Origin of the sequence: Streptomyces sp. NPDC099050, assembly GCF_044759865.1 — a bacterium.
Lineage (GTDB): Bacteria > Actinomycetota > Actinomycetes > Streptomycetales > Streptomycetaceae > Streptomyces.
In genome coordinates this window covers 284,254-371,866 of sequence record NZ_JBIWAE010000006.1, presented here as the reverse complement: position 1 = coordinate 371,866, position 87,613 = coordinate 284,254, and the positions used below count along the sequence as shown (strand labels likewise).

At 72.5% G+C, this 87,613-nt stretch carries 81 protein-coding genes (1 of these 81 cut by a window edge); 37 read left to right on the top strand and 44 right to left on the bottom strand.

What is annotated here, in order from left to right:
• Positions 1-906 precede the first annotated feature (906 nt).
• Positions 907-1,746 (bottom strand): M23 family metallopeptidase, encoded by an 840-nt coding sequence (locus ACIQV3_RS13810; RefSeq protein ID WP_403712597.1) that lies wholly within the window; start codon positions 1,744-1,746, stop codon positions 907-909.
• A 216-nt stretch (positions 1,747-1,962) separates the two neighbouring features.
• Positions 1,963-4,194 (bottom strand): hypothetical protein, encoded by a 2,232-nt coding sequence (locus tag ACIQV3_RS13805; RefSeq protein ID WP_403712596.1) that lies wholly within the window; start codon positions 4,192-4,194, stop codon positions 1,963-1,965.
• A gap of 267 nt (positions 4,195-4,461) precedes the next feature.
• Between ACIQV3_RS13805 and ACIQV3_RS13800 the strand changes: the two genes are divergently transcribed.
• Positions 4,462-5,445, top strand: coding sequence for an XdhC family protein (locus ACIQV3_RS13800; protein WP_403712595.1), 984 nt, complete (start codon positions 4,462-4,464; stop codon positions 5,443-5,445).
• Between the two features lie 59 nt (positions 5,446-5,504).
• The gene (locus tag ACIQV3_RS13795) at positions 5,505-5,909 is read left to right on the top strand and encodes a DUF6479 family protein (protein WP_403712594.1); all 405 of its coding nucleotides are present in this window, start codon (positions 5,505-5,507) and stop codon (positions 5,907-5,909) included.
• Between the two features lie 117 nt (positions 5,910-6,026).
• Here ACIQV3_RS13795 and ACIQV3_RS13790 read toward each other — a convergent pair whose 3' ends face one another.
• Both ACIQV3_RS13790 and ligD read right to left on the bottom strand, forming a co-directional pair.
• The gene (locus ACIQV3_RS13790) at positions 6,027-6,935 is read right to left on the bottom strand and encodes an ATP-dependent DNA ligase (protein ID WP_403712620.1); all 909 of its coding nucleotides are present in this window, start codon (positions 6,933-6,935) and stop codon (positions 6,027-6,029) included.
• A complete protein-coding gene (gene ligD, locus ACIQV3_RS13785) occupies positions 6,935-7,819 on the bottom strand; it encodes a non-homologous end-joining DNA ligase (protein WP_403712593.1) in 885 nt (294 codons plus the stop codon). The genes ACIQV3_RS13790 and ligD overlap by 1 nt, the downstream gene beginning before the upstream one ends.
• A gap of 31 nt (positions 7,820-7,850) precedes the next feature.
• On the opposite strand from ligD, the gene ACIQV3_RS13780 reads away from it, so the two are divergent.
• Positions 7,851-8,957, top strand: coding sequence for a Ku protein (locus tag ACIQV3_RS13780; RefSeq protein ID WP_403712592.1), 1,107 nt, complete (start codon positions 7,851-7,853; stop codon positions 8,955-8,957).
• 355 nt (positions 8,958-9,312) lie between these two features.
• Here ACIQV3_RS13780 and ACIQV3_RS13775 read toward each other — a convergent pair whose 3' ends face one another.
• Positions 9,313-10,104 carry a nuclease-related domain-containing protein gene (locus ACIQV3_RS13775; protein ID WP_403712591.1) on the bottom strand — a complete coding sequence of 264 codons (792 nt, stop codon included), beginning with the start codon at positions 10,102-10,104 and terminating at the stop codon, positions 9,313-9,315.
• A gap of 207 nt (positions 10,105-10,311) precedes the next feature.
• Here ACIQV3_RS13775 and ACIQV3_RS13770 point away from each other — a divergent pair, with 207 nt between their 5' ends.
• From ACIQV3_RS13770 to ACIQV3_RS13760, 3 genes are all read left to right on the top strand, one after another.
• Positions 10,312-10,947, top strand: coding sequence for a hypothetical protein (locus ACIQV3_RS13770; protein WP_403712590.1), 636 nt, complete (start codon positions 10,312-10,314; stop codon positions 10,945-10,947).
• 156 nt (positions 10,948-11,103) lie between these two features.
• Positions 11,104-11,865 carry a hypothetical protein gene (locus tag ACIQV3_RS13765; protein ID WP_403712589.1) on the top strand — a complete coding sequence of 254 codons (762 nt, stop codon included), beginning with the start codon at positions 11,104-11,106 and terminating at the stop codon, positions 11,863-11,865.
• Positions 11,862-13,151 carry a histidine kinase dimerization/phospho-acceptor domain-containing protein gene (locus ACIQV3_RS13760; protein WP_403712619.1) on the top strand — a complete coding sequence of 430 codons (1,290 nt, stop codon included), beginning with the start codon at positions 11,862-11,864 and terminating at the stop codon, positions 13,149-13,151. Before ACIQV3_RS13765 ends, ACIQV3_RS13760 begins: the two co-directional genes overlap by 4 nt.
• Positions 13,152-13,169: 18 nt before the next feature.
• Here ACIQV3_RS13760 and ACIQV3_RS13755 read toward each other — a convergent pair whose 3' ends face one another.
• The 3 genes from ACIQV3_RS13755 to ACIQV3_RS13745 are packed head-to-tail and all read right to left on the bottom strand — an operon-like array spanning position 13,170 to position 15,181.
• Entirely contained in the window at positions 13,170-13,454 is a 285-nt protein-coding gene (locus ACIQV3_RS13755; RefSeq protein ID WP_403712588.1) for a hypothetical protein, read from the bottom strand.
• A 27-nt stretch (positions 13,455-13,481) separates the two neighbouring features.
• Positions 13,482-14,198, bottom strand: a complete 717-nt coding sequence (locus ACIQV3_RS13750) for a TetR/AcrR family transcriptional regulator (protein WP_403712587.1) — start codon at positions 14,196-14,198, stop codon at positions 13,482-13,484.
• A 53-nt stretch (positions 14,199-14,251) separates the two neighbouring features.
• Positions 14,252-15,181 carry a diiron oxygenase gene (locus ACIQV3_RS13745; RefSeq protein ID WP_403712586.1) on the bottom strand — a complete coding sequence of 310 codons (930 nt, stop codon included), beginning with the start codon at positions 15,179-15,181 and terminating at the stop codon, positions 14,252-14,254.
• Between the two features lie 191 nt (positions 15,182-15,372).
• Here ACIQV3_RS13745 and ACIQV3_RS13740 point away from each other — a divergent pair, with 191 nt between their 5' ends.
• A complete protein-coding gene (locus ACIQV3_RS13740; protein ID WP_403712585.1) occupies positions 15,373-16,479 on the top strand; it encodes a ferritin-like domain-containing protein in 1,107 nt (368 codons plus the stop codon).
• Positions 16,480-16,589: 110 nt separating this feature from the next.
• Here ACIQV3_RS13740 and ACIQV3_RS13735 read toward each other — a convergent pair whose 3' ends face one another.
• Both ACIQV3_RS13735 and ACIQV3_RS13730 read right to left on the bottom strand, forming a co-directional pair.
• Positions 16,590-18,050: a penicillin-binding transpeptidase domain-containing protein gene (locus ACIQV3_RS13735; RefSeq protein ID WP_403712584.1), complete on the bottom strand. Its 1,461-nt coding sequence runs from the start codon at positions 18,048-18,050 to the stop codon at positions 16,590-16,592.
• Positions 18,047-19,417, bottom strand: a complete 1,371-nt coding sequence (locus ACIQV3_RS13730; protein WP_403712583.1) for an FtsW/RodA/SpoVE family cell cycle protein — start codon at positions 19,415-19,417, stop codon at positions 18,047-18,049. Before ACIQV3_RS13730 ends, ACIQV3_RS13735 begins: the two co-directional genes overlap by 4 nt.
• Before the next feature lie 109 nt (positions 19,418-19,526).
• Here ACIQV3_RS13730 and ACIQV3_RS13725 point away from each other — a divergent pair, with 109 nt between their 5' ends.
• Both ACIQV3_RS13725 and ACIQV3_RS13720 read left to right on the top strand, forming a co-directional pair.
• A complete protein-coding gene (locus tag ACIQV3_RS13725; RefSeq protein WP_266881121.1) occupies positions 19,527-19,916 on the top strand; it encodes a DUF6325 family protein in 390 nt (129 codons plus the stop codon).
• Positions 19,916-20,389, top strand: a complete 474-nt coding sequence (locus ACIQV3_RS13720) for an SHOCT domain-containing protein (RefSeq protein ID WP_403712582.1) — start codon at positions 19,916-19,918, stop codon at positions 20,387-20,389. Before ACIQV3_RS13725 ends, ACIQV3_RS13720 begins: the two co-directional genes overlap by 1 nt.
• A 49-nt stretch (positions 20,390-20,438) precedes the next feature.
• Here ACIQV3_RS13720 and ACIQV3_RS13715 read toward each other — a convergent pair whose 3' ends face one another.
• The gene (locus ACIQV3_RS13715) at positions 20,439-20,675 is read right to left on the bottom strand and encodes a hypothetical protein (RefSeq protein WP_403712581.1); all 237 of its coding nucleotides are present in this window, start codon (positions 20,673-20,675) and stop codon (positions 20,439-20,441) included.
• The gene (locus ACIQV3_RS13710; protein ID WP_403712580.1) at positions 20,672-21,391 is read right to left on the bottom strand and encodes an RNA polymerase sigma factor; all 720 of its coding nucleotides are present in this window, start codon (positions 21,389-21,391) and stop codon (positions 20,672-20,674) included. Before ACIQV3_RS13710 ends, ACIQV3_RS13715 begins: the two co-directional genes overlap by 4 nt.
• A gap of 188 nt (positions 21,392-21,579) precedes the next feature.
• Here ACIQV3_RS13710 and ACIQV3_RS13705 point away from each other — a divergent pair, with 188 nt between their 5' ends.
• Positions 21,580-22,863, top strand: a complete 1,284-nt coding sequence (locus ACIQV3_RS13705; RefSeq protein ID WP_403712579.1) for an NlpC/P60 family protein — start codon at positions 21,580-21,582, stop codon at positions 22,861-22,863.
• Here the strand turns inward: ACIQV3_RS13705 and ACIQV3_RS13700 are convergent.
• The 5 genes from ACIQV3_RS13700 to ACIQV3_RS13680 are packed head-to-tail and all read right to left on the bottom strand — an operon-like array spanning position 22,800 to position 28,662.
• A complete protein-coding gene (locus ACIQV3_RS13700; protein ID WP_403712578.1) occupies positions 22,800-24,074 on the bottom strand; it encodes a styrene monooxygenase/indole monooxygenase family protein in 1,275 nt (424 codons plus the stop codon). The genes ACIQV3_RS13705 and ACIQV3_RS13700 overlap by 64 nt on opposite strands.
• Positions 24,075-24,085: 11 nt before the next feature.
• On the bottom strand, positions 24,086-24,739 hold the full coding sequence (locus ACIQV3_RS13695; RefSeq protein WP_403712577.1) for a GTP-binding protein: 654 nt from the start codon (positions 24,737-24,739) through the stop codon (positions 24,086-24,088).
• Positions 24,720-25,109: a DUF742 domain-containing protein gene (locus ACIQV3_RS13690; RefSeq protein WP_403712576.1), complete on the bottom strand. Its 390-nt coding sequence runs from the start codon at positions 25,107-25,109 to the stop codon at positions 24,720-24,722. Before ACIQV3_RS13690 ends, ACIQV3_RS13695 begins: the two co-directional genes overlap by 20 nt.
• Positions 25,106-25,600 (bottom strand): roadblock/LC7 domain-containing protein, encoded by a 495-nt coding sequence (locus ACIQV3_RS13685; RefSeq protein WP_403712575.1) that lies wholly within the window; start codon positions 25,598-25,600, stop codon positions 25,106-25,108. The genes ACIQV3_RS13690 and ACIQV3_RS13685 overlap by 4 nt, the downstream gene beginning before the upstream one ends.
• Positions 25,597-28,662, bottom strand: a complete 3,066-nt coding sequence (locus ACIQV3_RS13680) for a nitrate- and nitrite sensing domain-containing protein (protein ID WP_403712574.1) — start codon at positions 28,660-28,662, stop codon at positions 25,597-25,599. The genes ACIQV3_RS13685 and ACIQV3_RS13680 overlap by 4 nt, the downstream gene beginning before the upstream one ends.
• Before the next feature lie 395 nt (positions 28,663-29,057).
• Here ACIQV3_RS13680 and ACIQV3_RS13675 point away from each other — a divergent pair, with 395 nt between their 5' ends.
• Complete coding sequence (locus ACIQV3_RS13675; RefSeq protein ID WP_403712573.1) at positions 29,058-29,831, top strand: hypothetical protein; 774 nt, start codon at positions 29,058-29,060, stop codon at positions 29,829-29,831.
• Positions 29,832-29,941: 110 nt separating this feature from the next.
• On the opposite strand, the gene ACIQV3_RS13670 is transcribed toward ACIQV3_RS13675, so the two are convergent.
• From ACIQV3_RS13670 to ACIQV3_RS13650, 5 genes are all read right to left on the bottom strand, one after another.
• Positions 29,942-30,412 (bottom strand): MarR family winged helix-turn-helix transcriptional regulator, encoded by a 471-nt coding sequence (locus ACIQV3_RS13670; protein ID WP_403712572.1) that lies wholly within the window; start codon positions 30,410-30,412, stop codon positions 29,942-29,944.
• 76 nt (positions 30,413-30,488) lie between these two features.
• On the bottom strand, positions 30,489-32,885 hold the full coding sequence (lon, locus tag ACIQV3_RS13665; protein WP_403712571.1) for an endopeptidase La: 2,397 nt from the start codon (positions 32,883-32,885) through the stop codon (positions 30,489-30,491).
• Between the two features lie 173 nt (positions 32,886-33,058).
• On the bottom strand, positions 33,059-33,862 hold the full coding sequence (locus ACIQV3_RS13660) for a DUF4097 family beta strand repeat-containing protein (RefSeq protein ID WP_403712570.1): 804 nt from the start codon (positions 33,860-33,862) through the stop codon (positions 33,059-33,061).
• 122 nt (positions 33,863-33,984) lie between these two features.
• Positions 33,985-34,764, bottom strand: a complete 780-nt coding sequence (locus ACIQV3_RS13655) for a sulfurtransferase (RefSeq protein ID WP_403712618.1) — start codon at positions 34,762-34,764, stop codon at positions 33,985-33,987.
• Positions 34,765-35,197: 433 nt separating this feature from the next.
• Positions 35,198-36,601, bottom strand: a complete 1,404-nt coding sequence (locus tag ACIQV3_RS13650; protein WP_403712569.1) for a hypothetical protein — start codon at positions 36,599-36,601, stop codon at positions 35,198-35,200.
• Positions 36,602-36,861: 260 nt separating this feature from the next.
• Between ACIQV3_RS13650 and ACIQV3_RS13645 the strand changes: the two genes are divergently transcribed.
• A complete protein-coding gene (locus ACIQV3_RS13645) occupies positions 36,862-37,521 on the top strand; it encodes a hypothetical protein (RefSeq protein ID WP_403712568.1) in 660 nt (219 codons plus the stop codon).
• 115 nt (positions 37,522-37,636) lie between these two features.
• On the opposite strand, the gene ACIQV3_RS13640 is transcribed toward ACIQV3_RS13645, so the two are convergent.
• On the bottom strand, positions 37,637-38,296 hold the full coding sequence (locus tag ACIQV3_RS13640) for a TetR/AcrR family transcriptional regulator (protein WP_403712567.1): 660 nt from the start codon (positions 38,294-38,296) through the stop codon (positions 37,637-37,639).
• Between the two features lie 148 nt (positions 38,297-38,444).
• On the opposite strand from ACIQV3_RS13640, the gene ACIQV3_RS13635 reads away from it, so the two are divergent.
• The 5 genes from ACIQV3_RS13635 (at position 38,445) to ACIQV3_RS13615 (ending at position 48,140) form a co-directional block, all read left to right on the top strand.
• Positions 38,445-39,878 carry an MFS transporter gene (locus ACIQV3_RS13635; protein ID WP_403712566.1) on the top strand — a complete coding sequence of 478 codons (1,434 nt, stop codon included), beginning with the start codon at positions 38,445-38,447 and terminating at the stop codon, positions 39,876-39,878.
• Between the two features lie 170 nt (positions 39,879-40,048).
• On the top strand, positions 40,049-41,836 hold the full coding sequence (locus ACIQV3_RS13630; protein WP_403712565.1) for a glycoside hydrolase family 3 protein: 1,788 nt from the start codon (positions 40,049-40,051) through the stop codon (positions 41,834-41,836).
• A 246-nt stretch (positions 41,837-42,082) separates the two neighbouring features.
• Positions 42,083-42,823, top strand: coding sequence for a response regulator transcription factor (locus ACIQV3_RS13625; RefSeq protein WP_254384114.1), 741 nt, complete (start codon positions 42,083-42,085; stop codon positions 42,821-42,823).
• The gene (locus ACIQV3_RS13620) at positions 42,820-43,914 is read left to right on the top strand and encodes an ATP-binding protein (protein ID WP_403712564.1); all 1,095 of its coding nucleotides are present in this window, start codon (positions 42,820-42,822) and stop codon (positions 43,912-43,914) included. Before ACIQV3_RS13625 ends, ACIQV3_RS13620 begins: the two co-directional genes overlap by 4 nt.
• A gap of 257 nt (positions 43,915-44,171) precedes the next feature.
• Complete coding sequence (locus ACIQV3_RS13615) at positions 44,172-48,140, top strand: multifunctional oxoglutarate decarboxylase/oxoglutarate dehydrogenase thiamine pyrophosphate-binding subunit/dihydrolipoyllysine-residue succinyltransferase subunit (protein WP_403712563.1); 3,969 nt, start codon at positions 44,172-44,174, stop codon at positions 48,138-48,140.
• Between the two features lie 164 nt (positions 48,141-48,304).
• Here ACIQV3_RS13615 and ACIQV3_RS13610 read toward each other — a convergent pair whose 3' ends face one another.
• Positions 48,305-49,531 (bottom strand): aKG-HExxH-type peptide beta-hydroxylase, encoded by a 1,227-nt coding sequence (locus tag ACIQV3_RS13610; RefSeq protein WP_403712562.1) that lies wholly within the window; start codon positions 49,529-49,531, stop codon positions 48,305-48,307.
• A 146-nt stretch (positions 49,532-49,677) separates the two neighbouring features.
• Here ACIQV3_RS13610 and ACIQV3_RS13605 point away from each other — a divergent pair, with 146 nt between their 5' ends.
• Positions 49,678-49,863 carry a DUF6104 family protein gene (locus ACIQV3_RS13605; protein ID WP_064729792.1) on the top strand — a complete coding sequence of 62 codons (186 nt, stop codon included), beginning with the start codon at positions 49,678-49,680 and terminating at the stop codon, positions 49,861-49,863.
• Positions 49,864-49,972: 109 nt separating this feature from the next.
• On the opposite strand, the gene sodN is transcribed toward ACIQV3_RS13605, so the two are convergent.
• Positions 49,973-50,368: a superoxide dismutase, Ni gene (sodN, locus tag ACIQV3_RS13600; RefSeq protein WP_030709803.1), complete on the bottom strand. Its 396-nt coding sequence runs from the start codon at positions 50,366-50,368 to the stop codon at positions 49,973-49,975.
• A 193-nt stretch (positions 50,369-50,561) separates the two neighbouring features.
• On the opposite strand from sodN, the gene sodX reads away from it, so the two are divergent.
• Positions 50,562-51,029, top strand: a complete 468-nt coding sequence (gene sodX / locus ACIQV3_RS13595; RefSeq protein ID WP_403712561.1) for a nickel-type superoxide dismutase maturation protease — start codon at positions 50,562-50,564, stop codon at positions 51,027-51,029.
• Here the strand turns inward: sodX and ACIQV3_RS13590 are convergent.
• From ACIQV3_RS13590 to ACIQV3_RS13575, 4 genes are all read right to left on the bottom strand, one after another.
• Positions 50,933-51,571 (bottom strand): CGNR zinc finger domain-containing protein, encoded by a 639-nt coding sequence (locus ACIQV3_RS13590; protein ID WP_403712560.1) that lies wholly within the window; start codon positions 51,569-51,571, stop codon positions 50,933-50,935. The genes sodX and ACIQV3_RS13590 overlap by 97 nt on opposite strands.
• Positions 51,572-51,732: 161 nt before the next feature.
• Complete coding sequence (locus tag ACIQV3_RS13585; protein WP_383952208.1) at positions 51,733-52,485, bottom strand: amino acid ABC transporter ATP-binding protein; 753 nt, start codon at positions 52,483-52,485, stop codon at positions 51,733-51,735.
• Positions 52,486-52,496: 11 nt separating this feature from the next.
• Entirely contained in the window at positions 52,497-53,447 is a 951-nt protein-coding gene (locus ACIQV3_RS13580; protein ID WP_403712559.1) for an amino acid ABC transporter permease, read from the bottom strand.
• Positions 53,448-53,517: 70 nt separating this feature from the next.
• Positions 53,518-54,465, bottom strand: coding sequence for an ABC transporter substrate-binding protein (locus ACIQV3_RS13575; RefSeq protein ID WP_403712558.1), 948 nt, complete (start codon positions 54,463-54,465; stop codon positions 53,518-53,520).
• A gap of 524 nt (positions 54,466-54,989) precedes the next feature.
• Here ACIQV3_RS13575 and ACIQV3_RS13570 point away from each other — a divergent pair.
• The 5 genes from ACIQV3_RS13570 to ACIQV3_RS13550 all read left to right on the top strand — a co-directional run bounded on the left by ACIQV3_RS13570 (position 54,990) and on the right by ACIQV3_RS13550 (position 59,587).
• Positions 54,990-56,192: an NADP-dependent malic enzyme gene (locus tag ACIQV3_RS13570; RefSeq protein ID WP_327304596.1), complete on the top strand. Its 1,203-nt coding sequence runs from the start codon at positions 54,990-54,992 to the stop codon at positions 56,190-56,192.
• 331 nt (positions 56,193-56,523) lie between these two features.
• Complete coding sequence (locus tag ACIQV3_RS13565; protein ID WP_403712557.1) at positions 56,524-57,486, top strand: zinc-binding dehydrogenase; 963 nt, start codon at positions 56,524-56,526, stop codon at positions 57,484-57,486.
• A gap of 68 nt (positions 57,487-57,554) precedes the next feature.
• Positions 57,555-57,764: a helix-turn-helix domain-containing protein gene (locus tag ACIQV3_RS13560; RefSeq protein ID WP_266881092.1), complete on the top strand. Its 210-nt coding sequence runs from the start codon at positions 57,555-57,557 to the stop codon at positions 57,762-57,764.
• Positions 57,764-58,276: a Clp protease N-terminal domain-containing protein gene (locus ACIQV3_RS13555; RefSeq protein WP_403712556.1), complete on the top strand. Its 513-nt coding sequence runs from the start codon at positions 57,764-57,766 to the stop codon at positions 58,274-58,276. The genes ACIQV3_RS13560 and ACIQV3_RS13555 overlap by 1 nt, the downstream gene beginning before the upstream one ends.
• A 102-nt stretch (positions 58,277-58,378) precedes the next feature.
• Positions 58,379-59,587: an ALF repeat-containing protein gene (locus ACIQV3_RS13550; RefSeq protein WP_403712555.1), complete on the top strand. Its 1,209-nt coding sequence runs from the start codon at positions 58,379-58,381 to the stop codon at positions 59,585-59,587.
• Between the two features lie 121 nt (positions 59,588-59,708).
• Here the strand turns inward: ACIQV3_RS13550 and ACIQV3_RS13545 are convergent, their stop codons facing one another.
• Positions 59,709-60,650, bottom strand: coding sequence for a helix-turn-helix transcriptional regulator (locus ACIQV3_RS13545; protein WP_403712554.1), 942 nt, complete (start codon positions 60,648-60,650; stop codon positions 59,709-59,711).
• Position 60,651: 1 nt separating this feature from the next.
• Positions 60,652-61,605, bottom strand: a complete 954-nt coding sequence (locus tag ACIQV3_RS13540; RefSeq protein WP_403712553.1) for a DUF4097 family beta strand repeat-containing protein — start codon at positions 61,603-61,605, stop codon at positions 60,652-60,654.
• 146 nt (positions 61,606-61,751) lie between these two features.
• On the opposite strand from ACIQV3_RS13540, the gene ACIQV3_RS13535 reads away from it, so the two are divergent.
• Positions 61,752-62,570 carry a hypothetical protein gene (locus tag ACIQV3_RS13535; protein WP_403712617.1) on the top strand — a complete coding sequence of 273 codons (819 nt, stop codon included), beginning with the start codon at positions 61,752-61,754 and terminating at the stop codon, positions 62,568-62,570.
• 94 nt (positions 62,571-62,664) lie between these two features.
• Here ACIQV3_RS13535 and ACIQV3_RS13530 read toward each other — a convergent pair whose 3' ends face one another.
• Positions 62,665-63,609, bottom strand: a complete 945-nt coding sequence (locus tag ACIQV3_RS13530; protein WP_403712552.1) for a LysR family transcriptional regulator — start codon at positions 63,607-63,609, stop codon at positions 62,665-62,667.
• 212 nt (positions 63,610-63,821) lie between these two features.
• Between ACIQV3_RS13530 and snpA the strand changes: the two genes are divergently transcribed.
• Complete coding sequence (gene snpA, locus ACIQV3_RS13525) at positions 63,822-64,481, top strand: snapalysin (protein ID WP_403712551.1); 660 nt, start codon at positions 63,822-63,824, stop codon at positions 64,479-64,481.
• Between the two features lie 319 nt (positions 64,482-64,800).
• On the opposite strand, the gene ACIQV3_RS13520 is transcribed toward snpA, so the two are convergent.
• The 4 genes from ACIQV3_RS13520 to ACIQV3_RS13505 all read right to left on the bottom strand — a co-directional run bounded on the left by ACIQV3_RS13520 (position 64,801) and on the right by ACIQV3_RS13505 (position 68,834).
• The gene (locus ACIQV3_RS13520; RefSeq protein WP_403712550.1) at positions 64,801-65,385 is read right to left on the bottom strand and encodes a dihydrofolate reductase family protein; all 585 of its coding nucleotides are present in this window, start codon (positions 65,383-65,385) and stop codon (positions 64,801-64,803) included.
• 166 nt (positions 65,386-65,551) lie between these two features.
• The gene (locus tag ACIQV3_RS13515) at positions 65,552-66,151 is read right to left on the bottom strand and encodes a GNAT family N-acetyltransferase (RefSeq protein WP_403712549.1); all 600 of its coding nucleotides are present in this window, start codon (positions 66,149-66,151) and stop codon (positions 65,552-65,554) included.
• 137 nt (positions 66,152-66,288) lie between these two features.
• Positions 66,289-67,335 carry a family 2 encapsulin nanocompartment cargo protein polyprenyl transferase gene (locus tag ACIQV3_RS13510; RefSeq protein ID WP_403712548.1) on the bottom strand — a complete coding sequence of 349 codons (1,047 nt, stop codon included), beginning with the start codon at positions 67,333-67,335 and terminating at the stop codon, positions 66,289-66,291.
• A gap of 92 nt (positions 67,336-67,427) precedes the next feature.
• Positions 67,428-68,834: a family 2B encapsulin nanocompartment shell protein gene (locus ACIQV3_RS13505; protein ID WP_403712547.1), complete on the bottom strand. Its 1,407-nt coding sequence runs from the start codon at positions 68,832-68,834 to the stop codon at positions 67,428-67,430.
• Positions 68,835-69,056: 222 nt separating this feature from the next.
• Here ACIQV3_RS13505 and ACIQV3_RS13500 point away from each other — a divergent pair, with 222 nt between their 5' ends.
• The 4 genes from ACIQV3_RS13500 to ACIQV3_RS13485 all read left to right on the top strand — a co-directional run bounded on the left by ACIQV3_RS13500 (position 69,057) and on the right by ACIQV3_RS13485 (position 72,545).
• The gene (locus tag ACIQV3_RS13500; RefSeq protein ID WP_403712546.1) at positions 69,057-69,509 is read left to right on the top strand and encodes an RrF2 family transcriptional regulator; all 453 of its coding nucleotides are present in this window, start codon (positions 69,057-69,059) and stop codon (positions 69,507-69,509) included.
• 191 nt (positions 69,510-69,700) lie between these two features.
• Positions 69,701-70,897: a globin domain-containing protein gene (locus tag ACIQV3_RS13495; protein ID WP_403712545.1), complete on the top strand. Its 1,197-nt coding sequence runs from the start codon at positions 69,701-69,703 to the stop codon at positions 70,895-70,897.
• A 93-nt stretch (positions 70,898-70,990) separates the two neighbouring features.
• Positions 70,991-71,581 carry an N-acetylmuramoyl-L-alanine amidase gene (locus tag ACIQV3_RS13490; RefSeq protein ID WP_403712544.1) on the top strand — a complete coding sequence of 197 codons (591 nt, stop codon included), beginning with the start codon at positions 70,991-70,993 and terminating at the stop codon, positions 71,579-71,581.
• A 73-nt stretch (positions 71,582-71,654) separates the two neighbouring features.
• Complete coding sequence (locus ACIQV3_RS13485; RefSeq protein WP_403712543.1) at positions 71,655-72,545, top strand: 1-aminocyclopropane-1-carboxylate deaminase/D-cysteine desulfhydrase; 891 nt, start codon at positions 71,655-71,657, stop codon at positions 72,543-72,545.
• Positions 72,546-72,585: 40 nt separating this feature from the next.
• Here ACIQV3_RS13485 and ACIQV3_RS13480 read toward each other — a convergent pair whose 3' ends face one another.
• Positions 72,586-74,163: a Na+/H+ antiporter gene (locus ACIQV3_RS13480; RefSeq protein WP_403712542.1), complete on the bottom strand. Its 1,578-nt coding sequence runs from the start codon at positions 74,161-74,163 to the stop codon at positions 72,586-72,588.
• Between the two features lie 63 nt (positions 74,164-74,226).
• Here ACIQV3_RS13480 and ACIQV3_RS13475 point away from each other — a divergent pair, with 63 nt between their 5' ends.
• The 3 genes from ACIQV3_RS13475 to ACIQV3_RS13465 all read left to right on the top strand — a co-directional run bounded on the left by ACIQV3_RS13475 (position 74,227) and on the right by ACIQV3_RS13465 (position 76,207).
• Positions 74,227-74,487: a UBP-type zinc finger domain-containing protein gene (locus ACIQV3_RS13475; RefSeq protein WP_383952157.1), complete on the top strand. Its 261-nt coding sequence runs from the start codon at positions 74,227-74,229 to the stop codon at positions 74,485-74,487.
• Between the two features lie 236 nt (positions 74,488-74,723).
• Positions 74,724-75,137, top strand: a complete 414-nt coding sequence (locus ACIQV3_RS13470) for an anti-sigma regulatory factor (RefSeq protein WP_112452126.1) — start codon at positions 74,724-74,726, stop codon at positions 75,135-75,137.
• Positions 75,134-76,207, top strand: coding sequence for an RNA polymerase sigma factor SigF (locus ACIQV3_RS13465; protein ID WP_403712541.1), 1,074 nt, complete (start codon positions 75,134-75,136; stop codon positions 76,205-76,207). Before ACIQV3_RS13470 ends, ACIQV3_RS13465 begins: the two co-directional genes overlap by 4 nt.
• A gap of 18 nt (positions 76,208-76,225) precedes the next feature.
• On the opposite strand, the gene ACIQV3_RS13460 is transcribed toward ACIQV3_RS13465, so the two are convergent.
• Positions 76,226-76,660 carry a hypothetical protein gene (locus ACIQV3_RS13460; RefSeq protein ID WP_403712540.1) on the bottom strand — a complete coding sequence of 145 codons (435 nt, stop codon included), beginning with the start codon at positions 76,658-76,660 and terminating at the stop codon, positions 76,226-76,228.
• 84 nt (positions 76,661-76,744) lie between these two features.
• On the opposite strand from ACIQV3_RS13460, the gene ACIQV3_RS13455 reads away from it, so the two are divergent.
• Positions 76,745-77,710, top strand: coding sequence for a diacylglycerol/lipid kinase family protein (locus ACIQV3_RS13455; RefSeq protein WP_403712539.1), 966 nt, complete (start codon positions 76,745-76,747; stop codon positions 77,708-77,710).
• Between the two features lie 332 nt (positions 77,711-78,042).
• Complete coding sequence (locus ACIQV3_RS13450) at positions 78,043-78,300, top strand: WhiB family transcriptional regulator (RefSeq protein ID WP_004937597.1); 258 nt, start codon at positions 78,043-78,045, stop codon at positions 78,298-78,300.
• A 160-nt stretch (positions 78,301-78,460) separates the two neighbouring features.
• On the opposite strand, the gene ACIQV3_RS13445 is transcribed toward ACIQV3_RS13450, so the two are convergent.
• Positions 78,461-79,930 (bottom strand): sensor histidine kinase, encoded by a 1,470-nt coding sequence (locus ACIQV3_RS13445; protein ID WP_403712616.1) that lies wholly within the window; start codon positions 79,928-79,930, stop codon positions 78,461-78,463.
• Between the two features lie 434 nt (positions 79,931-80,364).
• Entirely contained in the window at positions 80,365-80,958 is a 594-nt protein-coding gene (locus ACIQV3_RS13440) for a TetR/AcrR family transcriptional regulator (protein ID WP_403712538.1), read from the bottom strand.
• 77 nt (positions 80,959-81,035) lie between these two features.
• Between ACIQV3_RS13440 and ACIQV3_RS13435 the strand changes: the two genes are divergently transcribed.
• Positions 81,036-81,797 (top strand): SDR family oxidoreductase, encoded by a 762-nt coding sequence (locus ACIQV3_RS13435; RefSeq protein WP_403712537.1) that lies wholly within the window; start codon positions 81,036-81,038, stop codon positions 81,795-81,797.
• 144 nt (positions 81,798-81,941) lie between these two features.
• Positions 81,942-82,727, top strand: a complete 786-nt coding sequence (gene nagB, locus ACIQV3_RS13430) for a glucosamine-6-phosphate deaminase (RefSeq protein WP_403712536.1) — start codon at positions 81,942-81,944, stop codon at positions 82,725-82,727.
• Between the two features lie 165 nt (positions 82,728-82,892).
• On the opposite strand, the gene ACIQV3_RS13425 is transcribed toward nagB, so the two are convergent.
• The 4 genes from ACIQV3_RS13425 to ACIQV3_RS13410 all read right to left on the bottom strand — a co-directional run.
• Positions 82,893-84,401 (bottom strand): glycoside hydrolase family 3 protein, encoded by a 1,509-nt coding sequence (locus tag ACIQV3_RS13425; RefSeq protein WP_403712535.1) that lies wholly within the window; start codon positions 84,399-84,401, stop codon positions 82,893-82,895.
• A 6-nt stretch (positions 84,402-84,407) separates the two neighbouring features.
• Entirely contained in the window at positions 84,408-85,190 is a 783-nt protein-coding gene (locus ACIQV3_RS13420; protein WP_403712615.1) for a carbohydrate ABC transporter permease, read from the bottom strand.
• Positions 85,191-85,300: 110 nt separating this feature from the next.
• On the bottom strand, positions 85,301-86,323 hold the full coding sequence (locus ACIQV3_RS13415) for a carbohydrate ABC transporter permease (protein ID WP_403712534.1): 1,023 nt from the start codon (positions 86,321-86,323) through the stop codon (positions 85,301-85,303).
• A 171-nt stretch (positions 86,324-86,494) separates the two neighbouring features.
• Positions 86,495-87,613, bottom strand: the 3' portion of a protein-coding gene (locus ACIQV3_RS13410) for an extracellular solute-binding protein (protein ID WP_403712533.1). Its footprint extends 162 nt past the window's final position; only the last 1,119 of its 1,281 coding nucleotides appear in the window; the start codon falls outside the window, past its right edge; the stop codon is at positions 86,495-86,497.

Here is an 87,613-nt window from a genome sequence, read left to right as displayed (position 1 = left end):
GGCCGCCGCGATCTGGCACAACCACAAGACCCGCCAGCCGGTCACACGATCACTGATCGCCTACGACCACTGATCATTCGGAATGACTCGTCTAGCAGTGCGGCCGATAGACCGCCGTCCACCGAGACCGGCCCGGCGGTTCCGGCGCAAGCCGCTCACGCTCTCGGTCGGGCGGAAGACCCTGCGATGCAGATCGACGGTGTGCCGATGCTCGCGCACGGTGCGGACGCCGCAGCTGATGATTGACGGCATCGCGGATGGAAATACTCCCAGAGCGCGGACACGGACCGTGCGGGACGGTAGCATCAAGGCGAAGCAGCCATTTGGGTCATTTCTACGTCGTGGGACATGCGTGGGACCGCAGGCGTGACGGATGGTCAGATAGGGCTCTGACCTGCGGAAACGTCCGGGTAGCCACCGGCCTCCGGAGCCGTGTGCGCAGGTTCGAATCCTGCCGGGGGCACTTCGTAGGAAGTGCCCAAGACCCCGCCATCAGCGAGTTCGCTGAGACGGGGTCTTCGCGTATGCGCGGCCAACTGCGGCCCTGTGCAGGCGTACGTCAGTGGCTGCGGAAGCGGCACGCGACGGGCCTCTTCGGCGGAGCGGTTCTTCAGCCCGCGGTCAGCCGGCGCCTGCTCATCTACGTCATTGGCAACCTCGGGCTCCGCCACCGCACTGCGGACAGCGGAGGTTCCGGGAACTCGCCGAGATCGGCGCGGCGTGGTGCATGGCGTTGACGAGGGTCTGCCGCCTTCGGTGAGCCGTCTCCGCTGCGGCGGCCGTGGCGTCCAGTTTGATCTTCAGTGAATCGGGCACGGCCCTTCCCGCAGGCCCTGCCAGCCCCGTGCAACGCGTTGACCGGCTCGTCCGGGAGGTCGCGGTCGTCCGGTCCGGGCAGGACGAATGTCACCCCGTGAAGAGGGTGGTGTTGGAGGGGATGCCGGTTCGGGGTTCGTGGGTGCCGAGGTGGTAGTGCCAAGTGAAGGGGATGCCTTGGGCGGTGGTGGGGTCGGGGGTGGTCATGAGCTGGAAATGGAGGTGCGGTTCGGAGGAGTTTCCGGAGTTGCCGCAGTCCGCCAGGTGCTGGCCGGCTCGGACGCGGTCTCCGGGGCGTACGCGCAGGGAGCCGCGGCGGAGGTGGGCGAAGCCGGCGACGACGTTGTCACCGGTGTCCAGAAGGATGTAGTTGCCCCAGAGGTGGCAGGGCCAGCCGAGGCTGCGGACGAAGCCTTCGAGGTAGAGGTACGCGAAGGACGGGAGTGAGGAGCGGGTCCAGTGGTCGCGCATGCGGTGCGCGGTGGCGACGACCACCCCGTCGGCGGGGGCCAGGACCGGTTGGCCGAAGGTCGGGTAGTGCTCGGGGCGGCGGGCCAGCGGCCAGAGGTTGGTGAACGGGGGCGGCTCGGGGCCCTCGGCGGGGTGGTGGATCAGGTCGATGGCGTAGGTCTGGGCGTGGCTGTGGGTGTGGCTGGGGACCTTGTCGGCGGGGCTGTTGTGTGCGGTCCAGGGGCCTTCGACGGGGATGCGCATCGGGACCGGGGGGTGGTCGCCGGTCGGGCGCTGGCGGCGGGTCAGGGTCCAGCGCATGGTGCCGCCGACGGCGAGGAGGAACAGGCCGGTGAACCACAGGGGGCTCAGGCCGTCGGTGTTGGCGAGGACACAGAGCGTGCCGGCGGCGAAGAGGAGGCCGTGGCGCTTCCAGAGGGTCGTCCGCAGCGGCGTCCGGACGGTCGGCCGAAGGGTCATGGGGTGGACCTCGGGGGGGGGAGAGGGGCGGGGCGGTGCGCAGGCCGTGGTGGCGGCGGAGGGCTGTCCGGGCGGCGAGGTGGCCGCACATGCCGTGCACCGAGGGGCCGGGCGGGGTGGCCGCCGAGCAGAGGTAGACCCCGGGGAGCGGGGTGCGGTAGGGGTCGGTCGGGGTCGGTGCCTGGCAGGCGTTCGTCACTCAGGTGAGCTGACCGGTCAGCGGCGCTTGCGTTTGCCGGCTGCTCGCTTCGCGGGCTTCTTCCTGCCCGGGGAGCGGGTCGTGCCGCTGGTGCGGACGGCTCGGCGGGCCTGGTCGGCGGTGGTGCGGTCCGGGTGGTGTGCGAGCTGCTGCGCCAGGAAGGCGGCCGTGTACGGGTCCGCCCCGATGAGGGCGGCGAGGAGGGCCGGGGCGCCGCCGGGCCAGGTTGATGCCGCCTTGTCGAAGGCGGCGTGGAGCGCCGCGAAGAGGGCGGGCTCCTCCTGTTCCGGAGCCGCCGTCAGACGGTGGGCGAGGGACGCGGTGCGCCGTACGGCTTCCAGCTCGTCGACCAAGTGCACCGCGCGGGCCGACAGCGGCACGGCGGAGGTGTCGGGCACCTGGCCCCGTACGTGCAGGGTGTGTTCGGCCCAGCCGCCCAGGACGGGGTCGGGGAGTAGTTCGTGCAGGGCATCGTCGGGCACGGCCGTCGCGTCCAGGGTGGCGAGCAGCGCTCGCCGCCTGGCGGGCTCCTCCTCGGGGCGGTCGGCGGAGAGCGCCTGGAAGAAGGGGGTCCATCCGTGGGTGCCGTGCGCGGTCAGCCAGTCGGCGACGGACTGCCGGGCGGCCCCCTTCGACCACCACTGGGCTCCCGCGACGAGCCGTTCCGCGTCCCAGGCGAGCACCTGGTCCCGAGTGGGGAAGACATCGGCGGCTTCGCCTCCGATGCCCAGGAGGAGGGCGTCGCGCAGCAAGGAGGTGCCGAGTGGGGTGAGGGTGAGGGCATCGCCGGAGCGCTGGGTGACGCCCAGACCCTCCAGGCGGTCCATCAGGCGGGCGAGGCGGGCTGCGCCCGGGATCAGGTCCGTGCGGTCGGACTCGGTGAGTGCCGGAAGCCCGAGGACGGCGGACAGGGCCTGGGGGTCTGGCAGTTCGTAGGTTCCGGTGGCCTGGACGGTCGGGTCGGGGTCGCTCTCGTGATCCGGCGGGATGAACCACATGTCGTTCAGGGCGGCCAGTCGGGCCACGGACTGCGCCGCCCCCGCCCGCTCGGACAGGAAGTAGAGGGTCAGCAGGTTCTCGCCGTCGAACTGTTCGGCGGTCTCCTCCTCCTCGGCCAGCTGTGCGAGCAGGGCGCCGAACAGGTTCAGGGCCAGGCCGGTCAGCTCGGCGGGGCCGCCGTCGCGCCACGCTTCGGCCGATGGTCCCGTGCTCGGCGCGCCGCCCGGCTTCCGGCGCACCAGGAACCCGCTCGCCAGCGCCAGTTCGCGCGTCCTTTCGTCCACACCCTCCGGATCGGCTGCGGCTCGTGCCAACAGCTGGGGCAGGGGGGCGGCGCGCAGCAGCGCGGCCTGCTCCTGGGGGGAGCCCGGCAGTGGGGCCGGGGGCATCGGTGCGAGTACCTCGCCGTACATCTCCATGTGCTGGACGGCCATCGCCTCGACGAGGGCGAGGAGGGGGCGGCCGGGAGCGTCGCCGCCGCCCGGCGCCAGGTGCGCGAAGGGACCGCGCAGGAGGGTGTCGAGTCCGGCCGCCGTCCAGCGGTCCGCGAGCGCGCCCGCCTGTTCGTCGTACCAGTCCTCCCGCGCGTCGTCCGGCTCACCCGCCGGGGCCCCGGCGGTCGTCACGGCCTCCAGCCGTGCGGTGAGCAGCGGACGGGCCTGCCTTGAGCGTTCCGCGCACAGTGCCTGCGCGTAAGCCGCCTCGGAGAGCGGTCCGTTCGGGGACGAGGAGGCGACGAAGCCCAGCGCGGCGTTCCGCTCGGCGTAGGGGCGCGCGGCGAACGTCTCCAGCCAGTCGCGCACCGCCCGGGGGTCGTTGGGGTCAACTCCCGCGGCACGCACCAGGTTCCCGTAGAGCCGCGGCCAGGTGAGGCGGTCGTGGCTCGTCATCGCCTGCCCGAGGCCCTCTGCCAGCTCGTGCACCCGGGCCACGAGCTTCGCGTGCCGCTTGGCATTGAGGCGGCCGGCCTCGTGCGTGTGGTCGGCCAGCGAGACCAGCGCGGTCACGAAGCCCGGCAGCTCTTGCGCGGTGGCACTGACGTACAGCGGGAGCAGGAGGTGCAGCAGTTGCTTGGCGAGCTCCTCGGTGGGCTCGGGCAGGCCGGTCCGGCGGCGGGCCCCGCCCAGGACGAGCAGGCCGAGGACGGCCTCCGCCGCCCGCGCGTCCAGCGGGGCGCCCCGCTCTTCGGCTCGGGCAAGGAAGGAGTCCACATCGAGGGGGAAGGGCGTGGCGTGGCGCGCGGTGGTCATCCCTGCAGCCTAGAGGCGCGGCACGGCGGCAACCCGTGGTCCGCCTTCTTTTACGTCGCCCGGGTTCAGGCGTGTTCGGCAGCCGTCCGGGGTCGGGCTCGGGCCCGCTGGTTCCGGTGGTCCGTACGAAGGATGTGGGGGTGGGTCTGTGGGTTTTGGGGGGTGGGGGGTGGGGGTGGGCGTGCGTAGGTTGGTGGGGAGGCCACTTTGGGTTGCTGATCTGGGGCTTTGTGGCGTGCTCTGACGGTGAGGATGGGGCGGCGCGAAATGCGTGACTTGGTGGAGACGGCGCGGCGGTGGGTGGCCGAGGGGCGGGTCGGGTTTCTGGCGCGGCCCGTGACCGAGCAGGGCTTCGGGCCCCGGGATCCCGCCGGGGCGGTGCTCGTGGATGTGAAGGGCGAGTGTGTCGGGGCCCTGTACCGGGGGGTGTTCGATGCCGAGCTGGTGGCGGAGGCCGCCTCCATGGGGGCCGGGGAGACCGCGCGGGTGTGCGAGGTTTCCGTGGGGGCCGGGGAGGCCGTCGAGGCGAAGCTGACGTGTGGTGGTCAGGCCGAGGTGCTGTTGCAGCCGCTGGGGGCGATTCCCGGTGAGTGGTGGGAGCTGCTCGGGCAGGGGGTCGGGGTCGCGCTCGTGACCCAGTTGAACGAGCGGGCGGATCAGGCCGTGAGTGTGGTCGTGCGGGGGGCCGATGAGCCTTCCGGTCACGCCGAGCGGCGGGCCGGGGAGTTGCTGAGGACGCGGCGGCCGGGGCGGGACGCGCTGTACGCGGGGTCCGGGCTGGTGCTCGTGGAGGCGTACCCGTCGGCTCCGTACGTGGTGATCGGCGGGGGCGGCGAGCTGGCCGAGGTCATCGAGGCCCAGGCCCGGCTGCTCGGGTGGGAGGTCAGTGTCGTCACCGGCGTCAGTGAGGCCGGGAAGCTGCTCGGGGCGCGGCGGGACGCCGCTTGTCTGGCGATGCTGAGCCACGATCCGGAGTTCGACGTGCCGACGCTGCGGGCCGCGCTCGCGCTCGGGATTCCGTACGTCGGCGCGCTCGGCTCCCGCAAGACCACGGCGCGGCGCCGCGAGGGGCTGCTCGCGGCGGGGGTGGGCGAGGAGCTGCTGCGGACGGTGCACGGGCCGATCGGGCTGGATCTGGGCGGGCAGACGCCGGCGGAGACCGCGCTGGCCATCTGCGCGGAGATCCTGGCGGTGCTCGGTGGGCGCGAGGTGCGCGGGGTGCGGGACGCGGACGGCCCCCTCAGGGGGTGAGGACGCAGCTCGCGGGCGTGATCGGGTGAAATGGGCGCCCATGCGGGAAAATGGGTTGTATGGACACGACTCTGATCTTCCTCGCGGTGGACAGAACACTGACCAACATCGCGTGGTTCCTGGTCGTCGGGCTCATCGTGGTCGGCTTCCTGCTCGGCGGCTTCTTGCTGGGCAAGCGGGTCCGGGCACAAGAACCCGCACCCCCTTCTCCCGAGAGCCAGCCTCACCTGCCCGTCGGCGGCGCCGTGCACGAGGTTTCCGAGGAGCGGGAGTACGTCGAATTCCCCGAGAGCGGACTGCGCCCACACGAAATGCAGGGGTACGGGAACTTCGGCTCCCGGACCCACAGCCATCAGGACGAGGCGCGGGCCGAGCGGGAATCCGGGTACGAGCACCCCAATCCGCGGCCGGCACGAAAGCAGCCGCCGACCCTGCCGCCCCTGGACGGCGCCAAGCCCGCCTGAACGGTGGAGGGGAAGGCCTGAGACCGCCCGCCCCGAACCGAACCGCCCGCCCGCCCGCCCCGAACCGACCGCCCCGAACCGACCCGTGACCGTGACCCGCGGCCTTCCCGCCGCGGGTCACAGGTCTGTGCGCAGGCGCAGGACCTCCGGGGGCGGGTGGCGGGTCGAGGTGTGGCGGACCTCGGCCGTCAGTGGCGGGTCCAGGGGGTGGAAGGGGACCTCGCCGAGGCCGATGGCCGTGACCGTGGCAGTGACGGTGGCGTTCCCGGCCACTGTCGGGGCCCGGCTGGCCACCGCTGCCGCCACCTCGGTGCGGAGCGGCGCCGTCAGGGGACTCGACACCAGCGGGGTCTCGTCCCCGACCGGCAGGACCAGGACGAGGGCGAGGGGGCGGCGGGCGGTGCCCGTGTAGCCGACCACCGCCGCGTCCCAGACGTCGGTGTGGCGGAGCTTGCGCCAGGATCGGCGGCCGGCCGGGTAGGGCTGGTCCATCCGTTTGACGACCAGGCCCTCGATGCCGCTGGCGGGCAGGGTCTCGTACCAGGTCTCCGCCAGCTCGGGGTCCGTGGTCATGGGGACCGGCTGGAGCGGCGGGCCCAGGGGCAGGAGCAGGTCCACGAGGAGGGCGCGCCGGCGTTCGTACGGACGGGCGCGCAGGTCCAGCCCGGCGAGTTCCAGGACGTCGAACGCCGCGTACGAGGCCGGCAGCGTCTGGGCCAGTACGGCGGCCCGCGCGGCCGAGGCGGCGGCCGCCCGGCGCTGTACGAGCGCGAAGTCGGTGCGGCCCCCGTGCCAGATCACCACCTCTCCGTCGAGCACCGTCCCGGCGGGCAGGCGGTGGGCGGCGGCGGCCAGGTCGGGGAAGGCCGCGGTGACGATGCGGCCGGAGCGGGCCTGGAGGACCACCCCGTCAACGGCGCGGTCGGTGCGGACGATGACGAGGCGGTGGCCGTCGAACTTGGGCTCGTACGCCAGACCGGGCCCGCGCGGCAGGGTCCGTACGGCGGCGGCGAGCGCGACGGTGATCACGGGAGCCGTCCGGCTCGGGAGGGGTCGAGGAGGGGGGCGAACAGGTCTCCGTCGCGGGCGAGGCGGGGAGCGATGTCGTCGGCGAGGAAGACCAGGTCGGAGGGGGTGCGGCAGGCGTCGACCTCCGCCCAGGAGAGGGGGGCGGAGGCCGTGGGCAGGGTGCGGGCGCGCAGGGTGTACGGGGCGGCCGTGGTCTTGGCGGCGGCGTTCTGACTGTGGTCGACGAAGACCTTCCCGGGGCGCAGTGCCTTGGTCATCCGGTGCACGACGAGCTCGGGGAGGTCGCGCTCGGCCTCCTGGGCGAGGACCTTCGCGTACGCCGACACCTGCTCGGAAGGGGTCGGTTCGAGGGGTACCGCCAGGTGGAGGCCCTTGGAGCCGGAGGTTTTGGCGTACGCGTGCAGGCCGTCGGCCCTGAGGCGGTCCCGGAGCCAGAGGGCGGCCGCGGAGCATTCGACGACGGTGGCGGGGGGACCCGGGTCGAGGTCCAGGATCAGCCGGTCGGCGAGGGCGGGGGCCCCGGCCGGCCACTGGGGGGTGTGGAACTCCACGACAAGGTTGGCCGCCCACATGAGGGTGGGCAGGTCGGCGACGACCACCTGCTCGGCCCGGAGGTCCTCGGAGCGGGGCACCGGTGTGGTGTTCACCCAGGCGGGGGTACCGGGCGGCGGGTTCTTCGTGAAGAAGAGCTGTCCGTCCGGGCCGTCGGGATAGCGCAGGAAGGACACCGGGCGGTCGTGGATGTGGGCGAGCAGGGGGCCCGCAACCGTGGCGTAGTAGTGGAGGACCTCTCCCTTGGTGAAGCCGGTCTCCGGGTAGAGGACCTTGTCGAGGTTGCTGAGCGAAATGCGACGGCCCTCCACCAGGGTGATCGGCGTCATACGATGAGATTGCCACGAAACAGGAGGAACCGTGCGATCCATATGGAACGGGGCGATCTCCTTCGGCTTGGTCAGCATTCCGATCAAGCTCGTGAACGCCACCGAGAGCCACTCGATCTCCTTCCGCCAGATCCATGTCGGCGATGGCGGACGCGTCCGCTACCGCAAGGTCTGCGAGCTGGACGGGGAGGAGGTGCCGGCCTCCGAGATCGGCAAGGGGTACGAGGAAGCGGACGGGTCGATCATTCCGATCACCGATGAGGATCTGGCGCAGTTGCCGATCGCCACCGCGAAGACGATCGAGATCGTTTCGTTTGTTCCTGCTGATCAGATCGATCCGTTGCAGATGGACGCGGCGTATTACCTCGCGGCGAGCGGGGCCACGGCGGCCAAGCCGTACACGCTGCTGCGGGAGGCGCTGAAGCGGAGCCGGAAGGTCGCGATCGCGAAGTACGCGCTGCGGGGGCGGGAGCGGCTGGGCATGCTGCGGGTCGTCGACGATGTGATCGCGATGCACGGGCTGCTGTGGCCGGACGAGATCCGGGTACCGGAAGGTGTCGCGCCCGAGGGCGCGGTGTCGGTACGGGAGGCCGAACTGGACCTGGCGGACGCGCTGATGGCGACGCTGGGGGAGGTCGACATGGACTCGCTGCGCGACGACTACCGCGAGGCGGTGGAGGCGATGGTCGCGGCGAAGGCGGGCGGCGAGACGGTCGTGGCGCCGGGGCAGCCCGCGGAGGGGGAGGGTGCGGGTGGGCAGGTCATCGACCTGATGGCGGCGTTGGAGAGCAGTGTGCGGGCGGCGAAGGCTTCGCGGGCGGGGGCGGGGGCGGCTGCGCCGCCGGAGGGGGAGGGGGCCGGGGCCGGGGCGGAGGTTACGCCGATTCGGCGGAAGAAGGCCGCCGCCGCGGGGGCGGCTGCGCCGAAGGCTGTGGGCGGGAAGAAGTCGACTGCGTCGGCGGCGGGTGGCGGGGGCGGTGGCGGTGCCGCGAAGAAGACGACGGCTGCCGCCGCGGCGAAGAAGAAGGCCGCTGCGGCGGCCGCGAAGAAGTCCGCTTCGGCCAAGGCCGTGGAGGCGAAGCCCGCTCGGGCTGCGGCGAAGAAGGCGGTGACGCCGCGCAAGCGGAGTTCCGCTTGAGGGGGCGGCCGGGTGGCGGGGCCCTGCGGGGCTGTCCCCTACCCACCCTTCCACCGTTCCCCGGGCTACGCCCGGACCCCATCCGGCCCCCGGGCCGGACCCCGGGCCGGTGTTTCGCGGGCCGGCCCACCGCCGGCCGTCCCTCGGGCCCGACCACTCGGTCCCGGAACGCCGGACCGGCGGCAGGACTCGGTCCCGGCATGCCGGTCGGTCGGCAGGACTCAGTCCCGGGATGCCGGTCGGTCGGCAGGACTCGGGCGGAACGCCGGACCGGCGGCAGGACTCGGGCCCGGGTTGCCGGACCGGCGGCAGGGCCCGGCGCCGGACGTCGGATGGTTGGCCGGGGTGGCCCGGGTCAGTGCCAGGTTCGGCGGTCTCTGGCTGTGGTGTGGAGGGCTTCCACGTCCGGGGGTTTGAGGGTGGTGGCGGTGCTCGTCAGGAAGGTTGCCGTCGTCGGTGGGGTGAGGATGCGGACGTCTCGGAGGGTGGGGGCGACCTCCAGGCGGGTCGCGTCGACCACGGCGAGGACCGGGGTCACGGGAGTGGAGAGGGCGCGGGTCGCGTACGCCGCCGCGCGGCGGGCCTCGCGGGGGTCCGGGGTGGGGTCGGCGCGGCCCACCGTGAGGAAGAGGTCGCCGATCACCGCCCGCTGGCGGCGGCCCTGGACGGTGCGGATGCAGAAGACGCCGGGCGGGCCGATGAGGAGGTGGTCCGCGACGGCGTGGATCGAGTGCAGGACCTGCCAGTCCTCCGACTCCGCCAGGGCGTCCAGTACGTCGCCCATCCGCTGCCTCACCGTGAGCTCCTGCCGGAGCCGGTGCCGGGCGCGGGTGCCCGCGGCGCCGTACGTGAGGGCGCCGAGCTGGGCCTCCCCCGGGCGGTTCGGGGCCAGGTCCTCGTCGGGCGGGAGGGACAGGCGGAGCAGGTCCTCGGCCGTGGGGACGGGTGGCGGGCCGATGGCCACGGTTCCGGTGAGGTAGGGGCGTAACGCCGTCAGGATCTCCTCCCGGCGCTCGTCCGCCAGCACGCTGATCCGGTTGGCCCGCCGGTCGTACCAGGCCACCGCCCGGCCGTCGGGCAGGTTCACGTACAGCCGGCCGCGGCCCGGCCGGCCGCTCGGCAGTACCTTCAGTCCCCTCGAAGCCATCGTCCTCACCCCCGCCGTCCATGGGAGCAGCCCGGGCGCCCCGCGGCAATCCCCCGGTGGGGTCCGCGTGACCCGCATGGCGTGTAACGACTCCGCCGGGTCGCCGAGGCACGGCTGTTACAGAAGCAACGGGTTACCGCAACGGCCGGTGCATACGTTTGTCCCACCTGGACAGCCCAGGGCCTGACCAGCACCGAAGGACGTCCCGTGAACACCATCAGCCGCAGCCGACGCCCGCTCGTACGCGCCGCCGCCGTGGCCGTGGGTGCCGGCACCCTGCTGGCGTTCCCCGCGGCGGCCGCGCTCGCCGACGGGGTGCCGTCGGCTTCCTCCGTGCAGGGCGTGAGCGCCCCGCGGACCCTGGTCAAGACCCTGTCCCTGGCCGACGGCGTCTCCACCGCGCACGTGTACCGCGTGGCCAAGGGCGCCTACCAGGCCGATGTCCTGAACCCCGACGGCTCCACGGCGGCCACCTTGACCAGCCGTGACGGCAGCACCGGCTTCGGTGACGCCGGGGAGATGCACCTCGCGCTGCGGTCCGACGGCCTGCTCACCTCCTGGGCCGGGAGCGACCGTGGGAGTGGAAGTGGAAGTGGGAGTGGCAGTGGGGGCGCCATCGTGGGCTCCGGGTACAAGACCGCGAGCCGCGACGGGCGGGTCGTCCCCGCCTCCGTCCCCGCCCCGCGCTCGGGTGCGGGGACCGTCGAGGTGCTGGGCCTGAACACGCTGGCCGACGGCCCGGGTGACGGCATGCTGCTGCTCGCCGCGGGCGCCGGCATCGCGGCGGTCGGCGCCGCCGGGCTGGGCTTCGCGATGCTGCGCCGCGGGCGTACGAACGCGTAGGACACGAACGCGTAGGGCACGGACACGTGGGACACGGACACGTAGGCCCCCGTCCGTCCGCCCTGCCGGGTGCCCCCGCGCGAGCTCGCGGGCAGAAACGATGCGGCTCTGCCTACTGTGGACGGGCACACGCTCATGGGAGAGGAGGGCGGACGGATGATCGGATCCGTTCCCTCCGGCCGCCCCCGGCGCCGACGTCTCCGGGCCGCGCTGCTCGCCGCCCTGCTGCTGCCGCTGGCCGGCGCCTGCGGTGACACCGGCGGGCTGACCGGCGCCGGGGCGACCCCGACCGCGAGCGGGCCCGTACATCTGTGGCCGGGGCGCGCGGGGGCCGTCGTACCGCCCGCCGATCCCGGGGGCGCGCCGCCCGAGTACGTACCCGGGATCGCGCCCGTGCGGGACCAGAACGTGCACGGGATCGACCCGGCGGCCCTGGTGCAGGCGGAGCTGCGGGCCCATCCGAACGTGCAGACCGGTCCCGACGGGATGCCGCCCGAGACCATCGCCGCGATCGAAGCGTGCGGGGCGGACGGGTCCGATCCGAGGAAGTGTCCGGTGCTGACGCCGTATTACCGGGACCTCACCGGCAACGGCAAGGACGAGCTCATCGTCGGCATCGAGTACCCGGAGCAGCAGATGTCCGTCCGCGTGTACACCGCGGACGCCGAGGGCCGGCTCAACCGGATCATGGCGACGACCGACACCGTCATCAGCGTCGAGCTCGCCGGGCGGGACGTGATCCTGCGCGTCCCGAGCGGCAACGCCGGCTACGAGGTGAACACCACCTGGTCCTGGGACGAGACGCAGCGCTCGATGCTGCCGACGTGGGAGCAGATCGTACGGGTGCCCGGCAGCGCCGGGCCGGGCAGGGCCCCGGCGCCGTCCCCGAGCCCCGGCTCGTCGGGAGCGGCGCGGTGAGGCTCCGGCCGCCCTCGTGGACGGCGACGCTGACCTGGAAGTCGGCGTGCTTCATCGTGCTGATGTGCTGCTCGCTCGCGGCGGTACTGGGTGTGCTCGTGCACGTGGAGGTGACCCGGCAGACCGTCGCGACGGCCCGCGAGAAGGCGCTGGCCAAACTCACCGACGCCTCGCGCGCCTACGAGGCCGGCGAGGTGCTGCCGCCTGAGTCCGGGCTGGATCCGGCCGGGCTGCCGGACCGGCTGCGCGCGCTGGCCCTGTCCGGGCAGCGCGGGACGCTCGTGGCGAAGGACCCGAAGGACGGGGACCGGCAGCTGATGTGGGCGGCGGCCCCGGCGGACGGCAAGGCGCTGGCCGCGGCCGTCGACTACGGGCAGAGCGCGCGGACGATCACCGGGCTGGACAACGCGATCATCGGCTCGTCGGTGCTGGCCATCGGCGGGACGCTGCTGGTGGGCGCCTTCGCCGTGACACGGGTGACGCGGCGGCTGCACCAGACGGCGACGGTGGCCCGCCGGATCACCCAGGGCGACCTGGACGCACGGGTCGGGGATCCGCGGACGAAGGACCCCTCGCGGCACCAGGACGAGGTGGCGACGGTGGCGGCGGCCCTGGACACGATGGCGGGCAGCCTGCAGACGAAGCTCCAGCGCGAGCAGCGGTTCACGGCGGACGTGGCGCACGAGCTGCGCACCCCGCTGACCGGTCTGCAGGCGGCCTCCGAGCTGCTGCCGGAGGGGCGGGCGACGGAGCTGGTCCAGGAGCGGGTGCGCACGATGAGGCAGCTGACGGAGGACCTGCTGGAGATCTCCCGGCTCGACTCGGGCAGCGAGGTGGTGGAGACCGACCTGCACCAGCTCGGACGCCTCGCGCGGCGGGTGGTGCGGGCCTCGGGGACGGACACCGAGGTCGTCGTGGTGCGGGACGCGCACGTGGAGACGGACCGGCGGCGCCTCGAGCGGGTGCTGGGGAACCTGGTCGCCAATGCCCACAAGCACGGGCGGGCGCCGGTGGTGGTGACGGTGGACGGGCCGGTGGTGACGGTACGGGACCACGGCGACGGCTACCCCGAGTACCTCGTGACCCACGGGCCCCAGCGGTTCCGCACCAGGGGCGGTAGCAAGGGTCACGGGCTGGGGCTGACGATCGCGGTGGGACAGGCGGAGGTCATCGGGGCCCGGCTGGTGTTCCGGCAGGCGGAAGACACGGCGGGCGGGGCGGGCACGGCGGACGCGGCGGGCGGGGCGGAGGCCGTACTGACCCTGGTCGAGGCCCGGCTGCCGTGAGGTGACGCCCGGCCGCCGTCACTCCCCCGGCGCCGCCGGCGGGCTCGGCTTCGTCCAGGGCCAGCGGAGCTTCGGCTTCTGGCCGCCCGGGGCGTAGACGTACTTCCAGCCCCGCTGGAGGCCCAGGCGCTTGGAGTACCCCGCCGGGACCCGCTCGTAGAGCAGCACCGTGGGGGCGCCGCCGTCCGGGGCCGGGACGGGGATCTCGTACCACTTGGACGGGTGGCCGGTCGGGCCGAGCAGGATCGGCAGGGTCCGGCCGTCCATCGGGCCGCCCTCGAAGGGGGTGGGTTGGCTTCTCACCCCTCCAGTCTCACAGCTTCTCGAAAATCACAGCAGGTGGGCCGCCTCGGAGACCACGGGGATCACCCGGCGGGCCAGGATCCCCACCGGACCGTCCGCCGATTCGAGCGCGAGGGCGGCGCGGGCCGCCGCGGCCGTCTCCGGGTCGGTGGCGGCCGTGGCCGTGAGGAGGGCGATGAACTGGTCCACCAGCCAGTCCCGGAGCGAGTCGGTCCCCGGCTGCTTGCCCTCGTCGATCCAGATCAGCGAGGCGGCCTCGACCGCCGTGATCCAGGTGCGCACCATCATGCGCAGGCGCGGTCCGGGGGCCGGCACGCCGAGGTGGAAGAGGATCGCCTCGGCGGCGGCCCGGCGGATGCCGTCGACGGTGGCGGTGGTGCGGGAGGTTTCGACCACGCTGCCGCCCTGGAGGAGGGCAGAGAAGCCGGCGTCGTGTTCGTCGACGAAGGCGAGGTACCGGTCCAGGGCCCGGGAGAGCCGCTGGGTCAGGGGGCCGGCCTGGGGTTCGGCGAAGCAGAGCCGCAGGACGTCGGCGGCCGAGCCGAGGGCGGCCTCGTAGAGCTGCTGCTTCCCGCCGGGGAAGTAGCGGTAGACCAGGGGGCGCGAGACGCCGGCGGCTTCGGCCACGTCGTCGAGCGAGACCTCCTCCGGCGCCCGGTGTGCGAACAACGTCAGGGCCGCGTCGAGGAGCTGGGCCCGGCGCTCCTCGACGCTCATCCTGCGGTACGCCCGTACGGCTGTCATGTCCGCAGGGTAGCCCCACCCCGCGGCCCTGGGGTGGGGGTGTTCGGGCGGGTTCAGGCCAGGAGGCCCGAGCTCTTCCAGAGCCTGCGGCCGGCTCCGCGCAGCACACCGATGTCGTCCAGGAAATCGGTGAGCCGCTTGGCCCCGGTCTGCATGACCTCCCGGCGGTGGCCGCTGGCCTTGACCTGGGCGAGTGCCTCGCGCCGGTCGAGGCCGATGTTGTCGTAGACCTGGGGGTTCACGAAGGCCTGCGAGAAGACGCGGGCGGCCTGGCCGCAGCTCACACGGGTCAGTTCCTGCTCCCAGCGCGGAGCGGTGAGCATCTGGCGGCGCAACTCCTCGCGGGCGTAGCGCACGTGGCGCGCCTCCTCGATGACGTGGATGCGGGTGACTCCGCGCACGAGGGGCTGCACGCGCTCGTCCGGGAAGGTCAGGCGCTGCATCCAGTCGAGGACCTCCTCGCCGAGGAGGGTGCAGGCGAAGGAGCCGGGGGTGGTGGAGACGGTCTTCAGGACGCGGGCCAGGTTGTGGTTGGCGCGGGAGACCGGGTACTCGGGGGCGCCGCCCGTCTTGATCATGCGGGCGAACATCATCGAGTGGCGGCACTCGTCGGCTATCTCGGTGAGCGCGTACCGGACGTGGTTGCTGGTCAGGGGCTTGTCGTAGACGTGCCGGACCAGGAGCTGCATGAGGATGATCTCGAACCAGATGCCGAGCGAGCCGAGGGCCGCCGCCTCGTGGCGGGAGAGTTCGATGCGCTGCTCCTCGCCCATCTTCTTCCAGAGCGGGGTGTCGAAGAGGGAGAGCAGCTCGGGCGGCCAGTAGTACTTGCCGTCGATGGGCGGAGCGTCCCAGTCGAGTTCCTTGTCGGGGTCGAAGGAGTGCTTCGCCGAGGATTCGAGCAGCCGCTCGGCGATCTGCTCGCGGTCCTTGAGCAGGCCGAGGGCGTCGCGGAGCTCGGCTCGTTCGGTCACGGTGGTCATGGCTTCGGACACCTCGTCGTCGAGTTACCGGCGGTCACCTCTTATGAGACTGCTTGTCAGCAAGGCCGTCAATCCCCCGCACACGACTTGTTGACCGCGCGTCTACCAACGTGTGACGCTGCCAACTGTCCGGTCCCGTAAGGAAGTACGCGGCTACGCCATGCGCGGTTACGTGAGACGAGGGGGCGTCAGTGTCGACGCACGAGCTCTACACCAACGATCCGGGCGAGACCGTCTGGCCGGTCCCCGCATCCGGCAACGCCCGTTTCAGCTGGGAGTACGACGGCGGCCGCGAGCGGCTGCTGGCCCTGTACCAGAAGGGCAAGGACAAGCAGTGGGACGGCGCCAAGCGCATCGACTGGGACATCGAGGTGGACCCGTACGACCCCCTGGGCACCCCCGACGAGGCGCTTCCGCTGCACGGCACCCGGCACTGGGCCAAGCTCACCGAGCGGGACCGGGGCGAGCTGCGCCGGCACTACAGCGCATGGAACTTCAGCCAGTTCCTGCACGGCGAGCAGGGCGCGATGGTGTGCGCGGCGCGCATCGTCGAGTCGGTGCCGGACCTGGACGCGAAGTTCTACTCCGCCACGCAGACCATGGACGAGGCCCGGCACGCGGAGATCTTCGGGCGCTTCCTGCACGAGAAGATCGGGATGCTCTACCCGATCAACGACAGCCTGCAGGGGCTGCTCGGCGACACCCTGCGCGACTCCCGCTGGGACATGCCGTACCTGGGCATGCAGGTGCTCATCGAGGGGCTGGCGCTGGCCGCCTTCGGGATGATCCGCGACACCACGAACAAGCCGCTGCCCAAGCAGATCCTGGCCTACGTGATGCAGGACGAGGCACGGCACGTGGCGTTCGGGCGGATGGCCCTGCGCGACTACTACAAGCAACTCTCGGACGCCGAGCTGCGCGAGCGCGAGGAGTTCGTGATCGAGGGCTGCTACCTGATGCGGGACCGGCTGCGCGGGGTGGAGGTGCTGGAGAACTTCGGCATCTCGCGCGTGGAGGCGGAGGAGTTCAGCGAGCGCTCCGAGTTCCTGGCGCTCTTCCGCAAGCTGCTGTTCAGCCGGATCGTGCCGTGCGTGAAGGACATCGGGCTGTGGGGCGAGCGGCTGCAGAAGGTGTACCTGGACATGGGCGTCTTCGAGATGGGCAACTCCAACCTGGACCTGCTGATGAGCCAGGACGAGGAGATCGCCGAGGCCCTCGACCGGGAGCGGTTCGCCGCCGAGGAGGAGCAGCGGGTGGCGGAGGTCGCGGAGACCATCACGGAGGGCGCGGGCGGGTAGGGCTGAGGGCGGGTGAGGGCGTGTAGGGCCGGGGAGGGCCGCGGGCGGGGACGGGGAGGGCCAGGGAGGGCCGGGGACGGGGAGGGCCGCGGGCGGTGGACGCGTACGGGTCACCGGGCGGACAGTGCCGCCTCCATCACCGCACGGGCGATCGGTGCGGCGGCGCCGTTGCCGCTGATGTCCCCGCGGACGGCCGACGCGTCCTCGACGACCACCGCGACCGCGACGGCCGGCGGCCGGCCGCCCTCGGGCCCGGCCCAGGAGATGAACCAGGCGTACGGGGTCCCCGCGTTGCCGACTCCGTGCTGGGCGGTGCCGGTCTTGCCGCCGACCACGGCGCCGGGGATCGCCGCGTTGCGGCCCGTGCCGTTCTCCACCACCTTCACCATCAGCTCCTGCATCCGCAGCGCGGTCGCCGGGGTCATGGCCCGGCCGAGACTGCGCTGGTCGGCCCGGCGGACCGGGTCGCCGTCGTCCTGGGTCGTACGGTCCACCAGATAGGGGGCCTTGAGCTCCCCGCCGTTGGCGACCGCCGCCGCCACCATCGCCATCTGCAGCGGGGTGGCCTTGGTGTTGAACTGCCCGATCGAGGACAGGGCCAGCTGGTCGGGGCTCATGTCGGTGTCGAAGTTCGACCGGGACACCCACGCGGGCACCCGCAGCCCGGCGTCGTTGAACCCGAACCGCCGGGCCGCCTCGGTCATCCCGCGCAGCCCGATCCGTACGCCGATCTTCGCCATCACCGTGTTGCACGACCACTGGATCGCGTCCGCCATCGAGGCGTCGGCGCAGCCCGTGCCCGCGTTCGGCAGCAGGGTGCTGGTGCCGGGCAGCGGGTACGGGTCCGGGGTCTCGGTCGGCGCGTCCACGTCCTTGACCACGCCGGCGTCGAGGGCGGCGGCGGCCGTCACGATCTTGAAGGTGGAGCCGGGCGGGTACGTCTCGCGCAGCGCGCGGTTGAGCATCGGCTTGGCGGGGTCCGCGTTGAGCTTCTCCCAGGCCTCCTTGACCCGCGGCCCGGTGCCGGAGAGCACCGCCGGGTCGTAGGAGGGGCTGCTGACCAGCGCGAGGATCCTGCCCGTGGACGGCTCCACGGCGGCGACCGCGCCCCGCTTGCCCGCGAGCCCGGCGTGCGCGGCCAGCTGCATGTTCGCCCGGATGGTGGTGGCGGCGTTGCCGCCGCCGGGGCGGCCGCGCGAGAGCTCGTACCAGAGCGGGAAGGCCGACAGCCCGGGGTCGGTGCCGGAGAGGACCGGGTCCTCGGCGCGTTCCAGGAAGCTGGTCCCGTAGGTCTGGGAGGCGAAGCCGGTCACGGGCGCGTACAGCGGGCCGTTCTTGTACGTGCGCTCGTAGCGCAGGGTCTGGCGGCTGTCCCGGGAGCCGGTGACGGGACGGCCGTCGACGGTGATGTCCCCGCGCGGTTCGGCGTACCGCGCGATGGCGGGGCGCTTGTTGGCCGGGTTGGCGCCGTAGCCCGCGGCCTCCCAGACCTGCACGCGACCGACGTTGACCAGCAGGGCGACGAGCAGCAGGGCGCAGAAGTACGCGCACCAGCGGATGTAGCGGATCACGCGTCGGCCTCCTCGGCCGGTCCGGGTCTGCGGGCGCTGTCGCTGAGCCGGACGAGGAGGGCGACGATGATCCAGTTGGTGACCACGGAGGAACCGCCCTGGGCGAGGAAGGGCATGGCCATGCCGGTCAGGGGGATCAGACCGGTGACTCCGCCGGCGATGACGAACACCTGGAGCGCGATGATCGAGGCGAGTCCGGTGGCGAGGAGCCGCCCGAAGGGGTCGCGCAGCGCCAGCCCGGTGCGGAAGCCGCGGGCGACGAGGAGCCCGTAAAGGAGCAGGATCGCGGTGAGGCCGACGAGGCCGAGCTCCTCCCCGGCGGTGGCGAGGATGAAGTCCGATTTGGCGGCGAATCCGATGAGGAAGGACTGGCCGTGGCCGAGCCCGGCGCCGAGCAGCCCACCGGCGCCGAAGGCGAAGAGGGACTGGGCGAGCTGACCGGGGCCCTCGCCGCGCTCGATGGAGGCGAAAGGATTCAGCCAGTCGTCCACACGACTGTGCACGTGCGGCTCGAACGTCCCGACGGCGTACGCGCCCACGGCCGCGAGCAGCAGCCCGATGGCGATCCAGCCGATCCGGCCGGTGGCCGTGAACAGCATGATCACGAAGAGGCCGAAGAAGAGCAGCGAGGTCCCCAGGTCGCGCTCCAGGACGAGCACGCCGACCGAGAGCAGCCAGATGGCCAGGATCGGGCCGAGCACCCGGCCGGGCAGCAGCCTCAGCTTCCAGAAGAGGGTGCGCCCGGTGAGGGCCAGGGCGGTGCGGTTCGCCGCGAGGTAGGAGGCGAAGAAGACGGCGAGCAGGATCTTGGCGAACTCCCCCGGCTGGAAGGAGAGCCCGGCGAACCGGATCCAGATGTGCGCGCCGTTCACGGCCGGGAAGAAGACGGGCACCAGCATGAGCACCAGCGCGAGGGCGACGGACAGGTAGGCGTACCTCTGCAGCACCCGGTGGTCGCGCAGCAGCGCGACGGCCAGTACGAAGAGCACCACCCCGAGGGCGGACCAGCGCAGTTGCTCACCGGCGGTGGCATTGCCGGGGGTGGCGGCGTCGAGGCGCTGGATCAGGACGAGCCCGAGGCCGTTGAGCAGGACGGCGATCGGGAGCAGTAGCGGATCGGCGTACGGGGCGTACAGCCGGACGGCGAGGTGGGCGACGAGCGCGGCCACGGCGAGGCCGGCGGCGTAGTGGGCGGCGGGTGCGGGGATCCGGCCGGTGGTGGCCAGCCCCACGTAGAGGTGGCCGAGCACGGCGATCAGGACGGCGCCGAAGAGCAGCGACAGCTCGACTCCACGACGCTTGGGCGCACGGGCGTCGGGGGGCGGTGGCGGGGCGGGTTCCGTCACCTTCGCCGTCAGAGCGGTCATACGGGGAAACGTAGCAAGGAGGTGGCCCGTATGTCCGCTTATGTCATAGTGTGCCGAAGAGTCGTCAGAACTGGTCGGAAATGAAGTAGCGGATCAGGAGTCTCCTCCCATGGGACCTGCGGAGTTCATCGTCCTGGCCTTTCCGGAAGAACAGCTGCGGGTAGCGGCGGTCGAGGCGGTGATGGGGCTGCGCAAGGCCGGGGTCGTGCGGCTGATCGACGGGCTGGTGGCCACCAAGACCGCCGGCGGCGAGGTGCTGTCGGCGGAGTTCGACGAGTTCGTCGAACTCCGGGGCCTGCTCGCCCACCGGGAAGCGGCCCCGCTGATCGGCCCCGAGGACGTCAGGGAATCGGCTGAACTGATGGACCGCGGCAGCTGCGCCCTCCTCCTGGTCGTCGAACACGTCTGGGCCGAGGACGCCGCCATCGCCGTCCGCGCGGCGGGCGGCCGGATCGCCGGAGCGGTCCGCCTCCCGGCCGACCGGCTGGGGGTGGCCTGATGTTCATCCGCCCCATCGGTTCCGTGGTGAACCCCTCCCGGCGCCCCACGGGCCACCCCCTGCTGCGCGGAATCCTGGCGCGCGGAGCCTACGTGTGGGACGCCGCCCAGCAACCGGCGGCGGCCGCAGCCCCACAGCCCGGGGACGGCAGGGCCCCGACTGCGGCACCGGGCACGGCTCCGGACCCGGTACCGGGCACGGCCCCGGCCCCGGCCTCCGGCGCAACCCCGGCCCCGGCCCCGGCCCCGAGCACACACCCCGGCCCGGCTTCCTCGCCCCCGGCGGCCCCCTCCGACCGCCCGGAGCCCGCGGCCGCCCGCCCGGCTCCCCGCACCGGCCAGGGGGTTCCCGTACCGGCCCCTCCCGGGGCCGATCTGACGGACCGCCTGACCCAGCTGGCCGCGCTGGCCCGCGAAGGCCTGCTCACCCCGGAGGAGTTCTCGGCGGCCAAGGCCCGCCTCCTGGCCGGCTGACCGGTCCGGTCACCCCCTCGGCCCGGTCCGCGAGGGGGCATCCGGCCGCCTACTCCTGGGGAAGGCCCTTCAGCGCCTCCGGCTTCCGCGGCGCGATCAGACCCGCCCCCGCCCTCACCACCTTCATCACCCGCGCCGCCGTCCCGGCGGCCATCGGTATTCGCGGTCGCCGGGCAGGCCGGCCGGCGAGGAGGTCCACCCCGCCCCCGGACTCCGCCCGGTCGGCGACTATCGCCACGAGCTCCGTTTTCAGACGCTCCTCGAACGCGGTGGGCCTGGTGCTCATCGTGCTGCCTCCAAGTGCTGCGCCGCGGCGGAAGCGGCGGGATCGGCCGGGGTCCGCAGCGCGCGCCGGGCGCGGTGCAGCCGCACCCTGATGGTGGCCTGGGTGACACCGAGGGCCTGGGCGGCCTCGGCCGGGGTGAGGCCGTCGATCACGACCAGGTCGAGCGCGGCCCGCAGCGGCTCCGACAGGGCGGCATGCCGCCCGGCCAGGTCACGGAAGGCCCGCTGTGCGTCTATCCGTTCCTCCAGGGCCGCCACGTCCTGGTCGTCGAGCAGCCTTCGGCCGCTGAGCCGTTGCATCGCACCGCGCTCGCGGGCACCGTCACGGGCGTGGCTCGCCAGGACGTTGCGCGCGATGCCGTAGAGCCACGCGATCGGCACTCCCCTGTCGGGCCGGTAGCCCCCCACGTCCTTCAAAGCGGCGAGGAAGATGTCGGCCGTGAGGTCCGCCGCCAGGTGCGGGTCGGCGACCCGCCGGGTGACGAACCCGAGCACGGCGTCGATGTGCTCCTCGTAGAACGCGCCGAATCCCTCAGGTGTCCGGAGATCCGGCGGTCCGGGATCCGGTGGCCGGCGATCCGGCGGCCCAGCCCCCGCCCACCCGGCGCCCTTCCCCCTGCTCGCCGCCCGCCCGCCGCCCGCTCGCGGACCGCTCGCCCGCGCCTCGCCCGCCTGCGCGGCGCCCGCCCCCGCGCCGTTCTCGTATGCGCTGTTCACCCGGTCCTCCCCTGGTTCGCGGGGCCCCGTCGGCCCCTCACCCCGTACTTGGCGAAAGCCGCGTCAAGCGTTTCATCGGGTGCGGCCGGCGGACGTACGCCGACCGGGTGAGCGGCGCGGCACGGCCGCCCCGGGTGGGCGATTTGTCATACCGCGCATGGCAGCATCGGCCGCCAGGAGGTGACCCCATGTCACGACGACGCAGACGTCGGCTGCTTCGCGCCGCGTGCCTCGCCGCAGCCCTCGTCACGGCCGGCCCGCTCCCCGTCACCCACGCCGAGCCCACCGCCCCCGTGACACCGCAGACCCCGGCGGTACCGCAGACGCCCGCGGTACCGGACGCACCGGACGCACCGACGGCCCCGGACGCCCCGACCGCACCCGCGGAGCCCGTCGGGGTCCTCCTCACCCGTCTCCAAGGCCTCTACCAGCGCGCCGAGCAGGCCACCGAGGCCTACAACGCCGCCGAGACCGCCCTCACCTCCCGGCAGCGCGAGGAGAGCCGGCTCAGCGCCGAGCTCGGCAAGGCCCGTACCGCCGTCACCGACGCCCACGCCATCACGGGCCGGCTGGCGCGCGAGCAGTACAAGGGGGCCCGCGGATTCTCCCCGTACGCCCGGATGCTGTTCGCCCGGAACCCCCAAGGGGCCCTGGAGCAGCGCCGGGTCGCGGAGCGCGAGGGGGCCCGGCGGGCCGCCGCGCTGGAGCGGCTGACCCGGGGCGAGAAGCGGGCCGACCTCCTCGCCACCGCCGCCCGCAAGGCCCTGGACTCGAAGCAGAAGCTGGCCGCCGAGACCAAGAAGCGCAAGGAGGAGGCCGCCGCGCAGCTCAAGGAGGTCGAGCGGATGCTGGCCTCGCTCAGCCCCGCCCAGCTCGCCGAGCTGGGCACCCGCGAGGCCGAGGAGACCGCCACCGCCCAGCGGGAGCTGATCGGTTCGGGGAAGCTGGGCAGCGCCGGGCCCCAGCTCCGCACCCCCACCGCGGCCGGCGGCACGGCCCTCACGTACGCGGCCGCCCAGATCGGGAAGCCGTACGTCTGGGGCGCCGAGGGCCCGGCCTCCTTCGACTGTTCCGGGCTGACCTCGCAGGCCTGGGCGCACGCGGGCCGCGAGATCCCCCGGACCAGTCAGGAACAGTGGGCCCGGCTGCCCAGGGTGCCGCTCGACGAACTGCGCCCCGGCGACCTGGTGGTGTACTTCCCGACCGCCACCCACGTGGCCCTGTACGTCGGCGACGGCAAGGTCATCCAGGCACCGCGCCCGGGCGCGAAGGTGAAGGTCTCGCCGATCGCGGCGAATCCGCTGCTCGGCGCGGTGCGGCCGGACCCCGACGGGGCGCCGCTGCGCGCCTTCACCCCGCCGCCGCTGCCCGAAGCGGGCGGGACCTCGGCGGCGGGGGACGACACGGGCTACTCGGGCGAGACGGCTCCGGAGACGGAGCCCGAGTCGGAGCCCGAGACCTCCGCGAGGTAGTCCGCCGCGTCCTCGGGGTCGTAGAAGTACGCGTCGAAGTCGGCCGGGTTGTCGAAGCCGTTGGCGAATCGGTCCGCCACCGGCTGGAGCTGCCCGGCCGCGCCGATCAGGTTCAGGACGTGCTCCGGCGGGACGCCGAGCATGGCGTTCGTCCACTGGGTGGTGGGCTTGCCGCTGGTGAACCAGTACTTGTCGAAGGTGGCCTTCATCCACGCCTCGTCGAACGGGTTGTCCCCGTGCATGAGGATCGACGAAAGGTACGAGGCCGCGCACTTGGCGGCGGAGTTCGAACCCTGCCCGGTGATCGGGTCGTTGGCGACGACCACGTCCGCGACGCCCAGGACCAGCCCGCCGCCCGGCAGCCGGCCGACGGGGCCCCGGACCACGGGGGCGTAGCGCCCGGCGAGGGTGGCGCCCGCGTCCGTCAGCTCCACCTTCGTCGCCCGCGCGTACTCCCAGGGCGTGAACTTCTCCATCAGTTCCAGCGTCAGCGCGAGGTGGTCCGCCGGGTCCTTCACGCCGCCGAAGGCATCCACCGGTCCGCCCGGGATCCCCTCCCAGAACAGGATGTCGGCCCGCCCGGAGGTGGTCAGCGTCGGGATCACGAACAGCTCGCCGACCCCCGGGACCAGGTTGCAGCGCACGGCGTCCGTCTCCGGGTGCTCGGGGCGCGGGGCCAGCCCGTGCACGTACGACACCGCGAGCGCGCGCTGCGGGGCGTCGTACGGGGAGCGGGCCGCGTCGCGGGCGAACAGCGAGACCAGCTCGCCCTTGCCGGCCGCGACGAGCACCAGGTCGTACGTACGGGAGAAGAAGTCCAGGTCGGAGACGGACGCGCCGTGGATGACCAGCTGTCCGCCGCGCTGCGCGAAGGTGTCGAGCCAGCCGGCCATCTTCACGCGCTGGTCGACGGACTGGGCGAAGCCCTTCAGCTTGCCGAGCCAGTCGACGGGGCGGCTGCCGTCGGGGGCGGCGACCGAGACGCCCAGGCCCCCGATCTTCGGCGCCTGCTGCTCCCAGAAGTTCAGCTGGAGGTCGCGCTCGTGCTGGAGCGCCGTGTCGAACATGCATTGCGTGGACATGACCCGCCCGGTGCGGATCTCGTCCGCCGTCCGGTTGGACATGAGGGTGACCTCGTACCCCTTCGCCTGGAGTCCGAGGGCGAGCTGGAGACCGGACTGGCCGGCGCCGACGACGAGTATCTTGCGCATCTGCACGTTCTCTATTCGGGGGTCGAGTCGAGGGCGTGGCCCACGAGGGTCATCAGGGATTCCAGGACCGTCACCCGGCGCCGCGCGTCCATGATCACGACGGGTACGCGCGCCGGTATGGTCAGCGCCTCCCGCACGTCCTCCGGTTCGTACGAAGGCGTGCCCTCGAAGTGGTTGACGGCCACGGCGTACGGCAGCCCGCAGCTCTCGAAGTAGTCGAGCGCCGGGAAGCAGTCGCGCAGCCGCCGCGTGTCGGCGAGGACGATCCCGCCGACGGCGCCGCGCACCAGGTCGTCCCACATGAACCAGAAGCGCTCCTGGCCGGGGGTCCCGTACACGTACAGGACGAGGTCGTCGTCGAGCGTGACGCGCCCGAAGTCCATGGCGACGGTGGTGGTGTGCTTGTCCGGGGTGGCGGACAGGTCGTCCGTCGGTGCGGCCGCCTCGGTCATCACGGCCTCGGTCCGCAGCGGCCGGATCTCGGAGACGGAACCGACGAACGTGGTCTTGCCCACCCCGAAACCACCCGCCACCAGCACCTTCACGGCGACGGGCGCCCGCGAGCGGTCGTACTGCCAGGGCTGTACGGGCTCGTCCGGATCGGTGTCCCGATCCGCGGCCGGGTTGGCGGAGAAGAGGCCGGTTTCAGAGACGGCGGAGCCCACTGAGCACCCTTTCGAGCAGAGCGCGGTCGGGACGGCCACTGCCGTGCCCGGTCCCGTAGACACGGATCCTGCCCTGGTCGGCGAGGTCGCTGACCAGGACGCGAACCACGCCGAGCGGCAGCTTCAGCAGGGCGGCGATCTCGGCGATCGTCCGCATGCGACGGCAGACCTCGACGATCGCCGGCAGCTCCGGCATCCGGTCGGCCTTGCGCGGCTCGGACACCTTGGTGTCCAGGGCCGCGACGAAGGTCTCGACGTGCAGGACCTGCGTGAAGCGGGTACGGCCGCCCGTCAGGGAGTAGGGGCGTACACGGGCGGGACGGCGGTCGGCGCCGCGTATCGGCAGCCGGTCGGAGGCCGGACTCCTCACGGGGTGTTCTCCATCGACTGGCGCAGCTCACTGCGGACTTCGGGGGTCAGGACGTGGCCGGCGCGGCCCACGAACAAGGCCATGTGGTACGCGACGACGCTCATGTCGCAGTCCGGCGTGGCGTGCACGCCGAGGAGCGAGCCGTCGCTGATGGCCATGACGAACACCGAACCGTGCTCCATGGCCACCATCGTCTGCTTGACCGAGCCGCCGTCCATCAGGGCGGCGGCGCCCGTGGTGAGCGAGCCGAGGCCGGAGACGATGGTCGCGAGATCGGCGGACGCGCCGCGGGGGCCCGCGGGGCGGGCGGGTGCGGCGGAGACCGGAGCCGGTGTGTCGGGTGCCACCGGATCGGAGGACAGCAGGAGGAGCCCGTCCGAGGACACGACGGCCACCGAGTTGACCCCGGGCACCTCCTCGACCAGGTCTGTCAGCAGCCACTGAAGGTTGCGGGCCTGGGAGCTCAGTCCGTACGTACTGGACGCGTTCATGTGCGTGCCTCCTGTGCGGTGTCCCCCCGGTCGGTCTGCCCCTGATCCCGCGGCGGGTCCTGCGGCGGGTCCTGCGCGAGCTCGGCCTCCACGACGCGGCGCCCGTCCTGGGCGCCCCGGTAGAACCCGCCGAGACGGCGGCGCAGCTCGTCGGCGTCCACCCGGCCCGGCGCCGGACGCACGTCCTCCCCGCGCCCGGCGGTCACCGTGCGGGGGCTCCGCTTGGGCAGCCCCTTGTCGGTGAGGACCTCCTGCGGCTCGCTCCCCCGCGGGGCGGCGGCCTGGTCCCCGAGCGGCTGCCCGGTCGGCGCCTCGGCCTGCGGCGGTACGCGGAACACCTGCTCGGCGGGTACGTCCCCGGGCGCCTCGGCGGCCGCCGGAACCCGGAACACCTGCTCGGCCGGCACCTCGACCGGCGCCGGGACCCGGAACACCTGCTCCGTGGGCGGCAGCTGCCCGGCCGGAGGCACGAACGCCGCCGGAGCGGGCGCCGGGGCCACCCGGGCGGGCGGCTCCGCGGCGGCGGCCCGCGCGGTGTCGTTCGCTGCGCCGTGCGCGGTGTCGTTCGCTGCGCCGTGCGCGGTGTCGTTCGCTGCGCCGTGCGCGGGCTCCGGCTCGGGGAACGCGGCGGGGGCCTGGTCCACGGCCGGTGCCGGGTCAACGGCCGGTGCCGGGTCAACGGCCGGTGCCGCAGCCGGGGCCTCCGGCTCCGCGACCGCATCCGCGACCGCATCCGCGACCGCATCCGCATCCGCGACCGGGGCTGTGTCCGCGACCGCGTCCGGGGCAGCCTCCGCCTCGAAGGCGGGCTCCGGCCGGGCCGGGGCCTCCGCGGCCGCCGGCTCCGCCGGGCTTTCGGGCGCGGGTGCGGCAGGGCCCCGTAGGCGCGAGGGCAGGGTGTTCTCGTTGGCCTCCGCGATCACCCCGGGCAGGTGCAGCGCGGGTGCGCCCGGTGCGCCCAGGCTGTGGATCGGGGACGCCGGCGGGGTGGCGGGCAGCAGCGCCGCCGGTACGACGACCAGGGCCTCCGTGCCGCCGTGCCGCTGGACGCGCAGCTCCGCGCTCACCCCGTGCCGGGCCGCGAGCCGGCCCGCCACGTAGAGGCCGAGGCCCAGGCCGTGTTCGGACTCGGGCTCCTCGTCGTACGCCTCGGGGGTGGACAGCCGCTCGTTCAGCGTCGTCAGCCGGTCACCGGTGATCCCGATGCCCTCGTCGACGACGGAGAGGACCACGTCGCCGGATTCCAGCAGCCAGCCGGAGACCTTGACCTTGGCGTCCGGCGGGGAGAAGGTCGTCGCGTTCTCCAGCAGCTCCGCCAGTACGTGCGAGATGTCGTCGGCGGCGTGCCCGGCGACCTGCGTGTACGAGGGCAGCACGCCGAGGTCGACGCGCTCGTAGCGCTCGATCTCGCTGACCGCCGCCCGCATGACGTCGACCAGCGGCACCGGCAGGCCCTGGCCGTGTCCGTGCTCCTGGCCGGCGAGGACGAGCAGGTTCTCGTTGTGGCGGCGCATCACGGTCGCCAGGTGGTCGAGCTTGAAGAGGGTGGAGAGGCGGTCCGGGTCCGGCTCCTCGGACTCCAGCTCCTCGATGACGGCGAGTTGGCGCTCGACGAGCCCCAGGGTCCGCAGGGACAGGGACACGGACGTCGTCGACATGATGCGGCGGTGCTCTTCCAGCCCCGCCCGCAGCTGCGCGAGCTCCTCCTCCAGCGCCTCCCGGCCGCCCGAGAGCGCCTCGTTGCGGCCGATCAGGCGGCGCCGGTCGGCGTCGAGTCCGGCGATCCGGGTGTGCAGGGAGACCGTCTGGTCGCGTACCGCGTTGAGGTGGCGCACCACTTCGGCGAACTCGTCGTTGCGGCCCGTGAACCGGACCGGTTGCACCGAGCCCTCCGGCGTGGCCAGCCGGGCCGCGCCGCGCCGCAGGACCGACAGCGGGCGGGTGAGGGAGCGCGCGATGGCGGTGGAGATGCCGAGGGTGACGAGGAAGAGCACACCGAGGAAGGCGACCATGACCTCCAGCGCGGTCACGTCGTCGTCGCGCAGCGCGGCGAGCGCGGTGGCGCGCTGGCCGGCGAGGGTGGCCTCGACCGAGCGCATCCGGTCGACGCGGGCGGTGAGGGCCGGTCCGACGGCGCCGGGATCGAGCTTGCGGTCGGCGGCGGAAAGGGTCGGCCGGTCGGTGAGCCGCTCGAGGTAGTCGTCGGCCGTCTTGACCTCGGGTCCGGTGACGGTGGCGGTGAGGCTCTGGCGTACGTCGGGACGCGCGGCCCGCGCGAAGTCCTCGAGCGCGCCCTGCTCCCGTACGCGCGCCCGCTGGGCGGCGGCGGTGAGTTCGTCCACGAAGGCGGAGCCCGGCTGCCGGTCGCCGCCCGGCACGGACAGTGCGGCGAGCAGCAGGCCGCGGGTGGCGGAGGCCTGCTCCACGGCCTGGCCGAGGGCGGCCAGCGGGCGGGTGGTGACGAGGGCGTCGGTGGCGCGCGGCGGGGTCAGCTCGGTGAGCCGCTCGCCCGGTGCGAGGAGTTCGGCGATGACCCCGGCGTAGGCCTGGTGTGCGGTGAGGGCGCTGTCCCTGCCCTCGATGGCCTCGTTGCGGACGGCTGCGATCCGGTCGAGGGCCTCGGAGAGTTCCTCGTCGGCGTCGGTGGCGATCTCGGCGAGCTGGCGGTCGGTGCCCGCGGCGCGTTCCTGGACCACGGCGGCCTGCTTGCCCCGGGGGCCGCCGGGGCGGCCCTTGGCCACGTACGCGGTGACGGCGTCGCGCTCGTCCCCGAGCAGGTGGGCGAGGGTGAGGGTCTGCCGGCTCCGGTCGGCGAGGGTGACCAGCTGCTGGGAGTCCTTCAGGTCCGCGGAGGCGGACAGGACGGCGGGCGCTCCCGCCACGAGCACGGCGAGCCCGGCCACGGCGACCCCGATGACCAGCCTGCTGCGCACGCGGACGCGGCGCCCGGTGGGAGCGGCCGCGACGACCGGGCCGCCGGGGGCTCGTCGGTCGGGTGCGGTGCCGTCGGGTGCGGTGCCGTTCGCGACGGTGCCGTTCTTCCGAGGCCGCTTCTTCTGCACCGGTGCTCGCAATCCTGTTTACGTGTGCTGCTCGTGCTCGTTGCCTGATGCCCGTACGTGTCACGCGGTACGCGCTGCTTGCTCGCGTCCACCGCCGTACCGCCTCAGACCCTCGCAGTGAGTTGGGATGAGGGCCGCACATCGCCCGCCCGGCCACACGAAGGAGTGAACAGTACGGAGGAGTTGGCGACCAACTCGGCGATCGGCTGTCAGAGCCCCGCCGTGGACGGGTGGTTGAAAGATCGATGCGGCTTTTGGCAGGATGCCCGCCCACATCGCCGAGGGGCGCCCCGCGGAACCCGGCAGTCCCCTCTCCCCCGGCTCCCACCGCCCTGGTCCGTACCTGCCCCGGCCCTGCCCGCCCCTACGGAGCCCCGCGCGGGCAGAATGTCCCCATGCGCATCGATCTCTCCTCCGCCCCCGGCCATCCGGAACGCCCCAACGAGGACTGGCTGTCGGCCGCGATCCCCGCCTCGGGCGGCGGCGTTCTGGTCGCCCTCGACGGGGTCACCCCGCCGCCGGGGGAGGTCGGATGCGCGCACGGGGTGCCGTGGTTCGCGGCCCGGCTGGGTGGCCGATTGACCGAACTGTCCGGATCGCGCCGGGACATGTCCCTCGATCGCGTCCTGGCGGAGGCCATCCGCGTCACCGCGGACACCCATCGCGACACCTGTGACCTTTCTCACGTCCGGACGCCGCAGGCGACGGTGGTCGTGGTCCGCTGGGACGCGTCCTGCGTCGAACACCTGGTGCTCTCGGATTCCGTACTCCTCCTCCAGGCGCCCGGGGGCGAGGTGCGCGCGGTCCTCGACGACCGGCTGGACCGCATCCCGCGCGAGCGGCTGCGTACGGAGGCCTCCGCCGACCTGCTGCGCAACGCGGAGGGCGGCTTCTTCACCGCCGCCGCGGACCCGGAGGTGGCGGCCCGGGCGGTGACCGGGCGGACGCCGCGCGCGGAGGTCCGGGCGGTGGCGCTGCTCACCGACGGGGCCAGCCGGTGGACGGACACCTTCGGGGAGGGCGACTGGACCGAATGCCTGGCGGTGCTGCGCAAGGAAGGCGCGCAGTCCCTGATCGACCGGGTCCGCACGCTGGAGTCGGACCCGGGCCGGGCGCACCGCCGCGAAAAGCGCCACGACGACGCGTCGGCGGCTTACGCGGAGCTATAGATACAGATAGGGGGCTCACTCGGAGCCGTAGGGGCTTACGCGGAGCCGTAGAGGCTTAGGGGGAGCCATGGAGGCGAGCCCCAGGGGGGTGTGCCCCGGGCCCCCGGGTGCTACTCCGCGCCCGCGTTCAACTGGTTCAGCAGCCGCGCCAGTTCCGCCACTTCGCCGCGGTCCCAGTCCGCGAGCTTGCGCATGTACTGCTCGCGCCGGGCGCCCCGGACGCGCAGGAAGCGCTCCCGGCCCTCCTCCGTGAGCCCGACCAGGAAGGCCCGCCCGTCCGCCGGATCCGGCTCGCGGGCCAGCAGGCCCAGCACCTCCAGGGCCCGCAGCTGCCGGCTCATCGTGGCCTTGCCGACCCCGAAGTACGCGGCGAGCTCGGTCGCCCGCTGCCGTCCGGCGGCTTCCAGCCGTACGAGGAGCCCGTACGCGGCCGGTTCCAGCTCCGGGTGCAGCTCGCGCGCCATCTCCCCGGAGGAGGCGCGGGCCCGTCGGAGGAAGACGGACAGCTCCCGCTCCAGGGCAAGGAACTCCTGGTCTTCGGTCCCGTGCACGGCCCGCTCCTTCGCTGGTGGGTGGGCCATCAGTATTTCGCAGCGGGTGCGCCGGGGGCCCGGGGCCCCGCCGGAGCGGGAACCCCGGGCCCCCGGCCCGCCCGGATCAGGCCGCCGCGACCACCGGGACCCCGTCCGCGGCCAGGGCCAGCTCCAGGACCTGGCGTACGTCCGTCACCGGATGCACCGACAGCCCTGCGAGCACCTCGGCGGGAACGTCGTCCAGGTCGGCCTCGTTCCGCTTCGGGATGATGACGGTGGTCAGCCCGGCCCGGTGCGCGGCCAGCAGCTTCTGCTTGACCCCGCCGATCGGCAGGACCCGCCCGGTCAGCGAGACCTCCCCGGTCATGGCCACGTCCGTGCGGACCTGCCGGCCCGACAGCAGCGAGGCCAGCGCCGTCGTCATCGTGATGCCCGCGCTCGGGCCGTCCTTGGGCACCGCGCCCGCCGGGAAGTGGATGTGCACGCCCCGGTCCTTCAGGTCGGCGACCGGCAGTTCCAGCTCGGCGCCGTGGGAGCGCAGGAAGCTCAGCGCGATCTGCGCCGACTCCTTCATCACGTCTCCGAGCTGGCCCGTGAGCGTGAGCCCGGCCGCGCCCGTCTCGGGATCGGCCAGTGAGGCCTCGACGAACAGGACGTCGCCGCCCGCCCCGGTCACGGCGAGGCCGGTGGCCACGCCCGGTACCGCGGTGCGCCGCTCGGCCGGGTCCTGCGCGGACTCCGGTACGTGGTGCGGCCGCCCGATGAGCGCCCGCAGGTCGTCGGCGCCGATCCGCAGGGGCAGCTCCCGCTCCCCCAGCTCGTGCTGGGAGGCCACCTTGCGCAGCAGCCGGGCGAGGGAGCGCTCCAGGGTGCGCACGCCCGCCTCCCGGGTGTACTCCCCCGCGAGCTTGCGCAGCGCGTCCTCCTCCAGGACCACTTCCTCCGCGGCCAGGCCGGCGCGCTCCAGCTGCCGGGGCAGCAGGTGGTCGCGGGCGATGACGACCTTCTCGTCCTCGGTGTAGCCGTCGAGGCGGACCAGTTCCATGCGGTCGGCGAGGGCCTCGGGGATGGACTCCAGCACGTTCGCGGTGGCGAGGAACACCACGTCGCTCAGGTCCAGCTCCACCTCCAGGTAGTGGTCCCGGAAGGTGTGGTTCTGGGCCGGGTCGAGGACTTCGAGCAGCGCCGCGGCCGGGTCGCCCCGGAAGTCGGAGCCGACCTTGTCGATCTCGTCGAGCAGGACGACCGGGTTCATGGACCCGGCTTCCTTGATCGCCCGTACGATCCGGCCGGGCAGCGCGCCCACGTACGTACGCCGGTGCCCGCGGATCTCGGCCTCGTCGCGGACCCCGCCCAGGGCCACGCGGACGAACTTGCGCCCCATGGCGTGGGCCACGGACTCCCCGAGGGAGGTCTTACCGACGCCTGGAGGGCCTACGAGCGCCAGCACGGCCCCGCCCCTGCGCCCGCCGACGACGCCCATCCCGCGCTCGGAGCGGCGCTTGCGCACCGCCAGGTACTCGGTGATCCGGTCCTTCACGTCGCTCAGCCCGGCGTGCTCCGCGTCCAGTACGGCGCGGGCGCCCCGGATGTCGTACTCGTCCTCGGTCCGCTCGTTCCAGGGCAGTTCGAGCACGGTGTCCAGCCAGGTGCGGATCCAGGAACCCTCCGGGGACTGGTCGCTGGAGCGCTCCAGCTTGTCGACTTCCTTGAGGGCGGCCTCCCGTACCGTCTCGGGCAGGTCGGCGGCCTCGACGCGGGCCCGGTAGTCGTCGGACTCCTCGCCCTCCTTCTCCCCGCTGAGCTCGCGCAGTTCCTTGCGCACGGCGTCGAGTTGCCGCTTGAGCAGGAACTCGCGCTGGACCTTGTCGACGCCGTCCTGGACGTCCTTGGCGATGGACTCGGCGACGTCCTGCTCGGCGAGGTGGTCGCTGAGGTCCTTGACCGCGAGCTTCAGCCGGGCGACGGGGTCGGCCGTCTCCAGCAGTTCCACCTTCTGCTCGACGGTCAGGAACGGGGAGTACCCGGAGTTGTCCGCGAGCGCCCCGACCCCCTCGATCTGCTGCACCCGGTCCACGACCTGCCAGGCCCCGCGCTTCTTGAGCCAGCTCGTGGCGAGCGCCTTGTACTCCTTGACGAGCTCGGCGACGGCCCCGGGCAGCGGATCGGGGACGACCTCGTCCACCGTCTCGCCCTCGACCCAGAGCGCGGCCCCGGGACCGGTCGTCCCGGCCCCGATGCGGACCCGGCCGCGGCCCCGGATCAGCGCCCCGGGGTCCCCGTCGGAGAGCCGCCCCACCTGCTCCACCGTCCCGAGCACCCCGGTGCCGGCGTACTTCCCGTCGACCCGGGGGACGAGCAGCACCTTCGGCTTGCCCTCCCCGGCGGCGGCCTGAGCGGCCTCGACGGCACCGCGCACCTCTGCGTCGGACAGGTCCAGCGGAACGACCATCCCGGGCAGCACGACCTCGTCGTCGAGCGGCAGCACGGGCAGAGTGAGCGTTACGGACGTCGAAGCCATGATGTTCCCTCCGGCAGTGAAGTTGAGCTATGCCGACTCAATGCACGCGCGCCCCCCAATGTTCCCCAACCCCCGTTCGCCCGGGGCGAACAGCCTTCATCGGGTCCCCCGGCTGACGCGCGTGCGGAGGAGCGGCGCCCTTGCCCTTCGCGTCCTTCGCGTCCCGGCGCGGCTCAGGCCGCCGAGACGACGATGTCGCCCGAAGAGGTCAGTACGGCGAGCCTGGCGGTCGCGGACGGGTCCGCGGGGACGGTGATCTCGCGCTCGCCGGAGGTGGTGGAGACGTCGAGGGCGTACGGGGCCGCGGGAACCTTCACCTTGGCGTCGCCGGAGCCGGTCCGCACGGCGACCGAGGCCGGCGCCTTCGCGAAGGCCAGGCGGACGTCGCCGGACTCGGAACGGGCGTCCGCGCCCGGCCCGGCGAGCTCCTCGGCGGCGATCGAGCCCGAGGAGGTACGGACCTTCAGCGGGCCGGCGATCCGCTCGGCCCGGACCGGGCCGGAGGAGGTCGTGACGTCGGCGGCGGCCACGCCCGCCACCGTGACGCTGCCGCTGGAGCTCCCGGCGCGGACCGTCGCGGAGGCCGGCACCTCCAGCCGGTAGTCGACGGAACAGCGGCCGGAGCACTCGCCGTTGGTGAGGGTCAGGACGCCGCCGGAGATCCGCTGGGCGGGCTGGGGCACGGTGTCGCCGCGGTAGTGGACGGTGCGGCGGACGGTGACGCCCGGGCCGGATCCGGCGACCACCTCGATGGATCCGCTGCCCGCGTCCGAGACGTCGACCGCCGTGACGGCCTCCACGACCGTGGCATCGGCGCTCGCCGTCTTCTCGTGGCCTCCGCGCGCGACGAGCGAGCCGAAGGAGCAGCCCGTGAGCAGGAGCCCGGCGGCGAGGGCCGCGGCGGTGTAGGTGGCGGTGGCCTTGGAAGTGGCCGTGGCCTTGGCCGTGGTGCCGCGGGGGTGCGTCTTCGTGGTCATGGTGTCGATCGTGCCCGTGCGGCGACCGCGGGGGCATGGTGCACGTCCCCGGCTCCGGGGTGGGGTTAACCCCCGGCCTCACGGACTCCCGGGGCCGACCGCCGGAATCCGGCCGGGGCGGCTCAACTCCCTTCCACGACCGGCCTGTCCGGGGACGGTACGCCCCATTCGCTCCAGGAGCCGTCGTACACGGCGAGTTCCCCGTACCCGGCGAGTTCCGCGCCGAGGGCGAGCACGCAGGCGGTGACGCCCGATCCGCAGCTGAAGTACAGCCGCTCCCTCTCGCCCGCCGCCGCCCCGAAGGCCGTACGGAGTTCGGCGGCGGGGCGCATCAGGCCGTCGGGGCGCTGGAGTTCGCCGAAGGGGAGGCTGACCGCGCCCGGCATGTGGCCGCCGCGCAGGCCCGGGCGGGGTTCGGGGGCGGCGCCGGCGAAGCGCTCGCGGGTCCGGGCGTCGAGCACCGCGGCGGCCGGGTCGGCCAGGGCCGCCGAGACGGTGGCGGCGTCCACCAGCAGCCCGGCGCGAGGCCGGGCCGTGAAGGAGCCGCGCGGGCCCGCGTAAGCCGGTCGGTGCTGCTCCACCGGCCGCCCTGCGGCGAGCCACGCGGGCAGCCCGCCGTCGAGGACGGCCGCCCGGTCGAAGCCCATGGCGCGCAGCATCCACCAGGCGCGGGCGCTGGAGTAGATCCCGGCGCCGTCGTACGCGACGACCGTGCTGCTGTCGTCGACGCCGAGGGCGCGCATCGCCTCGGCGAAGGCGGCGGGTCCGGGCATGGTGTGCGGGGCGGCGGCGGTGTGGTCGGACAGCGCGCCGTCGAGGTCGAAGGGGCGGGCCCCCGGAATCCGCCGGTCCGTGTCGCGGTGCGCCCCGACGGAGGCGTCGAAGACGACGAGGCCGGGCATCCCGAGCCGCTCCGCGAGCCAGCCCCCACCGACGAGCGGGCCGGGCGGCACGAGGCCGCGGGAAGCGGGGTTCGCGTGGGAATGGGCGTGGGAGTGGGCGTGGGCTGCTTCCATGAGGCACCTCCGACAGGATCCGACGGGGCCCGGCACGGTCGGCGCCCCATCGGCCATCCTCTCCCCCGCGTCCCCGCGCCCCGCGAACACCCCCCGCCCCGGGCGCAGGTTGCCCCGGCGGGCGGCCTCCGCGCCCCGGGTCGTTCAGCGGGCCGGCATCCCCCGTGCGGGCTGTCCAGCACCATGGCCAGTGAACCGGCGGCAAGGTGGTCGTGACCTGGGTAGAGCTCGATGTGCTGGTGCCCGCCGACGGCACGCGGACCCGTGGACGGTGGACCCGCCGACCCGCCGGCCCACCCGCCCGCCCGCCCGCCGGGAGCTACGGGCAGTCGCCCGGCCTCGCGAAGAGGGCCACGCGGGCGCCGCGCACCTCCGTCACGGAGCACAGGTCGAAGTGGGAGACCAGCGTCTGGCGTTTCACCGCCTCCGCCGGGTAGCCGTCCAGCGGCTGCCCCGCCGGGTCCAGCAGGGCGACCACCCGGTCGACGGCCGGGTCCAGCAGGGCCGCCCGGATCTCCTCCGGGGTCCGCTCCACGCCCTGGAGGCTCCGCGAGGCCGCCGGGGTGCGGGACAGGCCGAGGTCGCGCAGGGATCCGTACACCTCCGGCGAGGACAGCAGCCATTCGCGCCGCCGCGAGGGGAGGAAGAGCACCTCGTCGCCCGGGCGGGCGAGTGCTCCGACGGCCGCCGCCGCGGCCCGCGCGTCGTCCTTGCGGCTCTCGGGGGTACGCAGCCATGCGGACCAGAACCCCACGGGGACGAGCAGCACCCCGACCAGCGGCCACACCCACCACCCCCGCGCCGTGGCGAGCCGCGCCCCCACGAGCAGGGCGAGGCCGGCGAGGGCGTAGAGGACGTACCGGTCCACGTACCAGGGGTGCACCAGCGAGACCGCGAGCAGCAGCCCGGGCGGCAGCAACGCCAGCGGCAGGGCGACCCGTACGAGGTCCCGCGCGGCCCCCCGGGCCAGGAGCAGCGAGGCGGCCGCGAGGACCCCGTACGCCGCCCAGTCCTGCCAGGTCGGCCGCCCGAGCCAGCCCAGCTGCGTCTGCGCCTGCCGCGCGCTGACCAGGGCGAGCGGCACCAGCGCGGCCACCACCGCCCCGGCGGCGAGCCGCCAGCCGCGCGAGCGCCGGGCGGCGAACGCGTGCGCGGGCAGCGCCAGTACGGCGAACTCGTGCAGCCAGCACCCCAGCACCAGCACCACCGCGTAGGCGGCCCAGCGCTCGCGCAGCATCAGGTACGTGGCCCAGACGACGGCCGCGGCGACGAACGCGTACGAGCGCCCCTCCTGGGCGTACATCTGCACGGGCGGCAGCAGGGCGTACGCGACCCCGGCCGACACCGCGACCCGCTCGGCGAGGCCGGTACGCCGCCCCGGGCCGGCCGGCCGGGGCAGGCCGGGGCCGTCGGTGTGGTCGGGGCGGGCGGGGGTGCCGGAACGGGCGGGGGTGCCGGAACGGGCGGGACCGTCGGGGCGGCTGGGTCCGACGGGCGGGGCAGGCGGGGCGGGCGGGGCAGGCGGACGGACGCCGCCCCCGTTCCCGCCGCGCGGCGGACCCGCCAGGTGGTGGGCCACCGCGGCCACGCCGGACGCGGCGAGGGCCGTGGCGGCCACCGAGGGGAGGCGCAGGGCCCAGAGGCCGGGGTCGGAGGCGGCGGTGCCCGTCACCGCGAACACCGCGTGCATCAGCAGGTAGTAGAGGCCGTGGACGGCGTCCACCTGGCCCAGCAGTTCCCAGAGTTCCCCGAGCGGGCGGTGCGCGACCTGCCACGTGACGGACTCGTCGCGCCACAGGGAGCCGCCCCGCGAGAGGCCCCAGAGGCCGAGCGCGAAGGCGGTGAGGGGCGGCAGCCAGCGCCAGGGGGCGAAGCGGCGGATGTCGGCCTCCGGGTGCTATCCGTGCGGGTGGTGCTGACTCCATACTCGGGGTTCGAGCCGGATACCTGCGGGGGTGGGGCGTGCGAGCACGTGGTGGACGAGTGGGCTTGGCGACGGCGGCCGTGGCGCTGGCCGTGGTGGCGGCCCTGGGCGGATGCTCCTTCGGCGGGCCGGAGGACGGGGCCTCACCGAAGCCGAAGCCCGATACGAACGCGAGCACGGACGCGGGCACCGGCACGGGCGGCGGTACCGGCGCCGCCACGAGCGCCCCCTCCGGGACGGCGACGGAGACTCCGGGGACCCCGTCCCCCGGTCAGAGCGCCGGCCAGAGCCAGGGCGCCGGTACCACCGGCCCCGCCCCACAGCCCGCGCCCAGCACCTCCGCTCCCGCCCCCGCGCCCAGCGCCTCGCCGCCCGGCGCCGGCGAGACCCTGCTCGCGGTCACCCGCAGCGGGGGCATCACCGGAAAGACCAGCACCTTGATCATCAAGGGTGACGGATCGTTCCAGCGGCTGAACGGCAAGGCCGAGACGGTCGGCCGCGACAAGCTCTCCGCGGCCGCCCTCACGAAACTGCGCACCGCGCTCCGGCAAGCGGACTTCCCCCGGCTGCCGCGGATCTCGATGCCCGCCCAACCTGTCTTCGACTCGTTCACGTACGCCTTCCGGCACGGCGGCTACGAGGTCGCCGCCGACCAGACCACGCTGCCGCGGCCCCTGAACGCGGTCCTGAGCGCCCTGCCGCCCTTCGAGCCGCGCTGAGCAATCCCGTCAAGCACGCGGGGCCCGTCAAACACGCCGGGCCGAACGAGCCCGCCGGGCACACGTGGCACACCGGGCACGCCGGGCCAAGCCGCACCGATCCGGCACCGCCCCGTCACAGCCCCGTTCCCGCCACCGTGATCTCCCGCAGCCGCCGGTCCAGGTAGCCGCGGAGCAGGACCGCCATGTCCACGCCCTCCGGGTCCAGCACCCACTGGATCTGGAATCCGTCCATCACCGCGATGGTCTCGCGGCCGACGGCCTCGCAGTCCGTGTCCGCCCGTACCTCGCCGCGCGCGACGCCCGCCCGGAGCAGGTCGACGCTGTAGCCGAGCACCCGGTCGTAGCGCTGCCGGAAGTAGGCGTGCGCGGGGTGCCCCGGGTTCCCGGACTCGCCGACCAGCGTGTTGTACATCCGTACGAGCCCGGGCCGCCGGGCGTTCTCCTCGGCGAGGGCGACCACCGCGGCGAAGTGCGCGGAGACCGTGGGGGCCTCCTCCGCCGGCCCGCTGAAGAGCCGCTCGACGTCGTGCTGCTCGCTCTGCGCCAGGACCGACAGCAGCAGGTCCTCCTTGCCGCGGAAGTGGTGGAGCAGGCCGCCCTGGGTGATCCCGCAGTCGTTGGCGATCCGGGCGAGCGAGGAGGCGTGGAAGCCCCACCGCGCGAAGTGCTCGACGGCAGTGTCGAGGATCTTCTGGCGACGGGCTTCGCCCACCGCGTAGCCGCCCCGGGCGGCCGCCGCCTTGGGGGCCGTTCGACCCTTGTCCTGTGCCATGCGGACCACCCTAAACCCGACTGTTTCCGGCCATCCCGATGGAGTGATCCAGCTCACTGAATGAAAACCTAGTAGGTGCATGGTTTTCGCGCCTACGGTGAAGCCGCCCGGTCGGCGACGAGGCCGACGCGGAGACGTTGGAGCCCCCATGCCGCTCACGCAGGACCCCGGAACCCCACGCGACGCCACCGACCGACCTGATCCGGCCACACCGGCCGACACCTCGGCCACCCTGGCCACCACCCTGGCCACCACCCCGGTCACACCGGCCACCTCGGTCACCACCTCGGTCACCACGAAGGCCGCCCTCCCGGCCCAAGCCCCGGTCGGCACCCCCGCCGACGTCCCGGCCCACGCCCCCGCCGACGCCCCCGCCAAGCTGATCTTCGGCCTGGTCGCCGCCCAGCTCGGCGTCTGCATCGCCGTCTTCACCCCGATCGTGGTGACCCTGGCCCTGCGCGTGGCCCAGATCGTCCCGGAAGCCGAGCGCGGCGCCGCCCTCGGCAAGGTGCTCTCCGTAGGAGCCCTGCTCGCCCTCGTCGGCAACCCGCTCTTCGGCGCCCTCTCCGACCGCACGACCAGCAGGTTCGGCCGCCGCCGCCCCTGGCTCGTGGGCGGCATGGTGGTGGCCGCCGCCGGGCTGACCGTCGTCGGCCTCGGCTCCAGCGTCACCACGCTGCTCATCGGCTGGGCCATCGCGCAGCTCGGCTGCAACGCCGCCCTGTGCATGGTCACCGCCTGCATCCCGGACCTGATCCCGGACCACCAGCGCGGCCGCGTCTCCGGCATGGTCGGCATGATGCTGTCCGTCTCGATGGTCGCGGGCAGCTTCCTCGCGCAGCTCTTCACGGACAACATGGCGCTGGCCTTCATCGTCCCGGCCGTCGTCGGCGTCCTCGGGGTGTGTGTGCTGGCGGCCGTGATGCCCGACCGGCCGGCCCGCGCCGAGTCCGTGGCCCCGTACGGCTGGCGGGAGTTCCTGCACAGCTTCTGGGTGAACCCGCGCAAGAACCCCGACTACTCGTGGAACTTCGCGAGCCGCTTCCTGGTCTTCATCGGCATCGCCTGCGTGACCAGCTACCAGGTGTACTTCCTGATGGACCGCCTCGGGGTCGCCGAGGGCGACGTCGCCTCGAAGATGTTCACCACCACCCTCGTCACCGTCGGCGGCGTCGTGGCCGGCTCCCTCGCCGGCGGCTGGCTGTCCGACGCCACCGGCCGCCGCAAGCCCTTCGTGCTCGCCTCCGCCTTCGTCATCGGCGTCGGGCTGCTGCTGATCGCCACGGCGGGCACCTTCGGAATGTTCCTCCTCGCCGTGGCCGTCTTCGGCTTCGGCGAGGGCCTCTACCTCGCGGTCGACGTGGCGCTCGCCGCCGCCGTCCTGCCCGACCCGGAGACCGCCGCCAAGGACATGGGCGTACTGAACATCGCGAACGCCCTCCCGCAGTCCCTCGTCCCGATGCTCGCGCCGTTCGTCCTCGCCATCGGCGGAGGCGGCAATTACGGCGCCCTCTTCCTCGCCGGCGGCATCGCGGCGGCCGTCGGCGCCGCCCTCGTCCAGCTGATCCGCTCGGTCAGGTGACGGCCCGCCCCCCGACGGGGCCCGCCACCGCCCCCGCCCACGCACCCGGACCCGCGGCCCCGCCCGGACCCCGCCCGGGACGCGCACCCGCACCCGCACCCGCACCCGCACCCGACAAGTCGTCCACCCCCGCGACCTCCCGCGCGACCGACCTCCTCAGGAGCCCCGCCATGAACGCGACCCCGGCACCCCCGACCACCTCCACCGCGCCCCTCCCGTACCGGGACGCCTCCCTCCCCGTCGACGACCGCGTCGAGGACCTGCTCTCCCGCATGACCCTGGAGGAGAAGGCCGGCCAGCTCTTCCACTCGATGCTGATGATGAACCCGGACGGCACCCCGGTCACCGAGACCGACGGCTCGATCCTCCCGTTCACCACCCCCGAGCTGATCGAGGACCGCCACCTCACCCACTTCAACCTCCTCGGCAGCTACGGCGCCCGCGAGATGGCGCTGTGGCAGAACGCCGTCCAGGAGATGGCCGCCGCCACCCGCCTCGGCATCCCGGTGACCCTGTCGACCGACCCCCGCCACTCCTTCACCGACAACGTCGGCGCCTCCTTCAACGCGGGCGCCTTCTCCGCCTGGCCCGAGGCGATCGGCCTGGCCGCGATCGGCGACCCGGAGCTGGTCTTCGAGTTCGCCGACATCATGCGGCGCGAGTACCTCTCCGTCGGCTTCCGCGTCGCCCTGCACCCGCAGATCGACCTGGCCACGGAGCCGCGCTGGGCCCGCCAGTCGGGCACCTTCGGCTCGGACGCGAAGCTGACGGGCGAGCTCGTCCAGGCGTACGTACGGGGCCTGCAGGGCGAGACGCTCGGCGCGGCCTCGGTCTCCGCGATGGTCAAGCACTTCCCCGGCGGCGGCCCGCAGAAGGACGGCGAGGACCCGCACTTCGCGCACGGCAAGGAGCAGGTCTACCCGGGCGGGATGCGCGAGCACCACCTGGAGCCGTTCAAGGCGGCCATCGCGGCCGGCTGCTCGCAGATGATGCCCTACTACGGCCAGCCCGTCGGCACCGACTGGGAAGAGGTCGGCTTCGGTTTCAACAAGGGCGTCGTCACCGGCCTGCTCCGCGAGGAGCTCGGCTTCCAGGGCATCGTGTGCACCGACTGGGGCCTGCTCACCGAGTCGACGATCTTCGGCGAGCCGCACCCGGCCCGGGCCTGGGGCCTGGAGCACCTGAGCGTGTCCGAGCGGGCGGCCCGCGCGCTGGAGGCGGGCTCGGACCAGTTCGGCGGCGAGCAGTGCCCCGCGGTCATCGTCGAGATGGTCCGCTCGGGCCGGGTCACCGAGGCCCGGATCGACGCGTCCGTACGCCGGCTGCTGCGCGAGAAGTTCGTCCTCGGCCTGTTCGAGAACCCGTACGTGGACCCGGACGCGGCGGCCGAGACGGTCGGCCGCGCCGATTTCACGGCGGCCGGCGCGGCGGCCCAGCGGCGCTCCCTGACGGTGCTCACCAACACCGGGGAGACCCTGCCGGTGTCCGGCCGGCCGAAGCTGTACGTCAAGGACGTGGACGCGGACGTCGCGGCGGCGTACGGGGACGTCGTGTCCGACCCGGCCGAAGCGGACCTGGCGGTACTGCGGCTGCGCACCCCGCACGAGCCCCGCACGAACATCTTCGAGTCCTTCTTCCACTCCGGTTCGCTGGCCTTCCCCGAGCCGGAACTGACCGAGATCCTGTCCCTCCTGGACGCCGTCCCGACCCTGGTCTGCATCAACCTGGAGCGGGCCGCGGTGATCCCCGAGATCGCGGAGCGGGCGGCCGCGCTGATCGCGGACTACGGCGCCTCCGACGCGGCCCTCCTGGACGTGGCCTTCGGCCGGGCCACGGCCGCGGGGCGCCTGCCCTTCGAGCTCCCGCGCTCGATGGCGGCGGTGGCGGCCTCCCGGCCCGACGTCCCGAACGACACCGAGAACCCGGTGTTCCCGCACGGCCACGGCCTGACCCTGTAGCCCCGGAGCCGGGCAGCCCCGCGGGGCGAAGTCCCCCACCCGCCCTTCCACCGTTCCCCGGGGCTCCGCCCCGGACCCGCGGTTCAAACGCCGGCGAGGCCGGATTTTCCAGCCCGCCGGCGTTTGAACCGCAGGTCCGGGGGCAAGGGCCCCCGCGACGAACCCGCGCAGCGCACCCGTCATAGCCGGAGCCCGAGCGCTCCTCTACGCTGCACCCCTACCACGCGGGATCTTCAGGGGCGGGACATGGAACAGACGCACACCACCCACAACGGCGCCGCGGCCACCCCGGGCGCGCAACGCCGGGTACTCGTCGTCGAGGACGACCACACCATCGCGGAGGCGATCGCGGCCCGGCTGCGCGCCGAGGGCTTCCAGGTGCAGACGGCCGCGGACGGGCCGGCGGCCGTCGCCGCGGCCGAGAGCTGGCTGCCGGAACTGCTGGTCCTGGACGTCATGCTGCCGGGCTTCGACGGCCTGGAGGTCTGCCGCCGGGTCCAGGCGCAGCGGCCCGTTCCGGTGCTGATGCTCACCGCCCGGGACGACGAGACCGACATGCTCGTCGGCCTCGGGGTCGGCGCCGACGACTACATGACGAAGCCCTTCTCGATGCGCGAGCTGGCCGCGCGGGTCCACGTACTGCTGCGGCGGGTGGAGCGGGCCACGCTGGCCGCGCACGCCCCGCGCGGGGCCACGCTGCGCCTCGGGGATCTGGAGATCGACCACGCGCAGCGCCGGGTCCGGGTGCACACCGAGGACGTGCACCTGACGCCGACGGAGTTCGACCTGCTGGTGTGCCTCGCCGGGACCCCGCGGGCGGTGCTCTCGCGCGAGCAGCTGCTGGCGGAGGTGTGGGACTGGGCCGACGCGTCCGGGACCCGTACGGTCGACAGCCACATCAAGGCGTTGCGCCGGAAGATCGGCGCCGAGCGGATCCGTACGGTCCACGGCGTCGGGTACGCCCTGGAGACCCCGGCGCAGCCGTGAGCGGCTACCGGCCGCCGGGGCAGCGGCCGCCCGGGGTGCTGCGGCCCTTCTCCCCGTTCTCGATCAAGACCAAGCTGGGCACGCTCGTGGTGGTGTCGGTCTTCATCACCACGGGTCTCCTGATGGTGGCCCTGCGCACGGCCACCGAAGTGCGCTTCATCACGGTGTTCTCGGTGATCGCCTCCATGCTGATCACCCAGTTCGTGGCGCACAGCCTGACGGCGCCGCTGGACGACATGACCACCGTGGCCCGGGCGATATCCCACGGGGACTACACGCGCCGGGTGCGCGGGGCGGGCCGCCGCGACGAGCTGGGCGACCTGGCCTCCACCATCAATCTGATGGCGGACGACCTGGAGGCGGTGGACCGGCACCGCAAGGAGCTCGTGGCGAACGTCTCGCACGAGCTGCGCACCCCGATCGCGGCCCTGCGGGCGGTGCTGGAGAACGTGGTGGACGGGGTCTCCGCCGCCGATCCGGAGACCATGCGCACGGCCCTGAAGCAGACCGAGCGGCTCGGCCGGCTGGTGGAGACCCTGCTGGACCTCTCCCGCGTGGACAACGGGGTGGTGCCGCTGCGGGCCCGCCGCTTCGAGGTGTGGCCGTACCTGTCGGGGGTGCTGAAGGAGTCGGGCCTGGCGGCCGCCGGCCGGCCGGGACTGTCCTCCGGCTCGGGCGGGCACACCCGCAACGACGTCCACCTCCACCTGGACGTGTCCCCGCCGGACCTGACGGCGTACGCGGACGCCGAGCGGCTGCACCAGGTGGTGGCGAACCTGATCGACAACGCGGTCAAGCACAGCCCCCCGCACGGCCGGGTCACGGTCCACGCCCGGGCGGGCGACGCGCCCGGGGGCCTGGTGCTCGAAGTGCGGGACGAAGGTCCCGGGATTCCGGAGGCGGAGCGCCACCGGGTCTTCGAGCGGTTCAACCGGGGCAGCGCGCGGGGCGGCGACGGCGGCACGGGGCTGGGCCTCGCCATCGCACGGTGGGCGGTCGGCCTGCACGGGGGCCACATCGGAGTGGCCGAATCATCACGGGGCTGCCGGATCCTTGTCACTCTTCCGGGCAGCTCGCAGACGCCGAGTTGACGTAGGGTTCGAGTGGGAAGGACATGATCTCGGCCACACGCGCCGGGGTCCGTCAGGGGTGCGAAGCCAGGGGGCCGCAACCGCGGTGTCTCCTGCCCGAACCGCGTTTGTTTCCCGCCATTCCAGGTGGTGAAACCCGCCGTTCGATGTGACCTGCGCGACGTAAGTCCCGCCCGGTCTGCATCTCACGGCCCGGGAGGCGTAGCCTTTATTCCCGCTGTCCATACCTTGTGAAGCGGAAGAGGGCGGTTGCCGCCGTGTCGCCACAGTCCCCCAGTAACTCGAGCACCACGACCGAAGCAGGAGGGAGCGGGAAGAACCCCGCCCCAGGCTTCGGCGCGAATGAGTGGCTCGTCGACGAGATCTATCAGCAGTACCTCCAGGATCCGAACTCGGTCGACCGGGCCTGGTGGGACTTCTTCGCCGACTACAAGCCGGGTGGCGCTGTCGCTCCGGTGAAGGCGGACAAGCCCACGGACCGGCCCGCTCCCCCTGCCGCGACGACGACGGACGGCGCCTCCGCACAGGCCGCCGCCCCCGTCACCGCCGTGGCTTCGCAGGCTTCCGACGCCGCCGCCCCAGGGACGGCGAGCCCCGCGCCCGCCACCCCCGTCGCAGCGCCCACGACGCCCGTGTCAGCACCTGCCCCTGTACCTGCCACCCCCTCTGGTGCCCCTGCTGTGACTGTCACCTCCCAGGCCCCGGCCGCCGCCGCACCGGCAGCCCCCGCCCCTCAGGCCCCGGCTCCCGCCGCCGCCCCCGCCTCCGTAGCCCCTCAGAAGGCCGCGCCCCCCGGTGCAAGCACCGGCTCCACTGGAGCGACTAACGCCGCGCCCACCTCTGAGGCCCCCGCAGGCCCCGAACTGGTGACGCTCCGCGGCCCGGCGGCTGCCGTGGTCAAGAACATGAACGCCTCGCTGGAAGTGCCGACGGCCACGTCCGTCCGCGCCGTCCCGGTGAAGCTGCTGTTCGACAACCGCATCGTCATCAACAACCACCTGAAGCGCGCCCGGGGCGGGAAGATCTCCTTCACCCACCTCATCGGCTACGCGATGGTGCAGGCCATCAAGGCCATGCCGTCGATGAACTACTCCTTCGCGGAGAAGGACGGCAAGCCGACCCTGGTCAAGCCGGAGCACATCAACTTCGGCCTCGCGATCGACCTCGTGAAGCCCAACGGCGACCGCCAGCTCGTCGTCGCCGGCATCAAGAAGGCCGAGACCCTCAACTTCTTCGAGTTCTGGCAGGCCTACGAGGACATCGTCCGCCGGGCCCGCATCGGCAAGCTGACGATGGACGACTTCACCGGGGTGACGGTCTCCCTCACCAACCCCGGCGGCCTGGGCACCGTCCACTCCGTGCCCCGCCTGATGCCCGGACAGTCGGTCATCATGGGCGTCGGCTCCATGGACTACCCCGCCGAGTTCCAGGGCACCTCGCAGGACACCCTGAACAAGCTGGGCATCTCCAAGGTCATGACCCTGACCTCGACCTACGACCACCGGGTCATCCAGGGCGCGGCCTCCGGCGAGTTCCTGCGCATCGTCGCGAACATGCTGCTCGGCGAGAGCGGCTTCTACGACGACGTCTTCGAGGCGCTGCGCATCCCGTACGAGCCGGTCCGCTGGCTCCGGGACATCGACGCCTCGCACGACGACGACGTCACCAAGGCCGCCCGCGTCTTCGAGCTGATCCACTCCTACCGGGTCCGCGGCCACGTCATGGCCGACACCGACCCGCTGGAGTACAAGCAGCGCAAGCACCCCGACCTCGACATCACCGAGCACGGCCTCACCCTGTGGGACCTGGAGCGCGAGTTCGCGGTCGGCGGCTTCTCCGGCAAGTCGATGATGAAGCTCCGCGACATCCTCGGCGTGCTGCGCGACTCGTACTGCCGCACCACCGGCGTCGAGTTCATGCACATCCAGGACCCGAAGCAGCGCCGCTGGATCCAGGACCGCATCGAGCGCCCGCACACCAAGCCGGAGCGCGAGGAGCAGCTGCGGATCCTGCGCCGGCTGAACGCGGCGGAGGCCTTCGAGACCTTCCTGCAGACGAAGTACGTCGGCCAGAAGCGCTTCTCCCTGGAGGGCGGCGAGTCCGTCATCCCGCTGCTCGACGCCGTCATCGACTCGGCCGCCGAGGCCCGCCTCGAAGAGGTCGCGATCGGCATGGCCCACCGCGGCCGCCTGAACGTGCTGGCGAACATCGTCGGCAAGTCGTACGCGCAGATCTTCCGCGAGTTCGAGGGCAACCTCGACCCGAAGTCCATGCACGGCTCCGGCGACGTCAAGTACCACCTGGGCGCCAACGGCACCTTCACGGGCCTGGACGGGGAGCAGATCAAGGTCTCGCTCGTCGCGAACCCCTCGCACCTGGAGGCGGTGGACCCGGTCCTGGAGGGCGTGGTCCGCGCCAAGCAGGACATCATCAACAAGGGCGGCACGGACTTCACGGTCCTGCCCGTCGCCCTGCACGGCGACGCGGCCTTCGCGGGCCAGGGCGTCGTCGCCGAGACGCTGAACATGTCGCAGCTGCGCGGCTACCGCACCGGCGGCACCGTGCACGTGGTCATCAACAACCAGGTCGGCTTCACCGCCGCCCCGGAGTCCTCGCGTTCCTCGATGTACGCGACCGACGTGGCCCGCATGATCGAGGCGCCGATCTTCCACGTGAACGGCGACGACCCGGAGGCCGTGGTCCGCATCGCGCGGCTCGCCTTCGAGTTCCGTCAGGCGTTCAACAAGGACGTGGTCATCGACCTCATCTGCTACCGCCGCCGCGGTCACAACGAGTCGGACAACCCGGCGTTCACGCAGCCGCTGATGTACGACCTGATCGACAAGAAGCGCTCGGTGCGCAAGCTGTACACCGAGTCCCTCATCGGTCGCGGCGACATCACGCTGGAAGAGGCGGAGCAGGCGCTCCAGGACTTCCAGGGCCAGCTGGAGAAGGTCTTCGCGGAGGTCCGCGAGGCCGCCACGCAGCCCGCGGTCGCCCCGGTGGCGCCCGCGCAGGTCGCGCAGGAGTTCCCGGTGTTCGTGAACACCGCGATCTCCCAGGAGGTCGTCAAGCGGATCGCCGAGGCCCAGGTCAACATCCCGGACACGGTCACCGTCCACCCGCGCCTGCTGCCGCAGCTGCAGCGCCGCGCGGCGATGATCGACGACGGCACCATCGACTGGGGCATGGGCGAGACCCTGGCCTTCGGCTCGCTGCTGATGGAGGGCACCCCGGTCCGGCTGTCCGGCCAGGACTCCCGCCGCGGCACCTTCGGTCAGCGCCACGCGGTCCTGATCGACCGGGAGACCGGCGAGGACTACACCCCGCTGCTCTACCTGTCGGACGAGCAGGCCCGCTACAACGTCTACGACTCGCTGCTCTCCGAGTACGCGGCCATGGGCTTCGAGTACGGCTACTCGCTGGCCCGCCCCGACGCGCTGGTCCTCTGGGAGGCCCAGTTCGGCGACTTCGTCAACGGCGCGCAGACCGTCGTCGACGAGTTCATCTCCTCGGCCGAGCAGAAGTGGGGCCAGACGTCCGGCGTCACGCTCCTCCTGCCGCACGGCTACGAGGGCCAGGGCCCGGACCACTCCTCCGCCCGCCCGGAGCGCTTCCTGCAGATGTGCGCGCAGGACAACATGACGGTCGCGATGCCGACGCTCCCGTCGAACTACTTCCACCTGCTGCGCTGGCAGGTCCACAACCCGCACCACAAGCCGCTCATCGTCTTCACCCCGAAGTCGATGCTGCGTCTGAAGGCGGCGGCGTCGAAGGCGGAGGAGTTCACGACCGGTTCGTTCCGTCCGGTCATCGGCGACTCCACCGTCGACCCCAACGCCGTCCGCAAGGTGGTCTTCTGCGCGGGCAAGGTCTACTACGACCTCGAGGCGGAGCGCGAGAAGCGCGGCATCACCGACACGGCGATCATCCGCATCGAGCGCCTCTACCCGCTCCCGGGCGCGGAACTCCAGGCGGAGATCGCCAAGTTCCCGAACGCGGCGAAGTACATCTGGGCCCAGGAGGAGCCGGCGAACCAGGGCGCGTGGCCCTTCATCGCCCTCAACCTGATCGACCACCTCGACCTGGCGGTCGGCGCGGACGTCCCGGCCGGCGAGCGCCTGCGGCGCATCTCCCGCCCGCACGGCTCGTCCCCGGCGGTCGGCTCGGCCAAGCGCCACCAGGCGGAGCAGCAGCTCCTCCTGAACGAGGTCTTCGAGGCCTGAGCACTGCGCTCGCTTGAACAGTGGAAGGCCCGGCCCCCTTGGGGACCGGGCCTTCCGGCGCATCCAGCCCGTCCGGCGCTTGAGGACCGGGTCCTGGCAGAGCCCGGGGAACGGTGGAAGGGCGGGCAGGGGACCTCGCCCCGCGCGGCGGCAGCCCCGAGCCGTCAGACGGCCGCGTACGGGGCCAGGTTCGGGTGCGCCGCACACCACGCGGCCCGGTCCCGCTCCACCACCCCGCGGGCCACCGCGTACCGCGTACCGGGCGAGGACACCCCGTCCATGGCCCGCTCCGCGGCGGCCATCGCGCCGACGAACACCTTTCCGCCCGCGGTGAGTTCCGGGGACGCGTCCAGGACGGGCAGCACGGCCGCCACCTGCGCCCGCACCCGCGCGTGCTGCGCCCACGCCCCCCTGGCCCCGTAGAGCGCCGCGCGCTGCCAGTAGCCCGCCAGCCCGAGATGCGCGTACGCGCCCCTCAGGAGTCCCTCCAGCGGTCGCGGATCGTTCCTCCAGGGGGCCCAGTAGCGTGCCGTGCGGTCGGCGGTGTGCAGCGGCAGCACCTCCGCGAGGGCCGCCAGCTTCCCGTGCTGCACCTCGAACACGAGGGTCGCGGCCAGTGCGGGCGGCGGCTGCGCCCGCGCCAGGACGGAGCCCGCCGCCGCGGGCAGGGTTCCGCCGTAGGACCGGGAGCCGCCGGACAGCGGGACCAGGCAGCGCAGCAGCCTGCCGGCCTCCTCCGCGCGGGCGGTGTCGTAGCGCCGCAGCAGGGTCAGGGCGCCGGACCACTGGGTGTCCCAGCGCTTGTGCCCCTTGGGGGTGAGCCGGCGGGCGGCGGGCACGCTGCCCGGGGCGCGGTACGGGTCCAGGTCGTCGAGGGCGGTCCGCCCGTCGGGCAGCGCGTGCAGGGCCAGTGCCTCCGGGCTGCCGGGGTCCCAGGAGCCCTCGGTCAGGGCGAGCGGGCCCGGCCGGTCCGGGCGCAGCAGCCCGAGGGTGGGCAGGACGAGGCGTCCGTGTGCGGGCCGCAGCGTGATCTTGAAGCCGATCCCGGCGCGCAGTGCCGCGGCGGCGGCCAGTGCCCCGAGGTGTCCGAGGTCGGCGGGCGGTCCGTACCGCGTGCGCAGCCGGCCCAGCGTCTCCTCGGCCCACACCCCGGTGGCCGGATAGTGCACCACGTCGTCCACCGCACGGGGGTCGCGCCGTCCGGCCTCCTCCAGCAGCGCCCATCGCTCGGCCGCCTCCCCGGCGCGGGCGCCGGGCTGCCGCGCGAGCTCCCGCAGCAGCCGCAGCCGCCGGGCCCGCCGTACGCCGCACACCAGCGCGGTCCCCTCGGCGGACGGCTCGGTGGAACCGAGGGCCCTCAGTACGCCGTCGCTCGGCTCGGGGTGATCCATGCGTGCCTCCCGCCGCGGACCCTCCATCCCTGCCCTGGGGAGGGGCTCCGCGAACGGCGGAAAGCGGTCAGGTCGGGTCCGCCCCCGGCGGGCGGATTATCCTGGCGGGACACACCCGAACACCCGACCACCGCACGGAGCCCGACTTGTACTTCACCGATCGCGGCATCGAGGAGCTGGAGAAGCGGCGAGGCGAGGAGGAGGTCACCTTCGAGTGGCTCGCCGAGCAGCTGCGCACCTTCGTCGACCTGAACCCGGACTTCGAGGTCCCCGTGGAACGCCTCGCCACCTGGCTGGCGCGCCTGGACGACGAGGACGAGGACGAGGACTAGGACTAGGACGAGCGGTCCGCCGCGCACGACGAAGGGGCCCGACCGCGATGCGGCCGGGCCCCTTCGTCATCGTCCTACGGGACAAGGCAGATCAGACCGGAGAGTCCGATCAGGCGGCCTTGGTCTCCCAGAAGATGCGGTCGATCTCGGCGATGAGCTCCAGCGCCTTGGCGCCGGTCGCCGGGTCGTTCGACGCCTTGGCGGCCGAGAGGGCCTTCAGGGTGTCGTTGACCAGGGTGTGCAGCTGCGGGTACTTCTCGAAGTGCGGCGGCTTGAAGTAGTCGCTCCACAGCACGGAAACGTGGTGCTTCGCGAGCTCGGCGCGCTGCTCCTTGATGGTGATGGCGCGCGCGCGGAAGTCGGCGTCGTCGTTGGCCTGGTACTTCTCCTGCACGGCCTTGACGGACTCGGCCTCGATGCGGGCCTGGGCAGGGTCGTACACGCCGCACGGAAGATCGCAGTGGGCGGAGACCTTCGCCTTGGGGGCGAAGAGGCGGGAAAGCATGGAGTTTGTCCTCCTCGTGATCGTCTTCTCAAGGGGGAGATTACTCCGTGAGACAGACGATTTCGCGGGCGCCCCCGTGCGGTTGGGACAAAAGTCCAGGGGCGTACCCGGGGCGGTGACCGAATGTACGGAAGAGTGCGGCAGCATGCGGGATGGCACGAAGAGTGAACGGGCGCGGTCAAGGAGGTCTCGGATGGCGGGGAGCACGCGCTCGCGCGGCCGGGCGCGGGAGTGGGAGTCGCCGTTGAAGCGGATCGGCACGGTGGAGGTCATGGGCCCCTCGATGGCGCCGACCCTGGAGAACGGGGACCAGGTGCTGGTCCGCTACGGGGCCCCCGTGCGGCCGGGCCACGTGGTGGTGCTGCGCCACCCGTTCCAGCAGGACCTGCTGGTCGTCAAGCGGGCGGCGGAGCGGCGGCCGGGCGGCTGGTGGGTGCTGGGCGACAACCCGTACAACGCGACGGGCGACAGCACGGACTACGGGGCGGTGCCCGACGAGCTCGTGCTGGCGACCGCCCTGGTCCGCTTCCGGCCGCGCCCCCGGCCGGAGCACACGGGCGGGGATCAGCGTTCGCTGAGGGCGTGGCTCTCCTGGGCTTCCTCGGCGCTGCGTCCGCTGCGGGCGGACTCCTCGGCCTCCAGCCGCTTGCGCGCGCGGTAGGCGGCGACGTTGGCGCGCGTGGCGCACCGGTCGGAGCAGTAGCGCCGGGAGCGGTTGGTGGAAGTGTCGAGGTAGGCGTTGCGGCAGGGCGGGGCCTGGCAGAGGCCGAGCCGGTCGGGGCCGTGCTCGGTGAGGTGGAAGGCCAGCCCGAAGCACGCGATCGCGGCGTAGCCGGCGGAGGCGTTGGAGGGGTGGTCAGCCAGGTGGATGTGCCAGTTCGGGCCGCCGTGCTCGCTGTGCTCGTCGATGGCCTCGTGCCCGGAAACCTGGGGGCTGACCGGGAACTCCATGAGCAGGGAGTTGAGCAGGTCGACGGCGAGGACGTGGTCGCCGCCGTCGGCGGCCTCGAAGACGGTGCGCAGCCGGCCGCGGACGTTGCGGAAGCGGGTGACGTCGCCGTCCGTGACCCGGCGGGCCATCTGCACGCTGGCGCCGAAGAGGGCGCGGACGGCGTCCACGGAGGTCAGCGAGTCCTTGTTGCGGGCCGGCTCCTCGGTGTTGACCAGGCGCACGGCGTAGTCCGAGTAATGGGCCAGTTCCACTTGTAGTCCTTACGGCCGCGGATCGGTGTCTCCGGTAACGGCTGAGACATGTTCGAGGGTATTACGCATGGAGGCATTCGTGACGGATTCGGCCCTCGACCCCATGCGTGAGGGGCGGTACGGATGTCCGTACCGCCCCTCACGCGTGGAACGCCGCCGCCCTAGAGGACCTTCGAGAGGAAGGCCTTCGTGCGGTCGTGCTGCGGGTTGCCCAGGACCTCGCGGGGGTGGCCGGACTCGACCACGACACCGCCGTCCATGAAGACGAGGTTGTCGCCGACCTCGCGGGCGAAGCCCATCTCGTGGGTGACCACGATCATCGTCATGCCCGACTCCGCCAGGTCGCGCATGACGTCGAGGACGTCGCCGACGAGCTCCGGGTCGAGCGCCGAGGTGGGCTCGTCGAAGAGCATCAGCTTCGGCTCCATCGCCAGCGCGCGGGCGATGGCCACGCGCTGCTGCTGGCCGCCGGAGAGCTGGGTGGGGTAGTTCCCGCCCTTGTCGCCGAGGCCGACCCGGTCCAGGAGCTTGACGGCGCGCGCCCGGGCGACGGCCTTGCTCTCGCCCTTGACCATGACCGGGGCTTCCATGACGTTCTCGATGGCCGTCATGTGCGGGAAGAGGTTGAAGCGCTGGAAGACCATGCCGATGTCCCGGCGCTGGGCCGCGACCTCGCTGTCCTTCAGCTCGTAGAGCTTTCCGGCCTTCTCGCGGTAGCCGACCAGCCGGCCGTCGACCGAGAGCCGGCCGGCGTTGATGCGCTCCAGGTGGTTGATGCAGCGCAGGAAGGTGGACTTGCCGGAGCCGGACGGGCCGACCAGGCAGAACACCTCGCGGGGGGCGACTTCGAGGTCGATTCCCCGCAGGATGTGGGCGGGGCCGTAGGACTTGTGGACGGCCTCGGCCTTGACCATCGGCTGGGCGGTCACTTCGCCACCTCCGTACGGCGGAACATGTTCAGGTTGGCGCGCAGCCGCTGGAACGGCGTGGGCGGCAGGGAGCGCAGCGAACCGCGGGCGTAGCGGCGCTCCAGGTAGTACTGGCCGACGCTGAACACGCTGGTCAGGGCCAGGTACCAGATGGAGGCGACGAACAGCATCTCCATGATGGCGCCGGCCGTGGAGCCGATGTTCGACGAGGCCCGCAGGAGTTCCGTGTACTGCACGGCGGAGACCAGGGACGAGGTCTTCAGCATGTTGATGAACTCGTTGCCCGACGGCGGGATGATCACGCGCATCGCCTGCGGGAGCACCACGCGGCGCATGGTCTGCGTCTGGGTCATGCCCAGCGCGTGCGAGGCCTCGGCCTGGCCCTCGTCGACGGACTGGATGCCCGCACGGACGATCTCCGCCATGTACGCGCCCTCGTTCAGGCCGAGGCCCAAGAGCGCGACCATGAACGGGGTCATCAGTTCGACGGTCTCTTGCTTGTAGATCGGGCCGAGGTTCACGTACTGGAAGATCAGCGACAGGTTGAACCACACCAGCAGCTGTACGTAGACCGGGGTACCGCGGAAGAACCAGATGTAGAGCCACGCGACGGTGTTCGTTACCGGGTTCTTGGAGAGCCGCATGACCGCGAAGAGGATGCCGAGCACCAGGCCCAGCGCCATCGCGGACACGCTGATGATCACGGTGTTGCCGAGGCCCGCGATGATCGAGGGGTCGAAGAGCTTGTCCCCGACCGTCCCCCAGATCACGTTGCCCTGGGAGAAGGCGTACACCAGCCAGCCCAGCAGGACGACGACCACGACACCGCTGATCCAGCGGCCGTAGTGCCGCACGGGAATTGCCTTGATGGCCTCGTACGGGGTGCCCGAGGCGCCGGGTCCGGCCGGCGGGGTCGCGGCCGGATCCTTGTCGATCTTGTCAGTCACAATGACTGCCCTTCAGTGGAGCTCAGGAACCAGGGACCGGCGGGCACGGTCGCCCGCCGGTCCGCACGGGTCACTTGCCTGCGTTGACCGTCGCCGACTGCACGGCGCTGTCCTTGACGTTCCACTTCTCCAGGACCTTGGCGTAGGAGCCGTCCTTGATGATCGCGTCAAGGGCCTGCTTGAGGGCGTCGCGCAGCTGGGTGTTCTCCTTGCTGACGCCGATGCCGAAGAGGCCGACGTCGGCCTGCTGGCCCGCGACCTCGAAGTCGTTGCCGCCGCCGGAGGTCTTCGCGGCGTACGCGGCGATCGGGAAGTCGTTCAGGTCGGCCACGGCGCCGCCGGCCTTGACGCGGGTCTGGGCCTCGGCGTCGGTGTCGAAGGCCTCGATGGTGAGCTTCTTGTCACCGCACTTCGCGGCCTGGGCCTTGAAGGTGTCCTCGTACGTCGTGCCGCGCTGGACGGCGACCGTCTTGCCGCACAGGTCGTCCAGGGACTTGATGCCCTGCGGGTTGCCCTTCTTGACGAGGAGCGAGACGCCGGAGGAGAAGTAGTCGACGAAGTCGATCCCCTTGCCGATCTGCTTGCCCTCGTCGTCGAGGCCCTTCTGGCGCTTCTCGTTGTCCGTGATGGAGGACATGATCGCGTCCTGGCGGCCGGTGTAGATCGAGGTGATCAGACCGTCGAAGCTGCCCGAGGTGAACTCGAACTTCACACCGAGCTGCTTGCCGAGGGCCTCGGCGATGTCGGGGTCGACACCGACGATCTTGCCGCCCTCGGTGAACTCCATCGGCGCGTACGCCGCGTCCGTGCCGACCTTGATGACACCCGCGTCCTGGATCTTCTTCGGCAGGGCCGAGAAGAGGGGGGCGGCGTTGGACTTGGTGGCGTCCCCGGACCCCTTCTTCTCCGTCTGGTCTCCACAGCCGGTGAGGATCAGGGCGCCGGCGACCGCGATCGCGCCGACCGCGGCGATCCGGGACCGGGCGGCGGTCGTACGACGGGTGGTGCTTGCGGTCATGAGCTGGTTCCTCCGGCAGGTGGAAAGCATCGATATGCGGTCGGGCACGCCCCATCGAGTGTCGCGACCTTGTGTGATTAGGGGCATCTTGCCATTCGGACTGAGTCATTCAGGCAGCCCGTCAGGTCAAAATCGGATAACGGCAGCCCCTTCGTACCCAACAGGACTGCGGACATGGCCCCTCAGAGCCGCACGAACGGCCGTGACCTGGGCCTTTTGCCGCATGATTTACGGCGCGTCTCGCCCATCGGACAGAGAGGTTTGGACTTTTCGCCAAAACCGGGACAAGGACCTGACACTTGAGCGGGAATCGACTCGTCTGGGTGAGTGTTCTTCGGGTAGAACAGATCCTTACACCCCTCATCCGGGGCTCAGGGCGCGCGTGCGGCGCGCCCGCGCGTACGAACCTCCCCTTCGCGGAGACGGACCTACAACCGTCGCCGAGAAGACGGACGCGGTGCCCGCCCACCCCTTAACCAGGAGTGGCCACCCTCAACGATTCAAAGACATAAGGGGTTAAGACAGTGGCAGCGGAGATCGTCAATCCTCGCAGCGACAGCGTGACGGACAACAACCCGGATGCGGTGTTCGCGCTGCACCGGGGCGGCAAGATGGCCATCGTGGCCACCGTGCCGGTCCACAACAAGGACGACCTGTCCCTGGCGTACACGCCCGGCGTTGCGAAGGTCTGCAGCGCCATTGCCGAGCAGCCCGAGCTCGTGAACGAGTACACCTGGAAGTCCAACGTGGTCGCCGTCGTCACCGACGGTACGGCCGTGCTCGGACTCGGTGACATCGGGCCCGAGGCCTCCCTCCCCGTGATGGAGGGCAAGGCCATTCTCTTCAAGCAGTTCGGTGGCGTCGACGCGGTTCCGATCGCGCTCGCCACCAAGGACACGGACGAGATCATCGAGACCGTGATCCGCCTCGCGCCGTCCTTCGGCGGGGTGAACCTGGAGGACATCTCGGCGCCCCGCTGCTTCGAGATCGAGCGCCGCCTCCAGGAAGCACTCGACATCCCGATCTTCCACGACGACCAGCACGGCACGGCCATCGTGACGCTGGCCGCCATGCGCAACGCCGCGAAGCTCACCGGTCGCACCCTCGCCGACCTGCGCGCCGTGATCTCGGGCGCGGGTGCCGCGGGCATCGCGATCGCCAAGATCCTCGTGGACGCGGGCATCGGCGACGTGTGCGTCACCGACCGCAAGGGCGTCGTCTCCGCCGACCGCTCCGACCTGACGGACGTCAAGGCGGAGATCGCGGGCCTGACGAACAAGACCGGCCAGACCGGTTCCCTGGAGAGCGCCCTCGCGGGCGCGGACGTCTTCATCGGCGTCTCCGGCGGTACGGTCCCCGAGGCCGCGGTGGCGACGATGGCGAAGGACTGCTTCGTCTTCGCCATGGCCAACCCGAACCCGGAGGTCCACCCCGACGTCGCGCACAAGTACGCGGCGGTCGTGGCCACGGGCCGCTCGGACTTCCCGAACCAGATCAACAACGTGCTGGCGTTCCCCGGCATCTTCGCGGGCGCGCTGAAGGTCCGCGCGACCCGGATCACCGAGGGCATGAAGATCGCCGCCGCCGACGCCATCGCCGGCGTCGTGGGTGACGAGCTCGCCGCCGACTACGTGATCCCCTCGCCGTTCGACGCCCGCGTCGCCGAGGCCGTCACGGCCGCGGTCGCCGCGGCGGCCAAGGCCGACGGCGTGGCCCGCCTGGCGTAGGTGCCGCGCAAGCCGTACGAAGCGGGGCCCGGCCGGAACCTTCCGGCCGGGCCCCGCTGACGTTCCCGGGGCAGTCGAGTCCCGCCCCGCGGGCGTTCACGTGCGGGCCGGCGCTGGCCACATCCAGCCCCGCCGGCGCTGGAGGCGCGGGTCTGGGCGGAGCCCAGGGAACGGTGGAAGGGCGGGTAGGGGACAGCCCTCGCGGGGCCCGGCTCCGCCACGGGCCGGGTCGGAACCTCCGGGCGAGCGGCCGCCGGGCCCGGGCCGGATCCCCGGAAGCGGCCGGGGCAGGCCCTGGATCCCCGGGCTACCGCCCGGTAGCCTCGCGGCCATGTTCGCTGCCTACGCTGCCCGAATCGACCGTGACCAGCCGCTGAACGGCCTCGTGCTGGGGGAACGCCCGGCCCCCGAGGCCCGCCCCGGCTGGGTGACCGTGAACGTCAAGGCCGCCTCCCTCAACCACCACGACCTGTGGTCGCTGCGCGGGGTCGGCCTCGGGGAGGAGAAGCTCCCCATGATCCTCGGCTGTGACGCCGCCGGGATCGACCAGGACGGCAACGAGGTCGTCCTGCACTCCGTCATCGGCCAGAGCGGCCACGGAGTCGGCCCCGACGAGCCCCGCTCGATCCTGACCGAGCGCTACCAGGGCACCTTCGCCGAGCAGGTCACCGTCCCGGCCTGGAACGTCCTGCGCAAGCCCGCGGAGCTCTCCTTCGAACAGGCCGCCTGCCTGCCCACCGCCTGGCTCACCGCGTACCGCATGCTCTTCACCAACGCGGGCGTCCGTCCCGGCGACTCCGTCCTGGTCCAGGGCGCGGGCGGCGGGGTGGCCACCGCGGCCATCGTCCTCGGCAAGGCGGCCGGCCTGCGGGTCTTCGCGACCAGCCGCGACCAAGCCAAGCGCAAGCGCGCGGTCGAGCTGGGCGCCGTGGAGGCCTACGAGCCCGGCGCGCGGCTCCCCCAGCGGGTCGACGCCGTCATCGAGACGGTCGGCGCCGCCACCTGGTCGCACTCGGTGAAGTCCCTGCGCCCCGGCGGCACCCTGGTCATCTCGGGCGCCACCAGCGGGGACCGCCCGGCGCACGCCGAGCTGACCCGGATCTTCTTCCTGGAGCTCAAGGTGGTCGGCTCCACGATGGGCTCGAAGGACGAGCTGGAGGACCTGCTGTCCTTCTGCGCGGCGACCGGCGTCCGCCCGGTGATCGACGAGACCCTCCCGCTGGACCGGGCCCGCGAGGGCTTCGAGAAGCTGGAGTCCGGCGACCTCTTCGGCAAGATCGTCCTCACCGTGTAGTGCTCGGCACCGCGTCCGGTGTCAATGTGGGTTGACACCCTCCCGTCCGTCAACCTACATTGACGCCCATGACCGAAGCTACCGATCTGGCCGCACGCGCCGGTGACCGTGACCCACGCGTGGGCCTGCGTGCCGTGGCCGCCCTCCGGCGCCTCCTGGAGCAGCTGGAAGCCGTACAGGTACGCGGGGCCCGCGCACAGGGCTGGTCCTGGCAGGAGATCGCGGCCGAGCTGGGCGTCAGCCGGCAGGCCGTACACAAGAAGCACGGGAGGCTCTGATGTTCGAACGCTTCACCCAGGACGCCCGCTCCACCGTGACGGGCGCGGTCACCGAGGCCGAACGGACCGGGGCGCGGCGCGTCGGCGAGGAGCACCTGCTGCTCGCCCTGATCTCCCTGGGCGCACTCGACCCGCTGGGCGTCGACCGGGCGGCGGTCCGCTCCGACCTGGCGGCGGCCCGCCGCCGGGGCGGCATGTCCAAGGCGGACGAGGAAGCCCTCGCCGGGCTGGGCATCGACCTCACGGAGATCGTCTCCCGCGTCGAGGAGACCCACGGCGAAGGCGCCCTGGCGGACCCGGTCCCGCGCGGCCGCGCCGGCCGCACCCGCTTCGCCCCGGGCGCCAAGAAGGTCCTGGAGCAGTCCCTGCGGATCGCCCTGGGCCGCAAGGAGCGCCACATCTCCACCCTCCACCTGCTCCTCGCCCTCCTCTCCCGCCCCGGCACGCCCGCCGAGGTCCTCGCGGACCACGGGGTCACCTACGCGGGCGCCGAGGCGGCCCTGACGGCTTGAGAAGCGGTCACACCCCCTCCGCTTCTTGGCAGCCGCGTACAACCATCGGCCCGGCTCGTGAGTCTTGAGCCGCGAAAGAACGTTTCCTGCTGGGGGTTGTCCGTGAAGCTGTCCCGTATCGCCGCCGCGATCACCACTGCCGCGCTGGCCCCGGCGGTCCTGCTCGCCTCCCCGGCCTTCGCCACCGGCCAGGGGTCCGCCGCGTCCGTCGACATGACGGCTCCGGCCGCTCCCGGCCAGGGCGCGGCGGACGGCCCGGACGGCACGGACCAGGGCGGCGCCGACCAGGACGCCGCGGACCAGGCCGAGCAGGACCGCAAGACGATCCTCGCGATCATCGCCGACCCGATGGCCAGCGGTTACATGAAGGAAGCCGGCAACAAGGCCATCGCCGACGGCCCGGCGGCCATGCGCAAGTTCATCGAGACCGACCAGTACGTCATCCGCCGCGACGACTACAGGGTGCTCATCAGCCGCCTGGCGAACGACGCCGGGCCCGGCCTGATGGAGGGCATCAAGCAGATCATGCGGAGCGGCGCGACCCTGGACGAGCTGCGCCACTTCTACGAGGTCACCCAGCACGAACTGCGCGACGAAGACAACAAGGTCGACATCGCCCGGATCGTCGGCATCGGCGGCCCGGCCGTGCGGGAAGCGGGCAAGAGGGCCCTGAAGGGCACGCCCGCCGACCGCATCGCCTTCCTGAAGACGGGGCAGTACCTCGCACAGGCCGCCGACGACCGGGCCGAACTCGCCCGCATCGACGAAGCCTGGGACGGCCCCCTCCTGAGCGCGGCCATCGGCAAGATCCTCGGCGGTTCCGCGACCCCGGCCGAGCTGCGCCACTTCCTCGAAGTGACCCAGTACGAGCTGCGCGACCAGGACAACCGCACCGAGATCGCGAAGATCATCAACGGCGACGGCGCGGGCCCGGAGCTGGTCAAGGCCGGCCGCGCCGCGCTGGCGGGTACCCCCGCCGACCGCACCGCGTTCCTGAAGACGGGCCAGCACGAGGCGCGCGCCAAGGACAAGAAGGCCCAGGAGGAGCAGCAGGAACAGGGGAAGGAGGAGGGGAAGGGCGGACAGGACGAGAACACCCCCGGCACCGGAACCGGCTCGGATTCCGGTGCCGGTTCCGGAACCGGCGGCGGCAACACCGCCGTCACTCCCCAGGGCGGCACCGCCCCGCCCCTCGCCTCCACCGGCGCCGGTGACTCCGCCCTGATCGCGGTCGGCGGCGGCACGGCACTCGCCGCCGGCGCGGGGCTCCTGCTCGCCGCCCGGAGGCGTCGCGCGGGCTCCGCGCGCTGAACCGCCTCGCTGCGGCCGTACAGGGGTCGGCCGCGGCGAGGAATCCGGACGGGGCGGCCCAGGCCGCCCCGTCGGCTTGTGCGGAGACGGCCCGGGCCGGGCGAGATCCGAAAGGGCCGGCCTAGCCTTGCGGCCCGAGGGCCGTCGCGATGCGGGCGGCCGCCTCCGCCAGGTGGTTACGGGCCCGCGCCAGCTGGTCCTCGCTGATCCCCCGGTCACGGGCCGCGTCGCGGATGTCGTCGCGGAAGCGGTCCAGCAGCCGGTCCAGGTCGCGGGCCGGATCCCCCGTAGGCGGTACGTCACGCGCCCAGTCCGTGTCGGGAGCGGCGGCCGGGGCGGCCGCCCGGGCCGAGGGACCGGACGGAGCGGAGGGCCCGGACGGACCGGACGGATCGGAGGGAGCCGTCGGCGAGCCCGAGCCGCCGAGCCAGGCTCCCGCCAGGCTGCCCAGGACCCCGCCCGACTTCGCGAACTGCTCCTGCAACTGGCCGGCGATGCGCTGGACCTCCTCGCGCGCCCGCTCCTGCGCCTCCTTGGCCTGCCGGCGCGCCTGCTGGGCCTCCTCGCGGGCCCGGCGGCTCTCGTCCTTCGCCCGGCGCGCCTGTTCCTTCCACTCGGCCTTCGCCTTGCGGAACTCCTCCTTGGCGGCCGTCCAGGACTCGCCCTCCACCTGCGTGGCCGACGCACTGGCCGCGGCCCGCAGTTCGCGCCGCAGATCGCCCGCCGCGCCGCTCACGTCGGCGCGGATCTCGGCGGCCAGCTCGGAGACCGAGTCACGGATCTCCAGCTCCAGGTCGGCCAGCTCGCCGACGCGGTCGGCCAGTTCGGCGCGGCCCGCGTCGGTGATCGAGTACACCTTGCGCCCGCCCTCCGTCGCGTGTGTGACCAGGCCCTCGGTCTCCAGCTTCGCCAGGCGCGGGTACACCGTGCCCGCGGAGGGTACGTACAGCCCCTGGAAACGTTCCTCCAGCAGCCGGATCACCTCGTACCCGTGGCGCGGGGCCTCGTCGAGCAGCTTGAGGAGGTAGAGGCGGAGGCGGCCGTGGGCGAAGACGGGCGGCATGTCAGAGCACCTTCTTGTCGAGCGTGAGGGGGGCGGCGGGGGCGGCCTGGTCCGTGGCCGGGCGGCGCAGCAGCGCGATGGAACCGGAGACGGTGGTGGCCCGCAGCGTGCCGGCGCCCGCGCCCAGGGTGCCGGTGATCCGCTTGGCGCCCAGCTGGCCGGAGACCTGCAGGTCCTCGAAGGCGTTGGAGACGCCGCCGGTGGCGGTGTTGGCCTCGACGCGGGCGTCGGCCGGGTGCGGGAGGCGGATGGCGACCTGCCCGGATACGGAGGTGAGGGAGATGTCGACCGGTCGCGGTTCGGGGCGGTCGTCGAGGGCCAGGTCGATCAGCATGTCCCCGCTGACCGAGTCGGCCCGTACGGTGCCCACGGCGCCGTCGACGACCGTCAGGCCGCCGGACACGGAGTGGAAGCCGAATTCGCCGGTCACGGACTGGGCCTCGACCCCGCCGGAGACCGTGTGCGCCTTGACCTTGCCGGAGAGGCCGACGAGCGTGGTCTCGCCGGAGACCCCGTGGATGTCCGTGCCGCCTTCGATGCCGGAGACGAAGACGGTGGCGCCGACCCGGGCCAGCTGGACGTGGGCGGCGGCCGGGACGGTGAGGGTGACGGTCGCGCTGCGCTCCCAGGCCTTGCGGCCGGAGCCACCGGAGGACCAGGTCTTCCAGGGCTTGGCGTCGAACCACTCCTTGAACCCCTGGGAACCGTTCCAGGGGAGGTCCTCGTAGGAGACGGTCAGGATGCCGCCCTCCTGCACCACGTGCAGGGGCGGGCCGTCGACCTCGGACACCTCCAGGCGGGCCGGGCCCCCATCGGCGGCGGCGACGACGTTGACCGTGCCGCCGATCACCCGGACGCGGACCTCGGTCACCGGCTCCTCGAAGGTGAGCTTCTGCGGTCCGGCGACCGACCACACCTTCGGCGGACTCTGCGGATTCTGCGCTGCCTCTGCCATGGTGCTGGCCCTCCTCGGCGTACCTGCACGCAACATATCGCGTCTTCTGTCCAACACGATATATCGCGGTTGCCGGAAGTCAAGCGCGTCAGGATGATCCAAAATCATCAGTTTGGGCTGGTTTGGCTTAGCGTGTGGGCATGTCGATCTCCCAGACCACGGCGGGCGGCCTGCTGCTCTGCCGCGCCGAGCCCCTCGCCGCCCGACCCGCCGCGCACATCCTGCGCGAACGTCTGCTGCTGGCCCCCGCCGGCGAGTGGAGCGTGCTGGTACCCGAGGCCAAGCCCTGGCTCGGCGGCAACGAATCCGTGGCCGAAGTCCTGGCGGGATGGGGTGCGGCGGTCGCGCTGAGCTCCAACTGGCCGGTGCTCAGCCTGTGGTGGGAGGAGGGCCGGACCGGCTTCGTGCTCTCCTCGGGCTTCCGCCGGTCCGCGGCCTACGCGTGGGACGCGGCGGGCCGTCCGCACGGCGAGCCGGACGCCCCGGACGCGGATGCCATGCGGGTGCTCGCGGCGCGGCTCGGGCTCGACCCGGTGCTGGACCTGGAGGAACTGGAGCGCCTCACCCGCCCCGACGCGGCGGCCGACGGAGCGTCCCGGCTGCTCGGTGTCATCGCGCTGCTGGCCCGGGCGGGGCTGGCGCTGCCCGCCGGCCTGAACCCCGGGGAACCGGCCGACCGGCTGCGCGAGGCGGCCCGGGTCGCCCCGGAGGCGGAGCGGGTGGAGTGGGCGGGCTGGCGCGACACGGTGCGGGCGGAGCTCGCGGTGGTCGAGGACAGCCCCCTGGGCCCGTGGCTCCGGGGCCCCAAGGCGCGCCTGGCGGGAGCCGCCCAACTGGCCGCCGGAGCCCCCCTGATGATGTGGGCGGCCCGCCGCCGCAGCCCGGGCTGGCTGGCCGCGGGCACCGTCCTGGTGACCCACGGCGTAGCCGCCCTGGCCTACGACCGGGCCCGCCGCCGGGTCTAGGGCACCTACAGCTGCACCTCCACCTGCACCTGTACCTACGCCTACGCCTACACCTCCAGCGCCCGCGCGGCCGAGTCGGCTGCCGGACCGGCTCCTACACCGCCAGCAGCGGGCTCGCGTTGCGGCGCAGCCAGGCACGGTAGGGCGGAGTCCCCAGGGCTGCTTCGCGGTAGGCCGCGCGGAGGTCCTCGTACACCCCGTCGGACATCTGCGCCTGCACCCCGGGGCGGGTCGCGAGGAGCAGGCGCACGGCGAGCGGGTCGCCCGAGAGCGGGCGGATCGCCATGTCCTCGCGCGGTCCGGAGGTGGGCTGGCAGGGGGCGACGGCCTCGCCGGAGACGATCAGCGAGGTGGCCGTGTGGTAATCGGCGTGCAGCAGCGGCGGGTCGAGCCCGGCACCCGCCAGGACCCGGCGCAAGCCGTCCCACTCGCCGTCCACCGACGGGTCCACGGTCCACCGGTCGGCGGCGAGGTCCCGCAGCTCCACCACGGCCCGCGCCGCCGCGGGATGGTCCCGGGACATGGACACGAACTGCGGCTCCCGCTCCATCAGCACCCGTAACTCGAGCCCGGCCGGCACCCGCAGCGGGCTGCCCTCCACCTCGTGCACGAAGGCCACGTCGAGCCGGCCCGAAGCCGTCATCCGCAGCAGCGCGTTGGCGGACACGTCGACCATCAGGTCGGTCTCCGTGTCGGGCAGCCGCCGGTGCAGCCGCCGCAACCAGCCGGGCAGGGCGCGGCTGGCCGTGGAGCCGATCCGCAGCCGGGGTCCCTGGGACAGCGACCGGGCCTCCGCGACGAGGGCGGCCATCTCGGCGAGGAGCGGCCGCGCCCGTCCGAGTATCGTGCGCCCGAAGGGAGTCGGCCTGCATCCGGTGCGCTCGCGCAGGAACAGCTCCCCGTCCAGGGCCCGTTCGATGCGCCGCAGCTGGGTCGTCAGGGAGGGCTGGCTCACGCCGAGCTGCCGGGCGGCCTTGTGCAGGCTGCCGGCGTCGGCGATGGCGCACAGGGCGCGCAGGTGCCTGACCTCAAGCTCCATTCCCCGAGGGTAGGCCGGGCCGAGCCGACCGCACCAGTAACCGGTATCCCCTCGAATCCCGCCATTCTCACGCTGGTTGGGCTTCCGAAATCCTCCCGATAACCCGGCGCTATCGGATTCTGACATCATCCGCCGACCGCTCCCGCTCCCGCAGACTCCGGTACCGAACGACCCCCACCCCCCACCGCACCGGATGAGCAGGAGTCCCCCACATGCGCCACTCCCGCAAGACCACCCTGTCCGCCGTCGGCCTCGGCGTCGCCGCCGTCCTCGGCGCCGTCCTCCCGGGCGCCACCGCCTCGGCCTCCCCGGGCGCCGGCAGCCCCGCCACGTACGCCGCGTACGAGCAGTCGAAGGAGAACCAGGCCGCCAACCGCGCCTTCTTCGAGGCCGTGCAGCGCTCGGTGGCCCAACAGCGCGCCGCCACCCCGGGCCTGGCGGCCGTGACGGTCACCTACAACACCCGCAACGCGCCCAGCTTCCGCACCCAGATAGCCCGTTCCACGCAGATCTGGAACAGCTCGGTGGTCAACGTCAAACTCCAGGAGGTGTCCTCGGGCGGGAACTTCTCGTACTACGAGGGCAACGACTCGCGCGGTTCCTACGCCAGCACGAACGGCCACGGCCAGGGGTACATCTTCCTGGACTACCGGCAGAACCAGCAGTACAACTCCACCCGCGTGACCTCGCACGAGACCGGTCACGTGCTCGGACTGCCGGACCACTACTCGGGCCCGTGCAGCGAGCTGATGTCCGGCGGCGGCCCCGGCACCTCCTGCCAGAACGCCACCCCGAACTCCGCCGAGCGTTCGCGCGTCAACCAGCTCTGGGCGAACGGCCTCGTCGCGTCCGGCCTGGACGCGAAGGGCTAGGCCCCGTCGGCCGCGGAGCCCGGGGTCCCGGGCTCCGCGGCTCCTGGCTCCGCGGCCCTTGGCTCTGCGGCCCCGGGCTCTACGGCTCCGGGCTCGTAAACGCCGCGCACTCCCGGTTCCGGCAAGGACCGGGAGTCCACACCGGGACGAAGATCCCCAGGGATTTGCGCCGTCCGACGATCGTGTCGACGGGGCTCCCGCAGGCCGGGCACGACTGCTGGTCGTGCCCGGCCCGCGGGGCGACCGTCCCGTGTGCCCGCTGGTCCCGCTGTTCACCGGCCATACCTCCACGGTAGGCCGGTTTCGCCGGTTCGGCGGGTCAGCGCCCGACGGCGTACGAGGTGACGACCTGGCCGCCGCCGAGGGCCTTGAAACCGGTCAGCTCCAGCGGGCGCGCCCCGAATCCGGCGCGCGACATCGGCATGCCGGTGCCGACGAAGACCGGGTAGGTCTTGACCACGAACGCGTCGATCTCGTCGATCAGCTGCCCCGCGAGGTCCGCTCCGCCGCACAGCCAGATCCCGAGCCCCTCCTCGGCCTTCAGCTCGCGCACCTTGGCCACCAGGTCGCCCTCGATCAGCCGCACCGCCGGGTCCGGCGCCTCGGTGAGCGAGCGCGAGACGACGTACTGCTCGCGCATGTGCGCGTACGGGCTGGTCAGGCCCTCCTTGAGGCCGGGCTCGTACGTACCGCGCCCCATGAGCACCGTGTCGAAGTGCCTGGGTTCGGCGTCCTCGATCCCCAGCTGGACGCGCCCCGGTGTGGAGATGGTCTCCGGGTACTCGGCCATGAGGTGTTCGATGAACTCCCGGTCGAGATGGCCGTAGATGAAACCGGCGTCGCCGTCCGGGGCCCCGATGAAGCCGTCGACCGACGTGGCGACGAAGTACGTGAGCTTGCGCAAGCGATTCTCTTCCGTTCGACAGTGCACCCACATCGGGGCACGTCGATCAAAGTACTTCAGGTGAAGTGGTGCCGCAAGGGATAACCGAAGGGCGCCTGACCAGCGGCACCGGCCGGACCAGCCGGACCGGCCGGACCAGCAGGACGGGCCGCACCGGCCGCACCGGTCACTGCGGCTTGCGCCACATCGGCCACATCAGCGGCCCCTCCGGCAGCCGCACCGCCTCGCCCGTGAACTGCCAGCCCAGCCGCTCGTACAGCCCCTTGCTGCGCTCGCTGCTCGCCTCCAGGTACGCCGGTACGCCCTCGCGGTCGCAGCGCTCCAGCACCGGCCGGATCAGCTCCGTGCCCAGCCCCTCGCCCTGCCGCCCCGGGGCGACCGCGATCATCAGCAGGTACTCGTGCTCCTCCGCCATCGGGTGCACCGCGCCGGTGAGCCGGCCCACCAGCTCGCACCGCTCGTTGTCCGGGTCGGCGACGGCCCGCATCTTCGCCGGTATCTCGTCCTCGACGTGCCCGGCCTCCGGATCGGCCGCTGGGATCCGCAGCCACAGCGCCGCCGCCGAACCGTCCGCCGCGTAGTCGATCCGGCCCTCGGCCAGCGCCACGTCCACGAAGACGCCGAGGAACTTCCCGTGCACCGCGGCCCGGTGCTCCGGGTCCGGGAACACCCAGCTGCTCACGGGATCGCTGCGGAAGGCCTCGTCGAGCAGCCGTGCCACGGCGTCCCGGTCCGACGGTCCGGCCTGACGTATCTCCAGCCCCATGGGTCACACCCTTCACATCACTCACGCGTCAACAACCGTGAGTGATCCTAGAGTTGCCCCACCGACGCAGAAAGGCCCGTTCCGGCACCGTGCGGTACCGGAACAGGCCTCCGGGGTCCCCCCTCTCCCCTACGCGGTCACTTCGTACGCCGTGTCACGAACTCCGCCAGCGCCAGCAACCCGCCCGCGGCCCCCAGATCCGGGACGGCCCGCGACAGCTGCTGCACCGCCCGCCCCATCCGGTCGGCGGCATGGGCCTGCGCCCAGTCCCGCCCGCCGGCCCGCTCCACCGCCGCGGCCGCCCTGCTCACGTCGTCCCCGGTCATGGGACCCGCGTACAGCCCGGCCAGTTCCTCCCCCGCCGGGGTGCCCGAGGTGAGGGCGGCCACGACCGGGAGGGACTTCTTGCGGGCCAGCAGATCGGCCCCGGCGGGCTTGCCGGTGTGGCCGGGGTCCCCCCAGATGCCGATCAGGTCGTCGATGAGCTGGAACGCCAGCCCGGCCTCCCGGCCGAAGGCGTCCATGGCGTCGACCTCGTCCGGGCCGGCCCCGGCGTACAGCGCGCCGAGCGCGCACGCGCAGCCCAGCAGGGCCCCGGTCTTGGCCGTCGCCATGGTCAGGCACTCGTCGAGGGAGACGCTGCGGCGCTGCTCGAAGGCGCAGTCCGCCTGCTGGCCCGCGCACAGCTCGACGATGCAGGCGGCGAGCCGCGCCGAGGCCGCCGCCGAGGCCGGATGCGGATCCTCGGCGAGCAGCCGCAGCGCGAGCGCCATCATGGCGTCGCCCGTGATGATCGCGTCCGAGGTCCCGAAGACCGTCCAGGCCGTGGGCCGGCCGCGCCTGCGGACGTCCTTGTCGATGACGTCGTCGTGCAGCAGCGTGAAGTTGTGCGCCAGCTCCACGGCCACGGCCGGCCGCACGGCCTCCGTGGCCGTCCCGTCCCCGCGCAGGGCCTGCGCGGCGGCGAGCACCAGGGCGGGCCGGATGGCCTTGCCGGTGCTGCCCGCCGCCGGGGTGCCGTCCTCGTGCTCCCAGCCGAAGTGGTACATCGCCACGTGCCGCATCGAGCCGGGCAGGCTCTCGACGGCCCGGCGCAGTTCCGGGTTGACCGTTCCTCTCGTCCGCTCCAGCAGGACGGCGGCTTCCTGCCCCTCGCTGGTGGTGATCGCCTCAGTGGTCGACATGGCGTGTGCGCTCCGTCCCGTCCTGTCCCGTCCCGCCCTGCCCCGCCTGGCTCCCGCCCTTCGCTCCGGCGTCGGCGCCGGAGCCGGCCGGGTCAGCTCCAGCGGGCGATCTCCACGTTCTCCAGGACGCCGAGCGCGTCCGGCACCAGCACCGCGGCGGAGAAGTAGGTGGTGACCAGGTACGAGATGATCGCCTGCTCGCTGATCCCCATGAACCGCACCGAGGTGCTCGGCTCGATCTCGTCCGGGATCCCGGGCTGGTGCAGGCCGATCACGCCCGATTCCTCCTCGCCGGTGCGCATGCAGAGGATGGAGGTCGTACGGGCGTCGCTGATCGGGATCTTGTTGGACGGGAACATCGGGACCCCGCGCCAGGCCGGCACCCGGTGCCCGCCGATCTCGACCGACTCCGGGTACAGCCCGCGCTTGTTGCACTCGCGTCCGAAGGCGGCGATGGCCTTGGGATGGGCCAGGAAGAACTTGGATCCGCGCCGCATGCTGAGCAGCTGGTCCATGTCGTCGGGGCTGGGCGCCCCGTCGTGGGACTGGATGCGCTGGTCGTAGTCGGCGTTGTGCAGGAGGCCGAAGTCGCGGTTGTTGAGCATCTCGTGCTCCTGGCGCTCGCGCAGCGCCTCGACCGTGAGCCTGAGCTGCTGCTCGGTCTGGTTCATGGGCTGGTTGTACAGGTCGGCGACGCGGGTGTGGACGCGCAGGACCGTCTGGGCGATGGACAGTTCGTACTCGCGCGGCCTGGCCTCGTAGTCCACGAAGGTGCCCGGCAGGACGGCCTCGCCCTGGTGGCCGGCGGAGAGGTCGATCGCGGCCTCGCCGTACTTGTTGGTGCGCTGCTCCGGCAGGGCCCGTACGGAGTCCAGGTGCGCCCGCAGCGAGTCGACCCGGTCGGCGAGGATCTGGAAGTCCTGGCGGGAGAGGGCGAGCACGGTGCCGGCGGTGGCGGCGCGGGCGGTGTACTCCCAGATGGCCTCCTCGTCGAGGAGGGCGTCCTCGCCGAAGAAGGCCCCGTCGGCGACGGTCTGCAGGACGGCGTCGTCACCGTACGGGCCGGGGCCGATCTGGTCGATGCGGCCGTGGGCGAGCAGGAACACCTTGTCGGCGGGGCTGCCGAAGGAGGTCAGCTCCTGGCCCGCCTCGAAGTCGATCTGGTGGCAGCGCGCGGCGAGTTCGGCCAGCGCGTCGGGGTCGTCGTAGTCGCGCAGTACCGGGAGCTCCCCCAGCTCCGCCGGAATCACCTGTACCTGCGTGCCGGTCTTGATGAACTCCACGACGCCGTTGCCGACGGAGTAGCTCAGCCGCCGGTTCACCCGGTACGTGCCGCCCTGGACGGGCACCCACGGGAGCATCTTCAGGAGCCACCGCGAGGTGATCTCCTGCATCTGCGGCGCGGACTTGGTCGTGGTTGCCAAGTTCCGCGCGGCCGTGGTTCCCAGACTGCGCTGCGGTGCCTGGGTCTCGGATTCGGAACCTGCCTGGACCGACATGTTTTCCCCTTCGATCACTCCATGAATCTGCGGGAGGAGCCTTTCAGCACGGACCGTGGTGAGACCATTACACAAAAGGGTGGGACTACTCCGTTCGTGGCTGGGCACCCTCTTGAGTTCACCTCCGCCCCACGCGGCACTCGGACCCCACCCGTTTCAGCCATCCGCACGATGACCCCTCGTTAAATTGCACGCTGGATGCAAGTTTTCTACGCTGGATCCATGCGGCTGACCCGATTCACCGATCTCGCCCTGCGCGTCCTGATGCGCCTTGCCGTCGCGGAGGAGGACCTCCCCACCACCCGCGACGTGGCGGCGACCATGGAGGTCCCGTACACCCACACCGCCAAAGTGGTCGCCAAGCTGCAGCATCTCGGTCTGGTCGAAGCCCGCCGCGGCCGCGGCGGCGGCCTCACCCTGACCCCCGCCGGGCGCGCCGCCTCGGTGGGCGGGGTGATCCGCGAACTGGAGGGCGCCGGCGACGTCGTGGACTGCGACGGCACCGTCCCGTGCCCGCTGCGGAGCGCGTGCGTGCTGCGCGGGGCGCTGCGCCGGGCCCAGGAGGCCTTCTTCGCCTCCCTGGACCCGCTGACGGTGAACGACCTGGTCGCGGCCCCGACCGGGCCGCTCCTGCTGGGCATTTCGGGCGGATCACCGGGGGCCGGAAGGCCCTGAAGGCGGGGGCCGGATGGCCGGTTCGCACCGGCACTTGACCCGCATAGCCTGATGCCCACCGACACTTCGAACAGAAATCCGTATCGCCCAGCCATCACCACGGGCGCCCCACGGACCCCGGCAAGCCTCGCCCATAAATACGCATCTCACATTCCATTTTTACGATCCATCCCCGACCCGAGGAGTCACCGATGCTTTCCGAGAAGTCGACCGCGACCGTACGAGCCACCCTGCCCGCCGTGGGCGCGGCCATCGGCGACATCACGGAGCTCTTCTACCGGAAGCTCTTCGCGGCCCACCCCGAACTGATCCGCGACCTCTTCAACCGCGGCAACCAGAACGCCGGGCTCCAGAAGCAGGCCCTCGCCGGCTCCATCGCCGCCTTCGCGACCCACCTCGTGGCCCACCCCGAGGCCCGCCCCGACGTGATGCTGAACCGCATAGCCCACAAGCACACCTCCCTCGGGGTCACCCGCGAGCAGTACCCGATCGTCCACAAGCACCTCTTCGAGGCGATCGCGGAGATCCTCGGCGAGGCCGTCACCCCCGAGGTCGCCGCGGCCTGGGACGAGGTCTACTGGCTCATGGCGAACGCCCTCATCACCATCGAGGAGCGCCTCTACGCCGAGCAGCAGGTCCTCGCCGGAGACGTCTGGCGCGACTGGACGGTCGCCGCCCGCGTCGAGGAGACCGCCGACTGCACCACCTTCCACCTCACCCCGGCCGACGGCACCCCCGCGCCCGGCTTCAAGCCGGGGCAGTACGTCTCCGTCCAGGTAGAGCTCCCCGACGGCGCCCGCCAGATCCGCCAGTACAGTCTCTCCAGCGCCCCCGGCTCCCCGGTCCGCTCCATCACCGTCAAGCGGGTTCACGGCCCGGCCGCCGCCGGGCCCGACGGCGAGGTCTCCAACCACCTGCACGCCGAGGTCCGCGCCGGCGACGCCCTGCGCGTCTCCGCCCCCTACGGCGACCTGGTCCTCCAGGACTCCGCCGCGCCGGTGATCCTGGCCTCGGCCGGCATCGGCTGCACCCCGATGCTCTCGATGCTGGAGCACCTGGCCGACACCGCGCACGCGGCTCCGGTCACCGTCCTGCACGCCGACCGCTCCCCCGCCGACCACGCCCTGCGCACCGGCCACCGGGAACTGACCGGCAAGCTCGCCGACGCCTCGGCACACTTCTGGAACGAGGCCGACGCCGAGCCCGGCGACCACGAGGGCCTCCTCGACCTCACCGCCATCCCGGTCGCCCCGGGCACGAAGGCCTACCTCTGTGGCCCGCTCCCCTTCATGCGGGCGGCGCGCGAGCAGCTGATCGCCAAGGGCGTGGCGCCCGCGGACATCGCCTACGAGGTCTTCGGCCCCGACCTGTGGCTCGCCTCGGCGTGAACCGTGCGCCGGGTGCGCGCCCCTTGCGACGGAATGGCCGCCTCCACTAAACGTTGAGTAACCATTCGGCTACTCACAGCCAAGGAGGCGGTCATGTCCGCACCCCTGTCCGCGAACCGGTTCATCGGCGCCCTGCGGGCCGAGGGGCTGACGGTCGTCGAAGTCGGCGGCTGGCGCACCCGCAACCGCGACCACAAAGGCCCCTGGGGGCCGGTGCACGGCGTGATGCTCCACCACACCGTCACGCGCGGGACCGCGCACACCGTCCAGCTCTGCCGCGACGGCCACGCGGACCTCCCCGGCCCGCTCTGCCACGGCGTGATCACCAAGGACGGCCGGGTCCACCTGGTCGGCCACGGCCGCGCCAACCACGCCGGCGCGGGCGACTCCAGCGTCCTGGCGGCCGTGATCGCGGAGAAGCGCCTCCCGCCCGACCAGCACGCGGACACCGACGGCAACCGCCACTTCTACGGCTTCGAGTGCGAGAACCTCGGCAACGGCGAGGACCCCTGGCCGGCCCCCCAGCTCGACGCGATGGCCCGCGCGTCGGCCGCCCTGTGCCGCGCCCACGGCTGGACGGCCCGCTCGGTGATCGGCCACCTGGAATGGCGTCCGGGCAAGATCGACCCGAAGGGCTTCACGATGGCCTCGATGCGCACCCGCGTCGCGGAGCGCCTGAAGTAGCCGGCGCACCGCCGGCGAACCGCCCGCGAACCGGCGCGGGCGGACCCGGCACGCGGCGGCACACAATGGGCGGGTGGAACGTACAGTCGACCCGGCCCTGATCCTGCGGCCCCGCCCGCCCTCCCCGCTGACCGAAGCCCCGGACGAGCGGTTCGCCGCGCAGGGAGTACGGCTGCTGCTCAAGCGGGACGACCTGGTCCATCCGGAGCTGCCCGGCAACAAGTGGCGCAAGCTCGCGCCGAACCTGCGGGCCGCCGTCGCGGGCGGGTACCCGGAGCTGGTGACCTTCGGCGGGGCCTACTCCAACCACCTGCGGGCCACCGCAGCGGCCGGCCGGCTGCTGGGGCTGGCGACGGTGGGGATCGTACGGGGCGACGAGCTCGCGGCGCGGCCGCTGAACGACTCCCTCGCCCGGTGCGCGGCAGACGGCATGCGGCTCCACTTCGTGACCCGGTCGGCCTACCGGGACAAGGCCGGGCTGCCCGCCCTGGCGGGCGCGGAGGGGGCCTACGTGATCCCCGAGGGCGGCAGCAACGCCCTCGCGCTGCACGGCTGCGCCGAGTTGGGCCGCGAGCTGGGCGGTGCCTGCGACGTGGCCGCCGCGGCCTGCGGGACCGGGGGCACGCTGGCCGGGCTGGCGGCGGGACTCGGCGCGGGCCAACGGGCCGTGGGGGTGCCGGTGGTCGGGGGCGGTTTCCTGGAGGCGGAGATACGTTCCCTCCAGACGGCCGCCTTCGGCGGCCCGGCGGGCGACTGGTCGCTGGCCGAGGGCTACGCCCACGGCGGCTACGGCCGGGTCCCCGCCGAGCTGGCGCGGTTCGCGGCGGACTTCGAGTCCCGCCACGGCCTGCCGGTGGAGCGGATCTACGTGGCGAAGCTCCTGTGGGCCCTGCTCGACCTGACCCGCTCCGGCGCCTTCCCCCGCGGCACCACCCTGGCGGCGGTGGTCACGGGCCGCCCGTAGGCCGTCGCTTTCGGCGCGGCCCGGGCGCCCGCGCGGCCCCTCAGCCCGCTTCCTCCCGGTACGCCGCCGCTTCCTCCAGGTCCAGGCGGCGCAGCAGGGCCCGGAGCATTTCGTCGTCGATGCGGCGGGCGTCGCGCAGGGAGACGAAGACCTCGCGTTCCGCCGCGATCATCTCCCCCGCCAGACGGCGGTAGACGTCGTCCGCGGACTCGCCCGTCACCGCGTTAACCTCCCCCAGCCGCTCCCACACCGCGTTGCGCCGCCGCTCCAGCACGGTGTGCAGCCGGTCCGCCAGCGGGGGCGGGAGGGCGTTCGCGGGGGAGGCCAGGAGTTCCGTGAGCCGGTCCTCCGCCGCCCGCGAGGCCTCGCTCTGGGCCTGGGCCTCCGCCAGGGTCTCGGCGTGGGCGTCCTTGGGCGGCAGCCGCAGCAGCCGGATCAGCGGCGGCAGGGTCAGGCCCTGGACCACCAGCGTGCCGATCACCGTCGTGAAGGTCAGGAACAGGATCAGGTTGCGGTGCGGCACGCTCATCGGCACGGAGAAGGCGATCGCCAGCGAGACCACGCCCCGCATGCCCGCCCAGCCCACGATGACCGGGGCCTTCCAGGTCGTCTCCGGCTCGCGCCCGCGGATCCGCTGCGAAAGCCTCGGCAGGAAGGTCGCCGGGAAGACCCACGCGAAGCGGGCCGCCACCACGACGAGGAACACCACCACGGCGTAGCCCGCCGCGGCCGAGCCCTCGTACTCCCCCAGCCCCTTCAGCACCACCGGCAGCTGGAGCCCGATCAGCGCGAAGACCACCGATTCGAGGATGAAGGCGACCATCTTCCAGACCGCCTCCTCCTGGAGCCGGGTCGCGAAGTCGACCTGCCAGTTGCGGTGCCCGAGGTACAGCGCGACCACCACCACCGCGAGCACTCCCGACGCGTGCACCCGCTCGGCGGCCGCGTAGGCCACGAACGGGATCAGCAGCGACAAGGTGTTCTGCAGGAGCGGTTCGCGCAGCTTCGTGCGCAGGACGTGGATCGGGACCATCAGCAGCAGGCCCATCGCGACCCCGCCCACCGAGGCCACCAGGAACTCCTGGATCCCGTCCGTCCAGCCGGCGCTCGCCCCGACGGCCGCCGCCAGCGCGACCTTATACGCGGTGATCGCGGTGGCGTCGTTGACCAGGGACTCACCCTGGAGGATGGTCGTGATCCTGTTCGGCAGCCCGAGCTTGCGGGCGATGGCCGTGGCCGCGACCGCGTCGGGCGGGGCGATGACCGCCCCCAGCACCAGCGCCACCGGCAGCGAGAGCCCCGGCACCGCCAGGTACGCCGCGTACCCGACGGCGACCGTCGCGAAGAGCACGTACCCCACCGAGAGCAGCGCCACGGGCCGGATGTTCGCCCGCAGGTCCAGGTACGAGCTGTCCACCGCGGCCGTGTAGAGCAGCGGCGGGAGCAGCAGCGGCAGCACGATGTGCGGGTCCAGGTCGTATTCCGGCACGCCCGGCACGTAGGCCGCGGCCAGACCGGCGGCGACCAGCAGCAGCGGCGCGGGCACCGGGGTGCGGCGGGCCAGGCCCGCGACGACCGCGCACCCGGCGACCAGCGCCACCAGCGGCAATACCTCCATCGAAGATCATCCTCGCTTGAGTCATGTCATCCCGGGCGCCCGCACCTCAGTACGCTGGCCATCATGAGCGAGTGCACCCACGTTCCCGAACTGCCGCGCCCCGAGCCGGTCCCGCTTGCCCAGACCTGCCCCGAATGTCTGGCGCTGGGCAGCCATCCCGTCCAGCTCCGGATGTGCCTGGGGTGCGGGCACGTCGGCTGCTGCGACTCCTCCCCCCACCGGCACGCCACGGCGCACCACCGGGAGACCGGACATCCGGTGATGCGCAGCTTCGAACCGGGTGAGACCTGGCGCTGGTGTTTTGTCGACGGTTCGATCGTCTGAGGCGGGGTAGGTCAACCCTCCGCCGGTTCCCCTGATTTGGACCCGCAGACCCCTAGCCACTGTGCGTCCCCATGGGCTTACCATCAGTCACTGGTCGCAGGCACGGCCTTTCGGCCGGCTATGTGCAGCTAAGTTCAAAGGGGTTCTGCACCCTCCGACAGGGGTGCCGCGACACGATCGCCCGGATCGCGATAGCGTCACCGGCGAACAGAGCTCGTACCACCTTGGAGGTGAGGGTGTCCCAGATCGCAGGCGAGCCCGGGACCCAGGACTTCGTGGAAGTCCGGCTGCCCGCTGCGGGTGCCTACCTGTCGGTGCTGCGGACGGCCACGGCCGGCCTCGCGGCACGTTTGGACTTCACCCTCGACGAGATCGAGGACCTCCGCATCGCGGTGGACGAGGCCTGCGCGATCCTGCTCCAGCAGGCCGTGCCCGGCTCCGTCCTCAGCTGCGTCTTCCGGTTGGTCGACGATTCGCTGGAGGTGACCGTCTCCGCCCCGACCACCGACGGCCGGGCCCCGGAGCGCGACACGTTCGCGTGGACGGTCCTCTCGGCGCTCGCCGGGAAGGTCGAGGCCACGGTCGAGGAGGACAAGACGGTGAGCATCAGCCTCTACAAACAGCGCGGCGCGGGACCAGGCCCGGCGTGAGCGGCGGGGAGGTCCCGGTGCGGGGCGGGGATCGACCCCGGGTAGGACACGAGGTCGACGGCGGCATTCCGGAGCAGCAGCACGCCCGGCCGCACCCGGCTGACACGGATGCGGAAAACGGCTTTTTGGACTCGGCGGAGCGACGGGCGGGCCCTGTGAGCGAGAACCAGCACGACCAAACACTGCCGGTCCAGCCACCGGGGGCCGCTGCCACGGCCCCGCCGGTGGCCCCGGCCGCGGACACACCACTGGCCGCGGAAGCCACCGAAGCCCTGCGGGCTCCGGTGTTCACGGCGCCGGCGCCGCTGCCGGATCCGCGCGACCGCAGCGGCGCGCGGGCCCTCTTCATCGAGCTCCGGGCGCTGCCCGACGGCTCGCCGGAGAAGGCGGAGCTGCGCAACCGGCTCGTACGGATGCACCTGCCGCTGGTCGAGCACCTGGCCCGGCGCTTCCGCAACCGGGGCGAGCCGCTGGACGACCTGACCCAGGTCGCCACCATCGGTCTGATCAAGTCGGTGGACCGCTTCGACCCGGACCGCGGGGTCGAGTTCTCCACGTACGCCACGCCCACGGTGGTCGGCGAGATCAAGCGCCACTTCCGCGACAAGGGCTGGGCCGTACGGGTCCCCCGGCGCCTGCAGGAGCTGCGGCTCTCGCTGACCACGGCGACGGCGGAACTGTCCCAGCAGCACGGCCGCTCCCCCACGGTGCACGAACTGGCCGAGCGGCTGGGGATCTCCGAGGAGGAGGTGCTGGAGGGTCTGGAATCGGCCAACGCCTACAGCACGCTCTCGCTGGACGTCCCGGACACCGACGACGAGTCACCGGCGGTCGCGGACACCCTGGGCTCCGAGGACGAGGCGCTGGAGGGCGTCGAGTACCGCGAGTCCCTCAAGCCGCTGCTCGAAGGACTGCCGCCGCGGGAGAAGCGGATCCTGCTGCTGCGGTTCTTCGGCAACATGACCCAGTCGCAGATCGCCCAGGAGGTCGGCATCTCCCAGATGCACGTCTCCCGGCTACTGGCCCGCACCCTGGCCCAGCTCCGCGAGAAGCTCCTGGTCGAGGAGTAGGGGAGCCGGCCGCAGGGGCTATCGGGCCTGTTCCGCGGGCCCGATGCCCAGTGCTTCGGTGGCCTTCTGGTTCACCAGGAGGCCCGCGACGGCCACCGCGGCCAGCGCCAGGGCCGCGGCGGCGATCCGCATCGACCCTCCCGCGGTCCACAGCATCCAGGCGACCGGCAGCGACATCAGCTGGGTGATCAGCGCCGGGCCGCGGCTCCAGCGGCGGCGCAGCAGCAGCCCGCGCGCCGCGACCAGCGGCAGCGCGGCCAGGACGAGCAGGGTGACCCCGCCGGTCGCGGCCTGCAGGGAGTCGCCGCCGCCGAAGACGGCCGTGGAGAGGTCGGCGACGCCGGGCCCGGCCAGGGCCAGCCCCTCCAGCGCGGTCAGCGCGGCGGCCGCGGTCAGCCGGCGGGGCAGCGGGACGGGGACGGCGGACACGGTGGGGCTGGGCTTCGTACTCACCCCAGCAGGGTAGCGGCGCCCCTCCCGCCCCGAAGGGGACGGCCAGTATCGGCCGCCTTCGAACGGGTCGGTAGGCTGACGCCCATGCGTGCACTCCTCGTGGCCAACCCAGCAGCGACGACGACCAGTGCGCGCACGCGCGACGTCCTGACCCACGCGCTCGCCAGCGAGATGAAGCTGGAGGCGGTCACCACCGAGTACCGCGGCCACGCCCGGGACCTGGGCCGCAGGGCGGCCGAGACCGGCGTGGACCTGGTCGTGGCCCTGGGCGGTGACGGCACCGTCAACGAAGTGGTCAACGGGCTGCTGCACCAGGGACCCGATCCGGACCGGCTGCCCGGCCTCGCGGTGGTCCCCGGCGGCTCCACCAATGTTTTCGCCCGCGCGCTCGGCCTGCCCAACGACGCCGTCGAGGCGACCGGCGCCCTGCTGGACGCGCTGCGCGAACGGCGCGAACGGACGGTCGGCCTCGGGCTCGCGGCCGGCACCCCGGGCACGGAGGACGAGTCGGTCCCGGCGCGCTGGTTCACCTTCTGCGCGGGCTTCGGCTTCGACGCGGGCGTCGTGGGCCGCGTGGAACAGCAGCGGGAACGGGGCAAGCGTTCGACCCATGCCCTGTACGTGCGACAGCTGATGCGCCAGTTCTGGGAAGAGCCCAACCGCCGTCACGGCACGGTGACACTGGAACGCCCCGGCGCGGATCCGGTGACGGACCTGGTGCTGTCGATAGTGTGCAACACGTCACCTTGGACATACCTGGGCAACCGGCCGCTTTACGCCTCCCCCGAGGCGTCGTTCGACACCGCACTTGACGTGTTGGCGCTGGACCGTTTGTCAACTCCGGCGGTCGCCCGCTACGCGACACAGCTCCTGACCTCGACTCCTGAGCGCGGCCCGCACGGCAAGCACGCGGTGTCTCTGCACGATCTGACGGACTTCACCTTGCATTCGAAGGTGCCGCTTCCGTTCCAGATGGACGGAGACCACCTCGGGCTGCGCACCAGCGTTCGGTTCACAGGCGTACGCCGTGCACTGCGTGTGATTGTGTGAGCGGAAGGGCCGAAAGTCCTTTCACTCGAACGTTTACACGCCGGTCCACCCCTAGGAAGTAGGGCTGTGACCTAGTAGACACCGACGAATCAAAAAAAACTTTCCGGAAGGGGTTGTATCCCCGTCCGAGGTTTGCGAATCTCTACATGGCGATCGGGACAGCCCGCAGAACCCGGCACCCACACAGACCGCCAGAACCCCTCCACGAATCTCCGGCAGCCCAGGGCGAGTTTTTCCCCAAACTGGGCGGTCTCCCTTCCCTCACGAAGGGATTCGTGAAAGCGTTCACATTCACAAGCAACCTGCCCGCAATACAAGGAGATGGAGCAGCCATGGACTGGCGTCACAACGCCGTTTGTCGTGAGGAAGACCCGGAACTCTTCTTCCCCATCGGCAACACCGGTCCTGCGCTGCTGCAGATCGAGGAAGCCAAGGCCGTCTGCCGCCGTTGCCCCGTCATGGAGCAGTGCCTGCAGTGGGCGCTCGAGTCCGGTCAGGACTCCGGTGTCTGGGGCGGTCTCAGCGAGGACGAGCGCCGCGCAATGAAGCGCCGCGCCGCTCGCAATCGGGCGCGCAACGCAACCGCCTGACATCGACTTTCGAGCCTCGAGCCGCAGCGCGTAGTACCCATTTAAGCGCTCAGCAACGTGCTCTTGAACCCCGTACCGAAAACCATTCGGTACGGGGTTCAGTGCTGTCCGGGGCCCATGAGGACCCCGTGACGTCACTCTGAGTCACCGGAACGGTGCACTACTTCTGCGGACTGGCCGGTATGTCGAGGACGACCTTGGTGCCGCGCGGCTCGGACGCGACCATGTCGAAGCTGCCGCCGAGCTCCCCCTCCACCAGGGTCCTTACGATCTGCAGCCCCAGGTTGCCGGCCCGCTGGGGGTCGAACCCCTCGGGCAGGCCGCAGCCGTCGTCGACCACCGAGATCAGCAGCCGGGCATCGGCGCGGCCGCTGCCCGAGCGGGCCGCGGACACCTCCACGGTGCCGCCCTCCCCCTGGGTGAAGGCGTGTTCCAGGGCGTTCTGGAGGATCTCCGTCAGCACCATCGACAGCGGGGTGGCGACCTCCGCGTCCAGGATGCCGAAACGGCCGGTGCGCCGGCAGGCGACGTTGCCCGGGGAGATCTCGGCGACCATCGCGATCACGCGGTCGGCGATCTCGTCGAACTCGACCCGCTCATCCAGGTTCTGAGACAGCGTCTCGTGCACGATCGCGATCGACCCGACGCGGCGGACGGCCTCGTTCAGCGCCTCGCGCCCCTGCGGCGAATCCATTCGGCGGGCCTGCAGGCGCAGGAGCGCGGCCACCGTCTGGAGGTTGTTCTTCACCCGGTGGTGGATCTCCCGGATGGTCGCGTCCTTGGTGATCAATTCACGTTCGCGACGACGCAGTTCCGTGACGTCGCGGCACAGGACGAGCGAGCCGATCCGGGTGCCCTTGGGCTTGAGCGGGATGGCCCGCAGCTGGATGACCCCGCCGCTGCCCTCGGCCTCGGTCTCGCGCGGCGCCCAGCCGCTGGCCAGTTTGACCAGCGCCTCGTCCACCGGGCCTCGCGAGGGCGCGAGTTCGGAGGTGATGGTGCCCAGGTGCTGGCCGACCAGGTCGGAGGCGAGGCCGAGCCGGTGGTAGGCGGAGAGCGCGTTCGGGGACGCGTACGTCACCACGCCCTCGGCGTCGAGCCGGATCAGGCCGTCGCCGACGCGCGGGGAGGCGTCCATGTCGACCTGCTGGCCCGGGAACGGGAAGGAGCCCGCCGCGATCATCTGGGCCAGGTCGGAGGCGGACTGAAGGTAGGTGAGCTCCAGCCGGCTCGGTGTACGCACAGTGAGCAGGTTGGTGTTGCGTGCGATCACGCCGAGGACCCGGCCCTCCCGGCGCACGGGGATCGACTCGACGCGGACCGGCACCTCCTCGCGCCACTCCGGGTCGCCCTCGCGCACGATGCGGCCCTCGTCGAGCGCGGCGTCGAGCAGCGGACGGCGGCCGCGCGGGACCAGGTGGCCGACCATGTCGTCCTGGTACGAGGTGGGGCCGGTGTTCGGGCGCATCTGCGCGACCGAGACGTAGCGGCTGCCGTCGAGGGTCGGAACCCACAGCACGAGGTCCGCGAAGGAGAGGTCGGAGAGCAGCTGCCACTCCGAGACCAGCAGGTGGAGCCACTCCAGGTCGGTTTCACTGAGAGCGGTGTGCTGGCGTACGAGGTCGTTCATGGAGGGCACGTGGCGAGCGTACCCCGGGTACGGGCCATGACTTTCCTCAGCGCGATTCCCCGAAGTGACTATGGAGTATCCAGGAGACCCCGCTTCCGCGTACGCTTGGAGGAAGTGACGGGAACCCGGGTCGCGTCATTGGATGGACAGAACAGATTGGTCTAGTCCACAATTGCATCAAGCTTCCGCCCTCCCCGCACAGGAGGACGGATCGAGGTAAGCCGCGCGCTCTGCCCTGACCGCGCGTCACCTCCCACCGGCTGTCGGGCACCGCACACCCGACGGCCGTGAGTACTCCGGGCTACGGTGCCGGGCGGGCTGAGGGTCCCGTCCGGCACCGTGGCCCAGAGGAATGTGGCCCAGCGGAATATGGCCCAGAGGAATGCGGCCCGGATGAATCCGGCGCCGGAACGTGCCGCCGGGTGACGTGCCCCCTACTGCGGCCAGGCCCCCACGGCGAGCGCCGCCACCGCCTCCAGCTCCGCCCGGCCCGCGCCGTCGCGCGACTGCTGGGACATCCCCTGCAGCACCGCTCCGGCATAGCGCGCCAGCGCCCACGTATCCGTACCGGCCGGCAGGACTCCGGCGGCGACATCGGCCCGGACGCGGCTCTCGAACGCCACCAGGTTGGCCTCGCGCCGTACCCGCAGCGCCTCCGCCACCTCGTCCGAGGTGGTGTTGACCGCCGCGCTGATCACCATGCAGCCCGGCGGGTGGGCGGGGTCGGTGTAGACCTCCGCCGCCTCGTGCAGGATGCGCCCCAGCGCCGCGCGGGCGGTGGGCTCCTCGGCGAGGGCCACGGCCGCGAAGTCCCCGTAGCGGCCTCCGTAGACCACCACGACCTCGTCGAAGAGCTTGCGCTTGTCTCCGAAGGCCGCGTAGAGGCTCGGGGCGCTGATCCCGAGCGAGGCGGTCAGGTCGGAGATCGACGTCGCCTCGTAGCCGCGCTCCCAGAAGGCGAGCATCGCCTTGTCGAGGGCCGCGTCACGGTCGAAGGAGCGGGGCCTGCCGCGCTGTCCGGTCACCATGCACTCATTCTATAGCGGCCGCTACGAAATCTGATACGGTCCTTTCTGTAGCGACCACTATCGAAAGGGGGCGCGCCATGGGCGTGCTCAAGGGGAAGACGGCACTGGTCACGGGCGGCAGCCGGGGCATCGGGCGGGCCATCGCTCAGCGCCTGGCCCGCGACGGAGCACTGGTCGCGGTGGGCTACGGGTCCAACGAGGCGGCGGCCAAGGAGACCGTGGGGGCCATCGAGGCGGCCGGGGGCCGCGCCTTCGCGGTCGGGGCGGAGCTCGCCGTCCCGGGCGGCGCAGAGGCCCTCTGGGCGGCGTACGCCGCCCATCCGCTGGCCACCGAAGAGGTCGACGTACTGGTGAACAACGCGGGCGGGGCCACCTTCGCCGGGATCGGCGCCACCGACGAGGAGACGTACGACCGGGCGCACGCGCTCAACGCGAAGGCGCCGTTCTTCGTGATCCGGCACGGCCTGGAGCGGCTGCGGGACGGCGGCCGGATCGTGAACGTGACCGGCACCCCGGACATCGCCCTGCCCGCGATCCTCGCGACGGTCATGGCCAAGGGCGCGGTGAACGCGCTGACGGTCTCCCTTGCCGCCGAGCTCGCGCCCCGGAACATCACGGTGAACTCGGTGGGTCCCGGCATCGTGGAGACCGACCTGAACGCCGCCTGGCTCGCGGACCCGGCGGCCCGCGCGCACGCCGCCTCCCGCTCCGTCTTCGACCGGCTCGGCACCCCGCAGGAGGTCGCGGACGTGGTCGCCTTCCTGGCCTCCCCGGACTCCCGCTGGGTCACGGGCCAGCACCTCCCCGTCACGGGCGGGCTCCAGCTCTCGCTGCTTTAGGGGACGCCCGCCGCCCCCGGCCCGGGAGGCCGGGGCGGCGGATCCGGCCCACCATGGAGTGTGCGCGAAGACCCGGCAACGGGGCCTCGCCTCTGCTAGATTGGTCTATACCACAATGTCACACTCCAGATCGGCAGGCCCCGCGTGGAAGTTGTCATCGTCCCGGACGCCAAGGCAGGCGGCGAACTCATCGCGGAGGCCATGGCCGCCCTGGTCCGCCGCAAGCCCGACGCCCTGCTCGGCGTGGCGACCGGCTCCACGCCGCTGCCCATCTACGAGGCGCTCGCCGCCAAGGTGAAGGCCGGTCTGGTCGACGCCTCCAGGGCCCGCGTCTGCCAGCTCGACGAGTACGTCGGCCTGCCGGCCGGGCACCCGGAGTCCTACCGCGCCGTCGTCCTGCGCGAGGTCGTGGAGCCGCTGGGCCTGTCCGAGGACTCCTTCATGGGCCCGGACGGTTCGGCCGAGGACATCGTCGGCGCCTGCGACGCCTACGACCGCGCGCTCGCGGCCGCCGGCGGCGTGGACCTCCAGCTCCTCGGCATCGGCACGGACGGGCACATCGGCTTCAACGAGCCCTGCTCCTCGCTCGCCTCCCGCACCCGCATCAAGACGCTGACGGAGCAGACCCGCGTGGACAACGCGCGCTTCTTCGACAACGACATAGACCAGGTGCCCCACCACGTCATCACCCAGGGCATCGGCACCATCCTCGACGCCCGCCACCTGGTCCTGCTGGCCACCGGCGAGGGCAAGGCGGAGGCCGTCGCGCAGACCGTCGAGGGCCCGCTGTCCGCGCTCGTGCCGGCCTCGGCGCTCCAGCTGCACCGCCACGCCACGGTGATCGTGGACGAGGCCGCCGCGTCCAAGCTGAAGCTCGCGGACTACTTCCGCCACGCCTTCACCAACAAGCCCGCCTGGCAGGGTCTGTAAGCCGTACCGGTACGCGAAGAAGGGCCGGACTCCCCCTGCGGGAGTCCGGCCCTTCTTCGCGTGCCGGTACGCACAACGCCGGCGGGGCTGGATCTTCCAGCCCCGCCGGCGTTTGGCGGGCCGGGGTCCGGAGCGGAGCTCCGGCAGCCGGCCCGCAGGGGTCCACTACACCCCCGCGATCACCTCGGCGGCGGCCCTGCCGCACACCCGGGCGGCGCCGTGCGTCGCGATGTGCAGCGCGCCGCGGGGCTCGGCCCGCGGCAGGCCCATCTCGACCACGATCGTCTCCGGCCGCGCCGCGACGAGCGCGTCCAGGGCCTCGGTCATCCAGGGGTGCCGGTGCGCGTCGCGGACCACCGCGACGACGGTGCGGTTCCCCGCGGCGGCCAGGACCTCGGCCGCGGTCGAACCCTGCGGGTACACGCCCGACTCGGTGCCCGGGATCAGCGCGGATACCTCCCCGGCCACCCCCCACGGGGTCTCGTCGCCGACGGCGATGTTCGCCACCGGGCTGAGCGTGGCGATGTACGGGGCGTTCACCGGGGCGGCCGCCTGGGGCGAACCCGTCACGACCACCGCGCGGCGGGCCGCCGCCAGTCCGATGCCGGGCGCGCTGCTCCCCTCCGGCCGCGCCCCCCGGCGGACCTGGCGGGTCCACTCGGCCAGTGAGCGGACCCGGGCGGCGGCCTCGGCGAGGCGCTCCTCCGGGAGCGAGCCCTCGCGGACGGCCGTGACCAGCGCGTCGCGCAGGCGCAGGACCGTGGCCTCGTCGGCGAGCCCGCCGCCGACGCAGATGGCGTCGGCGCCGGCCGCGATGGCCAGCACCGAGCCGCGCTCGATCCCGTACGTCCCGGCGATGGCGTGCATCTCCATGCCGTCGGTGACGATGAGCCCCTCGTAGCCGAGCTCCTTGCGCAGCAGACCGGTCAGGATCTGCGGGCTGAGGGTGGCCGGGCGGGTCGGGTCCAGGGCGGGCACCAGGATGTGGGCGCTCATGACGGCCTTCGTGCCGGCCTCGATGGCGGCCCGGAAGGGTACGAGCTCCCGCGCGGCCAGGGTGTCGAGGTCCACGTCGATGCGCGGCAGCGCGTGGTGCGAGTCGACGTTGGTGTCGCCGTGGCCCGGGAAGTGCTTGGTGCAGGCGGCGACGCCGGCGGCCTGGAGGCCTTCGACGTACGCGGCGGTGTGCCGGGCGGTGAGGTGGGTGTCGGCGCCGAAGGACCGTACGCCGATGACCGGGTTGTCCGGGTTGGAGTTGACGTCCGCGGACGGGGCCCAGTTGAGGTTGACCCCGCACTCGGCGAGCCGGCGGCCCAGCTCGCGGGCGACGTCGCGGGTCAGGTCCACGTCGTCCACGGCGCCGAGGGCCAGGTTGCCGGGGAAGGAGGAGCCGCCCCGGACCTCCAGGCGGGTGACGTCGCCGCCCTCCTCGTCGATGGCGACGAGGACGTCGTCCCGCTCGGTACGCAGCTGCGCGGTCAGCGCGGCGAGCTGCTCGGGCGAGGTGATGTTGCGGCCGAAGAGGCCGACGGCGGTGAGGCCTTCGGCGACCTGGCGCCGCAGCCAGGCGGGGGCGGTGGTGCCCTCGAAGCCGGGCTGGAGGACCGCGAGGGCGTCCCGGGTGAGGTCGTCGTTCGAATCGGACGCAGTTGTGCGGTGCGCAAGGACAGTCATGGGCCGTTATCCCTTCACGGCGCCGGCGGTCATGCCGCCGACGGCCTTGCGCTGGAGGAAGACGAAGATGAGCAGGACCGGGACCGCGAAGAGCGAGGAAGCGGCCATGGTGGCGCCCCAGTCGTTGCCGAAGGCCGTCTGGAACTGGGTGAGCCACAGCGGCAGGGTCTGCGCGGTCTTGTCCTTGTGCAGGATCAGGACCATCGCGAACTCGTTCCAGGCCGTGATGAAGCCGAAGAGCGAGGTGGACATCAGGCCGGGGGCCAGCAGCGGGAAGATCACCTTGCGGAAGGCCTGGCCGCGGGTGCAGCCGTCGATCTGGGCGGCTTCCTCCAGGGTCACCGGGACCGCGGCGATGAAGCCGCGCAGGGTCCAGATGGTGAAGGGAAGAACCATCACGAAGTAGATCGCGGTCAGCACGCCGAGGTTGTTCAGCATCTCGGCGTCGCGGACGATCATGTACATCGCGATGACCATGACCTCCCAGGGCGCCATCTGGGCCAGCATCACGGCGAGCACGAGGCCCTTGCGGCCCTTGAACTTCATCCGGGCGATGGCGAAGCTCGCGGCGAGGGCGACGAGCAGGGCCAGGGCGACGGCGCCGACGGTGACGATCAGGCTGTTCGTGACGTAGGTCCAGAACAGGTCGACGCCGGTGGCCTTGGTGAAGTTGTCCAGCGTCGGGGTGAAGACGAAGACGGGGTCCTTGGACAGGATCTCGCTGGACGGCTTGAGCGCCGAGGAGAACATCCAGTAGACGGGGAAGATGAAGACGACGGCCAGGAGCAGGGCGCCGAGGTTCTTGGCGACGGCGCCGGGGCGGACCGGCCGGCGGTTGCGCGCCTGTGCGGGCTTCGCGGACGGCGCGGACGTCGCGGGCTTCGGGGCGGTGGTGGTGGTCACTGCTCCTCCTCCTGCTTCAGGATCAGACGGAAGTAGAAGGACATGACGATCACGAGCATCAGGATCGTCAGGACGGAGATCGCCGCGGCCAGGCCGTAGTGGAACTGGCTCTGACCCTCCACGTAGGCGAAGACGGGCAGGATCTCGGAGCCGCGGTCGGGACCGCCGGCCTTCATCGCGTACACCTGGGTGAAGGCCTTGAAGACCCAGATCACCTCGAGGAACGTGGTGACGAGGAAGAACGACTTCAGGTTCGGGAAGACGACCTTCCAGAAGGTCTGCCAGCCGTTGGCGCCGTCCATCCGGGCGGCCTCGTACAGTTCGCCGCTGACCGTGGTCAGACCGGCGTACATGTTGAGGGCCACGAAGGGGATCGAGCCCCAGACCACCAGGACCGTCACGATCACGAGGGTGGAGAAGCCGGTGCTGAACCAGTTGTGCTGGTCGTAGCCGGAGAAGCCGAGCGTGCGCATCAGCCAGTTCATGACGCCGAACTGCTCGTCGAACAGCCACTGGAAGACGGTCACGGAGGCGACGATCGGCATGGCCCAGGCCATCACCAGCGCCATCGACAGGACCAGGCGCATCCATTTGCCGAGCTTGTTCAGCAGGATGCCTATGAGGCTGCCGATGATCATGATCAGCGCGACGTTGGCCGCGGTGAAGGCGAAGCTTCGGACCACCACGGTCCAGAACTGCGAGTCGCTCAGCAGCTGGGTGTAGTTGTCCAGGCCGGCGAACGGCGCCTTCCGCTGGATGAACTCGACCTTGTCGACCGTCTGGAACGACAGGATGATGTTCTTGATCAGCGGATACAGCAGCAGGCCCGCCATGCTGAGCACGGCCGGCCCGACCAGGAGGTAGGGCCACCACCCTGCGGGGAGCGACTTTCTGCCCCCGCGAGGAGACTTGGACGCTGCCCCGGCTCCGGCGGGCGGCGGCGTCTTGGCCACCCCGACGGACTTCTGTGGTGCGTCCTGTGGAGCGGAGGTCGCCGCTCCCTGGGAGTGCACGGTCATGTCTGGCTTCCTCGCGGTTGACTGTGGCGACCCGCACCCGCTTCCCCGCTCGGAGCAGGCGGCGCTTACTTCTGTCAATGCGCGACCGGGGGCGCGGCGGGCGCTCGGGCGCCCGCCGCACCCCCCGGTGCGATCACTGCTGGTACTGCGTACTTCAGGTGGTGCCGGGTGTTACTTGTTGATGCGGTTCGCGATCTCGGTGTCCGCGTCCGCGCCGGCCTTGGCCGGGTCGGTGCCGTTCAGGACCTTGGTCATGAAGTCCTTGATCGGGTTGGGCTCGGTCTCGACGTTCGCCCAGCCCGGGGTCACCGGGGTGATCTTGCCGTTGGCGCCGGCCTTGGCCATGGCCTCGGCGAAGGAGCCCGCCGGCGGAGCGAAGTTCGCGCCCACCTGGTTCGGGAGCAGCGCGCCCTTGGTCTCGGCGGCGTACTTGGTCATCTGGTCCTTGCCTGCGGCGAGGGCCAGCCACTCCTTGGCGAGGTCCTTGTTCTTGGAACGCTCGGCGATCGCCAGGTTCGAGCCACCGAGGAAGACGGTGCCCGGCTTGTCGGCGGTCTTGCCCGGGATCGGGAAGTAACCGAAGTCGGCTTCCTTGCCCGCGTCCTTCAGCGCCTTCTCCGCGCCGCCGGCCTCCCAGCCGAGACCGATCCAGGACGAGACGCCGCCCTTGGGAACGATGTCGGTGGACTGCTGCGGGGTCGCCTCGTCCTTGTCCTTCGGGGCCGTGGAGAAGGACTGGAGCTTCTTGTAGAAGTCCATCGCGGAAGCGGCCTGGGGGGTGGCGAGGCCACCCTTCCACTTGGCGCCGTCCTTGGTGGCGAGGTCGCCGCCCTCGTCCCAGATGAAGCCCGCGAGGACGTACCAGCTCTGACCGGGCAGGTAGATCGGCTGCGACTTCGGGTCGGCCGCCTTCAGCTTCTCCAGACCGGCGACCCACTCGTCGCGGGTGGTCGGCGGGGTGACGCCGGCCTTCGCGTAGGCCTTCTTGTCGTAGACCACGACGCGGTTGGCCGCGTACCACGGAGCGGAGTACAGCTTGCCGTCGATCTCCGCCGAGGCCAGCATGCCCTTCGCCCAGGCGTCCGCGCCGAGCTTCGCCTTGTCCTTCGTCAGCTCGGCGAGGCCGCCGGTGACCGCGTAACCGGCGGTCTGGGTGTTACCGAGCTCCAGGACGTCCGGCGGGGTGTCCTCGGAGAGGGCCGTGGTGACCTTCTCCTGGATGCCCTTCCACTGCTGCGTCTCGACCTTGACCGTGACGCCGGGGTGCTTGGCCGAGAACTCGGCGTTGAC

Coding starts and splice junctions, on each gene's coding strand:
- ACIQV3_RS13700 (WP_403712578.1), bottom strand. CDS start 24,074: ATGCGCAAGATACTCGTCGTCGGCGCCGGCCAGTCCGGTCTCCAGCTC.
- ACIQV3_RS13640 (WP_403712567.1), bottom strand. CDS start 38,296: ATGGCACAGGACAAGGGTCGAACGGCCCCCAAGGCGGCGGCCGCCCGG.
- ACIQV3_RS13450 (WP_004937597.1), top strand. CDS start 78,043: ATGGACTGGCGTCACAACGCCGTTTGTCGTGAGGAAGACCCGGAACTC.
- ACIQV3_RS13805 (WP_403712596.1), bottom strand. CDS start 4,194: ATGACCACCGCGCGCCACGCCACGCCCTTCCCCCTCGATGTGGACTCC.
- ACIQV3_RS13440 (WP_403712538.1), bottom strand. CDS start 80,958: ATGGTGACCGGACAGCGCGGCAGGCCCCGCTCCTTCGACCGTGACGCG.
- ACIQV3_RS13670 (WP_403712572.1), bottom strand. CDS start 30,412: ATGGCCCACCCACCAGCGAAGGAGCGGGCCGTGCACGGGACCGAAGAC.
- ACIQV3_RS13575 (WP_403712558.1), bottom strand. CDS start 54,465: ATGACCGCAAGCACCACCCGTCGTACGACCGCCGCCCGGTCCCGGATC.
- ACIQV3_RS13800 (WP_403712595.1), top strand. CDS start 4,462: ATGCGTGACTTGGTGGAGACGGCGCGGCGGTGGGTGGCCGAGGGGCGG.
- ACIQV3_RS13630 (WP_403712565.1), top strand. CDS start 40,049: ATGAACGCGACCCCGGCACCCCCGACCACCTCCACCGCGCCCCTCCCG.
- ACIQV3_RS13765 (WP_403712589.1), top strand. CDS start 11,104: ATGATCGGATCCGTTCCCTCCGGCCGCCCCCGGCGCCGACGTCTCCGG.
- ACIQV3_RS13565 (WP_403712557.1), top strand. CDS start 56,524: ATGTTCGCTGCCTACGCTGCCCGAATCGACCGTGACCAGCCGCTGAAC.
- ACIQV3_RS13635 (WP_403712566.1), top strand. CDS start 38,445: ATGCCGCTCACGCAGGACCCCGGAACCCCACGCGACGCCACCGACCGA.
- ACIQV3_RS13625 (WP_254384114.1), top strand. CDS start 42,083: ATGGAACAGACGCACACCACCCACAACGGCGCCGCGGCCACCCCGGGC.
- ACIQV3_RS13495 (WP_403712545.1), top strand. CDS start 69,701: ATGCTTTCCGAGAAGTCGACCGCGACCGTACGAGCCACCCTGCCCGCC.
- ACIQV3_RS13655 (WP_403712618.1), bottom strand. CDS start 34,764: ATGCCCGGCCTCGTCGTCTTCGACGCCTCCGTCGGGGCGCACCGCGAC.
- ACIQV3_RS13435 (WP_403712537.1), top strand. CDS start 81,036: ATGGGCGTGCTCAAGGGGAAGACGGCACTGGTCACGGGCGGCAGCCGG.
- ACIQV3_RS13715 (WP_403712581.1), bottom strand. CDS start 20,675: ATGAGCACCAGGCCCACCGCGTTCGAGGAGCGTCTGAAAACGGAGCTC.
- ACIQV3_RS13705 (WP_403712579.1), top strand. CDS start 21,580: ATGTCACGACGACGCAGACGTCGGCTGCTTCGCGCCGCGTGCCTCGCC.
- ligD (WP_403712593.1), bottom strand. CDS start 7,819: ATGACGCCGATCACCCTGGTGGAGGGCCGTCGCATTTCGCTCAGCAAC.
- ACIQV3_RS13545 (WP_403712554.1), bottom strand. CDS start 60,650: ATGCCGCCCGTCTTCGCCCACGGCCGCCTCCGCCTCTACCTCCTCAAG.
- ACIQV3_RS13775 (WP_403712591.1), bottom strand. CDS start 10,104: ATGGCTTCGAGGGGACTGAAGGTACTGCCGAGCGGCCGGCCGGGCCGC.
- ACIQV3_RS13810 (WP_403712597.1), bottom strand. CDS start 1,746: ATGACCCTTCGGCCGACCGTCCGGACGCCGCTGCGGACGACCCTCTGG.
- sodN (WP_030709803.1), bottom strand. CDS start 50,368: ATGCTTTCCCGCCTCTTCGCCCCCAAGGCGAAGGTCTCCGCCCACTGC.
- ACIQV3_RS13415 (WP_403712534.1), bottom strand. CDS start 86,323: ATGACCGTGCACTCCCAGGGAGCGGCGACCTCCGCTCCACAGGACGCA.
- ACIQV3_RS13555 (WP_403712556.1), top strand. CDS start 57,764: ATGTTCGAACGCTTCACCCAGGACGCCCGCTCCACCGTGACGGGCGCG.
- ACIQV3_RS13795 (WP_403712594.1), top strand. CDS start 5,505: ATGGACACGACTCTGATCTTCCTCGCGGTGGACAGAACACTGACCAAC.
- snpA (WP_403712551.1), top strand. CDS start 63,822: ATGCGCCACTCCCGCAAGACCACCCTGTCCGCCGTCGGCCTCGGCGTC.
- ACIQV3_RS13475 (WP_383952157.1), top strand. CDS start 74,227: ATGAGCGAGTGCACCCACGTTCCCGAACTGCCGCGCCCCGAGCCGGTC.
- ACIQV3_RS13720 (WP_403712582.1), top strand. CDS start 19,916: ATGTTCATCCGCCCCATCGGTTCCGTGGTGAACCCCTCCCGGCGCCCC.
- ACIQV3_RS13610 (WP_403712562.1), bottom strand. CDS start 49,531: ATGGATCACCCCGAGCCGAGCGACGGCGTACTGAGGGCCCTCGGTTCC.
- ACIQV3_RS13455 (WP_403712539.1), top strand. CDS start 76,745: ATGCGTGCACTCCTCGTGGCCAACCCAGCAGCGACGACGACCAGTGCG.
- ACIQV3_RS13730 (WP_403712583.1), bottom strand. CDS start 19,417: ATGACCGCTCTGACGGCGAAGGTGACGGAACCCGCCCCGCCACCGCCC.
- ACIQV3_RS13480 (WP_403712542.1), bottom strand. CDS start 74,163: ATGGAGGTATTGCCGCTGGTGGCGCTGGTCGCCGGGTGCGCGGTCGTC.
- ACIQV3_RS13725 (WP_266881121.1), top strand. CDS start 19,527: ATGGGACCTGCGGAGTTCATCGTCCTGGCCTTTCCGGAAGAACAGCTG.
- ACIQV3_RS13750 (WP_403712587.1), bottom strand. CDS start 14,198: ATGACAGCCGTACGGGCGTACCGCAGGATGAGCGTCGAGGAGCGCCGG.
- ACIQV3_RS13510 (WP_403712548.1), bottom strand. CDS start 67,335: ATGTCGACCACTGAGGCGATCACCACCAGCGAGGGGCAGGAAGCCGCC.
- ACIQV3_RS13675 (WP_403712573.1), top strand. CDS start 29,058: ATGCGCATCGATCTCTCCTCCGCCCCCGGCCATCCGGAACGCCCCAAC.
- ACIQV3_RS13490 (WP_403712544.1), top strand. CDS start 70,991: ATGTCCGCACCCCTGTCCGCGAACCGGTTCATCGGCGCCCTGCGGGCC.
- sodX (WP_403712561.1), top strand. CDS start 50,562: ATGGCGGGGAGCACGCGCTCGCGCGGCCGGGCGCGGGAGTGGGAGTCG.
- ACIQV3_RS13515 (WP_403712549.1), bottom strand. CDS start 66,151: ATGGGGCTGGAGATACGTCAGGCCGGACCGTCGGACCGGGACGCCGTG.
- ACIQV3_RS13445 (WP_403712616.1), bottom strand. CDS start 79,930: ATGAACGACCTCGTACGCCAGCACACCGCTCTCAGTGAAACCGACCTG.
- ACIQV3_RS13540 (WP_403712553.1), bottom strand. CDS start 61,605: ATGGCAGAGGCAGCGCAGAATCCGCAGAGTCCGCCGAAGGTGTGGTCG.
- lon (WP_403712571.1), bottom strand. CDS start 32,885: ATGGCTTCGACGTCCGTAACGCTCACTCTGCCCGTGCTGCCGCTCGAC.
- ACIQV3_RS13660 (WP_403712570.1), bottom strand. CDS start 33,862: ATGACCACGAAGACGCACCCCCGCGGCACCACGGCCAAGGCCACGGCC.
- ACIQV3_RS13505 (WP_403712547.1), bottom strand. CDS start 68,834: ATGTCGGTCCAGGCAGGTTCCGAATCCGAGACCCAGGCACCGCAGCGC.
- ACIQV3_RS13530 (WP_403712552.1), bottom strand. CDS start 63,609: ATGGAGCTTGAGGTCAGGCACCTGCGCGCCCTGTGCGCCATCGCCGAC.
- ACIQV3_RS13425 (WP_403712535.1), bottom strand. CDS start 84,401: ATGACTGTCCTTGCGCACCGCACAACTGCGTCCGATTCGAACGACGAC.
- ACIQV3_RS13560 (WP_266881092.1), top strand. CDS start 57,555: ATGACCGAAGCTACCGATCTGGCCGCACGCGCCGGTGACCGTGACCCA.
- ACIQV3_RS13585 (WP_383952208.1), bottom strand. CDS start 52,485: ATGGTCAAGGCCGAGGCCGTCCACAAGTCCTACGGCCCCGCCCACATC.
- ACIQV3_RS13745 (WP_403712586.1), bottom strand. CDS start 15,181: ATGACCACCGTGACCGAACGAGCCGAGCTCCGCGACGCCCTCGGCCTG.
- ACIQV3_RS13685 (WP_403712575.1), bottom strand. CDS start 25,600: ATGAACGCGTCCAGTACGTACGGACTGAGCTCCCAGGCCCGCAACCTT.
- ACIQV3_RS13500 (WP_403712546.1), top strand. CDS start 69,057: ATGCGGCTGACCCGATTCACCGATCTCGCCCTGCGCGTCCTGATGCGC.